Origin of the sequence: Microbacterium algeriense (assembly GCF_008868005.1) — a bacterium.
Taxonomy (GTDB): domain Bacteria; phylum Actinomycetota; class Actinomycetes; order Actinomycetales; family Microbacteriaceae; genus Microbacterium; species Microbacterium algeriense.
On the sequence record NZ_WAAO01000002.1, the window covers coordinates 619176 to 730168 of the forward strand.

115 protein-coding genes and 3 tRNA genes (3 of these 118 running past the window's edge) are annotated in these 110993 nt (G+C 68.4%); 75 read left to right on the top strand and 43 right to left on the bottom strand.

The window, feature by feature from the left end:
• Positions 1–494: the 3' portion of a trimeric intracellular cation channel family protein gene (locus tag F6A08_RS10560; RefSeq protein WP_017204492.1), read on the top strand. It extends 130 nt beyond the left edge of the window; 494 of the gene's 624 nt are visible here — the last part of the coding sequence; the start codon falls outside the window, past its left edge; the stop codon is at positions 492–494.
• Positions 495–553: 59 nt separating this feature from the next.
• Here F6A08_RS10560 and bsh read toward each other — a convergent pair whose 3' ends face one another.
• Positions 554–1528: a choloylglycine hydrolase gene (bsh, locus tag F6A08_RS10565; RefSeq protein ID WP_151459417.1), complete on the bottom strand. Its 975-nt coding sequence runs from the start codon at positions 1526–1528 to the stop codon at positions 554–556.
• 187 nt (positions 1529–1715) lie between these two features.
• On the opposite strand from bsh, the gene F6A08_RS10570 reads away from it, so the two are divergent.
• Together F6A08_RS10570 and F6A08_RS10575 are read left to right on the top strand one after the other, a co-directional pair.
• The gene (locus F6A08_RS10570) at positions 1716–2702 is read left to right on the top strand and encodes an aldo/keto reductase (RefSeq protein WP_151459418.1); all 987 of its coding nucleotides are present in this window, start codon (positions 1716–1718) and stop codon (positions 2700–2702) included.
• Positions 2703–2731: 29 nt separating this feature from the next.
• Positions 2732–3463, top strand: coding sequence for an SDR family NAD(P)-dependent oxidoreductase (locus F6A08_RS10575; protein ID WP_151459419.1), 732 nt, complete (start codon positions 2732–2734; stop codon positions 3461–3463).
• Between the two features lie 34 nt (positions 3464–3497).
• On the opposite strand, the gene F6A08_RS10580 is transcribed toward F6A08_RS10575, so the two are convergent.
• The 4 genes from F6A08_RS10580 to F6A08_RS10595 all read right to left on the bottom strand — a co-directional run bounded on the left by F6A08_RS10580 (position 3498) and on the right by F6A08_RS10595 (position 7086).
• A complete protein-coding gene (locus F6A08_RS10580) occupies positions 3498–4820 on the bottom strand; it encodes an FtsX-like permease family protein (RefSeq protein WP_151459420.1) in 1323 nt (440 codons plus the stop codon).
• The gene (locus tag F6A08_RS10585; RefSeq protein ID WP_017204497.1) at positions 4817–5512 is read right to left on the bottom strand and encodes an ABC transporter ATP-binding protein; all 696 of its coding nucleotides are present in this window, start codon (positions 5510–5512) and stop codon (positions 4817–4819) included. The genes F6A08_RS10580 and F6A08_RS10585 overlap by 4 nt, the downstream gene beginning before the upstream one ends.
• Before the next feature lie 101 nt (positions 5513–5613).
• The gene (locus F6A08_RS10590) at positions 5614–6693 is read right to left on the bottom strand and encodes a GNAT family N-acetyltransferase (RefSeq protein WP_124895454.1); all 1080 of its coding nucleotides are present in this window, start codon (positions 6691–6693) and stop codon (positions 5614–5616) included.
• A 108-nt stretch (positions 6694–6801) separates the two neighbouring features.
• Positions 6802–7086, bottom strand: coding sequence for a hypothetical protein (locus F6A08_RS10595; protein WP_124895455.1), 285 nt, complete (start codon positions 7084–7086; stop codon positions 6802–6804).
• Positions 7087–7609: 523 nt separating this feature from the next.
• Between F6A08_RS10595 and smc the strand changes: the two genes are divergently transcribed.
• From smc to F6A08_RS10610, 3 genes are all read left to right on the top strand, one after another.
• On the top strand, positions 7610–11155 hold the full coding sequence (gene smc, locus F6A08_RS10600) for a chromosome segregation protein SMC (protein WP_151459421.1): 3546 nt from the start codon (positions 7610–7612) through the stop codon (positions 11153–11155).
• A 214-nt stretch (positions 11156–11369) separates the two neighbouring features.
• Positions 11370–12242, top strand: coding sequence for a signal recognition particle-docking protein FtsY (ftsY, locus tag F6A08_RS10605; RefSeq protein ID WP_017204504.1), 873 nt, complete (start codon positions 11370–11372; stop codon positions 12240–12242).
• 43 nt (positions 12243–12285) lie between these two features.
• Positions 12286–12786: a DUF2004 domain-containing protein gene (locus F6A08_RS10610; protein WP_124895457.1), complete on the top strand. Its 501-nt coding sequence runs from the start codon at positions 12286–12288 to the stop codon at positions 12784–12786.
• A 34-nt stretch (positions 12787–12820) separates the two neighbouring features.
• On the opposite strand, the gene lipA is transcribed toward F6A08_RS10610, so the two are convergent.
• Both lipA and lipB read right to left on the bottom strand, forming a co-directional pair.
• The gene (gene lipA / locus F6A08_RS10615) at positions 12821–13810 is read right to left on the bottom strand and encodes a lipoyl synthase (RefSeq protein WP_017204506.1); all 990 of its coding nucleotides are present in this window, start codon (positions 13808–13810) and stop codon (positions 12821–12823) included.
• On the bottom strand, positions 13807–14460 hold the full coding sequence (gene lipB, locus F6A08_RS10620; protein WP_026049999.1) for a lipoyl(octanoyl) transferase LipB: 654 nt from the start codon (positions 14458–14460) through the stop codon (positions 13807–13809). The genes lipA and lipB overlap by 4 nt, the downstream gene beginning before the upstream one ends.
• Positions 14461–14553: 93 nt before the next feature.
• Between lipB and F6A08_RS10625 the strand changes: the two genes are divergently transcribed.
• Together F6A08_RS10625 and ffh are read left to right on the top strand one after the other, a co-directional pair.
• A complete protein-coding gene (locus tag F6A08_RS10625; RefSeq protein ID WP_151459422.1) occupies positions 14554–15141 on the top strand; it encodes a TetR/AcrR family transcriptional regulator in 588 nt (195 codons plus the stop codon).
• Positions 15142–15194: 53 nt separating this feature from the next.
• Positions 15195–16754 (top strand): signal recognition particle protein, encoded by a 1560-nt coding sequence (gene ffh, locus F6A08_RS10630; RefSeq protein ID WP_017204509.1) that lies wholly within the window; start codon positions 15195–15197, stop codon positions 16752–16754.
• Positions 16755–16771: 17 nt separating this feature from the next.
• On the opposite strand, the gene F6A08_RS10635 is transcribed toward ffh, so the two are convergent.
• Positions 16772–17683, bottom strand: coding sequence for an EamA family transporter (locus F6A08_RS10635; RefSeq protein ID WP_151459423.1), 912 nt, complete (start codon positions 17681–17683; stop codon positions 16772–16774).
• 78 nt (positions 17684–17761) lie between these two features.
• On the opposite strand from F6A08_RS10635, the gene F6A08_RS10640 reads away from it, so the two are divergent.
• Positions 17762–18703 (top strand): LysR family transcriptional regulator, encoded by a 942-nt coding sequence (locus F6A08_RS10640; protein ID WP_124895462.1) that lies wholly within the window; start codon positions 17762–17764, stop codon positions 18701–18703.
• A gap of 10 nt (positions 18704–18713) precedes the next feature.
• Here the strand turns inward: F6A08_RS10640 and glpK are convergent, their stop codons facing one another.
• The 3 genes from glpK to F6A08_RS10655 all read right to left on the bottom strand — a co-directional run bounded on the left by glpK (position 18714) and on the right by F6A08_RS10655 (position 22824).
• Entirely contained in the window at positions 18714–20228 is a 1515-nt protein-coding gene (gene glpK, locus F6A08_RS10645; RefSeq protein WP_017204512.1) for a glycerol kinase GlpK, read from the bottom strand.
• 39 nt (positions 20229–20267) lie between these two features.
• Positions 20268–21023, bottom strand: coding sequence for an MIP/aquaporin family protein (locus F6A08_RS10650; protein ID WP_017204513.1), 756 nt, complete (start codon positions 21021–21023; stop codon positions 20268–20270).
• A gap of 91 nt (positions 21024–21114) precedes the next feature.
• Positions 21115–22824, bottom strand: a complete 1710-nt coding sequence (locus F6A08_RS10655; RefSeq protein WP_151459424.1) for a glycerol-3-phosphate dehydrogenase/oxidase — start codon at positions 22822–22824, stop codon at positions 21115–21117.
• A 102-nt stretch (positions 22825–22926) separates the two neighbouring features.
• Here F6A08_RS10655 and F6A08_RS10660 point away from each other — a divergent pair, with 102 nt between their 5' ends.
• On the top strand, positions 22927–23898 hold the full coding sequence (locus tag F6A08_RS10660; protein WP_017204515.1) for a sugar-binding transcriptional regulator: 972 nt from the start codon (positions 22927–22929) through the stop codon (positions 23896–23898).
• 18 nt (positions 23899–23916) lie between these two features.
• On the opposite strand, the gene F6A08_RS10665 is transcribed toward F6A08_RS10660, so the two are convergent.
• Positions 23917–25068 (bottom strand): glutamate--cysteine ligase, encoded by a 1152-nt coding sequence (locus tag F6A08_RS10665; protein ID WP_017204516.1) that lies wholly within the window; start codon positions 25066–25068, stop codon positions 23917–23919.
• 209 nt (positions 25069–25277) lie between these two features.
• On the opposite strand from F6A08_RS10665, the gene rpsP reads away from it, so the two are divergent.
• Genes rpsP through trmD form a run of 4 tightly spaced genes read left to right on the top strand, consistent with a single transcriptional unit; the run spans position 25278 to position 27295 of the window.
• A complete protein-coding gene (gene rpsP, locus F6A08_RS10670) occupies positions 25278–25712 on the top strand; it encodes a 30S ribosomal protein S16 (protein WP_124895465.1) in 435 nt (144 codons plus the stop codon).
• A gap of 6 nt (positions 25713–25718) precedes the next feature.
• Positions 25719–25949, top strand: coding sequence for an RNA-binding protein (locus tag F6A08_RS10675; protein ID WP_017830729.1), 231 nt, complete (start codon positions 25719–25721; stop codon positions 25947–25949).
• Position 25950: 1 nt separating this feature from the next.
• The gene (rimM, locus tag F6A08_RS10680; protein ID WP_151459425.1) at positions 25951–26556 is read left to right on the top strand and encodes a ribosome maturation factor RimM; all 606 of its coding nucleotides are present in this window, start codon (positions 25951–25953) and stop codon (positions 26554–26556) included.
• Between the two features lie 19 nt (positions 26557–26575).
• Positions 26576–27295, top strand: a complete 720-nt coding sequence (gene trmD / locus F6A08_RS10685) for a tRNA (guanosine(37)-N1)-methyltransferase TrmD (RefSeq protein ID WP_124895467.1) — start codon at positions 26576–26578, stop codon at positions 27293–27295.
• Between the two features lie 26 nt (positions 27296–27321).
• Here trmD and F6A08_RS10690 read toward each other — a convergent pair whose 3' ends face one another.
• Both F6A08_RS10690 and map read right to left on the bottom strand, forming a co-directional pair.
• Positions 27322–27915 (bottom strand): histidine phosphatase family protein, encoded by a 594-nt coding sequence (locus F6A08_RS10690; protein ID WP_225855809.1) that lies wholly within the window; start codon positions 27913–27915, stop codon positions 27322–27324.
• Between the two features lie 66 nt (positions 27916–27981).
• Complete coding sequence (gene map, locus F6A08_RS10695; protein ID WP_124895468.1) at positions 27982–28764, bottom strand: type I methionyl aminopeptidase; 783 nt, start codon at positions 28762–28764, stop codon at positions 27982–27984.
• A gap of 109 nt (positions 28765–28873) precedes the next feature.
• Between map and F6A08_RS10700 the strand changes: the two genes are divergently transcribed.
• The 15 genes from F6A08_RS10700 to F6A08_RS10760 all read left to right on the top strand — a co-directional run bounded on the left by F6A08_RS10700 (position 28874) and on the right by F6A08_RS10760 (position 39810).
• Positions 28874–29362: a hypothetical protein gene (locus tag F6A08_RS10700; protein ID WP_026050000.1), complete on the top strand. Its 489-nt coding sequence runs from the start codon at positions 28874–28876 to the stop codon at positions 29360–29362.
• 170 nt (positions 29363–29532) lie between these two features.
• Positions 29533–29880 carry a 50S ribosomal protein L19 gene (rplS, locus tag F6A08_RS10705; protein ID WP_026050001.1) on the top strand — a complete coding sequence of 116 codons (348 nt, stop codon included), beginning with the start codon at positions 29533–29535 and terminating at the stop codon, positions 29878–29880.
• Between the two features lie 117 nt (positions 29881–29997).
• Positions 29998–30723: a signal peptidase I gene (lepB, locus tag F6A08_RS10710; RefSeq protein WP_124895470.1), complete on the top strand. Its 726-nt coding sequence runs from the start codon at positions 29998–30000 to the stop codon at positions 30721–30723.
• Positions 30720–31379: a ribonuclease HII gene (locus F6A08_RS10715; protein WP_124895471.1), complete on the top strand. Its 660-nt coding sequence runs from the start codon at positions 30720–30722 to the stop codon at positions 31377–31379. Before lepB ends, F6A08_RS10715 begins: the two co-directional genes overlap by 4 nt.
• Before the next feature lie 73 nt (positions 31380–31452).
• The gene (locus F6A08_RS10720; RefSeq protein ID WP_017204525.1) at positions 31453–31779 is read left to right on the top strand and encodes a DUF2469 family protein; all 327 of its coding nucleotides are present in this window, start codon (positions 31453–31455) and stop codon (positions 31777–31779) included.
• Positions 31780–31905: 126 nt separating this feature from the next.
• The gene (locus F6A08_RS10725) at positions 31906–32268 is read left to right on the top strand and encodes a YraN family protein (RefSeq protein ID WP_151459426.1); all 363 of its coding nucleotides are present in this window, start codon (positions 31906–31908) and stop codon (positions 32266–32268) included.
• A complete protein-coding gene (locus F6A08_RS10730; RefSeq protein WP_420846037.1) occupies positions 32265–33200 on the top strand; it encodes an ATP-binding protein in 936 nt (311 codons plus the stop codon). The genes F6A08_RS10725 and F6A08_RS10730 overlap by 4 nt, the downstream gene beginning before the upstream one ends.
• A 180-nt stretch (positions 33201–33380) precedes the next feature.
• On the top strand, positions 33381–34526 hold the full coding sequence (locus tag F6A08_RS10735) for a hypothetical protein (RefSeq protein ID WP_151459427.1): 1146 nt from the start codon (positions 33381–33383) through the stop codon (positions 34524–34526).
• 126 nt (positions 34527–34652) lie between these two features.
• Positions 34653–34925, top strand: a complete 273-nt coding sequence (locus F6A08_RS10740) for a hypothetical protein (protein WP_151459428.1) — start codon at positions 34653–34655, stop codon at positions 34923–34925.
• 118 nt (positions 34926–35043) lie between these two features.
• Positions 35044–35565 carry a hypothetical protein gene (locus tag F6A08_RS10745; RefSeq protein ID WP_151459429.1) on the top strand — a complete coding sequence of 174 codons (522 nt, stop codon included), beginning with the start codon at positions 35044–35046 and terminating at the stop codon, positions 35563–35565.
• A gap of 533 nt (positions 35566–36098) precedes the next feature.
• Positions 36099–36377 (top strand): helix-turn-helix domain-containing protein, encoded by a 279-nt coding sequence (locus tag F6A08_RS10750; RefSeq protein ID WP_151459430.1) that lies wholly within the window; start codon positions 36099–36101, stop codon positions 36375–36377.
• A gap of 307 nt (positions 36378–36684) precedes the next feature.
• On the top strand, positions 36685–38472 hold the full coding sequence (locus F6A08_RS10755; protein ID WP_151459431.1) for a bifunctional DNA primase/polymerase: 1788 nt from the start codon (positions 36685–36687) through the stop codon (positions 38470–38472).
• A gap of 686 nt (positions 38473–39158) precedes the next feature.
• Entirely contained in the window at positions 39159–39290 is a 132-nt protein-coding gene (locus F6A08_RS17855) for a hypothetical protein (protein ID WP_263971439.1), read from the top strand.
• Positions 39291–39334: 44 nt separating this feature from the next.
• Positions 39335–39505 (top strand): hypothetical protein, encoded by a 171-nt coding sequence (locus F6A08_RS17675; protein ID WP_192576750.1) that lies wholly within the window; start codon positions 39335–39337, stop codon positions 39503–39505.
• Positions 39505–39810, top strand: a complete 306-nt coding sequence (locus F6A08_RS10760; protein WP_151459432.1) for a hypothetical protein — start codon at positions 39505–39507, stop codon at positions 39808–39810. Before F6A08_RS17675 ends, F6A08_RS10760 begins: the two co-directional genes overlap by 1 nt.
• Positions 39811–39814: 4 nt before the next feature.
• Here F6A08_RS10760 and F6A08_RS10765 read toward each other — a convergent pair whose 3' ends face one another.
• Positions 39815–40012: a hypothetical protein gene (locus F6A08_RS10765; RefSeq protein WP_151459433.1), complete on the bottom strand. Its 198-nt coding sequence runs from the start codon at positions 40010–40012 to the stop codon at positions 39815–39817.
• An 18-nt stretch (positions 40013–40030) separates the two neighbouring features.
• On the opposite strand from F6A08_RS10765, the gene F6A08_RS10770 reads away from it, so the two are divergent.
• The gene (locus tag F6A08_RS10770) at positions 40031–40639 is read left to right on the top strand and encodes a recombinase family protein (protein WP_151459434.1); all 609 of its coding nucleotides are present in this window, start codon (positions 40031–40033) and stop codon (positions 40637–40639) included.
• Here the strand turns inward: F6A08_RS10770 and F6A08_RS10775 are convergent.
• Positions 40636–41592, bottom strand: a complete 957-nt coding sequence (locus F6A08_RS10775; RefSeq protein ID WP_151459435.1) for a hypothetical protein — start codon at positions 41590–41592, stop codon at positions 40636–40638. The genes F6A08_RS10770 and F6A08_RS10775 overlap by 4 nt on opposite strands.
• A 101-nt stretch (positions 41593–41693) precedes the next feature.
• On the opposite strand from F6A08_RS10775, the gene F6A08_RS10780 reads away from it, so the two are divergent.
• Together F6A08_RS10780 and F6A08_RS10785 are read left to right on the top strand one after the other, a co-directional pair.
• Positions 41694–42338 carry a DUF4145 domain-containing protein gene (locus F6A08_RS10780; RefSeq protein ID WP_151459436.1) on the top strand — a complete coding sequence of 215 codons (645 nt, stop codon included), beginning with the start codon at positions 41694–41696 and terminating at the stop codon, positions 42336–42338.
• Positions 42339–42368: 30 nt separating this feature from the next.
• Positions 42369–43253 carry a hypothetical protein gene (locus tag F6A08_RS10785; protein WP_151459437.1) on the top strand — a complete coding sequence of 295 codons (885 nt, stop codon included), beginning with the start codon at positions 42369–42371 and terminating at the stop codon, positions 43251–43253.
• Positions 43254–43347: 94 nt separating this feature from the next.
• Here F6A08_RS10785 and F6A08_RS10790 read toward each other — a convergent pair whose 3' ends face one another.
• Positions 43348–44892: a recombinase family protein gene (locus F6A08_RS10790; protein WP_151459438.1), complete on the bottom strand. Its 1545-nt coding sequence runs from the start codon at positions 44890–44892 to the stop codon at positions 43348–43350.
• A gap of 43 nt (positions 44893–44935) precedes the next feature.
• On the opposite strand from F6A08_RS10790, the gene F6A08_RS10795 reads away from it, so the two are divergent.
• The 3 genes from F6A08_RS10795 (at position 44936) to F6A08_RS10805 (ending at position 47712) form a co-directional block, all read left to right on the top strand.
• A complete protein-coding gene (locus tag F6A08_RS10795; protein WP_225855810.1) occupies positions 44936–45556 on the top strand; it encodes an ATP-binding protein in 621 nt (206 codons plus the stop codon).
• Positions 45553–46746, top strand: coding sequence for a DNA-processing protein DprA (gene dprA / locus F6A08_RS10800; protein ID WP_151459439.1), 1194 nt, complete (start codon positions 45553–45555; stop codon positions 46744–46746). The genes F6A08_RS10795 and dprA overlap by 4 nt, the downstream gene beginning before the upstream one ends.
• Positions 46747–46809: 63 nt before the next feature.
• Entirely contained in the window at positions 46810–47712 is a 903-nt protein-coding gene (locus tag F6A08_RS10805) for a tyrosine recombinase XerC (protein WP_151459440.1), read from the top strand.
• 18 nt (positions 47713–47730) lie between these two features.
• On the opposite strand, the gene F6A08_RS10810 is transcribed toward F6A08_RS10805, so the two are convergent.
• Positions 47731–48282: a peptidoglycan DD-metalloendopeptidase family protein gene (locus F6A08_RS10810; RefSeq protein ID WP_151459441.1), complete on the bottom strand. Its 552-nt coding sequence runs from the start codon at positions 48280–48282 to the stop codon at positions 47731–47733.
• A 304-nt stretch (positions 48283–48586) separates the two neighbouring features.
• On the opposite strand from F6A08_RS10810, the gene rpsB reads away from it, so the two are divergent.
• The 9 genes from rpsB (at position 48587) to F6A08_RS10855 (ending at position 55322) form a co-directional block, all read left to right on the top strand.
• The gene (gene rpsB, locus F6A08_RS10815; protein ID WP_151459442.1) at positions 48587–49528 is read left to right on the top strand and encodes a 30S ribosomal protein S2; all 942 of its coding nucleotides are present in this window, start codon (positions 48587–48589) and stop codon (positions 49526–49528) included.
• Between the two features lie 41 nt (positions 49529–49569).
• On the top strand, positions 49570–50397 hold the full coding sequence (tsf, locus tag F6A08_RS10820; protein WP_017202016.1) for a translation elongation factor Ts: 828 nt from the start codon (positions 49570–49572) through the stop codon (positions 50395–50397).
• 94 nt (positions 50398–50491) lie between these two features.
• A complete protein-coding gene (pyrH, locus tag F6A08_RS10825) occupies positions 50492–51208 on the top strand; it encodes a UMP kinase (RefSeq protein ID WP_017202017.1) in 717 nt (238 codons plus the stop codon).
• Between the two features lie 68 nt (positions 51209–51276).
• Positions 51277–51831 (top strand): ribosome recycling factor, encoded by a 555-nt coding sequence (gene frr, locus F6A08_RS10830; protein ID WP_017202018.1) that lies wholly within the window; start codon positions 51277–51279, stop codon positions 51829–51831.
• A 5-nt stretch (positions 51832–51836) separates the two neighbouring features.
• Complete coding sequence (locus F6A08_RS10835) at positions 51837–52988, top strand: phosphatidate cytidylyltransferase (RefSeq protein WP_026049700.1); 1152 nt, start codon at positions 51837–51839, stop codon at positions 52986–52988.
• A complete protein-coding gene (locus F6A08_RS10840; protein ID WP_017202020.1) occupies positions 52988–53566 on the top strand; it encodes a DivIVA domain-containing protein in 579 nt (192 codons plus the stop codon). Before F6A08_RS10835 ends, F6A08_RS10840 begins: the two co-directional genes overlap by 1 nt.
• A 170-nt stretch (positions 53567–53736) precedes the next feature.
• Positions 53737–54309: an aggregation-promoting factor C-terminal-like domain-containing protein gene (locus F6A08_RS10845; protein ID WP_151459443.1), complete on the top strand. Its 573-nt coding sequence runs from the start codon at positions 53737–53739 to the stop codon at positions 54307–54309.
• Between the two features lie 9 nt (positions 54310–54318).
• Positions 54319–54606 (top strand): hypothetical protein, encoded by a 288-nt coding sequence (locus tag F6A08_RS10850; RefSeq protein ID WP_017202022.1) that lies wholly within the window; start codon positions 54319–54321, stop codon positions 54604–54606.
• Positions 54603–55322: an alpha/beta hydrolase gene (locus F6A08_RS10855; protein ID WP_017202023.1), complete on the top strand. Its 720-nt coding sequence runs from the start codon at positions 54603–54605 to the stop codon at positions 55320–55322. The genes F6A08_RS10850 and F6A08_RS10855 overlap by 4 nt, the downstream gene beginning before the upstream one ends.
• Before the next feature lie 15 nt (positions 55323–55337).
• On the opposite strand, the gene F6A08_RS10860 is transcribed toward F6A08_RS10855, so the two are convergent.
• Entirely contained in the window at positions 55338–56399 is a 1062-nt protein-coding gene (locus F6A08_RS10860; protein ID WP_017202024.1) for an AI-2E family transporter, read from the bottom strand.
• 180 nt (positions 56400–56579) lie between these two features.
• Between F6A08_RS10860 and F6A08_RS10865 the strand changes: the two genes are divergently transcribed.
• Both F6A08_RS10865 and F6A08_RS10870 read left to right on the top strand, forming a co-directional pair.
• Positions 56580–58538, top strand: coding sequence for a DUF8094 domain-containing protein (locus tag F6A08_RS10865; protein WP_151459444.1), 1959 nt, complete (start codon positions 56580–56582; stop codon positions 58536–58538).
• Positions 58535–59458, top strand: coding sequence for a tetratricopeptide repeat protein (locus F6A08_RS10870; RefSeq protein ID WP_026049701.1), 924 nt, complete (start codon positions 58535–58537; stop codon positions 59456–59458). Before F6A08_RS10865 ends, F6A08_RS10870 begins: the two co-directional genes overlap by 4 nt.
• 48 nt (positions 59459–59506) lie before the next feature.
• Here F6A08_RS10870 and glgB read toward each other — a convergent pair whose 3' ends face one another.
• The 3 genes from glgB to glgX form a co-directional block, all read right to left on the bottom strand.
• Positions 59507–61711, bottom strand: a complete 2205-nt coding sequence (gene glgB / locus F6A08_RS10875) for a 1,4-alpha-glucan branching protein GlgB (RefSeq protein WP_151459445.1) — start codon at positions 61709–61711, stop codon at positions 59507–59509.
• Complete coding sequence (locus F6A08_RS10880) at positions 61708–63723, bottom strand: alpha-1,4-glucan--maltose-1-phosphate maltosyltransferase (protein ID WP_192576751.1); 2016 nt, start codon at positions 63721–63723, stop codon at positions 61708–61710. The genes glgB and F6A08_RS10880 overlap by 4 nt, the downstream gene beginning before the upstream one ends.
• A 122-nt stretch (positions 63724–63845) precedes the next feature.
• The gene (gene glgX, locus F6A08_RS10885) at positions 63846–65918 is read right to left on the bottom strand and encodes a glycogen debranching protein GlgX (RefSeq protein ID WP_151459446.1); all 2073 of its coding nucleotides are present in this window, start codon (positions 65916–65918) and stop codon (positions 63846–63848) included.
• 100 nt (positions 65919–66018) lie between these two features.
• On the opposite strand from glgX, the gene F6A08_RS10890 reads away from it, so the two are divergent.
• Genes F6A08_RS10890 through ligA form a run of 3 tightly spaced genes read left to right on the top strand, consistent with a single transcriptional unit; the run spans position 66019 to position 70674 of the window.
• Positions 66019–67194, top strand: coding sequence for a cysteine desulfurase family protein (locus F6A08_RS10890; protein ID WP_151459447.1), 1176 nt, complete (start codon positions 66019–66021; stop codon positions 67192–67194).
• Positions 67195–67203: 9 nt separating this feature from the next.
• A complete protein-coding gene (gene mnmA / locus F6A08_RS10895) occupies positions 67204–68301 on the top strand; it encodes a tRNA 2-thiouridine(34) synthase MnmA (RefSeq protein WP_151459448.1) in 1098 nt (365 codons plus the stop codon).
• 39 nt (positions 68302–68340) lie between these two features.
• Positions 68341–70674, top strand: a complete 2334-nt coding sequence (gene ligA, locus F6A08_RS10900) for an NAD-dependent DNA ligase LigA (protein WP_151459449.1) — start codon at positions 68341–68343, stop codon at positions 70672–70674.
• Between the two features lie 76 nt (positions 70675–70750).
• On the opposite strand, the gene F6A08_RS10905 is transcribed toward ligA, so the two are convergent.
• Complete coding sequence (locus F6A08_RS10905; protein WP_420846038.1) at positions 70751–72595, bottom strand: DEAD/DEAH box helicase; 1845 nt, start codon at positions 72593–72595, stop codon at positions 70751–70753.
• A 47-nt stretch (positions 72596–72642) separates the two neighbouring features.
• Entirely contained in the window at positions 72643–74343 is a 1701-nt protein-coding gene (locus F6A08_RS10910; RefSeq protein WP_151459450.1) for a long-chain-fatty-acid--CoA ligase, read from the bottom strand.
• Between the two features lie 57 nt (positions 74344–74400).
• Between F6A08_RS10910 and gatC the strand changes: the two genes are divergently transcribed.
• From gatC to F6A08_RS10940, 6 genes are read left to right on the top strand one after another with little or no spacing between them, the layout of a single operon-like run.
• Positions 74401–74700, top strand: a complete 300-nt coding sequence (gene gatC / locus F6A08_RS10915) for an Asp-tRNA(Asn)/Glu-tRNA(Gln) amidotransferase subunit GatC (protein WP_026049703.1) — start codon at positions 74401–74403, stop codon at positions 74698–74700.
• A complete protein-coding gene (gene gatA, locus F6A08_RS10920; protein ID WP_151459451.1) occupies positions 74697–76214 on the top strand; it encodes an Asp-tRNA(Asn)/Glu-tRNA(Gln) amidotransferase subunit GatA in 1518 nt (505 codons plus the stop codon). The genes gatC and gatA overlap by 4 nt, the downstream gene beginning before the upstream one ends.
• Positions 76214–77728 carry an Asp-tRNA(Asn)/Glu-tRNA(Gln) amidotransferase subunit GatB gene (gene gatB / locus F6A08_RS10925; RefSeq protein WP_017202037.1) on the top strand — a complete coding sequence of 505 codons (1515 nt, stop codon included), beginning with the start codon at positions 76214–76216 and terminating at the stop codon, positions 77726–77728. The genes gatA and gatB overlap by 1 nt, the downstream gene beginning before the upstream one ends.
• 47 nt (positions 77729–77775) lie before the next feature.
• The gene (dinB, locus tag F6A08_RS10930) at positions 77776–79032 is read left to right on the top strand and encodes a DNA polymerase IV (protein ID WP_151459452.1); all 1257 of its coding nucleotides are present in this window, start codon (positions 77776–77778) and stop codon (positions 79030–79032) included.
• A 37-nt stretch (positions 79033–79069) separates the two neighbouring features.
• A complete protein-coding gene (locus F6A08_RS10935; protein ID WP_017202039.1) occupies positions 79070–79387 on the top strand; it encodes a hypothetical protein in 318 nt (105 codons plus the stop codon).
• Positions 79371–79952 (top strand): nucleoside/nucleotide kinase family protein, encoded by a 582-nt coding sequence (locus F6A08_RS10940; RefSeq protein WP_124895487.1) that lies wholly within the window; start codon positions 79371–79373, stop codon positions 79950–79952. Before F6A08_RS10935 ends, F6A08_RS10940 begins: the two co-directional genes overlap by 17 nt.
• A gap of 4 nt (positions 79953–79956) precedes the next feature.
• On the opposite strand, the gene F6A08_RS10945 is transcribed toward F6A08_RS10940, so the two are convergent.
• From F6A08_RS10945 to orn, 6 genes are all read right to left on the bottom strand, one after another.
• A complete protein-coding gene (locus F6A08_RS10945; RefSeq protein WP_151459453.1) occupies positions 79957–80457 on the bottom strand; it encodes a DUF2017 family protein in 501 nt (166 codons plus the stop codon).
• Positions 80454–80750: an ATP-dependent Clp protease adapter ClpS gene (gene clpS, locus F6A08_RS10950; protein ID WP_192576752.1), complete on the bottom strand. Its 297-nt coding sequence runs from the start codon at positions 80748–80750 to the stop codon at positions 80454–80456. Before clpS ends, F6A08_RS10945 begins: the two co-directional genes overlap by 4 nt.
• Positions 80747–81094 (bottom strand): metallopeptidase family protein, encoded by a 348-nt coding sequence (locus F6A08_RS10955; RefSeq protein WP_017202043.1) that lies wholly within the window; start codon positions 81092–81094, stop codon positions 80747–80749. Before F6A08_RS10955 ends, clpS begins: the two co-directional genes overlap by 4 nt.
• 27 nt (positions 81095–81121) lie before the next feature.
• Positions 81122–81751, bottom strand: a complete 630-nt coding sequence (locus F6A08_RS10960; RefSeq protein ID WP_151459455.1) for a LysE family translocator — start codon at positions 81749–81751, stop codon at positions 81122–81124.
• Positions 81752–81842: 91 nt separating this feature from the next.
• Positions 81843–81915: transfer RNA gene (locus tag F6A08_RS10965), tRNA-His, on the bottom strand.
• 36 nt (positions 81916–81951) lie between these two features.
• Complete coding sequence (orn, locus tag F6A08_RS10970; protein ID WP_124895491.1) at positions 81952–82578, bottom strand: oligoribonuclease; 627 nt, start codon at positions 82576–82578, stop codon at positions 81952–81954.
• 87 nt (positions 82579–82665) lie between these two features.
• Here orn and F6A08_RS10975 point away from each other — a divergent pair.
• Positions 82666–82738, top strand: a tRNA-Arg gene (locus F6A08_RS10975).
• 2 nt (positions 82739–82740) lie between these two features.
• On the opposite strand, the gene F6A08_RS10980 is transcribed toward F6A08_RS10975, so the two are convergent.
• Positions 82741–83010: a hypothetical protein gene (locus F6A08_RS10980; RefSeq protein ID WP_151459456.1), complete on the bottom strand. Its 270-nt coding sequence runs from the start codon at positions 83008–83010 to the stop codon at positions 82741–82743.
• A 205-nt stretch (positions 83011–83215) separates the two neighbouring features.
• Between F6A08_RS10980 and F6A08_RS10985 the strand changes: the two genes are divergently transcribed.
• Positions 83216–83713: a single-stranded DNA-binding protein gene (locus F6A08_RS10985; RefSeq protein ID WP_017202047.1), complete on the top strand. Its 498-nt coding sequence runs from the start codon at positions 83216–83218 to the stop codon at positions 83711–83713.
• Between the two features lie 76 nt (positions 83714–83789).
• Complete coding sequence (locus F6A08_RS10990; RefSeq protein WP_017202048.1) at positions 83790–84287, top strand: DUF6993 domain-containing protein; 498 nt, start codon at positions 83790–83792, stop codon at positions 84285–84287.
• Positions 84288–84336: 49 nt separating this feature from the next.
• Here F6A08_RS10990 and F6A08_RS10995 read toward each other — a convergent pair whose 3' ends face one another.
• Positions 84337–84786, bottom strand: a complete 450-nt coding sequence (locus F6A08_RS10995; protein ID WP_151459457.1) for a hypothetical protein — start codon at positions 84784–84786, stop codon at positions 84337–84339.
• Positions 84787–84936: 150 nt separating this feature from the next.
• Here F6A08_RS10995 and ettA point away from each other — a divergent pair, with 150 nt between their 5' ends.
• Both ettA and F6A08_RS11005 read left to right on the top strand, forming a co-directional pair.
• Positions 84937–86616, top strand: a complete 1680-nt coding sequence (gene ettA, locus F6A08_RS11000) for an energy-dependent translational throttle protein EttA (protein ID WP_017202050.1) — start codon at positions 84937–84939, stop codon at positions 86614–86616.
• Between the two features lie 7 nt (positions 86617–86623).
• Positions 86624–87109, top strand: coding sequence for an acyl-CoA thioesterase (locus F6A08_RS11005; protein WP_124895497.1), 486 nt, complete (start codon positions 86624–86626; stop codon positions 87107–87109).
• Between the two features lie 30 nt (positions 87110–87139).
• On the opposite strand, the gene F6A08_RS11010 is transcribed toward F6A08_RS11005, so the two are convergent.
• A complete protein-coding gene (locus tag F6A08_RS11010; protein ID WP_124895498.1) occupies positions 87140–88036 on the bottom strand; it encodes an acyl-CoA thioesterase in 897 nt (298 codons plus the stop codon).
• 49 nt (positions 88037–88085) lie between these two features.
• Between F6A08_RS11010 and F6A08_RS11015 the strand changes: the two genes are divergently transcribed.
• A complete protein-coding gene (locus tag F6A08_RS11015; protein ID WP_017202052.1) occupies positions 88086–88751 on the top strand; it encodes a DUF8185 domain-containing protein in 666 nt (221 codons plus the stop codon).
• A gap of 9 nt (positions 88752–88760) precedes the next feature.
• Here the strand turns inward: F6A08_RS11015 and F6A08_RS11020 are convergent, their stop codons facing one another.
• From F6A08_RS11020 to pepN, 4 genes are all read right to left on the bottom strand, one after another.
• The gene (locus F6A08_RS11020) at positions 88761–90419 is read right to left on the bottom strand and encodes an FAD-binding dehydrogenase (protein WP_151459458.1); all 1659 of its coding nucleotides are present in this window, start codon (positions 90417–90419) and stop codon (positions 88761–88763) included.
• The gene (locus tag F6A08_RS11025) at positions 90416–90865 is read right to left on the bottom strand and encodes a globin (RefSeq protein WP_017202054.1); all 450 of its coding nucleotides are present in this window, start codon (positions 90863–90865) and stop codon (positions 90416–90418) included. The genes F6A08_RS11020 and F6A08_RS11025 overlap by 4 nt, the downstream gene beginning before the upstream one ends.
• The gene (locus F6A08_RS11030; RefSeq protein ID WP_017202055.1) at positions 90862–91935 is read right to left on the bottom strand and encodes a mechanosensitive ion channel family protein; all 1074 of its coding nucleotides are present in this window, start codon (positions 91933–91935) and stop codon (positions 90862–90864) included. Before F6A08_RS11030 ends, F6A08_RS11025 begins: the two co-directional genes overlap by 4 nt.
• A 142-nt stretch (positions 91936–92077) precedes the next feature.
• Positions 92078–94630 carry an aminopeptidase N gene (gene pepN / locus F6A08_RS11035; RefSeq protein WP_151459459.1) on the bottom strand — a complete coding sequence of 851 codons (2553 nt, stop codon included), beginning with the start codon at positions 94628–94630 and terminating at the stop codon, positions 92078–92080.
• 170 nt (positions 94631–94800) lie between these two features.
• Between pepN and F6A08_RS11040 the strand changes: the two genes are divergently transcribed.
• The 6 genes from F6A08_RS11040 (at position 94801) to F6A08_RS11065 (ending at position 101269) form a co-directional block, all read left to right on the top strand.
• On the top strand, positions 94801–95988 hold the full coding sequence (locus tag F6A08_RS11040) for a ferrochelatase (protein WP_017202057.1): 1188 nt from the start codon (positions 94801–94803) through the stop codon (positions 95986–95988).
• A gap of 38 nt (positions 95989–96026) precedes the next feature.
• Positions 96027–96512, top strand: a complete 486-nt coding sequence (locus tag F6A08_RS11045) for a ribose-5-phosphate isomerase (protein ID WP_124895501.1) — start codon at positions 96027–96029, stop codon at positions 96510–96512.
• Position 96513: 1 nt separating this feature from the next.
• Positions 96514–97512 (top strand): Fpg/Nei family DNA glycosylase, encoded by a 999-nt coding sequence (locus tag F6A08_RS11050; RefSeq protein ID WP_124895502.1) that lies wholly within the window; start codon positions 96514–96516, stop codon positions 97510–97512.
• A gap of 99 nt (positions 97513–97611) precedes the next feature.
• Entirely contained in the window at positions 97612–99096 is a 1485-nt protein-coding gene (locus F6A08_RS11055) for an alanine/glycine:cation symporter family protein (RefSeq protein ID WP_017202060.1), read from the top strand.
• 38 nt (positions 99097–99134) lie between these two features.
• Entirely contained in the window at positions 99135–99776 is a 642-nt protein-coding gene (locus tag F6A08_RS11060; RefSeq protein ID WP_151459460.1) for an FMN-binding negative transcriptional regulator, read from the top strand.
• Positions 99773–101269, top strand: coding sequence for an amidohydrolase (locus F6A08_RS11065; RefSeq protein WP_192576753.1), 1497 nt, complete (start codon positions 99773–99775; stop codon positions 101267–101269). The genes F6A08_RS11060 and F6A08_RS11065 overlap by 4 nt, the downstream gene beginning before the upstream one ends.
• 80 nt (positions 101270–101349) lie before the next feature.
• On the opposite strand, the gene F6A08_RS11070 is transcribed toward F6A08_RS11065, so the two are convergent.
• Complete coding sequence (locus F6A08_RS11070) at positions 101350–101835, bottom strand: Dps family protein (RefSeq protein WP_017202063.1); 486 nt, start codon at positions 101833–101835, stop codon at positions 101350–101352.
• A 130-nt stretch (positions 101836–101965) separates the two neighbouring features.
• Between F6A08_RS11070 and F6A08_RS11075 the strand changes: the two genes are divergently transcribed.
• Both F6A08_RS11075 and F6A08_RS11080 read left to right on the top strand, forming a co-directional pair.
• Entirely contained in the window at positions 101966–102502 is a 537-nt protein-coding gene (locus F6A08_RS11075; RefSeq protein WP_124895505.1) for a gamma carbonic anhydrase family protein, read from the top strand.
• 29 nt (positions 102503–102531) lie between these two features.
• A tRNA-Ile gene (locus tag F6A08_RS11080) sits at positions 102532–102605 on the top strand.
• 7 nt (positions 102606–102612) lie between these two features.
• Here the strand turns inward: F6A08_RS11080 and F6A08_RS11085 are convergent.
• Positions 102613–103173 (bottom strand): hypothetical protein, encoded by a 561-nt coding sequence (locus F6A08_RS11085; protein WP_124895506.1) that lies wholly within the window; start codon positions 103171–103173, stop codon positions 102613–102615.
• A 355-nt stretch (positions 103174–103528) separates the two neighbouring features.
• Here F6A08_RS11085 and F6A08_RS11090 point away from each other — a divergent pair, with 355 nt between their 5' ends.
• Complete coding sequence (locus tag F6A08_RS11090; protein ID WP_151459461.1) at positions 103529–104047, top strand: DUF7927 domain-containing protein; 519 nt, start codon at positions 103529–103531, stop codon at positions 104045–104047.
• 122 nt (positions 104048–104169) lie between these two features.
• Positions 104170–104430 (top strand): DUF6458 family protein, encoded by a 261-nt coding sequence (locus F6A08_RS11095; protein ID WP_017202067.1) that lies wholly within the window; start codon positions 104170–104172, stop codon positions 104428–104430.
• Positions 104431–104480: 50 nt separating this feature from the next.
• On the opposite strand, the gene F6A08_RS11100 is transcribed toward F6A08_RS11095, so the two are convergent.
• Together F6A08_RS11100 and F6A08_RS11105 are read right to left on the bottom strand one after the other, a co-directional pair.
• Positions 104481–104795, bottom strand: a complete 315-nt coding sequence (locus tag F6A08_RS11100; protein WP_017202068.1) for a DUF7882 family protein — start codon at positions 104793–104795, stop codon at positions 104481–104483.
• 172 nt (positions 104796–104967) lie between these two features.
• Positions 104968–105882 (bottom strand): helix-turn-helix transcriptional regulator, encoded by a 915-nt coding sequence (locus F6A08_RS11105; RefSeq protein WP_151459462.1) that lies wholly within the window; start codon positions 105880–105882, stop codon positions 104968–104970.
• A 124-nt stretch (positions 105883–106006) separates the two neighbouring features.
• On the opposite strand from F6A08_RS11105, the gene F6A08_RS11110 reads away from it, so the two are divergent.
• Positions 106007–106906 carry an alpha/beta fold hydrolase gene (locus F6A08_RS11110; RefSeq protein ID WP_151459463.1) on the top strand — a complete coding sequence of 300 codons (900 nt, stop codon included), beginning with the start codon at positions 106007–106009 and terminating at the stop codon, positions 106904–106906.
• On the opposite strand, the gene F6A08_RS11115 is transcribed toward F6A08_RS11110, so the two are convergent.
• Entirely contained in the window at positions 106878–107351 is a 474-nt protein-coding gene (locus F6A08_RS11115) for an Lrp/AsnC family transcriptional regulator (RefSeq protein ID WP_017202071.1), read from the bottom strand. The genes F6A08_RS11110 and F6A08_RS11115 overlap by 29 nt on opposite strands.
• Before the next feature lie 172 nt (positions 107352–107523).
• Between F6A08_RS11115 and pdhA the strand changes: the two genes are divergently transcribed.
• The 3 genes in view from pdhA to F6A08_RS11130 are tightly spaced (at most 2 nt apart) and all read left to right on the top strand, a layout consistent with a single transcriptional unit that may run on beyond the window.
• Complete coding sequence (pdhA, locus tag F6A08_RS11120) at positions 107524–108639, top strand: pyruvate dehydrogenase (acetyl-transferring) E1 component subunit alpha (protein WP_164479626.1); 1116 nt, start codon at positions 107524–107526, stop codon at positions 108637–108639.
• Positions 108640–108641: 2 nt separating this feature from the next.
• Positions 108642–109652: an alpha-ketoacid dehydrogenase subunit beta gene (locus F6A08_RS11125; RefSeq protein WP_026049705.1), complete on the top strand. Its 1011-nt coding sequence runs from the start codon at positions 108642–108644 to the stop codon at positions 109650–109652.
• Positions 109649–110993 carry the 5' portion of a dihydrolipoamide acetyltransferase family protein gene (locus F6A08_RS11130; RefSeq protein ID WP_151459464.1) on the top strand. 14 nt of this gene lie beyond the right edge of the window, so 1345 of the gene's 1359 nt are visible here — the first part of the coding sequence; it begins with the start codon at positions 109649–109651; the stop codon falls past the right edge of the window. Before F6A08_RS11125 ends, F6A08_RS11130 begins: the two co-directional genes overlap by 4 nt.
• Positions 110952–110993, bottom strand: the 3' portion of a protein-coding gene (locus F6A08_RS11135) for a TetR/AcrR family transcriptional regulator (protein ID WP_017202075.1). 609 nt of this gene lie beyond the right edge of the window; 42 of the gene's 651 nt are visible here — the last part of the coding sequence; its start codon lies beyond the right edge, outside the window; its stop codon occupies positions 110952–110954. The genes F6A08_RS11130 and F6A08_RS11135 overlap by 56 nt on opposite strands.

Genomic DNA, 110993 nt, shown 5'->3' on the forward strand with positions numbered 1-110993 from the left:
TCGTCCGTGACCTGATCCTGGGCGTCACGCCGACCGCGTTCTCGCAGCCGATCCACCTGGCGGCTCCCGTCGCCGCGGCGGCGCTCGTCTTCTTCCTCGACCCGGCCGTCGAACGGATGCCCCACACCCTGCTCGTCTTCGATGCCGCAGGTCTTGGTCTGTTCTGCACGACGGGGGCGGTGAAGGCGCTCCAGCTGGGCATGAATCCGGTCGCTGCGGCTCTGCTCGGGGTCGCGACCGGCGTCGGAGGCGGCCTGCTCCGCGATGTCGTCGCGAACAGGGATCCGCAGCTGTTCGATCCGGACGACATCTACGCCGTTCCGGCCATGCTCGGCGCGGCGTCGATCACCGTCGCCTGGCTGACGGGCTGGTACAGCCCCGCGGTCGTGGTAGCCGTCGGTACGCTCGTTTTCACCCTACGACTCGTGTCGCTCCGGTTCGGATGGCGGGTTCCACGGGCGGTCGCCCGGCGGCGTGACGACCGGAGGGCGTAGTCCTTCGCGAGATGGTGACGCCGGCACTCCGGCATCGCCGGGGAGCTGCCCTGGCCCGGTCAGTTCTGCCAGTGGATCTGCTGCCCCTTGATGAGGGGGTAGTCGGCCAGCACGCTCCCGTCGAGGTCCTCCTTGTGCATGTCCACGGCCGTCACCTGGCTGTTCTCGTAGGTGGTGTAGTAGTAGATCCCCTTGTCGGTGTTGCAGCACGAGGAGTAGATGGTGATCTCGAACTTGCCGGGGGGGACTTCCACACATCCGCGCTGCTGCGCGACGGAACCGAGGATCTGGAAGAACTGGCTGATGGATTCCGATTCGGAGTCCCCGGAGACGGAGTTCATCTTCGTGAAGGCCGCTTTCACGAACCGCGACGCCGACGACAGGTCGCCCGGCAGGCCGATGGCGCCCATGCCGCGGCTGTACACGTCGAACTCGAGGGCGTCGGAGAAGTTGTTCTGCGGTGGGTTCGTCGACAGGTGCATGAAGTTGTTGAGGGTGAACGCCTGGATGTCGAAGGTGGGGTTGTTGGTGAGGACCCCGATCGGGTTGTCGTACACCTTCAGACCCTCCGCCACGCTCTCCACGGTGATCGACGTCGTCCGATCGGAGATGATCCAGTGCAGCGGCGACAGCGGGAAGGCGTCGCTGAAGGAGATGTCGACGAGGTTGATCCGCTCCAGCTCGGCCTTGACCTCGTCCACGGTCTCGAACTGTCCGAGGATCCAGGGGATGAACTCGAACGGCGTGATGTTGGTCTTGTCCGACGCTTCCGGTTTGTAATCGGCGTTCCCGGGGAAGTTGAGACCGGCCATGCTGAGGCCCTTCTCGTTCGTCGCGTCGTAGTACAGGGGATAGCCGTCCGAGATCGTCGCCATCCCGATGATGGCGTGGTGCGTGGGCAGGGGTTCCGCCCGCCGGAACCGGAAGGGGAAGTTCCTCGGCGTCACCGTCACCGCCTCGTTGTACGAGAACTCCAGGTCCAGATTGCGCCCGAAGTAGTGGTCCGAAGTCGTGTAGTTCGCCCCTGTGCACATGTCGTCACCCTCCGATGTGAGCTGATCCGTCTCGTGTGGGGCCCACGATACGTGCGAGTCCGTCGCTTGACCATGGCCGAAAGGCCCACACGCCTCCGCGCGTGCGTGGCGACGGCTTGCACCGGCTGGCGAAGGGTGTACCCGCAGAGCCTCCCTCCGAGACGCCCCCCGTCGTAGCGTGGGGGACATGCACACCAGAACACTCGGACAGGGACTCGAGGTCTCGGCGGTCGGCCTCGGCGCCATGGGCATGTCGCAGAGCTACGGGCCGAACCCCGGCGACCGCGACGCGATGATCGCGGTCCTCCGCGCGGCGGCCGACCACGGCGTGAACTTCTTCGACACCGCGGAGGTCTACGGTCCCTACGTCAACGAGGAGCTCGTCGGCGAAGCGCTCGAGCCGCTCCGTGACGAGGTCGTCATCGCGACGAAGTTCGGGTGGGACATCCGCGACGGGCAGATGGTCGGCGTCGACAGCCGCCCCGAGCAGATCCGTCGCGTCGCCGACGCCTCGCTCAGGCGGCTGCGGACCGATGTGATCGATCTCTTCTACCAGCACCGTGTCGACCCCCGGGTGCCGATCGAGGACGTGGCGGGCACGGTCGGCGAGCTCATCGCGGAGGGAAAGGTGCGCCACTTCGGGTTGTCGGAGGCGTCGGCGGCGACGATCAGGGCCGCACACGCCGTTCAGCCCGTCACGGCGCTCCAGAGCGAGTATTCGCTCTGGACGCGCGATCCCGAGGCGGAGGTGCTGCCGACGCTCGCCGACCTCGGGATCGGGTTCGTCCCCTTCAGCCCGCTCGGGAAGGGGTTCCTGACGGGCACCGTCGACACCTCGACGACCTTCGCGGAGGGCGACATCCGCACCCGCGTGCCGCGGTTCGAAGCGGGAAACCTCGACGCGAACCAGGCACTCGTCGCTCAGGTGAAGACGCTCGCCGCGGCCAAGGGCGCGGCTCCGGGACAGATCGCTCTGGCCTGGCTGCTGGCTCAGCGACCGTGGATCGTGCCCATCCCCGGAACACGGCGCACCGAGCGGATCCGCGAGAACGCGGCATCCACGGCGGTCGCCCTCTCCGCGGACGAGAAAGCCGATCTCGACGCTCTGGTCGAGCGCATCGGCGTGCGCGGCGACCGGTACAACCCGGAGCACATGTCGTACGTGAACCGCTGATCGCCGGCGGACCGAGGAGAGGAGAGACCGTGGCACGCGTATTCGTCACCGGTTCCACACAGGGGATCGGTCGTGCGACTGCCGCGGCCCTTCTCGACGACGACCATGACGTCGTGGTCCACGCCCGCACGGACCACCGCCTCGCCGACCTCGATGATCTGCTCGCCCGCGGGGCGCGGAGCGTCGTCGGAGATCTCGCGCTGCCGGATCAGGTGCGCAGCCTCGCGGAGCACGCGGGGGACCTCGGACCGTTCGATGCGGTCATCCACAATGCGGGGGTGCTGGACGGCCCGGCGCTGCTGCCCGTCAATGTCGTGGCACCGTACGTCCTCACCGCGCTGGTCCCTGCTGCGCGGTCGATCTACCTCTCCAGCGGCATGCATCGCGGCGGTTCGGCCGAGCTCTCGCGTCTCGACTGGACCGGGAACCGTCGGACCGCCTCGTACTCGGACAGCAAGCTGCTCCTGACCGTGTTGATGGCAGCGGTCGCCCGACGGTGGCCCGATGTGCTCTCCAACGCCGTGGACCCCGGTTGGGTGCCCACGCGGATGGGTGGCCCGTCGGCGAGGGACGACCTGGAACTCGGGCACGTCACGCAGTCGTGGCTGGCGACCTCGGAAGACCCGGCGGCGCTGGTCTCCGGAGCCTATTGGTTCCACCAGCGCATCCGGGATCCGCACCCTGCCGTGCACGACGAGGCCACACAGGACGCCCTGATCGCTGCGCTGGCGAAGCACACCGGAGTTCCCCTCCGCGAGTGATCGGCGGGGCCTCGGCGGCCCCGCCGCCTCTGATTCACGCGGTCCGGAACGCCCCCTGCAGCAGAGGACGCGTCGCCCAGGTGCTGGCCCACACGACACCGATGCCGACGGCCACGACGAGCGCGATCGTGAACACGGACACCGGGGCCGTGATCAGGGCGAGCCCGACCAAGGGGAACACGAGAACGGCCGCGACGAGAGCCGATCCGATCGCCGTGACCAGCAGCGGAGACATGATCGCGCGTCGACGCGCGCGGTCCACCGTCTCGAGCGGGACTCCGAGGTGATGCAGGCTCCGGTGGAGCTCCCGCTGGTCGAGGACATCGGACGCCTGGTTCACGCCGACGGATGCCGCCACCATCAGGAAGGATCCGATCAGGGTGATGATCAGGCCTGTCCGGATGTCGTCGGCGAGGGCGAGGTCCGCAGCCGACAGGTCAGCCCCGCTGAGAGTGTCCAGCAGAGCGACGCCGGTGCCGGCGAAGACGGCCATGAAGCTCGCCATCGCGATGCCGCCCACCTGACGCCACGCGGCCTTCGGCGAGTCCAGCACGATCCGGGAGGCGAGAAGACGCTCGGGAGTCTCGGCGCGCTTCAGCTGGCGCGATGCGCTGACCTTCAGCACCCACGGACCCATGAGGTTGAGGACCGCGAGACACGCGGCGAACAGCAGCGCGACGACGATGATGGTGACGAACAGCTCGGCCACAGCCGGGAAGACCTTGATCAGGGCGAAGGACACGGCGATGGCCCCCACCGCGATGACGGCTCGGATCCAGTGCACCTTCGATGGCTCGGTACGCGTGCGGACGCCGAGGGGCGAGATCACCACGCGGCGGAGCCCGATGACCGCGCTGGCTGCGGCCAGCACGAGCACCCCGCCGACCACGGCGAGCATTCCCCAGGGCGGCAGCAGCACCGCGCCGACCCCGAGTGCCTCGCCCCGGAACGGGATGAGGCCGATGAGCGGGCTGAGTGCGATGTGCCCGAGCACACCGGCGATCGCCCCGGCGCCGGCGACGAGGACGGACTCGGCGACCGTCGCGAAGGTCACACCGGCGGGGGAGACGCCCAGCAGACGCAGCGTGGACAGTCGCTCGTCTCGGCGTCGGGCCGACAGGCGCGCCGCGGCGCCGCCCAATGACATCAACGGGACGACGAGCAGCACGAGCGCGATGGCCGCCAGCGCCTGGTAGAGCGCGGCTTCCGGATCCGTCCACCGCCAGAACGCCTGGGCGCCGCCCACGACGGTGAGGACGAGCGTCGTCACGATCCCGAAGGCGACCACCGGGAGCACGAGAACGCTGTTCTGCCCCGGTGCGGGACGCAGCAGCAACGCGAGAACCGTGCGGTTCATGCGTTCACCGCCGATCCGAGGATGCGGCCGTCGCGCACGGCGATCGTGCGGGTGCAGCGGGCGGCGACGTCGGCGTCGTGCGTCACGACGACGAGCGTGCGGCCCTGACCCGTGGTGGACCACAGCAGGGCGTCCATCACCTCGGCGGATGTGCGGGAGTCGAGCGCTCCCGTCGGTTCGTCGGCGAACACCACCTCCGCGCCGGTCGCCTGCGCCCTGGCGATCGCCACGCGCTGCGCCTGGCCTCCGGAGAGCTCGCCGATCCGCCGGTCCTCCATCCCGGAGAGTCCGAGCGCGGCCAGCCAGGAGGCCGCGTGCTGCACCGCGTCCTGCCGCCGGACTCCGTTGATCATCGACGCCAGAGCGACGTTCTCGACGGCCGTCAGCTCCGGGATCAGCAGTCCCTGCTGGAAGACGAAACCGAAGCGCTCCCGTCGCAGCCGTGATCGGGCGGACTCGCCGAGCGCGGTGACCTCGATCGCGGCCCCCTCAGCGGGACGGAAGACGGCGCTGCCCGCATCCGGCGCGGTGATCCCCGCCAGCACGTGCAGGAGTGTCGTCTTGCCGGAGCCCGACGCACCCATGATCGCGACGGACTCGCCGCGGTGGATGGCGAGGTCGACGCCGGCGAGCGCGCGCGTCGTGCCGAAGTTCTTGATGAGGGCGTGTGCTTCGATCACGGGAATGTTCATGATTCCAGCCTGGTCACCCGGCCTGCGCGCGTCGTCGCTCCGCCGGATGACCATGCGGACCCGACGTCATCCGGGAGGATGAGATCGGGTCCGCGCCGCGATCAGAGCTTCTTCTGCCAGGCGCCGGCGTACGACACCGGCACGAACCCGACCGCCTCGTTGATGTCGAGCATCGGTCGATTCTCCTCCGCGTTGAACGTCGAGACCACGGTCGCATCGGGCATCAGCTCGCGCCACCGGAGGAGGTTCGCGCACTTGACGATCATCCCCAGGCGGTGTCCGCGGTGCTCCTTCGAGACCAGGGTGCCGAACTGATGCGTGACCCCTCTCCGCTCGGCGCCGATCAGCAACTCGTTGTACGCCACGAGGTCACCGGTCGGCACATGCTGGACGGCGACGACGGACACGGTCTGGCCCGCCCCGGTCAGCCTCGCCTCGCGCCGGACGACGCGGTCCTCGTCCCACACCTCGGCCACGAAGTCCATGTCACCGCTGGGCGCATCGGTCGACAGCTTCGCGAGGACGGCGGCGAAGCCTGCCCGCAGCTCGGGCGGCGTCGGCATCGTCCATTCGAGCACCCGGTAGTCGGGTCCGGCGACGGCGAGCGCGTCGGTCAGCGCCGTGCGCAACGGGGCGGGATCGGAGCGGAGGTCGGCTTCGCTGTTGCGCTCCACCTGCTCGAGGGTGAAACCGCGGCTCTCGATCAGGTCGCTCAACCGAGTGGCGGGGACCCGGCCCCAGCCCGTCTTCGGCACGAGCATCCGCTCCGCCTCCTCCGGACGGTGCAGCGACCAGATCTGCAGCACGCTGCGCCCGCGGTCGCGCGCCTCGGTCTCGGCGCGCGAGAGCAGCGCGTCCTCGATGCCGTGGCCCCAGCGGTCCTCGGGGACGAGAAGGTCGATCTCGGCGGCATGCGCTTCCTCCTCCTGCGCGAAGGAGATCGTCACCATTCCGGCGATCTCTCCGTCGACGCGGGCGATGAAGCCGAGATCCAGCGAGTCGGCGTCGTCCTGCCAGTTCGGCAGGAGCTGCGCGGCGTCGGGGGCCAGGTCGGGGAGTCCCACCTGCTCGTCGCAGATCCGGCGGTTGAGTTCGCCGTAGGCGCGGAAGTCCGCCGCGGTGTCGTCGTCGAGCGTGGCCGGAACGATCAGCGGGGTGATGGTCAGGTCGGCGATGGTCATGTCAGGTCCTTCGGGGTTCTACGGGGAGCGGTTCCGTCCCGGCATCCGTCCACGGGTGTGCGGACGGATGCCGGGGCGGGGTGCGCGTCGAGGTCGGCATGCGCTCGGTCAGCGCATGCCGCGCTGCATGTCGAACGTCATCAGTGCGTACGACTCGGCGGCGGAGCGGTGACGCTGCTCGCCGAGCAGGAAGGCGTCTCCCGGATCGGTGAGGATCCGACGGCGCTCGCGGCGCGGACGCTGGGTCCGCTGGAGCAGCCAGATGCCGATCCGGAGAGAGAGGCGATCCGCCATCCCCAGCCGGAGCAGTTCCTCGTCGCGGGGGATGTGGAGGACCTCGCGGTCCTCGATATCGGGCGGGTGGGCGGTGTTGCGGTGCAACGTGGAGTTCACGATGGTTCCTTCGAGATGGGTGCGATGAGTGGATGCGGAAGCACCCCGCCGCGACGCCTCGGCGGACGGCGATGGTGCGGACGGAGGCGACGCCGGGGCCGCAGAAGAGCGGGTGCCGAGCGAGGCGGGAGATCCGTGATCTGAGGACAGATCAGAGGGTGGGGCGCGGACGCGCCGACCGGAGAGGGCCCACTACGGGCCGGAGAATCGGTGCGCTGCTACGAGAGCGAGCCGAAGCGGTCGCCGGCGGTTACCGAGAACGCGTGGCGCGGCGCAGAGTGCGCGGGCGCGGCGAGGCCAGTGGCCTGGGCGTTGAGCTGAGTGATCATCATCGGTAACCTCCTTTCGTGTGGCGATCCGGAGGCAACCGTAGCGAAACTCGCAGCGAATCGTCAAGAACTTCGTGCTAAGCACGGCGTGTCGCCCCGATGCGGCTTTCGTCTCCGACCGCGCGGGATGACGGCCGAAGCCCGGGATTCCGGTAGCGTAGCCGCGTGATTCTCCCCGGACGAGTGGTGCCCGCATGCATCTGAAGAGCCTGACGCTCAAGGGGTTCAAATCGTTCGCGCAGCCGACGAGCTTCGTGTTCGAGCCCGGCGTGACCTGCATCGTCGGCCCGAACGGCTCCGGCAAGTCCAACGTCGTGGACGCGCTCGCCTGGGTGATGGGGGAGCAGGGTGCCAAGACCCTTCGCGGCGGCAAGATGGAGGACGTCATCTTCGCGGGCACGTCGACGCGCGGCCCCCTCGGCCGCGCCGAGGTGCAGCTCACGATCGACAACGCCGACGGCGCTCTGCCGATCGAGTACGCCGAGGTCACGATCAGCCGGACACTGTTCCGCAACGGTTCCAGCGAGTACGCGATCAACGGCGAAGGATGCCGGCTCCTCGACGTGCAGGAGCTCCTGAGCGACTCGGGCCTCGGCCGCGAGATGCACGTGATCGTGGGGCAAGGGCGTCTGGACACCGTGCTGCAGGCGTCGCCGGAGGACCGCCGCGGATTCATCGAGGAAGCGGCCGGAATCCTGAAGCACCGTCGCCGCAAGGAGAAGACCCTCCGCAAGCTCGACGCCATGGAGGCGAACCTCACGCGCCTCAGCGACCTGGCCGGTGAGATCCGTCGCCAGCTCAAGCCTCTGGGCCGCCAGGCGGAGATCGCCCGCGAGGCGCAGACCATCGCCGCGGTCGTCCGCGACGCCAAAGCCCGTCTCTTCGCCGATGACGTCGTCGCTCTGCGCGCGGCGCTGGCCGACCATACGCGCACCGAGCATGAGCGTCACACCGAGCGTCTCGTGCTGTCGGATCAGGCCGAGACCGTGCGTGCCGGAATCGCCCGCCTCGAGCAGGATCAGAACTCCGTCGCGGTGGACCAGGCGCGCAGCGTGGCGTTCGGGCTCGAGCAGGTCCAGGAGCGCATGCGCGGTCTGTACACCCTGGCCAATCAGCGCCTGGCACTCCTCGGCACGGAGGACGACGACGCGGCAGTGTCCGCCGTCACCGTGACCCAGGGCATGATCAACGAGGCCAAGGAGGAGATCGACACGATCTCAGCGGGACTCGGCGACGCTCAGGACGCCGCCGCGGCAGCGAGCCGTGAGGTCGTGCACGCGCGAGCGGAGCTCGACACGCTCGACGTGGACATCGCCGAGCAGAGCGCACTGGTGTCGGAGTACGACATGCGGCTGTCGACCCTGCGCGGGACGGCGGACGCCGCCGCTTCCGCCCTCGCCGCCGTGCGGGGAGCCGTGCTCCGCCAGGAGAACGCCCTCGAGGCCGCGAACGTGCGTCGGCGTGAGGCGGCGGAAGCGCTCGAGGCCATCGACGACGCGGAGGCGCCGGAAGGCACCGCCGCGGAGCACGCTGCCGCGTACGAGAGCGCGCAGCGGGCGGCGACCGCGGCCGAGGCGGAGCGCGAGACGCTGCGCGAACGGCTGCACGCCGCGGAGCGCGAGGTCGACTCCCTCACGGCCAAGGCTGCCGCGCTGAGCAGTGCGCTGTCGCTCTCCGGCGGGGCTGCCGAGATCGTCCAGGCCGGGGGTCAGGGAGTTCGGGGCCTCGTCGGCGACGCCGTCCAGGTCCGTGCGGGCTACGAGGCGGCGATCGCCGCGGTGCTCGGTCCGCTCGCCGAGGGTGTCCTCGTCGATACCGCCGAGGACGCTTTCGCCCTGGCAGCCGAGTCCACCGACCTGCGCAGGGGAGTCGTCGACTTCGTCGTCGCGGAAGCGAAGCGCACCCACCCCGACCTGCCCGCCGTCGACCGGGTCACGCCCGCGGTGGAGACCGTGACAGCTCCGGATGGAATCCTGGGCGTGCTGTCGCATGTGCTGATCGCCGAGGATTGGGACGCCGCCAGGGCTGCCAGGACCGCGCTCGATGTCGCCGGTGACACGGCGACGACGATCGTCACCCTGGGCGGTGACGTGATCACCGCGCAGACGCTCCGCACGGGCTCCGGCGGTGAGCGCTCGCGTCTGGAGCTCGCGGCAGAGCGTGATGCGGCGGCCGAACGGCTCGCCGAGATCCAGGTCGTCGTCGATTCTCTCCGCCTCGCTCGTGAGGAGGCGAACGAGACCGTCGAGACCACCCGACGTCAAGCCAAGGATGCGCTCCGTGCGCTGCGCGAACACGACGCTGCCCTCGCCACGCACGCCGAGCAGGTGAACCGCGTCACCGTTCGCCACGAGTCCGCCGTCGCCGAGTGCGAGCGGTTGGAGGCCGGGCTTGCGCAGGCTCAGGCCGCTGTCGCCGATGCCGAGTCCAAAGCGCAGAATGCGAAGGCGGCCCTCGACGAGGCGATCGCCGCACCGCGGCCGGTCCTCGACGCCTCTGCCCGCGATGGTCTGCTGGAGGCGCTCGAACTCGCCCGTGAGGGGGAGGTTCGCGCCCGACTGGAGATCGAGACGCTGCGCGAACGTGTGCGAGCGGCGCAGGCGCGGGTCACGGGTCTGGAGCGGCAGCGGGAGCAGGAGCGCGACGCCGCTGCCGAGGCTGCCCGTCGTGCCGTGATCCGCCGCGCGCAGCGGGAGGCGGCTTCCGGGGTGGCAGCCGAGCTTCCGCGCATCCTCGACTCGCTCGACAGGTCCGTGACCGAGGCGAGGCTCGCCCTCGCGGAAGCGGAGGCGGCGCGCTCGGCGCAGAACGAGGAGCTCGTCGCCCTGCGCGCACAGGAGACCTCGCTCCGCGAGCGCCTCGCGGGGCTGACCGAGAGCGTGCACGGGCTCGAGCTTCAGATCCACGAGAAGAAGCTGCACTTGAACAGCCTTCTCGAGCGCGTGTCCTCTGAGCTCGCCCTGGACGAAGATATTCTCATTGCGGAATATGGACCCGACCAGCTCGTTCCTCGGGATCCGGGTGCGGAGCCCGCGCCCGACGAACTCCTCGACGACACGGCGATCCCCTTCGACCGCCGTATCCAGCAGCGCCGTCTGGCCGACGCCGAGCGCAAGCTCTCCCAGCTCGGGCGCGTGAACCCGCTGGCACTGGAGGAGTTCGCGGCGCTCGAGCAGAGACATGCCTTCCTCACGGAGCAGCTCGCCGATCTGACGCAGACCCGCCAGGACCTCCTCACGATCATCACGGACCTCGACGAGCGGATGCAGACCATCTTCGCGAGCGCGTTCGAGGACACGAAGGAGGCGTTCGGTCAGGTCTTCCCCCTGCTCTTCCCCGGTGGGACCGGGAGCATCTCGCTCACGGATCCGGACAACATGCTGACGACGGGCATCGAGGTGTCGGTCCGTCCGGTCGGCAAGAAGATCGAGCGGCTCTCCCTGCTGTCCGGCGGAGAGCGTTCGCTCGCGGCGGTCGCGCTGCTGGTGGCGATCTTCAAGGCTCGGCCGAGCCCGTTCTACATCCTCGACGAGGTGGAGGCGGCGCTCGACGACGCGAACCTGGGACGTCTGCTCACGGTGTTCGAGCAGCTCAGGGAGAGCTCGCAGCTGCTCATCATCACGCACCAGAAGCGCACGATGGAGATCGCCGATGCCCTGTACGGCGTCTCGATGCGCCAGGACGGTGTCTCGGCCGTCGTCGGCCAGCGCGTCGGCGACCGCGCCGCCGCCGTCGTCTGACCCGTCCCGCCCCATCCGCCTCTCCCGTCCCCGCGTCTGCTCCGCCGTTCGACTGAGCACAACTTCGGAGTTCGGGAGGCGCTTGCGGCGTGTCGACCTGTGATGCGCGGCGTGTCGAGCAGGATCTCCGAAGCTGTGCAGAGGAGAGTCGCGCGGCGACGGGGGTGGGGAGTGTTCGGCGGCCATCCTGCAGCGCTACCCGTAGGCTGGGGGGATGGCGGAGAAGTCCTGGTCCCTCGGTCGCGCACTGCGCGGCATGTTCGTCAAGCCCACGATCGACGAGACGACGTGGGAAGACCTGGAGACCGCCCTGCTCACGGCCGACTTCGGGCCCGACATCAGCGAGCGCATCGTGGACGAGCTCCGTGCGAAGGTCGACCGGTACCGCACGACCGACCCGAAGGACCTCCAGCGCATGCTGCGGGAGACCCTCGAGGAGCACTTCGCCAAGTTCGACACGACGCTGAAGCTCACCGAGCGTCCGGCGGTCGTGCTCGTGGTCGGCGTCAACGGCGTCGGGAAGACGACGACGATCGGGAAGTTCACGAAGTTCCTCCGCGGCTATCAGCGCAGCGTGGTCGTCGGAGCAGCCGACACCTTCCGTGCCGCAGCAGTCGATCAGCTCGCCACCTGGGCGCAGCGCGGGGGAGCGGCGATCGTGCGCCCGCAGCAGGAGGGGCAGGACCCCGCCTCCGTCGCCTTCCAGACCGTCGAGTACGCCAAGCGCGAGGGCATCGAGATCGCGATCATCGACACCGCGGGACGCCTGCACACCAAGGGCGGCCTGATGGATGAGCTCTCGAAGGTCCGGCGCGTCATCGAGAAGCAGGCGCCGATCAGCGAGGTGCTGCTGGTCCTCGACGCCACGACGGGGCAGAACGGGGTGATGCAGGCGGAGGCCTTCCTGGAGCACGCGGGCGTCACCGGGCTCGTCCTGACCAAGCTCGACGGCTCGGCCAAGGCGGGCTTCGTGCTGGCCGTCCAGGAACGGACGGGGATCCCCGTGAAGCTGCTCGGTCGGGGTGAGGGGATCGATGACCTGACCGGTTTCACCCCCCACGTGTTCGTCCAGTCGTTGGTCGGCTGAGACGGGACTACCGCCGTGAGCACGAGGCTGGTTTCATAGCGTTATGGCGATCGAACACGACTACTTCGGACTCCTGTCTTCGGGGCCCGACGGCTCGATCTTCTGGTCGGAGACGGTGGAGCTCGGAGACCAGAACGTGACGGTCGACCTCACCGCGCCCGACCAGGACGATGTGTCGGTGGACGCGCTCGACATCGCCGCCTCCCTCATCTCCGGGCTCGAGAGCGTCGACGCGACCGCGCGCCGCGGCATGCTCGCCGAGGTCGACGACCGCACCAGCGAAGTGACCGAGTACATCCTGCAGCAGCAGGAGATCTACGGCGACGATCTGCCGGACGTGCTGGTCGACGTCTCCGGCGATGCCGCGGTCGACATCATCCGGTCGCTGCGCCTCATGAGCATGACGATCCTCGCCGACGAGCACGGCGGCTCGGAGCCGTTCGCGGTGCTCGAGTACGCGCTCGACGACAGCTCGACGGACGACGTCCTGCTCGTCAACCTCGGCTCCGACGGCAGCGTGCAGTCCGTCATGAGCGCCGACTGACCGGCCGCCCCCGTCGGAACAGGGGCGGCAGGCCTCAGACGGCCTGCGCGAACCCGAGGTCCGCGCTGTCGGCGATGTGCGCCAGGTGCGCGGGGATCTCGCGGCCCTTGGACGCCATGGACTGCGCCCAGAGCCGACCCGCGCGGTACGAGGAGCGGACCAGCGGACCGGCGAGGACCCCGAGGAAGCCGATGCGCTCGGCCTCCTCCTTGAACTCGACGAACTCGGCGGGCTTCACCCAGCGCGAGACCGGATGATGCCGCGGCGTCGGCCGCAGGTACTGCGTGATGGTGATGATGTCGCACCCGGCGTCGTGGAGGTCCTGCAGCGCCTGGACGACCTCCTCCGGCTCCTCGCCCATCCCCAGGATGAGGTTCGACTTGGTGATGAGTCCGGCGTCGCGCGCCTGCGTCAGCACGTTCAGGGAGCGCTCGTAGCGGAAGGCAGGGCGGATGCGCTTGAAGATGCGCGGCACGGTCTCGACGTTGTGCGCGAACACCTCGGGGCGGGCGTCGAAGATCTGCCCCAGGAAGGCCGGATCGGCGTTGTGCTCGTTCGCGAGCAGCTCCACCCCGGTGTTCGGGTTGAGCTCGTGGATCTTCCGCACCGTCTCCGCGTTGAGCCAGGCTCCGGTGTCGGGGAGGTCGTCACGGGCGACGCTCGTCACGGTCGCGTAGCGCAGGTTCATGCGCAGGACGCTCTCGGCGACGCGGCGCGGCTCGTCGGTGTCGTAGTCGGCCGGCTTGCCCGTGTCGATCTGGCAGAAGTCGCACCGCCGCGTGCACTGCGAGCCGCCGATGAGGAAGGTCGCCTCTCGGTCCTCCCAGCATTCGTAGATGTTGGGGCAGCCGGCTTCCTGGCACACCGTGTGCAGGTCCTCGCTCTTGACGAGCGAATGCAGCGCCGTGTACTCCGGTCCCATCTTCGCCTTCGTCTTGATCCACTCCGGCTTGCGCTCGATGGGCGTCTCGGCGTTGCGGATCTCCAGGCGGAGCAGCTTGCGGCCCTCGGGTGCGGCGGTCATGCGGGAACTCCTGCGGTCTCTGCGGTGGCGTATTCGGTGAGGAAGGCGGTTCGCACCGCATCGACGATGTCGAGCGGCGTCGTGCTGATCCCGCTGACCTCGCTCACGGTCGTGACCCCGGCGTCCGTGATCCCGCAGGGGATGATGCCCCGGAACCCGGCGAGCGAGTTGTCGCAGTTGATCGCGAAACCGTGCATCGTCACCCCCTGTTGGACGCGCACGCCGATCGCGGCGACCTTGTCCTCGGAGAGCGGTCTACGCACCCAGACCCCGCTTCGACCCTCCACCTGATAGCCGTCCACGCCGAACGGGCGGAGCACGTCGATGAGGATCCGCTCCATCCGGCGCACGTGGGCGACCACGTCGATGGGCTCGTGCAGCCGCACGATGGGGTATCCGACGAGCTGTCCCGGCCCGTGCCAGGTGATCTTGCCTCCTCGGTCCACATCGATGACGGGGGTGCCGTCGCGAGGGCGCTCGTGCGGCTCGGTCCGTTTGCCGGCGGTGTAGACCGCTTCGTGCTCGAGCAGGATGAGCGTGTCGGGACGTGTGCCGGCGACGACGTCGGCGTGGACGCGTCGCTGGAGCTCCCACCCTTCGATGTAGGGGACGGCGTCGGCGGCGAATCCGGGAGTGAGGATGTCCATCATGTCCAGTCGGGGTCGGTGGTAGTTGGATCGCGTCTAACAATACGCCTTCGCAGAGCGGGGTGCGCCGACGCGCCGGACCGGTACCGTGGGGGGATGACCTCGACCGGCCGAGCAGGACGCCCCAGGGCCTCCTCCCGCGAGACGCTCGCCGAAGCAGCGTGCGAGCTCTTCCTCGAGCGCGGCTACGATGCGACGTCCGTCGCCGACATCACCCAGCGCGCCGGCGTGAGCAGATCGAGCTTCTTCAACTACTTCGCGTCCAAGAGCGATGTGCTCTGGTCGGGAGTGGACGAGCGGATCGAGGACGCGGTCCGCTCGCTCACCACGTTGGGCAGAGGGGCGTCGGGGGAGCAGGTGCGCGGCATCCTGCTCGGCATCGTGCGCGATTTCGCGCCGGATCCTCTCGCCCTGGCTCTGCGCAACGCCGCGGTGATGCGGCTGCAGGACGAACTGGTGCGCGACACGGGACTGCGGCTCGCGCGACTCGCGGCTGCCGTGGCGGAGGCCGCACGTCTGTCCGGTATCGACGTGCTCCGAGCCGACGTCCTCGGCGCGGCGTTCGCTGCGGCCGTGCTGTCGTCGCTGCGGGTCTGGGCGGAGCAGGGCGCAGGGCGCGGGACGCCAGAGGCGGTGCTTCAGGAGGCGTTGTCCTCGATCCACGAACTGCCCTGGACGCGATGAGCTCCGCACCGGGCTGAGCATGGAGGCTCCGCTCGCGTAGAATCGACAGCACCATGGCTACCTTTGGCACGCTCTCCGATCGGCTCACCGAGACCTTCCGCAACCTTCGCACGAAGGGAAAGCTCACCGCGGCCGACGTCGACGGCACCGTGCGCGAGATCCGACGCGCGCTGCTCGACGCCGACGTCGCCCTCGTCGTCGTGAAGGAGTTCACGGCGAAGGTGCGCGAGCGGGCGCTCGGGGACGAGGTGAACAAGGCCCTCAACCCGGCCCAGCAGGTCGTCCAGATCGTCAACGAGGAGCTCGTGCAGATCCTCGGCGGGGAGCAGCGCCGCCTGCAGTTCGCCAAGACCGCGCCGACCGTGATCATGCTGGCCGGCCTGCAGGGCTCGGGGAAGACGACCTTCGCGGGCAAGCTCGCGAAGCAGCTCGAGGGCGAGGGGCACACGCCCCTGCTCGTCGCCGCCGACCTCCAGCGTCCGAACGCCGTCAACCAGCTGCAGGTCGTCGCCGAGCAGGCGGGCGCCTCGGTGTACGCCCCCGAACCGGGCAACGGCGTCGGCGACCCGGTCAAGGTCTCCCGCGACGGCGTCGAGTACGCGCGCCGCCAGCAGCACGACGTCGTCATCATCGACACCGCCGGCCGCCTCGGCGTCGACGCCGAGCTGATGAAGCAGGCCGCAGACATCCGCAAGGCGGTCGACCCCGACGAAGTGCTGTTCGTCATCGACGCGATGATCGGACAGGACGCCGTGAACACGGCGAAGGCGTTCCAGGAGGGCGTCGACTTCACCGGAGTCGTGCTCTCCAAGCTCGACGGAGACGCCCGTGGTGGTGCGGCGCTGTCCGTGGCATCCGTGACCGGTCGCCCGATCATCTTCGCCTCGACGGGCGAGCGCCTCGAGGACCTCGAGCCGTTCCACCCCGACCGCATGGCGAGCCGCATCCTCGACCTCGGTGACATCCTGACCCTCATCGAGCAGGCCCAGCAGGCCTTCGATGAGGAAGAGGCGATGAAGGTCGCGGAGAAGCTCGCGAACGAGGCCTTCACCCTCGAGGACTTCCTCGAGCAGCTTCAGCAGATGAAGAAGATGGGCTCGATGAAGAAGATGCTGGGGATGCTCCCCGGCATGGGGCAGATGAAGCAGCAGCTCGAGGACTTCGACGAGCGCGAGATCGACCGCACCGAGGCCATCATCCGCTCGATGACCCCGGGCGAGCGCCGGAACCCGAAGGTTCTCAACGGCTCGCGCCGACTGCGCATCGCGCGCGGTTCCGGCATGACCGTCACCGATGTGAATCAGCTCGTGCAGCGGTTCGAGCAGGCGGCGAAGATGATGAAGACCGTCGCTCGCGGCGGGACGCCGAACATCCCGGGAATGGGACCCGTTCCGGGGATGGGACGCCCCGGTGCCTCGTCGAAGCGCGGCAAGAAGGGCAAGTCCTCCGGTCGTTCGCGTTCCGGGAACCCGGCCAAGCGCGCGGCCGAGAACGCCGGCATCGCGGCGTCCACCACGCCGACGGGGTCCGGTTTCGGGCTCGGCGGCGGCGCTGCGCAGCCCCCGAGCGAGGCGGACCTCGCCGAGATCCAGAAGCTCTTCGGCAAGAGCTGACCCGCTCGCGCCGGCGATCAGCGGGCGGGCACCGGAGCCGCCGACGGCTCGATCAGGGCGGCGGCTGAGTTCCGGCGCGGCCACGAGGCGAGCTGACCGCCGAGGAGCGCGACCAGGGTGAGGGCGATGCCCGCCGCCTGGAGGGCGGAGAAGCGCTCTCCGGCGACGAGCACCCCGAGCACCGTGGCGACGACGGGGGAGAGCAGCGCCAGCAGCCCGGGGGCGACCACCGGCAGCCGCTGGATCCCGCGGAACCAGAGCGTGTAGGCGACGAGGCCACCGGCGGTCGCGAGCCAGAGGTAGCCGAGGGCGGCCTCCGCGTCGATGACGGGCGGAAGCCCTTCCACGGCGAGAGTGAGCGGGAGCAGGAGCAGACCGCCTGCGCTGAGCTGCCATCCCGCGTAGGCCACGGGCCCGACGCCCGCCGGCCGCCCCCAGCGCTTGGTGAGGATCATGCCGATGCCGGTGGCGGTGACTCCACCGAGCGCAGCCAGCACGCCCCAGAGGTCGAGCGCGGCCGCGGGTCCGAGCACGACGAGAGCGACGCCGCCGGCGCCGACGACTGCGGCCGCGGCGGTGAGCGGGCGGATGCGCTCACCCAGCACCAGGGCACCGAGGACGAGCACGATGAGCGGCTGCGCTCCGGCGACCGCGGCGGCGACGCCACCGGGGAGACGCTCGGCGGCGAGGAACAGCAGCGGGAAGAACGCGCCGATGTTCAGGCCGCCGAGGACGAACGCTTTGGCCCACCAGGATCCGTGCGGCAGCCGCCGTGCGAAGAGGAGCGCGAGGAGCCCCGCCGGAAGGGACCGGAGCAGGCCTGCGAGCAGCGGGTGCCCGGCCGGAAGCAGCTCGCTCGTCACGAGGTAGGTCGTGCCCCACGCCATCGGGGCGAGCGCGGTGGTCAGGGTCAGGCCGATGCGGTTCATGCTCCCAGCGTGCGCTTCGGTTGCACATGAGTCCAACGCATGGTTGTCACGACATCGATGACGAGCAATCATAGCTACATGGATCTGCAGCAGCTCCGGTACGTGGTCGCGGTCGCCGACGCCGCCTCCTTCACGCGCGGCGCCGCTCGCTGCCATGTCACGCAGTCTGCGCTCAGTCATCGGGTCGGAGCCCTCGAACGGGAGCTCGGCGTACGGCTCTTCGCCCGCACGAGCCGCAGCGTCCGGCTGACCGAGGCCGGGGAAGCCTTCCTCCGGTCGGCGCGTGTGGCCGTGCGAGCGGCGGATCAGGCGCGCGAGGATGCCGCCGCCGCGGGTGGCGAGGTCGTGGGCACGCTGCGGCTGGGAGTCATCCCCACCGTCACGGTGCTCGACGTGCCGCGTCTGCTGCTGTCGTATCGGGCAGCGCATCCCGAGGCGAGGGTGGAGTTGCGCGAGGGCAACAGCGATGCGCTCGTGACAGCGGTCCGAGACGGTGACCTCGATGTGGCGCTGCTCGGACTCAGGGACGGGCTGGTGCCCCAGGGAGTCGCCTCGCGCCCGCTGAGCCGCGAGCGGCTGGTCGCCGTGCTGCCACCCGATCATGCGCTCGCCGGCACTCCCACCGTGGTTGTGCACGACCTCGCGGACGCCGTCTTCGCCGACTTCCCCGCAGGGACGTCCGGGCGTGCACAGAGCGATGCCGCTTTCGCTGCGGCGGGGGTGAGCCGTGACGTGGCCTTCGAGTCCGACACCGCGGCGGGGCTGCTCGGCTTGGTCGCCGCGGGGCTCGCCGTCACGCTCCTCGCGCCCGGTGTGGTCAGCGCCGCAGGACACGCCGTCGCCACCGCGGAGGTGCGTGACGGTCCCGTGCGCGTGGAGCACGTGGCCTGGGACGCTGTGGCACCCCGCAGCGCGGCGCGGGCATTCCTCCGGATCGTGGCGGCGGCCCGGCCCCGTCAGACCGCATCCGACGGTGGACGAGAGACGGGCCCGGGGGAGTTCCCCGAGCCCGTCTCGTGACCGCGTCAAATCACTTCACGTCGTCGTCGACCCAGTCCATCGACTTCGTGACGGCCTTGCGCCACAGCCGCAGCTGGCGGTCGCGCTCGGCGTCGTCCATGGACGGCTCCCAGCGCTTGTCCTCCTGCCAGTTCGCGGACAGGTCGTCGAGCCCGTTCCAGAACCCGACCGCGAGGCCTGCCGCATATGCCGCGCCGAGAGCGGTGGTCTCCGCGACGACCGGCCGCACGACCGGGACGCCGAGCACATCCGCCTGGAACTGCATCAGCGCGTCGTTGGCCACCATTCCGCCGTCGACCTTGAGCTCCGTGAGGTCCACACCCGCATCGGCGTTGACCGCATCCAGCACGTCGCGGGTCTGGAAGGCCACGGCTTCCAAGGCGGCGCGCGCGATGTGGTTCTTGTTCGCGTAGCGGGTGAGGCCGACGATCGCGCCGCGGGCGTCCGAACGCCAGTACGGCGCGAAGAGGCCGGAGAACGCCGGGACGATGTACACGCCGCCGTTGTCCTCGACCTGCTCTGCCAGCTTCTCGACCTCGGGTGCCGAGGAGATGATGCCGAGCTGATCGCGAAGCCACTGGATCAGCGATCCGGTGACGGCGATCGATCCCTCCAGCGCGTAGTGGGTCGGCTGGTCGCCCAGCTTGTATCCGACGGTCGTCAGCAGCCCGTTCTTCGAGTGGACGACCTCTTCGCCCGTGTTGAAGATGAGGAAGCAGCCGGTGCCGTAGGTGTTCTTGCTCTCGCCCTTCTGGAAGGCGGCCTGACCGAACGTCGCGGCCTGCTGGTCGCCGAGGATGCCGGCGATCGGGGTCTCGCGCAGCAGCGAAGAGCTCTCGGCCGTGCCGTACACCTCGGAGGAGGAGCGGATCTCCGGCATCATCGAGCGCGGCACACCGAACGCCTCGAGGATGTCGTCGCGCCACTCGAGCGTCTCGAGGTCCATGAACATCGTGCGCGAGGCGTTGGTCACGTCGGTGACGTGCACACCGCCGTCGACGCCGCCGGTGAGGTTCCACAGGACCCAGCTGTCGGTCGTGCCGAAGATGAGATCCCCGGCCTCGGCCTTCTCGCGGGCTCCGTCGACGTTCTCCAGGATCCAGGCGATCTTGGTGCCGGAGAAGTAGGTCGCCAGGGGAAGTCCGACGATGGGCTTGAACCGCTCCACGCCGCCGTCCGCTGCCAGACGATCGACGATCGCCTGCGTGCGCGTGTCCTGCCACACGATGGCGTTGTAGACCGGCTTGCCGGTCTTCCTGTCCCAGACGACGGCGGTCTCGCGCTGGTTCGTGATCCCGACGGCGGCGATGTCGTGCCGGGTGAGGTCGGCGCGTCCGAGGGCGAGGCCGATGACCTCCTGGACGTTGCGCCAGATCTCGGCCGCGTCGTGCTCCACCCAGCCGGCCTTGGGAAGGATCTGCTCGTGCTCCTTCTGTCCGGTCGCGACGATGCTGCCCTTCTTGTCGAAGATGATCGCGCGGCTCGACGTCGTTCCCTGGTCGATCGCGATGATGTAGTCAGCCACTTGTGCTCTCCTTTGAATTCAGTGCGGGTGGGTCGCGCGTCAGCCGGCGAGGCCGAGGAGCGCGGGTGCGGCGAGGGCGGCGATCACACCACCGATGAGCGGTCCGACGACCGGGACCCACGAGTACGACCAGTCGCTGGCGCCCTTGCCCTTGATGGGCAGGATGGCGTGCGCGATACGCGGACCGAGGTCACGGGCCGGGTTGATGGCGTAGCCGGTCGGGCCACCGAGCGAGGCGCCGATGGCGACGACGAGCAGGGCGACGGGAAGCGCCGTGAGCGGGCCGAGGCCTCCGGGGACGCCGACCTCGATGTCGCCGTAGTCGGCGAACGCGAAGATGACGAACACGAGCACGAAGGTGCCGATGATCTCGGTGACGAGGTTCCACCCGTAGGAGCGGATGGCGGGACCGGTCGAGAAGACGCCGAGCTTGTTGGCGGCCTCCGGCTCCTCATCGAAGTGCTGCTTGTACGCGAGCCACACCACGATCGCACCGAGGATCGCGCCGACGAGCTCTGCGGCCGTCGCGGTGAGGAACATCGCGAAGCTGATCTTGCCGGCGACGAGGAGGCCGATGCCGACGGCGGGGTTCAGGATCGCGCCCGAGTACGCCGAGACGAGCACACCGGCGAAGACCGCGAGGCCCCATCCCCAGTTGACCATCAGGAAGCCGCCGCCGAAGCCCTTGTTCTTCGCCAGGGCGACGTTCGCGACGACACCGCATCCGAGCAGCACCAGCATCGCTGTGCCGACGAGCTCGGAGAGGAAGTAAAGACCGAGATTGACGTCAGTCATGTCTTCATTGACCTTTCTTGTGTGTCAGGGCCCCTCTGCCCTGACACGTTCTGGGAGATACGCCGCGAGGAGGGCGGCGGTCGGAGGTCCGTCAGCCGCGGGCGCGGGACGGGATGTGGAGTCCGTGTCTTTCGTTCAGCAGCAGGCGGGTCTGCTCCAGCTCGGCGTCGTGACGAGCGCTGTCCCACCCGAGGAGCGGCGCGAGCGCGTCGGCGATCTCGTCGAGCACCTCTGCGTTCGCTCCGCCCGTGAACGCGATGCTCGTGCGGCGGAGGATGACGTCCTCCAGGCGCGCCACGAGCTCGTTGTGCACCATCCACTCGAGCTCTCGCGTCGAGAGGTCTCCACCGGCCAGGGGCGCGTCGTCACCCTGCTCGACGTACTCCCAGACCTGAGCGGCCCGTGTGCCGTAGCGCGTCAGAAGCTGGTCGGCACGCGCGCCAGCCCCGGGAAGGTTCTCCTGGATCCAGATGCGCTTCGCCTTCTCGGTGCGAGGGAAGTCGCGACCGCCGCCGATAGCGCGACCCGCCGTCGACACGGTCCGCGTCCGGTCGATCAGCCCGAGGACCACGTCGGAGAGGGAGGCGCCGAGCGCCCGGAACGTCGTCCACTTGCCGCCGACGAGGCTGACGAGGGGAACAGCACCCTCGCGGTCGACCTCGATCCGGTAGTCGCGGGAGACGAACCCGGGAGCGGTGTCCTCGTGCCGGGGGAGAGGGCGGATCCCGGAGAAGTTGTAGACGATCTGCTCACGCGAGACGGGGATCGTGGGGAACACGTGGTGGATCAGATCGAAGAAGTAGTCGATCTCCTCCTCCGTGCACACCGGGACCTCGCGAGGATCGGCGTCGATGTCGGTGGTGCCGACCAGGACGCGACCCTTGAGCGGGTAGATGAGCACGATGCGTCCGTCGGAGTGCTCGAAGAAGATCTCGCGGCCACGGGTGGCCTCCAGCAGCTCCGGGTGGTCGAGGACGATGTGGGATCCCTTGGTGCCTCCCATGAAGCGGCTGTCGAGGCCGAGCTCCTCGTTGGTGAGATCGGTCCACGGGCCGGAGGAGTTCACGATCACGTCGGCCGCCACCGCGAACTCCGTGCCGCTCTCGCGGTCGCGCAGCAGCACCTTGTCGCCGTCGCGGCCGATCGCCTCGACGTAGTTCAGGGCGACGGCGCCCGGGTGCGCGGAACGACCGTCCTGGAGCACGTCGAGGGCCAGGCGCTCGGGGTCGTGCATCGAGGCGTCGTAGTACGTCGCGGTGTACTTGATCTTCGGGTCGAGGGAGGGCAGCTCGGCGAGCGACTTCTTGCGCCCGAGGAAGCGGTGCCGAGGGACCGTGCCGCCGTCGCGGGAGAAGGTGTCGTAGATCGTGAGGCCGACCTTGATGAGGAACGCTCCGCGCTCCTGCGGCTTGCCGCTCTTGTGCGTCAGGAACCGCAGCGGAGCGGAGAGGATGCCGGAGAAGGTCGAGTAGATCGGGATCGTCGTCTGCAGCGGCTTGACGTAGTGCGGAGCGATCTTGAGCAGGCCGTTGCGCTCCTCGACGGACTCGCGCACGAGGCGGAACTCGCCGTTCTCGAGGTAGCGGATCCCGCCGTGGATCATGTGGCTCGACGCTGCGGATGCGCCGGATGCGAAGTCGCCCCGTTCGACGAGGAGCACATCCACACCCTGCAGTGCCAGGTCGCGGAACGTCGAGATGCCGTTGATCCCGCCGCCGATGACGAGGACGCTCGTGCGTCCGGATTCGCGGGCAGCGCGAACGTCCGCGCGCTCCGCGGACGAGTGTGTCGAATCGATCATCGTCGATCCTCTCTTCCTTGCTTGCACCCAGCATCGACCTCCGCGGGAGCCGCGCGCAAGCCCACTGCACATATGTGCAAGGATCGTGGATGAGGAGGACTCATGGTCGGTGGCGGCGCGCAATCACGCGACAGCAAGCTGGTCGCGGCGCTCACCGCCGCGCAGCTCTACTACATGCAGGACAAGACGATGGAGGTCATCGCGCAGGAGCTCGGCACGTCCCGGTCCTCGGTCTCCCGTCTGCTGAGCTTCGCCCGGGAGAGCGGACTCGTCGACATCCGGATCAACTCGCCGCTCGAGCGCCTGGGGATGCTCGAGCAGCAGATCAGGGATCGGCACCGGGTGGCCGCGCACGTGGTGCCGATGCCGGAGATCCTCAGCGAGGTGGAGCGGCTCGAGCGCGTGGCCCTCACCGCCGGGCGGCTGCTGTCGCAGTTCGTCGACTCGAACATGATCATCGGCGTGGCGTGGGGATCCACGATCAGCGCCGTGAGCCGCGGGCTGACCCAGAAGGAGACGCACAACACGACGTTCGTGCAGCTCAACGGCGCCGGCAACACGCAGACCACCGGCGTGGAGTACTCCAGCGACATCCTCCAGCGGTTCGGGAGCGCGTTCGGCGCGCAGGTGCAGCAGTTCCCCGTCCCCGCCTTCTTCGACGACCCGGCGACGCGTGAGGCGATGTGGCGGGAGCGGAGCACGCGGCGTGTGCTCGACCTGCAGGCCAAGATGGACGTCGCCGTGTTCAGCCTGGGCTCGCCCGCCGCCGAGGTGCCCAGCCGGGTCTACGTCGGCGGGTACCTCGGCCGCGACGACTACCGAAGTCTCCGCGAGGATCACGCGATCGGGGACGTCGCGACCGTCTTCTTCCGTGCGGACGGCTCATGGCGCGACATCCGCGTGAACGCCAGGGCGACGGGGCCCGGCCTCGATCGGCTGCGCCGCGTGCCGCGACGCGTGTGCGTCGTCTCTGGGGTTCCGAAGCTGGCGAGCCTGCGCGCGGCTCTGGCAGCCGGCCTCATCACCGATGTCGTCCTGGACGAGGGACTCGGGCGGCGCCTCGTCGAGGACTGAGCCCTCCTCGGTCGGCGGTCAGGGCTCTTCGGTCGAAGACTCCGGGCCCGTGCGGAACTCGCGGATGAGGTGGTGCACGACCGGCACCAGGTTGCCGTCGGATGCGTCCGCGACCGCCAGCTGCCGGGCGTAGCTCGCGCCGCCGTCCAGGATCGTGCCGATGCCGCCGAACTCCCGTCCGCAACCCAGCTCGACGGCCACCGGAGCCAGCTTCTCGAGCGTCTCGGTGAGGTGCTCGCGCACCGGGCGCTGCGTGCCGTCCCGGTCGACGATCACACGAGCGCCGAGTCCGTAACGCGCGGCCCGCCACTTGTTCTCGCGGTGGAACCAGGCGGGCAGCGTCGGCAGCGTGCGTCCTTCGTCGAGCTCGCGGGAGAAATGCTCGACGAGCACCTGCACCAGCGCGGCGACGGACGCGAGCTCCGGCAGGGTGGACAATCCGTCGCAGGCCCTGACCTCGATGGTGCCCCACCGCGGTGCGGGCCGGATGTCCCAGCGGACCTCGGTCGCGTCGGCCATCACGCCGGTGCGCACCATGTCGTCGAGGTAGGCCTCGTACTCGGACCAGTCCTGCAGCGGCCAGGGGAGACCGGCGGTCGGCAGCTGCTGGAAGACGAGCGCACGGTTCGAGGCGTACCCGGTGCGCTCGCCCGCCCAGAACGGACTGGATGCGGAGAGCGCCTGGAGGTGCGGCAGGAACGCCGAGAGCGCGTTGATGAGGGGAAACACCTTGCGCTGGTCCTCGACGCCGATGTGCACGTGGATGCCCCAGATCATCATGTTGCGCCCCCACCACTGGGTGCGCTCGATCAGGGTGTGGTAGCGCGACTTGTCCGTCACGTCCTGGTCGTACCACTGGGCGAACGGGTGGCTGCCGGCGGAGAGCAGCTCGATCCCGGCCGGATCCGTCGCCTCGCGGACCGCGGTGATGGCGTTCGCGATGTCGTCGACGGCGTGGGCGACCGAATCGCCGATCCCGCTCGTGACCTCGATCGTGTTCGTCAGCAGCTCGCCGGTGACCGTGTGGCGTTCGTCGGCGCTCTGCTCCTCGAGGGCGGACAGCAGTTCGGGGGCGCGCCCGACGAGGTCACCGCTCACGGGATCCGCGAGCATGATCTCCCATTCGAGGCCGACGGTGGACCGCGCCGATGAGGCGAACTCGAGCTTCACCCGCACAGTCTGGCATGCGCGGGGCGCGACACGGCAACCGCGGTTTCGCCGCGTTTCGCGCCTGGCGCGCGCATCTGGCAGAATAGAGGGTCGGACGACGTGCTCGACCCTCTATCCAGCACCAGTCCTCCTTTTGAGCTTCCGCCGGGTGTGCACCCCACTCCCCAGGCGACCGGTTCGTTTTCCCTTCCACACAATTCAGGAGAATCGTGGCTGTCAAGATTCGTCTCAAGCGCCTGGGCAAGATCCGCGCACCGTACTACCGCATCGTCGTCGCCGACTCCAAGACCAAGCGCGACGGTCGCGTGATCGAGGAGATCGGCAAGTACCACCCCACCGAGGAGCCCTCGTTCATCGAGGTCGACTCCGAGCGGGCGCAGTACTGGCTGTCCGTCGGCGCGCAGCCGACCGAGCAGGTCGCTGCCATCCTCAAGATCACGGGTGACTGGGGCAAGTTCAAGGGCGACAAGGACGCGAAGTCGACCCTCAAGGTCGCCGAGCCGAAGGCCCCCTTCGAGATCGACGCCTCCAAGAAGTCCGTCGTCAAGCCCAAGGCCGAGAAGGCCGAGCCGGCCGCAGCGCCGGCCGAGGCACCCGCCGCCGACGCGGAGCCCGCCGAGGCTCCCGCCGCCGACGCAGAGTAATCCGCTGTGCTCGCCGCCGCGCTCGAACACATCGTCAAGGGGATCGTCGATCACCCGGAGGATGTTCGCATCAACGAGTCGACATCGCCGCGAGGCGACCTCCTCGAGGTGCGTGTGCACCCCGACGACCGTGGACGCGTGATCGGGCGCGGCGGCCGCACCGCCAAGGCACTTCGCACCCTCGTCAGCGCTCTCGCTGACGGGCGTCGTGTGCGCGTCGACGTCGCGGACGACTGACGTGGTGCCGAAGGACCGCAACCAGGGCAAGAACCAGCTGCGCGTCGGGCGCCTCGTGAAGGCGCACGGACTCAAGGGCGGGCTGAAGCTCGAGCTGTACACCGACAATCCGGAGGGGCGCTTCGTCCCCGGAGCCGTCTTCACGTTGCAGGTGCCGGAGGCATCTCCGTGGCACGGCAAGGATCTGACCGTTCGCGAGTACCGCGTGATGAACGGCAATCCCGTCGTCTTCTTCCAGGACGTCGATGATCGTGATGCGGCGGAGAGCCTGGTCAGAGCGATCCTCTGGATCGACCAGGACGTCGACGAGGTCGAAGAGGACGCGTGGTTCGACCACCAGCTCGTGGGCCTCGACGTGGTCCGCGAGGACGAGGTCATCGGCCGCGTCGTGCGGGTGGAGCACTTCCCCGCGCAGGACCTCCTCATCGTCAAGGCCGGAGACCGCGAGGTCATGGTGCCGTTCGTCGCCGCCATCGTGCCGACCGTCGACGTGGCGGCAGGTCGCGTCATCGTGACACCGCCGCGCGGACTCTTCGAGGAGCTGCCGGAGTCCGCGGACACGGACGCGGATCCGGAGCCCGACGCGGGCCCCGCTGCGGCCGAGTGACCGCTGATACGGTTCCCCCGTGCGCATCGACGTCGTCTCCATCTTCCCGTCCTACTTCGACGGTCTGACCCTCTCGCTGCTCGGGAAGGCGCGCGAGTCGGGCCTTCTCGACCTCCGCGTGCGCGACCTCAGGGACTGGACCTCCGATCGCCATCGCACGGTCGACGACACGCCGTACGGCGGCGGTGCCGGCATGGTCATGAAGCCCGAACCGTGGGCGCTCGCGCTCGATGAGCTCGCCGGTCGCCCCGACTCCACAGACGCAGCACGGCCGACGATCATCTTCCCTTCTCCGGCCGGAGAGGTCTTCACGCAGAAGACCGCTCGCGATCTCGCGACCCGTGAGCACCTCGTCTTCGGGTGCGGACGATACGAGGGGATCGACGAGCGCGTCTTCGAGTACGCCGCCACCCTCGGCGAGGTGCGCCTGATCAGTCTCGGCGACTATGTCCTCAACGGGGGAGAGGTCGCCACCATGGCGATGATCGAGGCCATCGGCCGCCTGATCCCGGGTGTCGTCGGCAACCCGGAGAGCCTCGTCGAGGAGTCGCACGAGGACGGCCTGCTCGAGTACCCCTCGTACACGAAGCCGTCGTCGTGGCGGGAGCGCCCGGTGCCGGACGTGCTCCTCAGCGGCAATCACGCGGCGATCGCGGCCTGGCGTCGCGAGCAGCAGCTCGAACGCACGCGGGCGCGTCGCCCCGACCTGCTCCCCGACGAAGAGGCCTCGGCGGACTGATCCGCGCGGAGGAGCGATCCATCGGCTCAGAGCATTCGCTCCGATCGGCGATCGATCTCGAAGACCACGCCGTGCGGGTGCCGCAGGGCCAGCGCAGCCGGGGCATCCAGGCCCCGCAGCTCCGCGCGGAGCATGCGGCCGATCATCTCGTGCGTGACGAGCAGCGGCGTACCCGTGGCGGCCCAACCGCAGCTGCTGAGGGCCTTCCGGGCGCGCGCCCTGGCCTGTGCGTAGCTCTCGCCGCCCGGGAACGCCCAGCCGTAGCGGTTGGCGGCGCGCTCCGCCCGGGCGGTCGGGTGGACCTCGTCGATCTCATCCCAGGTCATCCCCGCCAGCTCGCCGTGATCCAGCTCCGCGAGCTCGGGGACCTCGACGACCTGGGCGCCGAGTCGTTCCGCGACGACCTGAGCGGTCCGGAGCGCACGACCGAGCGGGCTGGAGCACACGGTGACGATGCCGATTCCGGAGAGCCGTTCGGCGATCGCACGGGACTGGGCGAGCCCTTCGTCCGTGAGCGGGGAGTCGAGCCGCCCCTGCAGGCGATGTTCGAGATTCCAGACCGTCTGACCGTGCCGAGCGAGGAACAGCCGCTCCGGCACGTGACGATCCTGCGGAATCATGGACTCAGGATGGCACAGCCCCTCCGGTCTGTCTGCTCCTCTTCGCCCGAGGGGTGATGCCGCCGCTCAGTCGACGCCGAGGAACGAACGATCGGTCAGAATGATCGGGCCGTCCTCGGTGATCGCGATCGTGTGCTCGGAATGCGCGCCCCGCGAGCCGTCCGCGCTGCGCAGGGTCCAGCCGTCGGGGTCCGTGACGAGCTCGTCGGTCGTGGCGAGGAACCACGGCTCCAGGGCGAGCACGAGTCCCGCGCGCAGCGGGAAGCCGCGGCCGGCGCGCCCGTCGTTCGCGACGTGGGGGTCGCCGTGCATCGTGCGGCCGACGCCGTGGCCACCGAAGTCGGTGTTGATCGAGTAGCCCTCGCCGTGGGCGACCGCGGCGATCGCGGCGGAGATGTCGCCGATCCGGTTGCCGACGGTCGACGTCTGGATCGCCGCCGTCAGGGCCCGCTCGGTCGTGTCGATCAAGCGGAGGTCCTCGTCCCGCGGCGTGCCGACGACGAAGGAGACGGCGGAGTCAGCGACCCAGCCGTCGACCGAAACGGCGAAGTCCAGCGTGACCAGGTCGCCGTCGCGGAGGGCGTAGTCGTGGGGCAGCCCGTGCAGCACGGCGTCGTTCACCGACGTGCAGATCACCTTGCCGAACGGGCTGGCGCCGAAGGACGGGTGGTAGTCGATGTAGCAGGACTCCGCCCCTGCCTTGCGGATCATGTCGTGTGCGCGGCGATCGATCGAGAGGAGGTTCGTCCCGACCTTCGTCTCGTCGCGCAGCGTCGCCAGGGTCTCCGCGACGAACCGTCCGGCGGCGCGCATCTCTTCGATCTCGGCGGGGGTGCGCAGTTCGATCATCGGGTGTCCTCTCGTCCCTTCCATTCTCCCTGATCACCGGGCCCCGGTACGCCGCGCGCTCTCAGCGAACACCGTGTCGGTCGCGGCGCAGGCGTCGTACGATCGGAGCATGTGGTTGCGACAGGCGTTCTTCCGCTGGCTTCTCCCGGCGGCGTTCCTCCTGCCGCTGTGGCTCCTGATCGGGTGGGGCGTCTTCCAGGGCGGCTGGTCGATCCTGTGGGTGCTTCTCATCGCGATGCCCTCGGTCTTCCTCGGGCAGCTCCTGCTCACGGTCCTCACCCGTTCCCGCCCGTCTGTGCGCATCGAGCGCGCCGTGTCGTGGTGGGACGTGGGCGGCTTCACGCTCTGGCACGGTCTCACCATCGCGGTCGGCTTCTTCATCGACGGGGCGTTCCCCTGGCTGCTGACCGGGGCGATCGTCGTCGGCATCGGCCTGATCTGGCTGCAGCTCTGGCAGCTGTGGAACGAGGCGCGGGGGAGCGGGACCCGACTCCGTGAGACCATCACCTGGTCGACCATCCGCACCTCCGACGACCCGGTGCCGCCGACGCGCGCGCGGGAGGTCATCGTGGTCAGGGAGTCCGACGCCCGCGACTGACGTCACGGTTTTGGCGGGTCGCCGCTTCCATGGCAGAATGGTTCCTTGTGCCGTGACCGGCTCTGCCTCAGGGGAGCCCGCGGACGCATCAGCGCCGTACGGCACACCCCCTTTCTTGTTCCTTCCGAAATCATGCATCCGACCTGAGGCGAGTGCAGAGAGAGACGATCATGCAGATCCTCGATGCCGTCGACGCGGCTTCCCTCCGTTCCGACATCCCCGACTTCGGTCCCGGCGACACCGTCAAGGTGCACGTCAACATCACCGAGGGCAGCCGCTCTCGTATCCAGGTCTTCCAGGGCGTCGTCATCGGCCGTCAGGGCGACAGCGTCCGCGAGACCTTCACGGTCCGCAAGATCAGCTTCCAGGTGGGCGTCGAGCGCACCTTCCCGGTGCACTCCCCGGTGATCGACCACATCGAGGTCGTCACCCGCGGTGACGTGCGTCGCGCGAAGCTCTACTACCTCCGCCAGCTCCGTGGCAAGAAGGCGAAGATCAAGGAGAAGCGCGACCGCTGAGTCGCAGCTTCTCCACAGCACCCCGGGACACGATGTCCCGGGGTGCTGTGTTCTCTCCCCGGTGTGCGAACCTTGATACCGTCGCCCCAAGGCGATGCACGATCGTGAAGGAACCTGATGACCGACTCTCCGTCCGCGACCACCTCCAAGCGTCGTCGCGGGTTCCTGATCTTCCTCCGCGACGTCCTGGTGATCGTCGTGATCGCGGCGCTCGTGTCGTTCGTCGTCAAGAGCTTCGTGGTCCGGTCGTTCTACATCCCCTCGGCCTCCATGGAGCGCACGCTGCTCGTCAACGACCGCATCCTGGTCGATGAGCTCACTCCGCGGTGGACGCCGTACGAGCGCGGCGACGTCGTGGTGTTCAAGGACCCGGGCGGATGGCTGGACGGCCAGCCGCAGACGCCGGCTCAGCCGCCGCTGGTCGAGGCGGTGGACTGGGTGCTCAACTTCGTCGGCATCTCCGCGACGGACTCGCAGGACCACCTCGTCAAGCGGGTCATCGGTCTTCCCGGCGATCATGTCGTGTGCTGCAACGCGCTGGGACAGATCACCATCAACGGTGCGCCGATCGATGAACTCAGCTACCTCAACCTCCCGGAGGGCGATACGGCGGCCTCGAACGAGCCCTTCGATGTCGTCGTGCCCGAGGACTCGGTGTGGCTCCTTGGCGACAACCGCGACCGCTCGCGGGACTCCCGCGCGCACCAGGACCTGCCGAGCGGAGGCTTCGTCCCGATCGGCAACATCGTCGGCAAGGCGTTCCTCACCACCTGGCCGCTCGATCGCATGGGCCCGATCGACGGCCACCACCAGATCTTCAACGGCGTACCGGCGGCGGAATGACCGTGATCGCGCCGAAGCTGACTCTGGAGCGGCGGCTCCTGGGGGAGTGCGAGCTGATCGTCTCGCTCGACGAGGTGGGTCGTGGAGCACTCGCCGGTCCGGTCGCCGTCGGCGCTGCGGCCATGGACGCGTCGGGTGCTCGACGTCGTGTGCCCGAGGGCCTGCGCGACTCGAAGCTCGTGACCGAGCGCAGACGGCCGGAGGTGGCCGCCCGCGCCGCCGCGTGGGTGCAGGCGTCGGCGGTGGGCTGGGCGAGTGCCGAGGAGATCGACGAGGTCGGGATCATGCGCGCACTCGGCCTGGCGGCTTCTCGTGCCGTACAGGCCATCGCCGATCAGGGCGTCGCCCTCGACCAGGCGCTGGTCCTGCTGGACGGCAACCACGACTACGTGTCGAAGGTGCACCCCGCGCCGCTGCGGGTGCGCCCCGTCATCAAGGCCGACCGGGACTGCGCTTCGGTCTCAGCCGCGTCGGTGATAGCGAAGGTGGCGCGGGACGGCTACATGGCGCAGCTGCACGAGGAGCATCCCGTGTACCAGTGGAACCGCAACAAGGGCTACGCCAGTCCGGAGCACCGAGACGCGATCCGCAGCACGGGGCTCTCCCCGTTCCATCGCTCCTCCTGGGCGATCGCGGACGTCCCGACGCTGTTCTGAGCGCACCGGCCGGACCGACCGGTCGGCCGGCGATGCCGCTGCCGGCCGCACACGACTCTAGGATGGACACATCATGGATGAGGAAGCCTTCGACGACTACGACCGCGAGCTCGAGCTGGCCCTGTTCCGGGAGTACCGAGACGTGGTGTCGCAGTTCCAGTACGTCGTGGAGACCGAGCGCCGCTTCTACCTGGCGAACGAGGTCAACGTCGTGCGCCGGGACACCGAGCACGACTTCTATTTCGAGATCTCGATGAGCGACGTGTGGGTGTGGGACATCTACCGCGCCGACCGTTTCGTGAAGGCGGTCCGCGTGCTGACGTTCAAGGACGTCAACGTCGAGGAGCTGCAGCGCCGCGAGTTCGAACTGCCGCAGGAGCTCTCGCTCGACGGCGAGTGACGCCGGGTCGCGGATGAGCCCGCGCATCTGCTCCACACGCTCGTGAGATCGTGACTTCTCCCCAGCTTCCGTGTGCCTCCACGGTGAGAGCGCCCGGCGACGGGGGGAGCTCGCGATGCTGAGCACATGGCAGCGAAGGATGAGCTCGGCAGAGCAGGGGAAGAGCGCGCGACACAGCACCTGATGCGCAGCGGCTACACGGTGATCGCTCGCAATTGGAGGTGCGCGCAGGGCGAGATCGACATCGTCGCCGTCTGCGGTGACCGCCTGGCGGTGATCGAGGTGAAGACCCGTCGGTCCGCCGCGTACGGTCACCCGTTCGAAGCGGTCGATCACCGCAAGAGGCGACGTCTCTGGCGACTCGCCCACGCCTGGGTGCACGCGCACCCGGATCAAGCGCGGGGACGCGCGGTGCGCCTCGAGGCCATCGGCATCATCGGCGACGACCCCTTCACCGGAGTTCTCGAGCATCTGGTGGACCTCGCATGACGACCGCGCGGACCTGGGCCGTCGCGCTCACCGGTGTGGACGGGCATCTCGTCGAAGTGGAGGCGGACCTGTCGAACCAGACGCCGGAGTTCCGGATCATCGGCCTCCCCGACAAGTCGTTGGCGGAGGCGGTGCAAAGGGTGCACAACGCCTGCAAGAACGCGGGGCTGGAACTGCCGCGGCGGCGCCTCACCGTCAATCTGTCTCCCGCCAGCCTTCCCAAGCACGGGGCCGGCTTCGACCTCGGGGTCGCCATGGCCTCCCTCGCAGCCGGCGGCGCCGTCGATGCGCGATCGATCTCGTCCGTCGTCCACGTCGGCGAGCTCGGGCTCGACGGGCGCATCCGTCCGGTCCCCGGGGTGCTGCCGGCCGTGTTCGCCGCGTCACGGGCGGGATTCGACACCGTGATCGTGCCACGGGGGAACGAGGCCGAAGCGAAGCTGGTGCCCGGTATCGAGGTCAGAGCCGCCGCCTCCCTCGCCGAGGTGGCCGTGTGGCACGGCGCCGACGTCGAGGTGACAGAGGTGGTCCCCGCCGCGTCGGCCCCGTCGCCTCGGCGGGAGCGTCCGACGGACGACCTCGTGGATGTGGTCGGACAGGAGGAGGTCGTCGAAGCTCTGGTCGTCGCGGCTGCCGGCGGTCATCACATGCTGTTGAGCGGACCTCCGGGTGCGGGGAAGACGATGCTGGCCCGCCGGCTTCCGGGGATCATGCCTCCGCTCACCGAGGAAGAGGCGCTCGAAGTCGCGTCCGTGCGGTCCCTCAGCGGCGAGCAGGTCTCCGCACTCGATCCGGTGCCTCCGTTGGAGGCGCCGCATCACAGCACTTCGGTCGCGGCACTCGTCGGGGGAGGGTCCCGCGTGGCACGACCGGGAGCGATCGCGCGGGCACACCGCGGCGTCCTCTTCCTCGACGAGTCAAAAAATCAGTAATACAACTATGTAGGCCTGACAGCCCAATCCATGTCCTAGTACAATTGAATCAACGGAACACCGGTGGTCGACCGCACATCTGCTGAGCAGAGAGGTTCGAGCTTCTAGCTCCCTCTCGCAAGTCAGAGCCATCCAGCTCGACCCGTGGTCGCGCAACCCATCTCAACGATAGGAGTTGCCATGGACGTTCCGATCCGTGACATCTACGGAGCCGACCGAGGCTTCAACGTTGCGGCGGACATCGTTACGCAGACGGCTGACGGTGTTCCCCTCAACGACATCTACAACGAGTTCATCGACGCTCTCAACGAGTGGAACCTCGGGCGCTCGGCGCTGTCGGCCATGTTCACGTCGAACACGATCGATTCGTTCGCGCAGCTTCCGAAGGAGCCCGGCAAGGGCGAGGACTTCGAACCGCAGAGCGAGTTCGGCGTACCGCGTTCGAGCCGCCGCGACGTCGACTACTTCCGAATGGGTCTCCCGCTCGAGTGGTTCGATGCTGCATCGCGCTTCACTGCGGCGTTCCTGCGCGACGCTTCTCGCGAGCAGGTCGACCTCCAGTTCCAGGACAAGCTGGAGATGGACAATCGGCTGGTCTTTCGTAAGACCATGAGCGCGCTTACCGACAAGCGCGTCGCCGGTTCCCGCGACGTCAACGAGAACGGTGTGGACATCTTCGACCTGTGGGACGGGTCGACGGGCGAGGTTCCTCCGTCGTACGACGGCAAGACGTTCACCGACACCCATTCGCACTACCTTGTGTCAGGTGCTGCGACCGTCGACGGTGGGGACATCAAGGCGCTGACCGACACGATCCAGGAGCACGGCTACGGTCGTCGCGAGTCCGGCGAACAGGTCGTGATCTTCGCTCACCCCACAGAAGCTGACGCAATCGCGACCTTCCGGCGCGACCCAGCGAACCTGGCGGCCAACCCGTACGACTTCATCCCGTCCGTGAGTGCTCCGGCGTACCTCACCGATCTGACGATCGTTGGCGACAAGCCTCCGGCACAGTTCAACGGTCTGCCAATCGAGGGTTCCTACGGCGACGCCTGGATCAGCAAGAACTACCGCGTGCCGCAGGGCTACGTCATCGCTCTTGCGACTTCGGGTCCGAACTCGTCTCGTAACCCGCTCCTGTTCCGCGAGCACATCAGCGCGCAGCACCGCGGCCTTCGCCTCGTGAACCCGAACGACGGTTCGCGGTACCCCCTCGTGAACTCGTACTTCACGCGCGGATTCGGTGTCGGTGTCCGACACCGTGGCGCTGCTGCAGTGATGCAGATCAAGGCGTCGGGTTCCTACCAGAACCCGATCTGGCCGTAACGGGGCCACCGTCCTGCCGGGGCTTCTCTTCCTTCACCCGGCAGAACAAGACCAGGGCGCCGTGTCGCGTGGCTCCGGCACGGCGCCCTGTCACTCTCCGAGCCACCCTCATGAAAGGCCACGCTCATGACATTCCTCGAACCGATGCTTTCCGGTCGCGACATCGCGACTGCGCGCGCCGTCCTCGACTTCAAGAACACGACGCCGATGGGCGCTGGGTTTGATCCCGAACTCCGGAGGGACTTCGAGAGCGCGCTGCACAACGAGGTGGAGCCAATCTCTCAGCGCCTCCACGCGGCCGTCGGCGCCCATGTGAGCGCCGATCCTGGCGTCCGCGCCCTCTCGGAGCAGTTCGAAGCTGAACTCGTCTCTACGCCGCGCAGAGGGCGTCGGGGCTGACATGTCCAGAGTTCACTGCAACGCAACCACCCGAGCCGGTGCCCCATGTCGTCGCTGGGCAGTTCACGGCTCGAAGGTCTGCCAGGCGCACGGCGGGGGCAAGCACAAGCCGAACGACGTGATCGCGAAAGCGCTCGACGGCATCGACGCACCGCGATGCAGGTACACGAAGCGCAATGGCGAACAGTGCAAGAACGCACCGATCAAGGGCGGCACTGTCTGCAAGAAGCACGGGGGCGCTGCGGCTCACATTCAGCGCAAGGCACAGGAGCGACTACAGGCGATGGTCATGCCCGCCCTCGTTGAGCTCAACAAGATCCTCGAAGCTCCGAGCACGTCTGACGGCGACAAACTCCGCGCTGTCTCGATGGTTCTCGACCGAACCGGGTTCGGCAAGGGCGTAACCATCGAGCACAAGCAGGACAAGCCATGGGAGGTCACCATGCAGGCGATCATCATGCCCATGGCAGAGGAATACACGACCGGCACCGAAGACGTTGAGGACGCGGAAGTGGTCGAGGAATCCCTACCGCCAGTCCGCGACATGTCGAAGCTCGAACGCTTCGACGGCCCGCGAATCGTGCCCGATTCAGCGACTGGTCGCGGTCGCGTCCGTGGTTCTGCGAATCCGCTTCGATGATCACGCCTGTAGGGGAGCGTGGCTGGCGCTTACGGTCGGTGGGAGAAGGCCAGGCTTGGGGAACGTACAGGCAGATCGTGTTCGCGGTCGCGCCCGAGTGTACCGGGTCGCCACATGGCATGCGAGATTGCCGATGCCGGGCATTCAAGCGTCGAGCGCAGGCCGTCGCATACATCAGGCAACACGACGACAGCGTTTCCTAGAATCGCCGTCGATCGATTCGACCAGGTAGACGAGAAAGTCGCTCAGATTGACGCTCAGCAACGCTCAGCCAGTGATCCACTGCTCCGGGTCAGAGTTGATCGACGGCTAGGTCTGGTGTAACAAAACGGTTCGATAACGGGCTGATCAGACATCAAAATCTGTATCGATCCGTATTACAATTGTTGTATCGCACCAATCGCGAATGCGCCGATCTGATCTCTGCTTCCAAGCCTGTGAAGCAACTCAGCTAGTCGGGCGAGGCTCGGACCTCCGGTTAGTAGACACGGACAGAACCTCTGGTCGATCACACCGTTAGGTGGTGATCCCAGATGGGTCTCCCTTTCCGTCGTCAGCCACTTGGCAACCACATCGGCGCTCGTGAATTCACCCACAAGCAGGTTGCTCGCGCACTCGGCTGCTCCGTCCCGCGAGTCAACGTGCTCATCAGTGGTCGGAGCTATCCGACTGCGCATGAGATCGACGCTCTCGAAGGTCTCATTGGGCTGCCTGTTCAGACCATGTTCGAGCCCGCGTTGCTGAAGTATTTCAACGTCAACGGCAGCCGGTTCTCGCGCTCTGGTCGCGACGCGCGAACGGTCGAACAGTGAGTTCCCCGGCTGAGCAGGCAACTCCTGCTCCGATCCCGGACGAATACGTTGACTGGTTCGTCGCGTTCCTTCGTGGGGGTGAGTCCGATGCCACTCACGCATGAGAAAAGGGCCGCCCCGACCAAGGCGACCCTTCTCCCCACCGCAGCTAGAAAGAACCGATTGAAGAACACGATTCCAGTCAACAGTGATATTACCAGGAAGCGCAGGTCAGAGCGATTTTCTGTCACGCTCAATGGGTGGTCTCTGTTCTCACTGGTGGCCGCAAACGTTGCTGTCGTTCTTTCGGCACTCTCGGTGATCGTGGGTGGCCAAGGTGGCTAGGACATTGGACGAACTGAGGCAGTTCACGGATCGCGGCTGGAAGATCTTTCCCGTCGTGCCGAACGCGAAGAACCCGTGGACATCCAACGGGTACAAGGCGGGGACGACCGACCAATCGACGATCAAGCGTTGGCTGGAAGAGAAGCCCGACGCCAATTGGGGTGTCGCAACAGGGGAGACCTCCGACCTGCTCGTGGTTGACCTCGATACGAACGGCAACGGAGAACAGACCTTGCGCGAGTGGTTCGCGCAGCGCTCTATGCCGTGGCCGAACACCTACACCGTGCGAACTCCGAGCGGTGGGATGCATCTGTACTTCCATCATGTCGACGGGTTGCGGAGCGCTGCGAAGCTCATGCCCGGCGTCGACGTGAGAACGACTGGCGGGCTTGTTGTTCTCCCTGGTTCGATAATCGACGGGCGAACTTACGTCGCTCTGAGCGACGCTGAGCGACTCGCCCATGTGCCTGCCCTTCTTGCAGACGCACTCAGATCACGCGCCCAGAGCGACTCAATCTGGGAGACACCCTCGGATTGGACTGCGGGTGTCTCTGATGGCCGGCGCGACGACTACCTGTTCCGACTCGCGTGTGATCTGCGGCGACGACTCAAGGACGATAGGGCGTTGGTGACTCAGATCGTTCTGCAGGCCGCGGCTAACTGCGATCCGCCATTCCCAGAGCCGGACGCGCTGAGGAAGGTTCAGTCGGCTTTCGAGCAAGACCACTCGGACGGGTTCGAGCTGTCTCGCGCGCCATTCCAGGCAGAACAGGAAGGAGAGGTGCCGCGCTTGAATCTGCGGAGTGCTGGTGAAGTTCGTACGGTCGAACCACCGGCGTACATGATCGACGGCGTGCTGCCGGTAGGCGCGTTGTTCCAGGTCTTCGGCCAGACGGGTTCCTACAAGTCGTTCGTGATGCTGGACATGCTCGGCTGCGTTGCAAACGACATCCCGTGGATGGGTCACCGGATCAACGAGCCAGGGCCAGTCGCGTTCATTCTGGGAGAAGGTGGATACGACGCTGGGGTGCGCCTCGATGCCTGGCTCAAGGCGCACCCTGGCGCATCCGACGAGCACATGGTCTACAGCATCGAGGAACAGCTAGACCTAATGCGGGGGAGCGTCGTAGACGCGATCATCGAAGACCTCGAGGCGTATCGGGCTGACCGGTTCCCCGGCAAAGGCTGGCGACTCATCGTGTTCGATACGCAGGCCGACCACATGCCCTCAGGCGACGAAGATCGTTCGAAGGACTTCACCGTGCTGAAGCGTGCTATCCAGCGCATCGCGCACGAGACCGGGGCAGCGGTTGGTCTCGTCCACCACACCGGATGGGACGACTCCCGCGAGCGTGGTTCGTCGCGCCAGCGCCAGGCGCTCGATGTCGTCATGCAGGTGAAGAGCCAGCGCATCACCAACGTCAAGCAAAAGGGCGCCGCGCTCTTCGATCCCATCGACTTCGCGACGGAGGGATTTGGAGACTCGATTGTCGTTCAGCGCGTTAGTCCCATCGTTGCGGCGTCGGACACTCTCGATGCGGATATCGAGCAGGGCAGGAGGGTGCTTACGTACCTCCACGACCACCCCGGAGCATCGCAGAACGCCGTGCAGAGCGACCTCAAACTCGGCCGCACCGGAACGTGGCCAAGGTTGCGCGACCTCCTCGACAAGCTCGGCTACCTCGATGTCACGAAGACCGGCGACGGAAGAGTGCGGGAGGTTCGACCCTCAGTCCGTGGGCTCGCGTTCTACGGAATCGGCGACGTCTGATGCCAGCACTCGCGCTGGTATAGGTACGGAGCTACTGGTACCGGCTGGTACCGAGAACTGACGAAAACGGGCGATATTCACGTGTTTTGGGCCCGATCGGTACCGAGAACGCCGATATTCCCAGTACCAGCAGTACTCGATCAGTACTCAGCCGGTACTGCGCTGGTACTCAGTAGTACTCGCGGTACCGGCTGCTGGTACTAGCCCCTATCTATATAGGGGCTAGTACATGCCAGCCGTTCTGATACCGCAACGGAAGGCTCTGAAGCGTACGAATAGGACAGCTAAGAGCGGTAAAGGCCTAGAGCGTCATTCTCAGGGACCGAATTGGGATCATCGGGAAAGGTTTGACTGAATGATCCATCCCTAGAGCAAGTCCCAAACCTCTACCTACCGCGACTCTGGAGCACCCATCGGCAGCGAATCCACCTGCCGGGAACGCCAGTAACCCGCCGTCAGCGTTGCTGAGCGTCAATCTAACGGGATTACTTCAAGGGTTGGTATTGATCGACCTTGGAGCAACTGTGGGCGACGCTGTTGATGCTCTACGTCGATGTCATAAGGCGCTATCGGGAGGGCATTTATCGAGATCGCTCGAACCTGACATGGGCACTGCTTCCTGGTTGAATTGTTGTAACAGGAATTGCATTTCGCAATTCCTGTACGACGTTAACGAAGGAATGAACATGTACAACCAGAACCCTGAGTTCACTGCCCTGCTCAAGCAAATGTCGGAACTCATCTACGTGCCACTCGATGCGCGTGAGCAGTTCGACGCCATGCTCCGCGAGAACTTCACTGGGCAGGTGAACGACTGATGCCACACGAGACTCGCGAGTCTGCTCGACAGCTCATCAAGTCCTTGAAGAAGTACCAGCTCAACGAGTTGGCGATTCTCCTTGCCGCGATCCACGAAGAAGACTCAGGGCAGGGAGCCGGTCAGATCGTTTACGAAGAGCTACGCGCTGCCGGTCGCACTGCCGAGGCTGAGGGCTTCATGGTCGTCCACATGAACATGATCGAGATCCACTGATGTCGCTCGGCCTGTACTGGACGCGCTACGACCAGACCCTTGCCCGTATCCGTGCCGAGCGACCGACAACCTTTGCCGGGGTCAAGCTCGTACTCGATACCTTCGAGCAGAAGAGTAGCGGAGACGCCTTCTTCCCTGGCGGCGCTGACGACACGCTTGCCGACGCGATCATGGACGCGGGTTGGAGCGTTGACTTCGAAGAGGGGGACTACCTCTGGACGGGCGTGCACCCGACCAGCGGAGCGGTCATCCACTACGTCGAGGGCGACCTCTACTGCCTGATGGAAGGCAGGGTCGCACCGTGAGCGATCAGACTTCTTCGACCACAGCGAAGACGCGAATCCCTGGAATCAACTTGCCAGCGAAATTGACGGTGGCTTCCTTGATGTCCATGGTTACGATACGAACCGGTGGCAGGGCGTTCATCTGTTCCTCAAGGGCTTCCAACGCCTTCTCGACGTTGCCGCGGTCGACGTGGAGGATGTGCTGTTTCGCGATCAGAGGCATAGCTGAAGGTATCGCGCGATGAACGTGATCGGCTATCTCCGAGTCTCGACGGATCGGCAGGACTACGGCGTTGACGCCCAACGAGAGGTGATCGAGCGCGAGGCCGAGCGTCGCGGCTGGACGGTGCACTACATCGTTGACCACGGCAAGAGTGCTCGCTCGCTCCGACGCGACGGCGTTCAACAGGCTCTAAGCCTCCTTGCCTCGGGGGAGTACGACACTCTCGTGATCGCGAAGCTCGATCGGCTGTCTCGCTCGGTCGTGGACTTCGGCAACATTCTGCGGACGGCGACGAAGCAGGGCTGGAGTCTGATCGCCCTCGACCTTGGCATCGATATGACCACGGCGACCGGTCAACTCGTCGCCGGGATTCTCATGCAGGTAGCCGAGTGGGAGGCGAAGATCATCGGTGAACGCACCAAGGCCGCTCTTGCCGTCGCTAAGAAGGAGCGCGGCATCGTTCCCGGTCCAGCCTCCGCGGTCCCTGCCGAGGTCGCGAACCAGATCGTTGCCATGCGCGCCGAAGGGCTGACCCTCCAAGCGATCGCGGACGACCTCAATTCGGCCGGCATCGCGTCGCCCAGGGGAGGGCGGTGGTATCCGACGACCGTGAGACGTGCGGCCTAGGGCTGGACCTCATCTTCCGGGTCTTCCTCGACTTCGTATTCCTTCCAGAACTGTTCGGCGAAACCAATACCGGTCAGAGGCGCGTCGGATATCAGGGCGTCCGGGTCGTTCAGAAGAAGGTCTTGATCGGGGTCGAGGTAGTCCGTGTCGTGCGCCATGCCATGACCGACGCCCCAGAGAAAGAACTGGACACCGAATGAGGAGAAGTCGATTCGGAGCACATCATCGTAGGGTGTCTCCAGAACGCTCTTCTTCTGCGGCATCCCTCGCAGCCTAGGAAACGAGAATTCCTTCGCGCGCTGTTCGGTGAAGAATTCTCGATCTCCATAGGCGTAATCCTTGATGAGGTCTTCCTGTGCCAACCCCTGCATCGCGTCAGCGAAACGCTGGAAGTCGGTGCCGTCCGCGTCGAGGCCTATCGCGGGTAGAAACTCCCTCATAGGCAACAACACCTCCCTCGACTCGAAGTGAAACAACCGCTGACGCTCCTCAGTCGCCTTGACAATCTGACGCAGATTTGCGTAGAAGACGTAGTGGATCCGGAGTTGGAGAGCCGAGAGCCGAGAGACAAGGCTTGACCAGGGGAGCGCGTCGTCCGTTCCACCATCAGGCTCACGAGAGCTCGCGAGAACTCCACTCAAGTAGTCCGTCACTATCTCGTCGTTCGCATACTGTGCAGCCTCAAAAACAGCGTTCGCCACTCGGGGTTGGGCCCAGCCCGGGTCTGCCTTGCCTTCGGCGTGTTTCTCAGTCTTGCTCAGCAGACGGGCCATGTTCTTTTGACGGAGCCGCTCAGCCCAGTCTTGGCCTAGCACGTCGGCGGATGGCCCGAGGAGGCGTGAGAGTAATCCTCCAGTCTCCTTAGCGACGGAGTCCGCAGCCTTCACGCCCACTTCGCCAGCTTTCGCAACCGCCCCCAGGATGATCGGATCCATATCCCCTCCGTCGCTCATGATGGGATCATAGCGATCGCGATCCCCAGGCGTCGCCCGCGGATGTCACGCCCCTCGCGGAGCGAAGAGACGGTGTCGGACACTACCGGCATAATCAGATCATGGCCTCCACAACCTGTCCGTTCTGCAAGCGTTACTCGCACATGACTGTCAAGTGGGCAGAGCTGAAGGATCACGGACCAACCTCGATCGGCGTCCACTTCTACACCGCTCAGGGCATCGCGAAGTGCGATCACTGCGGTCGAGCCAGCGCTGGCTTCACGACAAAGCCGAATCAGAACGCGCAGCATGCCGTTGACTACCTGAGCCATGCCCCAGACGACTCGATCACCTGGTACCCCTCCGTGGGGCACGCTCCCGAGTTTCCAGATGTTCCTGAGCACATTGCGCGTGCAGCTCAGGAGGCGCATTCGAGCCGGAGCATCAATGCTCTTATGGCGGCGATCCTGATGGCTCGCACTGTCGTTGAGGCGACTGCGAAGGAGAAGAGCATCACAACGGGCAACTTGCTCTCGAAGATCGACGAGCTCGCGAGTCAGAACATCATCAGGAACGACACGAAGGAAGCCGCCCACGAGATACGGCACCTGGGCAACGATATGGCCCACGGCGACATCTCGGACCTGCCGGACGCCGACGACGTTGCAGACGTGCTGGCACTTATGGACGAAGTACTGAACGAGGTGTTTCAGGGCCCGGCGAAGACTGCACGGCTGCGCGCTCGGCGTTCCAATCCCAGTGCGTGACCGTAAGCGATTCACAACCGAAAGAGATACATGCCGAAACCTCTGCCCGAGCATGAAGAGAGACGCATCCGGCAATACGTCGAAGGCCAGAGTCGAAACCGCGAGGATCCCGATGACCCAGAGACCAAGGTGACGCTAGTCCAAAAGGTCGCGAGTTACCGCCTCCTCGGCACGGACTACGACGTCTACGACGTCCACATGCCTAGTGAGCGCTGGTGGGTGATCACTGAGCCGACCAACCTCTACGATCAGTCGGCGTTCCCAGAGTACGACACCGCCTTTTCCTTCCATGTCGGACTCATGATGCGTCTGTGGGAGCGAGAGAGCGAAGAAATCGAGGAAGAGAAGGCGGAACAGATAGGTGCTGCCTGGCGGCGTGTCCAGGCGGCACGCGAAGCGCTGGATTCTGCGCGCGAGGCCGAGGACTACCAGGGCATCGGAATCAAATGTCGCGAGGCGCTAATCGCGTTTGCTCGCGAACACAGCGAAGCTGAGTGGCTCGCCCTGCCAGAGACACCGCCAAAGGCAGCGGACTTCAAGGGATGGGCGTCGCTCCACGCTCAAGCTCTCGCGACTGGGCGGATGCGACGGTACTTGAGCGAGATAGCCGACAAGACTTGGGACGTTGCCGTGAGTCTCCAACACGACGCAAACGCAACGGTCTGGGATGCTGAAATGCTGATCGCGGCCACCGCCCACCTTCTTGACGTGTTCTCGACGGCGATGGTCAAGATCAAGCGTAAGCCTCCGAGGCGGTGCCCGAAGTGTGGTTCTTACAAGCTTGGCTCAGACGGGGATATCGCGGAGGTAGATGGTTTCCTGGGATGGCAGGAGCGCGACGCCTGCGGCGCATGCAACTATCGCGGCGAATACACCTTCAAGGCGTGGGAACCCGACCCAGAGTTGGAGTCCTAGGCTCTCAGCGTCGAGGAGACAACGACTTAGCTTTCTGTCGACAATCAACATGTCGCAAACCCCGGGCCGGAGTGAGACTAAGGCGGCGTAGGCTCTAATCCTCTTCCCACCGCCAGACGATCCGGATTCGCTCGGCCGTCGCCGTCTTGACGATCTCGTGCTTAGCATCGAGGTACTGCTGTTCTGTCTCGTTCTTGAGGCGTCGGCGCGTTCGGCGCATGCCTTCTGGGTAGGGGCCAACTTCGATGCGTTTAATGAAGCCCTTGAGCGCGGCGCGACGGCGACCGGGAGTCCATGACCGCCAGTCGATTCCCTTCTCAGGGTCGAAGTCTGCGAGCGAGATAGGCAGTCGGAGCAGTGAGTCGTACTCCTTCCCGAGTGCATCGAGCAGACCGTCAATGCGTTGAACCTCTGCGACGGAGTCGCGCGCACCCATGATTCCGAGCACGTATGCCTTCTGTGCGCGCTCCTTCTGCGCTCGAAGGTCTCTGCGCTCCTGCTCAAGGGCGTCAAGTCGATCATCGGTCTCGGGGTCTTGCTCGGACATGCGCTGGATGAACCGGGGCGTTGCCTTCAGCTTCTCCGTCAGCTTTTCCCAGACGACCTCTTCCAGAACGTCATGAACGACAGACACGCGCCCGGTGTCCTCCAAGCGTTCGATGCCGCCGCGGGTTCGTGGGACGCGAGGGTGCTTGTCCGACGGCCCGTGGACTCTCGCCAGGCAGGCAATGGTGGGGGTCTTCGCGCCGTTCTCAATCCGTACGTGCGTGATGAGCGGTTTGAGGCACGCGCCGCAGACCGTCAGACCTCCACCCATGGCGTACTTCCCGCCCTTGACGCCGGGAGAGTGGACTACCTTGCGGGTGGGGTCCGCGAGAAGCGCATGCATCCGGTCGAATGTGCGTTGGTCGATAATCGGATTCCACCCGACAACACCCGGCATCGTTTCTCCGAGCATCGAGCGATTGAGCATGATCGATCTGAGGTTGGCCTGTCGCCAGTGGTTGCCTTTCCGGGTCCGGAAGCCCTGGTTATTCCAGTCCGTCACGATGCTATGCATGGACTCGCGGTCGTCCAGCATGCGACGGGCTACCTCGTGGATGCGAGCGACTTCGGCAGGGTCGGGGACGAGTCTCCCTGCCTCGGCCTGGTAGCCGTACGGCGGCGTACCGCCGTGCCACTGGCCGTTCTCGCGACGGCTCTGCTTGTTGCGCTTCTGGCGGGCGCTCGCGCGCTCGGTTTCACCTTTCGCGACGGCGGCCTTGATGCGGGCGTACATGCGCCCTCCATCGGTGCCGAGGTCGGCTTCTCCGTTTGCCGTGACGATCCGTAGTCCGCGATCCTCGGCGGCATCGATCCAGTCTTCGAGCTGGCGCGGCTGGCGAGTGAGACGGTCGAGGTCCCAGCACACGAGCGAGTCGAATCGACCCATCTGAAAGTCGGCAACGAGCCGGTCGTACTCCGGGCGCTTGACGAGCTTGTCAGCCGCGGTGAGGTTGCGATCCACGTACTCGGCAACGATCGTCCAGCCGCGTTCGTGAGCGAGCTTGCGCGAATCTTCGAGTTGCGTATCGATACCAACCTTCGTGCCGTCGCGGTCAACGGACAAGCGCGCGTAGATTGCGACTGAGGTTCCCATGCTCGTTCCTTCTGTGTTGTCTCCTATTCAATTGTATTTCTGATTGATCGACGAAGCGGCCGAGTTCTCCCGGGTCGCCCTGGATGCACTCCGACAGCCGTTGGAGTCCGGGGCGATCGAGGTCCACCGGGCGGGGTTCACCGCACGGTTCCCCGCCCGGTTCCAGCTGCTCCTCGCGATGAACCCGTGTCCGTGCGGAAACTACGGGGTGCGCGGCGCCGAGTGCATCTGCCCGCCCATGGCCATCCGGCGCTACGCCACCCGCCTCTCCGGCCCCCTCCGTGACCGCATCGACATCGATCTGCAGGTGACCAGAGTGGCGGCTTCGCGAGCGACGGGCCGTTCCGCGGGGGTCACGACGACGGCCGCGGCCAGGGCGCGCGTCGCGGCGGCCAGGAAGAGGGCGGCCGCGCGCTGGCAGAGCACGCCGTGGCGACGAAATGCGGATGTGCCCGGCACCTGGCTGCGACAGGGGGCGCTCCGCCTTCCCGCCGGCGCCAGAGCTCCGCTGGATCGGGCGCTCGAGCGCGGGGCGCTCACGCTGCGGGGTTACGACCGTGTGCTCCGGGTGGCGTGGACCATGGCCGATCTGGCCGACCGGGAGCAGCCGGGCGTGGATGAGATCGGGCGGGCACTGCACCTGCGCAGCGGGGTGCCGCGATGATGGACCGCCTTGTCGCTGACCGCGACACCCTCGTCGCTGTCCGCGGCGTCCGCCCGGGTGGTGATGACGCGGCGGAGAGCATCGCGCGCGCCGCGTGGTCGGTGCTCGCCGAACCGGGGGATACGGTGGCCGGAGCGCTGATCGAAGCTCTCGGGGCCGTCGAGGCCCTGACTCTGGCTCTCGGGACGTCAGTCCCTCGGACCGGTGCGGCGGTCGGGAGCGAGCTCGCGGCGCGTGCGCTCTCCGAGGCCCGTGCTCGGTGGCGTCCTCGTGCGAGGCCGGGTGACGTGCGCGACGCGCTCTGCCGTGCGCGCGACGCCGATGCTCGTCTGATCCTCCCCGGAGACGAGTGCTGGCCGACTGCCGTCGACGATCTCGGCCCAGGACGCCCGAGTGCGCTCTGGGTGCGGGGCGACCCGGAGCTGCTGGTCCGCACGCCGCGCGTCGCGATCGTCGGCGCTCGGGCGGCGACCGGATACGGCGAGCATGTCGCAGCGGAGCTCGCGGGCGATCTGGCGGCCACGGGTGCCGTCATCGTCTCCGGCGGCGCCTATGGGATCGACGGGGCCGCCCACCGAGCCGCCCTCGGCGTCGAGGGGGCGACGGTCGCCTTCCTGGCCGGCGGGGTCGACCGGGCGTACCCGGCCGGGCATCAGCGGCTCCTGCAGCGGATCGCGGACGAGGGTGCCCTGGTGAGCGAGCCGCCGTGCGGGACGGCTCCCACGAAGTGGCGTTTCCTCGCCCGGAACCGGCTCATCGCGGCGCTCGGGCATGCCACCGTCGTGGTCGAGGCAGGCTGGCGCAGCGGCTCGCTCAACACGGCGGGACATGCGGCGACGCTCGGGCGCCCGCTGGGCGCGGTTCCGGGACCGGTGACCTCGGCGACCTCGGCGGGGTGCCATCGCCTGTTGCGCGAGTACGACGCGCAGTGCGTCACCTCCTCGGCCGAGGTCAGAGAGCTCTGGGGGCAGAGCGTCGCGGCACCGGAGGACGGCGCGCACGATCCGGATCGCGTGCGTCTGCTCGACGCGCTGAGCACGAGGTCCCGGCGGACGGTGGACGACCTCGCGCGCAGGTCGGGGTTGGCGACGGACCGGGTCCTGTCCCTGCTCGGGCTGCTCGGTCTCGAGCAAGTCGTCGACGTCGACGAGGCGGGGTGGCGTCGTGTCCCGACGCCTGCTCCGCGCTGAGATCCTCGCATCCCGACGGCGAGGCGACGGCGGACCAACGGAGGTGGCGGGCAAGCTGGACGCATGGATCTCTCGGCAGCGATCGAGGCGTTCACCGATCACCTCGAACGCGTGCGTCGGCTGTCGCCGGCGACCGTGAAGGCGTACCGCTCGGACCTGCGCGACCTCGCCTCCTCGAGCGGCGCGGCTTCTCTCGAGGCCGTGGACCTGGACGCACTCCGGGACTGGCTGTGGCAGGCCACGCAGCGAGGGGATGCGCGCTCCACCCTGGCGAGACGCTCCGCGGCGGCACGGTCCTTCTTCCGCTGGGCACAGGAGCAGGGGTTCATCGCCCACGACCCGAGTCTGCGGCTCATCGCCCCCAAGAAGGGACGCCCGCTGCCCACCGTCGCATCACGCGACGCGATGTCCGGCCTGCTCGACGCGCACAGGGCAGCAGCGGAAGCGGGGGATCCGCTGGCGCTCCGCGACCACGCGATCCTCGAGCTGCTCTACGGCTCCGGCATCCGGGTGTCCGAACTCTGCGGGCTGGACGTCGACGATCTGGATCTCGACCGCGGCACGGCGCGCGCGCTCGGCAAAGGGTCGAAGGAGCGCGTCGTGCCGTACGGCACGCCGGCTCGGGACGCGCTCGACGCCTACCTCCGCCGGGGTCGCCCTGCCCTCGTGGCGCGGGCGCGGACGTTCACTCCGGCGGTGATCCTCGGCAGCCGCGGCGGCCGGATCGGGCCGCGCACGGTCTACGACCTGGTCGCACGGGTACTCGCGCCGATCGTCGGCGCCGAGACCATCGGCCCGCACGCGCTGCGCCATACCGCGGCGACGCACCTCCTCGACGGGGGTGCGGACCTCCGCGCCGTGCAGGAGATCCTGGGCCACGCCAGTCTCGGCACCACCCAGATCTACACCCATGTCTCGACCGAGCGGCTGACAGCCACCTATCGGCTGGCCCACCCCCGCGCGTGAGCCCGTCGGGGGTGGGACTCAGAAGGACTCGCAGCAGGGGAGCAGAACGGCGCGGGGAACGTCGTCGAAGAGCAGCATCGGGTTGATGTACGCCCCGTCCCTGCGCACGCCGACGTGGAGCGCGCCCGGGGACGTATGCCCGCCGACGTCGACGCGGCCGATCTCCTGACCGGCCGCCACCGACTGCCCGGGCTGCAGCGTCGAGCTCAGCGGCTCGAAGGTCGACACCAATCCGTCGTCGTGAGCGATGGTCAGCAGCGCTCGGTCGACGACCGTTCCCCGGAAGGCCACCACCCCCGGCGCCGGCGCGACGACCACGGCGCCGATCGCGGCCCCGAGATCGACGCCACGGTGGCCGGCGCCGTAGCGATGCGCCGGTGCCCGATAGGGGTTCACGACCGTGTGGACGCCCGCCACAGGCCAGCGCCAGCGCGGCCACCGGTCCTCCGGGACACTCGCGGTCACCGCGGGGGCACCCGCGGTCGCCGGGGGGATGGTGGGGCCGCTCGACACGGTCAGGAGGATCAACGCCGACGCGGCACCGGAGATCGAACGGAGAAGCCTGCGCATCCTCGGAGTCTCGCGCGCCCGCCCGGCGCCGAGACGCCGAGCCGGGTAGCCTCGCGACCGTTCGGGACAACACGTCGTCACCGATCGCGGTGCAGGGTGAGTGCGGACGCACATCCTGTATGCTTGGGGAGCACCTCGAACTCGGGGTGACTACGCGTGCCCACAGCGATTCATCTCGCGGCATCCACACCCACAGGTCCCTCTCGCACGAGGGCGGGTGTGCGCCGGGCACCAGGGAGTCCGATCATCCGATCGGCTTGACAACCTCAACGGCGCAGAATCGCGCCAGAACCAGGAGACGACCATGGCTGTGGTCACCATCCGCCAGCTGCTCGACAGCGGCGTGCACTTCGGACACCAGACCCGTCGGTGGAACCCGAAGGTCAAGCGCTTCATCCTCACCGAGCGCAGCGGCATCCACATCATCGACCTGCAGCAGTCGCTGGGCTACATCGACAAGGCCTACGACTTCGTCAAGGAGACCGTCGCCCACGGCGGCACGATCCTCTTCGTCGGCACGAAGAAGCAGGCTCAGGAGATCCTCGCCGAGCAGGCGACCCGCGTGGGTCAGCCGTTCGTCAACCAGCGCTGGCTCGGTGGACTCCTCACCAACTTCTCCACGATCTCCAAGCGTCTCGCACGCATGAAGGAGCTCGAGGAGCTCGACTACGAGACCCCGGCCAACAGCGGCTTCACGAAGAAGGAGCTCCTGCTCAAGAAGCGCGAGCTCGACAAGCTGCACAAGTCGCTCGGTGGTATCCGCAACCTCACGAAGACGCCGTCCGCCCTCTGGGTCGTCGACGCCAAGCGCGAGCACCTCGCGATCGACGAGGCCAAGAAGCTCGGCATCCCGGTCATCGGCATCCTCGACACGAACGCCGACCCGGACGACTTCCAGTACCCGATCCCCGGCAACGACGACGCGATCCGCTCCGTCTCGCTGCTGACCCGCATCATCGCGGACGCCGCCGCCGAGGGCCTGCAGCAGAAGCACAACCCCGAGTCGGGCGACGCAGAGCCGCTGGCCGAGTGGGAGAAGGAGCTTCTCGAGACCCCCGTCCAGGAGTCCGCTGACGCTGCCGAGGTCGTGACCGCCGACGACGAGGCCGCTGTCGTCGAGACGCCCGCCGCCGACGCCGCCGCTGCCGACGAGGCCGGTGCTGAGGCACACGACGAGGCGATCGCCGCCGCTTCCGGTGAGGAGACCGCAGAGGTCGCCGCCGCCGAGGCAGCAGACGCCAAGTAATCCCTCGTACACACACCTAACGAAGCAAGGAGCCACCACACATGGCCAACTTCACCATCGCCGACCTCAAGGCGCTGCGTGAGCAGCTCGGCACGGGAATGGTCGACACCAAGAAGGCGCTCGAGGAGGCTGACGGCGACGTCCAGAAGGCCACCGAGATCCTGCGCCTGAAGGGTGCCAAGGGCAACGCGAAGCGCGCCGACCGTTCCACCAGCGAGGGACTGATCGTCGCTCGCGAGCAGGACGGCGCCGTGACGCTCATCGAGCTCGCCTGCGAGACCGACTTCGTCGCGAAGAACGAGCGCTTCATCGCGCTGGCCGACAAGGTCGCGGACGCTGCGGCGGCCGTCAAGGCCGATTCGGTCGAGGCTGCCCTCGCCGCCTCCGCCGGCGACAAGAGCGTCGAGCAGGTCATCTCGGAAGAGGCCGCGATCATCGGCGAGAAGGTCGAGCTGCGCCGCGTGCGCACGATCACCGGCGACAAGGTCGAGGTCTACCTGCACCGCACCAGCAAGGACCTGCCGCCGCAGATCGGCGTCGTCGTCGCCTACTCGGGTGACGACGCGGAGACCGCGCGCAGCATCGCCCAGCACATCTCGTTCGCGAACCCGTCGTACCTGTCCCGCGAGGACGTTCCGACGGACGCCGTCGAGAAGGAGCGCGAGATCGTCACCGAGATCTCCCGCAACGAGGGCAAGCCGGAGGCGGCTCTGCCCAAGATCGTCGAGGGTCGCGTGTCCGCGTTCATCAAGCAGGTCGCCCTGCTCGAGCAGGACTACGCGAAGGACAACAAGCTCTCTGTCGCCCAGGTGGCGAAGGACGCCGGTATCACCGTGACGGACTTCGCGCGCTTCAAGGTCGGCGCGTAGCAACGTCGAAGGGGTTCGGATCGCCACGATCCGAACCCCTTCTTCATGCCCACGAGGCATTATCTTGAATCGGGACGAGAGGACACACCCACCCATGACTGAACGAACCGGACGCCGTCGCGTCCTTCTCAAGCTCTCCGGCGAGGCCTTCGGAGCCGGGCAGCTGGGTGTCAGCCCCGATGTGGTCTCCCAGATCGCGCGCGACATCGCCGCGGCCGTCGACCGGGTCGAGGTCGCGATCGTGGTCGGCGGTGGCAACTTCTTCCGCGGAGCCGAGCTCAGCCAGCGCGGGATGGACCGGGGACGCGCAGACTACATGGGCATGCTCGGCACGGTCATGAACGCGCTCGCGCTGCAGGACTTCCTGGAGCAGGCGGGAGCGGCGACCCGCGTGCAGTCCGCCATCTCGATGACCCAGGTCGCAGAGCCGTACATCCCGCGCCGGGCGGAGCGTCACCTCGAGAAGGGGCGCGTGGTCATCTTCGGCGCTGGAGCCGGCCTGCCCTACTTCTCCACGGACACCGTCGCGGCGCAGCGTGCGCTCGAGATCGGCGCGCAGGAGGTCCTGGTCGCGAAGAACGGCGTCGATGCGATCTACACGGCCGACCCGAACAAGCACGCGGACGCAGAGCGCATCGAGCGCGTCACCTACCGCGATGCGCTGCAGCGCGGACTGAAGGTCGTCGACTCGACCGCGTTCAGTCTCTGCATGGACAACAGCATGGACATGCGCGTCTTCGGCATGGAGCCCGCGGGCAACGTGACGCGTGCATTGCTCGGCGAACCGATCGGCACCCTCGTCACCGCCTGAGCGTCCGACTCGGCGGAGACGCCTCCGCCCGATAGAATTTGCAGAACACCCCGACGATAGGAGTCACCGTGATCGCGGACGTCCTCGCTGAAACCACCACTCGCATGAACCGGGCGGTCGAAGCTGCCAAGGAGGACTTCTCCACGGTGCGCACCGGTCGCGCGAACCCCCAGATGTTCCAGAAGGTGCTCGTCGACTACTACGGCACCCCCACCCCGATCGCCCAGCTCGCCTCCCTGGCGAACCAGGAGGCGCGGACGCTCATCATCACGCCGTACGACAAGTCGGCGCTGAAGGCGATCGAGCAGGCCATCCGCGACATGCCCAACCTCGGGGCGAACCCCACGAACGACGGCAACCTCGTGCGCGTCACGATGCCGGAGCTGACGGCCGAGCGCCGCAAGGAGTACGTCAAGCTCGTCAAGTCCAAGGGCGAGGACGCGAAGGTCCACGTCCGTGGAATCCGTCGCAAGGCGAAGGACGACCTCGACGCTCTCAAGAGCGAGGTCGGCGAGGATGAGATCGCGCGCGGGGAGAAGGAGCTCGACGCTCTCACCCGCCAGCACGTCGACCTCATCGACGACGCGCTGAAGCGCAAAGAGGCCGAACTCCTCGAGGTGTAGTCGGGATGTCTGACGAATCGCGAGACGCTGATGAGGGAACGCCGTTGACGCGTCGCGACGCGCGAGACGGCGTGCCCTCCGACGGCGTCCCGCTCGCGGACACGGCGTTCCCGACCTTCGACACCGACGCGATCCCGCCCCGTCCTCCGCTTCCGACGCCTGTCGTCGCGGCAGGGACCGCGGCCTCCGGATCGGATCCGCTCGACACGGCGGATCACAATGCGATCCGGGAGCAGTGGCGAGCCGCGCGCGACGAGTTCGGCACCCACGTCTCCCACGCCCGAGATCAGCTCGATCAGGCGAACGAGCGGATCAAGCAGCGGACGGGTCGCGATCTGATCCTCGCGACCTTGATCGGCCTCGCCTTCGGTGCGGCCCTGCTGGGTTCGCTGCTGTTCGTGAAGGCCCTGTTCGTCCCGTTCGCGCTGGCGGCGGCGCTGCTGGGCGTGTATGAGCTGTCCCGTGCGCTGCGCGCGTCCGGCCGACGGGTGGACGTGGTGCCGCAGCTCATCGCGGCCGCGTTCCTGGTCCTCTCCGCGTACTTCGCCGAGCCGTGGCTGAGCTGGGTGATGCTCTTCGTCGCCGTCGCGTTCGTGATCGTGTGGCGCCTGATGGCGCAGATGGTCGCGAAGGACGGCCGCACGTACGGAGACGTCCTCGCGGACGCCGTGATCAGCGGATTCGTGCAGATCTACGTCCCGTTCCTGGCCGGCGTGGCCCTCATCCTGCTGGAACAGGAGGGCGGTCAGTGGTGGGTGCTCAGCTTCATCGCCATCGCCGTCGCCGCGGACACCGGAGCCTATGCCGCAGGGCTGGCTTTCGGCCGTCACCCGATGGCTCCCAAGATCTCTCCGAAGAAGACCTGGGAGGGCTTCGGCGGGGCCGTTCTCGCGTCGCTCGCGGCCGGCGTGCTGCTGGCGATCTTCCTCCTCGACCTGCCGTGGTGGGCCGGGGTCATCTTCGGCGCCTCGATCCTGCTCTCCGCCACGCTCGGCGATCTCGGCGAGTCCATGCTCAAGCGTGACCTCGGCATCAAGGACATGAGCTCGTGGCTGCCCGGTCACGGAGGCCTGCTCGACCGGCTGGACAGCATCCTCCCGTCCACGGTGCCCGCTCTCTGCCTTTACTTCCTCCTCTCTCCCTGGGTGGTGCTGTGATGAATGACGACCAGCTCGTTGACCGGCCGACGTCGTCGCCACCGGCGTTCGCGGTGACCTCCGGTCGTGAGCGCGGCTACCACCGTGCCGCGGTCGACACCTTCCTCGCCTCGGCGAGGAAGGCCTTCGAGACCGGCAGCGACGATCTCGGCGCGGACGACGTGCGGATCGCATCCTTCCCCCTCGTCAAGAACGGCTACGTCGTCGCCGACGTCGATGCCGCGCTGGGACGGGTGGAGGACGCGTTCGCCGCGCGTGAGCGCGAGCGCGCGGTGCGCTCGGAGGGCGCGGGAGCCTGGGTCGAGCGCGCCCGATCGGATGCGCAGGTGATCCTCGATCACCTCGCCCGTCCGCGGCGTCGGCGTTTCGCGCGGACCGGCATCCTCACCTTCGGGTACCGCATCGACGAGGTCGATCACGTCTCCTCCCGCATCGTCCGCTATCTCCGGGACGGTGATCCACTGACGGCGGAGCAGCTGCGCTCTGCGGCTTTCCGGATGCAGCGCGGCGGGTATCGCGAGGAGCAGGTCGATGCCCTCCTCGACGCCACGATCGATGTGATTCTCGCCGTCCGCTAAGTTCCTGATGGTCGATCCAGGCACTGTTGCGTAGACTGTCCCTCATCGTGAACTCCCGAAACGACATGAATCCCGAACGAAGCGACCTCTCGCCGGTGCCCGCGGCAAGGAGATCTTCGGCGCGCCAGGCCACACGTCGACAGTCCCGCCGCCGCACTGTGGCGAGCGTCGTGAGCGCCCTGGCCGTCGTCGGATTCGCCGGCGCCCTCATGGCCCCGACCGGTGTGGCTCTCGCACAGCCGGCGCCGGAGGAGTCCCCGGATTCCGCGTACTCTCTGGCCCTCGCCGACATGCAGGACATCACGGTCACCGTCAGCGGCGCCGCGATCACCCCGGTCGAGCGCGGCACTTTCGAGGTCTACGTCAAGCCGAAGCCGAAGCCGAAGCCCGCCCCGGTCGCGGTGAGTCCCTCGACAGGCACCGGTGGATCCTCCGGGGGATCGTCCCTGCCTCCCTACGCGGGGGGCGGCGCGCCCGCGGAATGGATGGCCGCCGCAGGGATCGCCCAGAGCGACTGGCAGTACGTCGACTACGTCGTGTCACGCGAGAGCGGCTGGAACCCGAACGCCACGAACTCGTCCTCCGGCGCGTGCGGCCTCGTCCAGGCGCTGCCCTGCAGCAAGGTGCCGGGCAACGGATACAACCCGGTCGACAACCTGCGATGGGCGACGGGATACGCCACCGGTCGCTACGGCAGCTGGGCCGGCGCGTACAACTTCTGGGTCAACAACCACTGGTGGTGAGCAGGCACGATGCCCCGCTCGCGCAGACGCCCTCCGGCGCGCCCTGAGGGCGACGACTCGTTCGATCGCCTGCTCGCCGGCTGGAAGCGCTCGGAGTCCCGCCGCGGAGCCGAATGGACCGTGCAGCCGGTCTCGGCGGTACAGGCGCAGAAGGAGTACCTCTGCCCGGGCTGCGGCCGCGGAATCGAGACCGGGACGGCGCACGTCGTCGCCTGGCGCGCGGACGGGGTTCTCGGCGACGCGGCGGATCTCGCGGCTCGTCGTCACTGGCACACACACTGTTGGAGGATGTCGTGAGCACCGAGATCAGAGGTCCGGTGGAGCTGCCGGCCCGCCGCGAGGACATCGAGCTGCGGACAGCGGACGGGCTGACCCTCGTCGGCGAGCTGGCCGTGCCGTCGGAGACTCCGCCGGTCGCGACGCTGGTGACGCTGCATCCGCTGCCCACGGCAGGCGGATTCATGGACTCCCACATCATCCGGAAGGCGGCGGCTCGGCTGCCGGCTCTCGCTGACCTGGCGGTCCTCCGATTCAACACGCGTGGGACCACGTCGCCGCGGGGGACCAGCGACGGAGCCTTCGACGGCGGCGAGGCCGAGCGCCAGGATGTCGCGGCAGCGATGGCGTTCGTCCGCGAGCGTGGGCTGCCGCGCCCGTGGCTGCTGGGGTGGTCGTTCGGCACCGAACTGGCCTTGAAGTACGGCAGGCAGCACGACATCGAGGGCGTCATCCTGCTCTCGCCGCCGCTGCACCGCGCCTCCGCGGAAGAGGTCGCTGCGTGGGCCGGGACGGACGTGCCCGTCGTCGTGCTCGTCCCCGAGTTCGATGACTATCTGCGTCCCCCGGAGGCGCGTGAGCGCTTCGCCTCGATCCCGCACGCCCGGCTGATCGCCGTGGAGGGCGGCAAGCACCTGTGGGTGGGGGAGACCCAGACGCGCCGCGTGCTGACCGAGATCGTCGGCGCGGTGAACCCGTCGGCGCTTCCTCTCGCCACCGAGTGGCCGATCGACTGAGCGCGTCGCGGCGGCTCAGAGCTCGTTCATCCGCGGGATGAGCACCTGGCGGTACAGGATCAGGATGCTGGCCGCCACCGGGATCGCGATGAGCGCGCCCAGCAGGCCGAGCAGGCTGCCGCCCGCGAGTGCCGCGACGACGACCACGGCGCCGGGCACGGACACCGCGCGACTCATGATGCGCGGCGAGATGATGTACGCCTCGATCTGCATGTAGATCAGGTAGTAGATCGCCGCAGCGATCGCCGTCCCGGGGGAGCCGAGGCCGGGGAGCAGACACACGAGGACGATGATCGTCGACCCCGTGAGGGTTCCGACGAGCGGGATCAGCGAGAAGAAGAAGGCCACGACGGCCAGCACCGCGGGGAACGGGGCCTGGATGATCGACAGGTAGATGGCGCTGAGCACGCCGTTGATGACACCCTGCGAGACCTGCCCCATGACGTAGTAGCCGACCGAGTCGGTGATCTGCTCCGCGAGATCGATGAAGCGGTCGCGCTTGGACGCCGGCGCGAGCTGGTACACCGCGCGCTTGAGCGACGGGGTGGAGGCGGTGAGGTAGATCGTCAGGATGAGGACGATGAAGGCGCCGAAGAGGCCGCTGAGGACGGCGCCACTGGCGACCAGCACTCCCTGTCCGATCGACCCGCCGATCTCGGTGAGATTGGTCGTCAGCCAATCCGTGACGTAGGTGAAGACGTCGTCGACCAGCAGGTTCGGGAAGGTGGCCTGCATCCACTCCTTGAGGTCGGGGATGAGGTTTCCCCGCTGCACGATCGCCGAGATCTGCGCGATGAGCTGCGAGATCTGGTCCACCAGGACGGGGAGGATGATCAGCACGATCCCCACGAACACCCCCAGGACGGCGAGGATCGTCACGACCACCGCGAGCCATCGGGGGAGGCGGCGGCGTTCGAGGAACGAGACAAGGGGATCCAGGCCGAGGCTCAGGAAGAGCGCCGTCCCGAGGTAGAGCAGCACCGTCGACAGCGTCTGGACGCTGCTGATCAGGAGGATGCCCAGTCCCACGCCGAGCGTCGCCACCAGCGCGGTGCGAAAGGGGTTGTGGATCTTCATGCAGCGACTCCTCGAGACCGGTGGAGCAAGGCTATCGAGGCGCAACGTCGCAGAGCCTGCGACGTGCCGGTCCAGGGTGCACTGCATGTGCTCGTGGGCAACACACAGGTGATTTCGCTAGTCTGAAATGTCGAGTGTTGCGTCGCGGGTGGATGCCTGCGATGCGTGAGGAGACTATTCGTGCGTTTCGTATGGGCCGTGGTGGCCTTCGTGCTGGCCGCGGCGCTGATCGGCGCGGGGATCGCCCAGCGCACCATCTTCGTGGGCCCCGACTCTCAGAAGACCGAGGTCGCGATCGATGAGCCGGCGCCGTTCGTGCTTCTCGACGGCGATGTGCTGCGGATCAATCCGGGGGCGCAGACGCTGATCGTCCGGGGCGACGGGGAGATCTTCGGCAGCTACGGCCGGACCGCCGACATGGAGGCCTGGCTCGCCGACTCCGACTACAACCACGTCACGGTCGACGACGACGGGGATCTGAACGTCGAGCACGTCACCGCGCCGACAGGCGAGGACGAGGCCCAGGGCGGCGACGATCCCACGACGGAAGGCACCGAGGGCGACGCCGCCGAAGAGGAGCCGACCGGGCGCGATCCGCGCGGTTCCGACCTGTGGCTCGACTCCTTCGGCGAGGAGAACCTCCTCACGGCCGACAACATGCAGCTCCCGGAGGGCACCAGCCTCCTCATCGCCTACGACGGCACGAAGGACGCTCCGGACGACATCGTCGTCTCCTGGCCGCTGGACAACTCCACGCCCTGGGCCGGCCCGCTCATGGTCGCCGGTGGTGTGGTCCTCCTGATCGGCCTCATCCTCTACGTGCTCGCCATCCGCCACCAGCGCCGCGGCCGTGGCCCGCGCCGCAAGGGCCCCGGCCCGCTGCCGGCGACCGAGCCGATCGACGTCGCGGTGCTCCCGCCGGCGGAACGCGCGGCCATCGAACAGCCGGAGACCGACGGCGCGGAGCCGCGCGGCGCGCAGAACGGCGATGGCGGGGAGATCGAAGAGGCGGAGATCGTGGACGAAGACAAGGGCACCGAGGGAAAGCGCTCCCTGCAGGCGTCCCCAGTGGGTCGGCGGCGGCGCATGCTCGCCCTCCCCGTCCTCGGACTGACCGCGATCCTCGCTGCGGGCTGCTCGGCCGATTCCTGGCCGCAGCTCGGTGACGCCTCGCCCTCGCCGTCGCCCAGCCCCACCGTGATCGCGCCGGAGAACCAGAAGCCGCCGGCCGTCACCGAGGCGCAGGCGAAGCGCATCCTCCGGACGATCTCCGACACGGTCGCTGAGGCCGACGCGGCGCTCGATCTCGACCTCGCGGCGACTCGTCTGGACGGACCGGCGCTGACGGCGCGGACGACCGAGTACGCCCTGCGGACCGCGCTCCCCGACACGCCCGTGCCCTCCGCCATCCCGACCGATGACTTCGAGGTCGTGCTTCCGGAGGCGACCGACGTCTGGCCCCGTACGGTCCTCGCGCTCACCAAGAGCAACGGCGACGACACCGTACCGCCGGTGCTGCTGACGATGACGCAGGCGGACCCCTGGTCCGACTACAAGGTGACCAACATGGCGGAGATGTCGGCCGATGCCGAGTTCCCCGCAGTGGCGGCCTCCTGGCTCGGGACCTCCATGGTGCCGGCTGACTCGGCCTTCCTCGCCCTCCCTCCCGCCGAGCTGGCAGCGGCTTTCGCCGACGTCGTCGACACGGGGGAGAAGAGCGCGTCATACGGCCTGTTCGACGATCTGTCGCTCACCTTCGCCAAGTCGATCAACGACAGCCGGCAGGCAGTGGTCCAGGCGCTGGCGGACAAGGGCGCGTCCGAGACCTCGGCGGCCGCGTTCGACATGGCTCCCACGGACGCGTCGCCCATCTCGATGACCACGCTCGACAGCGGTGCGATCGTCGCCGTGACCCTCACCGATGTCGAGTCCGTGACCCCGACCGGTTCGGACGTGGTCATCCGCTTCGGCGACAACGCCCAGGCGAAGGCGCTCACGGGAGCGACCGAATCGGCCAAGGGCATCGAGACGACGTACGAGTTCCAGCTGTTCTTCGCCGTCCCCGCACAGGGTTCGACGGAGCAGATCCGTCTCCTGGCCGCGCGCCAGGACATCGTTTCCGCGAAGGTGATCAAGTGAGCGAAATCTCTCCGGCCGCACTGCGCGGCGCTGTGGACCTGTCGAGCCTCCGCAACCGGCCGGCGCCGCAAGCCGGGGGAGCGCCCGATCCGGGCGTCGTCGACGTCGTGGTGGACGCCACCGACGAGACGTTCGGTCAGATCCTGGAGCTCTCCCGCACGGTGCCCGTGGTCGTCGACCTCTGGGCCGAGTGGTGCGGGCCGTGCAAGCAGCTCAGCCCCATCCTCGAGCAGGTCACGCGCGAGCTCGGCGGCCGGGTCCTCCTGGCCAAGGTCGACGTGGACGCGAACCCGCAGCTCGCGCAGAGCTTCCGCGCGCAGTCCATCCCGATGGTGGTGGCCCTGATCGCCGGACAGCCCGTCCCGATGTTCACGGGTGCCGTGCCCGAGCAGCAGGTGCGCGAGGTGTTCGCTCAGCTGCTGCAGGTCGCAGCGCAGAACGGCGTGACCGGGACTCTCTCCGTGGGCGAGGCGGCCGACGCGCCGAGTGCGCCGGCCGAGCCGGAGCTTCCGCCGCTGCACGCCGAGGCGTTCGCGGCCATCGAGACCGGTGACTACGCGGCGGCCATCCGTGCGTACGAGAAGGCCCTCGCCGAGAACCCCCGCGATGAGGACGCACGCGCCGGGCTGGGACAGGTCCGTCTTCTGGATCGCGTGCAGGGGCTCGATCTGCAGGAGGCTCGCGCCGCTGCAGCCGCCGATCCGCTCGACGTCCAGGCGCAGTTCGCGGTGGCCGACCTCGATCTGTCGGGCGGTCACGTGGAGGACGCGTTCGGCCGGCTGCTCGACCTGTTCGCTCAGCTGCCGTCCGACCAGCGCACGCCCGTGCGGGAGCGTCTGGTCGAGTTGTTCGGACTCATCGGCGCCGCGGACCCTCGCGTCATCGCGGCGCGCAACCGCCTCTCGTCGCTGCTGTTCTAGCAGCGCGGGTGTCTCGGTCCCGGCGCATGCCGCCGGGACCGATTCCGTTCAGCCGTGGTTGACCGTGGGCACGTGCGGCTCGGGCTGGTGACGCAGCCACAGCGTCGAGAGCGCGGGCAGCGTCACCGTCGCGATCGGGTCGCCGTTCTCCCTGCCGCGAGCGACCACCATGCCGAGGTTGCCGGCACCGCGTCCACCGTGATCTGCGGCGTCGGTGTTGAGCACCTCCTGCCACACGCCCTCGCGGGGGAGCGCCAGCTGGTGCCCCGTCTTCTCGACGCCGGCGAAGTTGCTGACCACGACGAGTCGCCCTCCGTGCGCGTCGCGCCGCTCGAAGGCGATCACGGACGGGTCCCACGCGGGTGCGCCCAGCCGATCGAAGGAGGAGCCGTCGTTGTCGCGCTCCCACAGCGGCGCCTGCGCGCGGTAGGTGCGGTTCAGTGCGCCGACGAAGTCCTGCAACTGGGCGTGTGAGGGCTGGTCCAGCAGCCACCAGTCCAGCTCGCGCCCTTCCGACCACTCCGCGAGCTGGCCGAACTCCTGGCCCATGAACAGCAGCTTCTTGCCGGGGTGGCCCCACATGTACGCGAGGTAGGCGCGGACGTTGGCCAGCTTGTGCCAGTGATCGCCCGGCATCTTGGCGAGCAGGCTGCCCTTGCCGTGGACGACCTCGTCATGGCTGATGGGCAGCAGGTAGTTCTCGCCGAACGCGTAGACGAACGAGAAGGTCATCTCGCCCTCGTGGTGCGCGCGATACAGGGGGTCGCGGACGATGTACTGAAGCGAGTCGTTCATCCAGCCCATGTTCCACTTGAACCCGAAGCCGAGGCCGGCGTGGTCGGTCGGCGCCGTCACCCCCGGGAAGCTGGTGGACTCCTCGGCGATCATCATGATCCCCGGGTGGAGACGGTAAGTGGTCGCGTTGACCTCCTGCAGGAAGCGGATCGCCTCGAGATTCTCGCGGCCGCCGTGGATGTTGGGCTCCCACTCGCCGTCCTTGCGCGAGTAGTCGAGGTACAGCATCGAGGCGACGGCGTCGACGCGGAGACCGTCGACGTGGAACTCCTGCATCCAGTACAGGGCGTTCGCCACGAGGAAGCCGCGGACCTCCGACCGTCCGTAGTCGAAGATCAGCGTGCCCCAGTCCTGATGCTCGCCGCGGCGGGGATCCGGATGCTCGTAGAGCGGCTGTCCGTCGAATCTCGCCAGCGCGAAGGCGTCCTTCGGGAAGTGGCCGGGCACCCAGTCCATGATCACGCCGATCCCGGCCTGGTGCAGTCGATCGATCAGGTACCGCAGGTCGTCCGGGCTCCCGAATCGACTGGTGGGGGCGTAGTAGCCGCTCACCTGGTATCCCCAGGAACCGCCGAACGGATGCTCGGCGAGGGGCATGAACTCGACGTGCGTGAAACCGGTGGCGGTGACGTGCTCGATGAGCGGATCCGCCAGATCGCGATACCCCAGTCCGCCTCGCCACGAGCCCACGTGCACCTCGTACACCGACAGGGGCTGGGCGACGGCGTGGGTCGCCGCTCGGCGGGTCATCCACGCGCCGTCCGACCATTCGTAGGACGAGGAGGTCACGACCGAAGCCGTGTCCGGCGGCACCTCGGCGGCGAGCGCCATCGGGTCGGCCTTCAGGATCCAGTCGCCGTTGCGCGTGCGGATCTGGTACTTGTAGCGGGTTCCGATCGGCAGGTCGGGGATGAACAGCTCCCACACGCCGCTCCCGCCGAGCGAGCGCATCGCGTGCGTCTCCCCGTTCCATCCGTTGTGATCGCCGACGACCCGCACCGCTGTCGCGTTCGGGGCCCAGACGGCGAACGAGACGCCGCGTTCCCCCTCGGATGTGTGCGGATGGGCGCCCAGGGCCTCCCAGAGACGCTCGTGCCGTCCTTCCGCGATCAGGTGCAGGTCGAGCTCCCCGAGCGTCGGAGCGTGGCGGTAGGGGTCTCCGGCGACCGTCTCGTCCTGATCGGCGTAGCGGGTGGCGATGCGGTAGGGGAGCGGCGGGCCGGCGTGCTGCGCCTCCCAGATCCCGTGGGCCACGTGGGCGAGCTCGACCCTGCTCCCGTCGCCGAAGACCGCGGCGACCTCGGCGGCGAGGGGACGGCGGGCCCTGATCAGCGTCACCGTGCGGTCAGCGGCGTCCTTGTGCGGATGCGGACCGAGCACGGAGTGCGGATCGTGATGCGTGGCCGACGCGATCGCCTCCCACGCGGTGGATGCGGCGAGTTCTTCCGTGTGGCTCATGATCGCTCCCTCACCTTCAGGATGTGCACCGGCTCGGCGAAGGCGTCGAGCCGCACGTAGTTGTGGTCGCGCCACGTCCAGACCTCGCCCGTGAGGAGGTCTTCGACCTCGAAGGCGTCCCCGAGGGGAACGCCCCAGACGGTGGTGTCGAGGTGCACCGTCGTCTCGCGGACCGAGTGCGGGTCGACGTTCGCGACGACGATGATGGTGTCCGCCCTCCCCGTGCCGGTGAAGGCCGCGTCGAGGTGCTTGCTGTACACGAGGATGGCGTCGTCGTCGCTCCAGTGCGAGCGGAAGTTGCGCAGCTGCCCCAGCGCCGGGTGTGCGCCCCGGATCTCGTTGAGCCTGCGCAGGAGCGGCGCCAGGGACTCGCCGCGCTCCTCGGCGCCCTTCCAATCGCGGAACTTGTACTCGTACTTCTCGTTGTCGATGTTCTCCTCGGAACCGGGCCGCGCCACGTTCTCGAAGAGCTCGTACCCGGCATAGACCCCGTAGACGGGACCGGCGGTGGCGGCGATACAGGCGCGGATGCGGTACGCGGCCCTGCCGCCGAACTGCAGGTACTCGGTGAGGATGTCGTGCGTGTTGACGAACAGATTCGGTCGCATGTAGTCGGCGGTCTCGTGCGACACCGACGTCAGGAACTCCTCCAGCTCGGCCTTGCTGTTGCGCCACGTGAAGTAGCTGTAGCTCTGCTGGAATCCGACGGCGGCGAGCGCACGCATCACGGCCGGACGGGTGAACGCCTCGGCGAGGAAGATCACGTCCGGATCGACGGCGCCGACCTCGCGGATGAGCCATTCCCAGAACTGCAGCGGTTTGGTGTGCGGGTTGTCGACGCGGAAGATCTTGACGCCCTGCGCGACCCAGTGCTGCACGATGCGCAGCATCTCCTCCGCGATCCCTTCCGGGTCGTTGTCGAAGTTGAGCGGGTAGATGTCCTGGTACTTCTTCGGTGGGTTCTCGGCGTAGGCGATCGAGCCGTCGGGGAGGGTCGTGAACCATTCCGGATGCTCGGCCACCCACGGGTGATCCGGCGAGGCCTGCAGGGCGAGGTCCAGGGCGACCTCGAGCCCTTCCTTCCTGGCTGCGCGCACGAAGAAGCGGAAATCCTGCTCCGTGCCGAGATCGGGGTGGATCGCGTCGTGCCCGCCCTCGGCCGCGCCGATCGCGTACGGCGAGCCCGGGTCTCCGGCCTCGGCGACGAGCGTGTTGTTGCGGCCCTTCCGATTGGTCGTGCCGATCGGGTGGACGGGGACGAGATAGATCACGTCGAAGCCCATCGCCGCGACCTCGGGCAGACGTCGCGCGGCGGTCCGGAAGGTCCCGCTCCTGACGCTGCCGTCCTTGAGGCGGCGCGCCCCCTCGGAGCGGGGGAAGAACTCGTACCATGCCCCGACTCCGGCGGCGCGGCGGTCGACGTGCAGGGAGTGCTCGACCGACGCGGAACGGAGCGTGGTCACCGGCCGGTCACGGAAGAGCCGGGCGAGCTCGGCATCCGTCGACATCGCGAGAGTCATGGTCCCGTCGTCGGTGCGCAACTGCGCCGAGATCGCGAGAAGCCGCTTCCGCTCCGCCGCGGGACGGTCCTTCTCCGCGGCGGCGCGTGCGAGCAGATCCGCGCCGAGCGCGGCCATCACCGGCACGTCGACGCCCGCCGCGACCTTCAGCTCCGCGGCGTGCGCCCAGGTCGCGAAGTCGTCGGAGAACGCTTCGAAGCGGAATCCCCAGGTTCCCTGCTCGTCGAGGGCGATGGCGGCCGCCCACGTGTCGGTCCCGTCGGCTCGCGGCGTCAGCCTGTGCAGGCTGCTCTCGCCCGACGGAGACGTCAGACGCAGGTGCACGCCGATCGCATCGTGTCCTTCGCGGAACGAGACGACACGGAACGGCACGACCTCGCCGACGAAGGCCTTCGGCACGAACCCGCCGGGAACGGAGGGCGACGGGTCGAGCAGCGGGAGCCGCGTCGTGCGCAGATCTCCCGGCAGGTCGGCTTCGCCGAGCGCGCGCATCGGGATCTGAGCGGGGCTCCGAAGAGCCGGGGACCGGGTACCAGCACGTGCAGACACATCCCGAATGTACCGCGCGGACCCGGTGGCGGGTAGCGCGCCGCGTGGTGCGTCGGCGGCGCGCGTCATTCGACGCGGAACAGCCTCATCGAGGTCCCAGAGACCGGGAGCACGTCTCCCGGCGCGAAGACCTCCTGCTCCTCGGAGGGACGCTCCTGAGCGCTCGACCACAGTGACACGAAGCGCGTCGCCCCCTCGATCTCCTCGGGCAGGCGGACGTCGATGGGCGACTCCGTCCCGTGCACGATGAGCAGGATCCGGTTGTACGCCTCGGTCTCGGGCGTGGACGCCGCGACGTACTGGAGCGTGCGGTTGCCGGGGTCGGTCCACTGGTGTGCTTCCATCGTCTCGCCGTTCTGGTCGTACCAGTCCATGACGGAGGCGCCGGGGATGTGCTCGCCCAGCCGGGCGTAGCGGGTCGGCCGCAGTGCCGGGTTCTCCTCGCGGAGGCGGATCAGGCGGGCGACGTGCGCACGCAGGTCCTCCTGCCACGGTTCGAAGTCCCAGGCGAGCCAGGTGAGCGCCGAGTCCTGCGCGTAGGCGTTGTTGTTCCCCTTCTGGGTCCGCCCGACCTCATCGCCCGCGGTGAGCATGGGGATCCCGGCGGAGAGCAGCAAGGTGCCGAGGAGGTTGCGCATCGCCTTGCGCCGGGCAGCGAGGATCGCGGGATCGTCGGTCGGCCCCTCGATGCCGTGGTTGAACGCGCGGTTCGTGTCCGCACCGTCGCGGTTGTGCTCGCCGTTGGCCTCGTTGTGCTTGACGTCGTACGACACGAGGTCGTGGAGAGTGAAGCCGTCATGGGCCGTGACGAAGTTGACGCTCGCCAGCGGCCCCCTGTCCTCGCTGAACGTGTTCGAGGAGCCGGCGAGACGCGTCGCGAATCCGCCGATGCCGACCGGGGCGGACGCTCGCCGCGCGTAGTCGATGTCGCTCAGCCAGAAGTTGCGCACGCGGTCGCGGTAGCGGTCGTTCCACTCGTGCCAGCCCGCAGGGAAGTTCCCGGTCTGCCAGCCGCCGAGGCCGACGTCCCACGGCTCGGCGATGAGCTTCGTGTCAGCGAGGGCCGGGTCGCTCGCGATGGCCGTGAGCAGCGGATGCTCCGGCGTGTAGGTGTGCGACTCGTCCCTGGCGATCGCTGTGGCGAGGTCGAAGCGGAAGCCGTCGATCTGCATCTCCTGCGCCCAGTATCGGAGGGAGTCGAGCACGAGACGAGCGCCGGCGGCCGTGGCCGTGTTCAGCGTGTTCCCGCATCCGGTCGTGTCGATGTACACGCCGGACGCGTCCTGACGGTAGTACTTCGCGTTGTCGATACCGCGCAGACTCGAGCGCGGTCCGCCGATGCCCTCTTCCGATGTGTGGTTGTAGACCACGTCGAGGATCACCTCGAGACCGGCCTCGTGCAGCAGCCGGACCATGCCCTTGAACTCGGACAGCACCGCCTCCGGCCCCTCCTTCCGGGCGTCCTCCGTCGCGTAGGCCGTGTGCGGTGTGAAGAAGTTGAGGGTGTTGTACCCCCAGTAGTTGGTGAGTCCGCGTTCGAGCAGACGGGGCTCCGGCACGAACGCCTGGATGGGGAGCAGCTCGATGGAGGTGACGCCCAGCGAGTGGAAGTGCTCGATCATCGCGGGGTGGGCGAGGCCCGCGTACGTGCCGTGCAGCGCAGGCGGCACATCGGGGTGCCGCTTCGTGAGCCCCTTGAGGTGCCCCTCGTAGATGACCGTCCTGTCCAGCGGGACGCGGGGCTTGCGCGAGTCGCCCCAGTCGAACCCGTCGACGATGACGACCGAGCGCCATTCCTCGTATCCGTCGCCCTGGGCGAGGCCCCGCGCGTACGGGTCGAGCAGCAGCGTCTCCGGGTTGAAGGTGTTTCCCGGCCCGTGCGGACCGCCGACCCGGATGGCGTAGCGCACACCGGGCTGGAGCAGCGGCGTCGTGACCTCCCAGATGCCCCCGGGCCGGCGCTCGAGGGGCAGCTCGTCGGTCGCCCAGTCGAGGTCCGTGGTGTCGAAGACGACCAGCTCGACGGAGGCCGCGTTCTGGGACCAGACGCGCAGGGTGCCGACTCCGTCGTGCAGGCGGACGCCGAGGTTGTCGAGGTCGGAGCCGCCGGGGACGATGAGGTCTCGGGACGCAGGCATGAATACACCCTAGGCGTGATGTGTTGCCGTCTCATGACAGGTCGGACCCGGTTCCACCCCGGCGCCCCCGGCGGGGTCCTTTTCGCGAGAGAATCGAGGGATGCGGCACTACCTCGACCATGCGGCGACCGCGCCGCTGCGCCCGGAGGCGCGGGACGCGTGGCTGCGCGCGACCGAGACGGTCGGCAACGCCTCGTCCACGCACGGTGCAGGCCAGGACGCGCGGCGACTGCTGGAGGAGTCGCGCGAGCGTGCCGCGGCCGTCCTGGGCGCCGACCCGATCGAGATCGTCTTCACCTCCGGCGGCACGGAGTCGATCAACCTCGCGCTGCAGGGGATGTGGCACGCCCGCGCCGAAGGCACGACGGACATCGTGCTGCCGGACGGCGAGCACCACGCCACGATGGACACCGTCGCCGCCCTGGCCGAGGAGGGAGCCGGTGTCCGCAGGGTCACGCTGTCGCCGCTCGCGCGCATCGACCCCCGGGCGTTCGGCGAGCAGCTTCCCGGCGCGGCGCTGGCGACCGCGCTCGTCGCGAACAATGAGGCCGGCACCGTCAACGATGCCGCCGGGATGGCGGAAGAGGCCGCCGCGGCAGGAGTCCCCCTGCACCTGGATGCCGTGGCCGCCCTCGGGCATGTGCCGGTGTCGTTCCGGGGATGGCGTGCCGACGCCGCTCCCGGCACGGGACTCGTCGCGCTGAGCGTCGCTGGCCACAAGATCGGAGCGCCCGTCGGAGTCGGCGCGCTGGTCGCAGCGCGGACGGCGCGGTTGACGGCGCTGCTGCGCGGAGGCGCGCAGCAGCGCGGACTCCGCGCCGGCACGCAGGACGTGGCCGGGGCCGCCGCGTTCGCAACGGCTCTGGAGCTCGCCGAAGCGGAACGGGAGGAGGAGGCGCGTCGCCTCCGCCTGCTCCGCGACCGTCTCGTCGCCGGTGTCCGATCCGCCGTCCCCGCCGCCGAACTCCTGGGGGATCCGCACGACCGTCTTCCCGGGAACGCGCACCTGCTCTTCCCCGGGGCGGTGGGCGAGAGCCTCCTGTTCCTCCTGGACGTCGCCGGCGTCTCCGCATCGACGGGGTCGGCCTGTCAGGCGGGTGTGGCCGAGCCCTCGCACGTGGTCATGGCGATGGGGCGCGACGAGCAGGACGCCAGGAGCGTGCTGCGGTTCTCCCTCGGCCGCACGTCGACGGACGACGATGTGGACGCCGTGCTCGCCGTCATCGCCGACGCCTACGCGCGGGCATCCGGCGCCGGCACAGCTGCACGCTCGTAGACTGGTGCCATGCGGATCCTTGCGGCCATGAGCGGTGGCGTCGACTCGGCCGTCGCAGCCGCCAGGGCTGTCGAGGCCGGACACGACGTCGTCGGCGTGCACCTCGCGCTCTCCCGCGCCGGGGGGACGCTGCGCACCGGGAGCCGCGGGTGCTGCACCATCGAGGATGCGCTCGACGCCAGACGCGCCGCCGACGTGCTCGGCATCCCGTTCTACGTCTGGGACTTCTCGGAGCGGTTCCGCGACGACGTGATCGACGATTTCATCGCGGAGTACCAGGCGGGGCGCACCCCGAACCCGTGCATGCGCTGCAACGAGAAGATCAAGTTCGCCGCTCTGCTGGAGCGTGCCGTCGAGCTCGGCTTCGACGCCGTGTGCACAGGTCACTACGCGACCCTGGTCGACGGTGCCGACGGGCTCGAGCTGCATCGCGCATCCGACAACGCCAAGGACCAGTCCTACGTGCTCGGCGTCCTCACCGCGGAGCAGCTCGCCCACACGTACTTCCCGCTCGGCACCACGCCGTCGAAGGCGCTCGTGCGCGCCGAAGCCGAGGCGCGGGGCCTCAGCGTCGCTCAGAAGCCCGACAGCCACGACATCTGCTTCATCCCGGACGGCGACACCCGCGGCTGGCTCGCCGAGAAGGTCGGCACCGCCACGGGCGACATCGTGGACCGCTCGGGCGAGGTCGTCGGCTCGCACGAGGGCGCGCACGCCTTCACCGTCGGGCAGCGCCGCGGCCTCAAGCTCGGCGTCCCCGCCGCGGACGGCAAGCCGCGCTTCGTTCTCGAGGTGCGTCCCGTCTCGAACACCGTCGTGGTCGGCCCGAAGGAGGCGCTGGCGATCGCCGAGATCGCGGGGGAGCGCTTCAGCTGGGCGGGTGCGGCGCCCGTCGACTCGTCCTTCGACTGCCACGTGCAGATCCGCGCCCATGCCGAACCCGTCGCGGCGACGGCCGAGCTCACGGACCGGGGCGTCCGCGTGACGCCAGAGGTGCCGCTCGACGGCGTCGCGCCGGGACAGACCGCTGTCCTGTACATCGGCACGCGCGTCCTCGGACAGTTCACGATCGACACCACGGTGTCGGCCGTCCCCGTCGGCGCGTAGATCCCGCGCGGTGTCGGTGCCCGCTCGTAGACTGACGGGGTGCCGGAGAACATCTCGCTGGAAGACGCCCGAACCGAAGCCGAGGAGCTGACCACTCGCATCCTCGAGGCCAAGGAGGCCTACTACGGCCGCGACACCTCAGTGGTCGACGACTTCACCTACGACGGATGGATGCACCGGCTCGAAGAGCTCGAACGCCTGCACCCCGAGCTGCAGGGCCAGGACTCTCCGACGCAGATGGTGGGCGCCGCCGAGGCGACCGGGCTCGCGACGATCGAGCACGCCGAGCGCATGCTCAGCCTCGACAACGTGTTCTCCGTCGACGAGCTCCGAGAGTGGGCCGCGAAGACCAGAGCCGCCTCCGGCCGCGAGGTCGCCTGGCTGACCGAGCTGAAGATCGACGGACTCGCGATCAACCTGCGGTACGAGAACGGCGTGCTGACCTCGGCGGCCACCCGCGGCGACGGCCGCGTCGGCGAGATCGTGACCGAGAACGCCCTGCGGCTGCCGGAGATCCCCGCTCGACTGGTCGGCGAAGGGCACCCGCCCATCGTCGAGGTCCGCGGTGAGGTGTTCATCCCGGTGGCCGCGTTCGAGCGTCTCAATGCGGCGCAGGCTGATTTCCGTGAGCGCGCCTATGCGGATGCGCTGGCGAGGTGGGAAGCGCGCGGTGGGGTGAAAAAGCCCTTCGATGAGGAGAAGGCGCGGACGGCGGCCGCGCGCCGCTTCCCGGCCTTCGCGAATCCGCGCAACGCGGCCAGTGGCGGCCTGCGGCAGCAGATCGACAAGAAGAACGGGCTGGAGCTGGAGGCGGGGCTGCTGCGGATCGAGTCGCTCGCGCTCTACGTGCACGGCATCGGGGCCTGGCCGAACCCGCCGGTCGCGGCGCAGAGCGAGGTCTACGAGCTGCTGGCCGAATGGGGCCTGCCCACGAGTCCGCACACCAGGGTGTGCCGCACGATCGACGAGGTGGTCGACTTCGTGGAGTACTTCGGCGAACACCGCCACGACATCGAGCACGAGCTCGACGGCATCGTCGTCAAGGTCGACGAGCTCGAGCTGCACGACGAGCTCGGGGCCACGAGCCGGGCTCCGCGCTGGGCGATCGCCTACAAGTACCCGCCAGAGGAGGTGCAGACGAAGCTCCTCGACATCGTCGTCTCCGTGGGGCGGACGGGCAGAGCCACTCCGTTCGCGGTCATGGCACCCGCACACGTCGCCGGGAGCGTCGTCCGGCAGGCGACGCTGCACAACAAGGACGTCGTGAAGGCGAAGGGCGTGCTCATCGGCGACACCGTCGTGCTGCGCAAGGCGGGCGACGTCATCCCCGAGGTTCTCGGCCCGGTCGTCGAGAAGCGCGACGGCACCGAGCGCGAGTTCGTGATGCCGGCGGACTGCCCGGAGTGCGGCACCCCGTTGCGCGCGATGAAGGAGGGCGACATCGATCTGCGCTGTCCGAACGCCCGCTCCTGCCCTGCGCAGGTCCGCGGACGGGTGGAGCACATCGGTTCGCGCGGCGCGCTCGACGTGGAGGCGCTGGGCGAGGTCACCGCAGCGGCGCTGACGCAGCCGACGTCTCCCGCGGTTCCTCCGCTGGAGACGGAGGCCGGGCTCTTCGCCCTCACGGTGGACGAGCTGGTGCCGATCGAGGTCGTCGTCCGCGATGCCGAGACCGGGCTGCCGAAGGAGGATGACGACGGCCTCGTGAAGACCCGTGCGCCCTTCCGACGCAACCCCACCGCCGCCGAGAAGAAGTCGGGGCTGGAGGGGCCGCAGCCCTCATCGCAGGCACTCACGCTGATCGCGGAGCTCGAGAAGGCGAAGACGAAGGACCTGTGGCGACTGCTCGTGTCGCTGAACATCCGGCATGTCGGCCCCGTCGCCGCGCGAGCGCTGGCGCAGTGGTTCGGTTCGCTCGACGCGATCCGCGCCGCCTCACGGGAGGAGCTCGCCGCGGTCGAGGGAGTCGGCGGCATCATCGCCGACTCGCTGCTGGCCTGGTTCGAGGTCGACTGGCATCAGGAGATCGTGCAGCGCTGGACCGACGCGGGCGTGCAGTGGGCGACGCCCGGTCACCCGGGCCCGGGCGCGGCGGTCCCCGCGGGCGGCGTGCTCGAGGGGCTGACGGTCGTCGCGACCGGCTCTCTGGACGGCTACACCCGCGACGGCGCACAGGAGGCGATCATCCAGGCCGGAGGGAAGGCGGCGTCGAGCGTGTCGAAGAAGACCGACTTCGTGGCCGCCGGCCCCGGCGCGGGGTCCAAGCTCGCGAAAGCCGAGGAACTCGGGATCCGGATCCTCGACGCCGCACAGTTCCACATCCTCGTCACGGAGGGACCGGAGGCTCTGGCCCCTGTGGGCGAGAGCTCCTGACGCGGGCGGCCACCGCCCACTTCGACGACCGAGCCGCGCGGCGGACGATGGGGCGTCCTTCCGCGCGGCTCCGCGATCAGTTCTTGTGCCGGGGCTTCCGGAACGGCTTCTCGTCCCGGTCTCCGCGGGCGTACCGGTCGTCATCGTTCCGGCGTGCGGGTCGCTCGTAGCGGTCGCCGCGACCGCCGTCGCGAGGTCCGCCGGTGCGACGGGCGCCGCTGGGGCCGCGATCGGGCTTGATCTCGATGAGGCGACCGGAGATCCGGGTGTCCCGCAGCTTCTCGAGCACGGCGGGGTCGAGGTTCGCGGGGAGCTCGACGATCGAGAAGTCGGGGCGGATGTTGATGGCGCCGAAGTCGTCGCGGCCGAGGCCGCCTTCATTGGCGAGAGCGCCGACGATCTGACGAGGTTCGACCCGATGCCGGCGGCCGACCTCGATGCGGTATGCGGCGTAGTCGCCGCGCCCCCGACGCTCGGTGCGGGGTTCCCGCGGCTCCCGTGTCGCGCGCTCGCGCGGCGGACGGTTGTCGGCCTCCACGGCCTTGGAGAGCGGATCGTTCGCCGGGTCGAGCAGCAGGGGAGTGTCGCCCTGCGCCACCACGGCGAGCGCCGCCGCCACATCCGCCTCGGGGACGTCGTGATGACGCACATAGTGCGCGACGATGTCACGGAACGCCTCGATGCGGGTCGTCTCGGACAGCGCCGTCGTGATGGCGTCGTCGAAGCGGTTCAGACGCGTGGTGTTGACGTCTTCCGTGCTCGGCAGCTGCATCTGCGTGGGCTGCTGACGCGTCGCCTTCTCGATGTGCTTGAGGAGGTAGCGCTCGCGCGGCGTGATGAAGCTGATCGCGTCTCCGGAGCGCCCTGCGCGGCCGGTGCGGCCGATGCGGTGCACGTACGACTCGGTGTCGGTGGGGATGTCGAAGTTCACGACGTGGCTGATGCGCTCCACGTCCAGCCCGCGGGCCGCGACGTCGGTCGCGACGAGGATGTCGAGCTTTCCGTCCTTGAGCTGGTTGACGCTGCGCTCCCGCTGCACCTGAGGGACGTCGCCGTTGATCGCGGCTGCGGAGTATCCGCGGGCGCGCAGCTTCTCGGCCAGCGTCTCGGTCTCGTTCTTCGTGCGGACGAAGACGATCATCCCGTCGAAGTTCTCCACCTCGAGGATGCGGGTGAGCGCATCGACCTTCTGCGCGTACGAGACCACGAGGTACCGCTGGGTGATGTTCGTGCCCGTCGCGGTCTTCGACTTGATGCTGATCTCCTCCGGCTCGCGCAGGTACTTCTGCGCGAGGCGGCGGATCTGCGGCGGCATCGTCGCCGAGAACAGCGCGACCTGCTTCTCCTCGGGCGTCTGGGCGAGGATCTGCTCCACATCTTCCGCGAAGCCCATCTTCAGCATCTCGTCGGCCTCGTCGAGGACGAGGTACTGCAGCTGCGAGAGGTCCAGGGTGCCCTTGGCGAGGTGGTCCATGATCCGGCCCGGGGTGCCGACGATGACGTGGACCCCGCGACGCAGAGCAGACAGCTGCACGCCGTAGCCCTGGCCGCCGTAGACGGGGAGGACGTGGACGCCCTTCATCTTCGAGGCGTACGACTCGAACGCCTCGCACACCTGCAGCGCGAGTTCGCGGGTCGGGGCGAGCACGAGTGCCTGCGGGGTCTTCTGCGACACGTCGAGGCGCTCGAGCACGGGCAGGGCGAACGCGGCGGTCTTGCCGGTTCCGGTCTGGGCCATGCCGACGACGTCGCGGCCGGAGAGCAGCGTCGGGATGGTCGCCGCCTGGATGGGGGACGGGGTCTCGTAGCCGAGGTCCTTGATGGCTTTGAGGACGGGCCCGGTGATGCCGAGCTCCTCGAATCCGGGGGTTGCGGGGGATTCCTCGGGGGCGTCGGTCAGCACTGCATCTTCAGGGGTCACTTCCCAAGGGTAGCGCGCGGCGGCACCCGCTGTCTGTGAGGGGAGGCTCAGGCGCCGGTCGTCAGAGCGGTCAGCCGCTCCTTGACCTGACGGCGGAGCACCTTCCCGATCAGCGAGGTGGGCAGCTCGTCGACCACGAAGACGCGACGCGGCACCTTGTACGGCGTGAGGATGCTGCGAGCGAACTCGCGGATCGCCTCGACATCGATCTCGGTGCCCGGTTCGACCACGATCGCCGCGACGACCTCTTCGCCGGAGTGCTCGCTCGGCAGGCCCACCACGGCCGCGTCCACGACCTGCGGGTGCTGTCGGAGCGCGTTCTCGACCTCGGTGGGGGCGACGTTGAAGCCGCCGGTGATGATGAGCTCCTTGATGCGATCGACGATGCGGACGAAGCCGGCGTCGTCGATCGTCACGATGTCCCCGGTGCGATACCAGCCGTCCGCGAACACCGACTCGGTCTCCTCCGGCTTGCCGTAGTAGCCGGAGAACACCTGCGGGCCGCGGACGACGAGCTCGCCGGCCGATCCCGCCGGGACGTCCTGTGTGGGGTTGTCCGGATCGACGACTCGGCATTCGGTGCCGGGCAGCGGCAGTCCCACGGTGCCGGGCACCCGGTTGTCGGCGACCGGGTTGGCCATGAGCACCGGTGAGCATTCGCTCAATCCGTAGCCTTCGACGAGGAAGCCGTTCGTCGCCTTCTCGAAGGGCACGACCAGCTCGTGAGGCAGCGCCATGGCGCCGGAGATCGCGACCTCGATGCCGTCGAGGGAGACGCCCTTCGCGTCGGCCGCGGTCAGCAGGCGGTCGGCGATCGGCGGAACGAGAGGAAGGAAGGTCGCCGGGTGCTTCTTCACGACGTCGAGGACCAGGTCGGGGTCGAACTTCGGGAACAGGACCAGCCGCGCGCCCATCGACATGGCGAAGGTGAGGCAGAGCGTGAGCCCGTAGGCGTGGAACATCGGCAGCACCGCGTACACCACGCAGCCCTTGCCGCGCTGGATCGAGGGGACCCACGCCTGTGCCTGCGCCGCGTTCGCGAGCAGGTTCCGGTGCGTCAGGGCAGCACCCTTCGGCGTGCCCGTCGTCCCGGAGGTGTACTGGATGATCGCGAGGTCATCGGTGGCGGGCTTCGGGTGCGTCGAGGGCAGCGGTGCGGTCCCGAGCAGGGAGTCCCACACCACGGTGCCGCGGACCTTCTCCGTCAGAGCCGCGCGCGACTCCCGCGCCTTCGCCACCGGGAGCCGGAGTGCGAACCGGGTGAGCGCCGGCATGGCACGGGTGACATCGACCGACACGAGATTCGTCACGGTGAGGTCGGCGGGGAAGTCCTGCACGGTGGAGACGACCTTGTTCCAGACGATCGCGTGCTTCGCTCCGTGATCCTCGAACTGCTTGCGGAGCTCCCGAGGGGTGTAGAGCGGGTTGTGCTCGACGACGACGGCGCCGAGACGGAGCACGGCGTAGAACGCGACGATGTGCTGCGGGCAGTTGGGCAGCACGATCGCGACCGGATCGCCCGCGCGGACGCCGAGGTCGCGCAGCCCGGCGGCGGCGCGATCGATGGCCGCCTGCAGCTGTGCGTAGGTCGTCTCCCTGCCGAAGAACTGCAGGGCGGGAGCATCGGGATAGTCCCGTGCGGATGCGGCGACGATGTCGACCAGCGACCCCTCGACAGGGGGAAGGTCTTCCGGAACTCCGGCGGCATAGCTGGCGATCCACGGGCGAGGGGGCTGGAACGTGCTCACCCGCCCAGCATAGGCCGGGCGCGGAAGAGGCCGGGGCACTCCAACTAGACTGGACGGGTGTCTGAAATCACCCCTGAACTCGTGCGCCATCTCGGTGTGCTCGCACGCATCCAGCTGAACGACGACGAGGTGTCGCGGCTCACGGGCCAGCTCGACGCGATCGTCGACAACATCGCCAAGGTCTCGGAGGTCGCGACGGCCGATGTCGCTGCGACCAGCCACCCGATCCCGTTGAGCAATGTCTTCCGCCCGGACGTCGTCGGCCAGACGCTGACGCACGAGCAGGTGCTGCAGAACGCTCCGGATGCCGCAGACGGCCGCTTCCGGGTCACCGCGATCCTGGGGGAGGAGCAGTGAGCGACATCATCCGCCTCGACGCCGCTGCTCTGGCCGCGAAGCTCGCCTCCCGCGAGGTCTCGAGCGTCGAGGCCACGCAGGCGCACCTGGACCGCATCGCCGCCGTCGACGGCGACGTGCACGCCTTCCTCCATGTGAACGAGGGGGCGCTCGACGCGGCCGCCGCGATCGATGCGCGCCGCGCGGCGGGCGAGGAGCTCGGTCCTCTCGCCGGGGTGCCGCTCGCGATCAAGGATGTGCTGGTCACGACCGACCAGCCCACCACGAGCGGGTCCCGCATCCTCGAGGGCTACCGGTCGCCGTACGACGCGACGGTCGTGGCGCGGTCTCGGGCTGCCGGCATGATTCCGCTGGGCAAGACCAACATGGACGAGTTCGCGATGGGATCCTCCACGGAGCACTCCGCCTACGGTCCGACCCGCAACCCGTGGGACCTCGACCGCATTCCCGGCGGATCCGGCGGAGGCTCGGCTGCGGCCGTCGCCGCTTTCGAGGCGCCGCTCGCGCTCGGCTCCGACACCGGCGGCTCGATCCGTCAGCCGGCGCACGTCACGGGTACCGTCGGCGTGAAGCCGACCTACGGCGGGGTGAGCCGCTACGGCGCGATCGCTCTCGCGTCGAGCCTCGACCAGGTCGGTCCGGTGTCCAGGACGGTGCTCGATTCCGGCCTGCTGCACGATGCGATCGCCGGGCACGACCCGAAGGACTCCACCTCCCTCACCGACGCCTGGCCGTCGTTCGCAGAAGCTGCTCGTGAGGGAGCGCGCGGGGACGTGCTCAAGGGGCTCAAGGTCGGCGTGATCCGCGAGCTGCCCGACAGCGGCTTCCAGCCCGGTGTCGCATCCTCCTTCCGCAGCGCGCTCGCGCTCATGGAGGCGCAGGGTGCCGAGATCGTCGAGATCGGTGCGCCGCACTTCGAGTACGGCGTCGCCGCCTACTACCTGATCCTCCCAGCGGAGGCATCGAGCAACCTCGCCAAGTTCGACTCCGTGCGCTTCGGTCTGCGGGTGACCCCCGACGGCAATCCGACGGTCGAGGACGTCATGTCCGCCACGCGCGACGCCGGTTTCGGCGACGAGGTGAAGCGCCGCATCATCCTCGGCACCTATGCCCTGTCGGCCGGATACTACGACGCGTACTACGGCAGCGCGCAGAAGGTCCGCACGCTGATCCAGCAGGACTTCGCGAACGCCTTCGCCGAGGTCGACGTCATCGCGACGCCGTCGGCACCCACGACGGCGTTCAAGCTCGGCGAGCAGGTCGACGACCCGCTGCAGATGTACCTGAACGACATCACCACGATTCCGGTGAACCTCGCCGGCGTTCCCGGTATCTCGATCCCGAGCGGTCTGGCGGACGAAGACGGGCTCCCCATCGGCATCCAGTTCATCGCTCCGGCCCGCGAGGACGCTCGTCTGTACAAGGTCGGTGCGGCGCTCGAGACGCTCCTCGTCGACGCGTGGGGCGCACCACTGCTCACTCGCGCACCGCAGCTCGCAGGAGGGAACCGCTGATGGCCGCCGCCAAGCTCATGGACTTCGACAAGGCGCTCGAGCTGTTCGAGCCCGTCCTCGGGTTCGAGGTGCACGTCGAGCTCAACACGAACACGAAGATGTTCTCCGACGCGCCGAACCCCGCGAACGAGGCGTACCACGCCGCCGAGCCGAACACGCTGATCGCTCCGGTCGACCTGGGACTCCCCGGAGCCCTGCCCGTCGTGAACGAGACGGCCATCCGATCGTCGATCAGCCTGGGCCTCGCGCTCGGCTGCTCGATCGCCTCGTCGAGCCGGTTCGCGCGCAAGAACTACTTCTACCCGGACCTGGGCAAGAACTACCAGATCTCGCAGTACGACGAGCCGATCGCCTATGAGGGATCCGTGGAAGTCGAGCTCGAGGACGGCACGCTCATCACGATCCCGATCGAGCGCGCCCACATGGAGGAGGACGCCGGCAAGCTCACGCACATGGGAGGCTCGACGGGCCGGATCCAGGGCGCCGAGTACTCGCTGGTCGACTACAACCGGGCGGGTGTGCCGCTGGTCGAGATCGTCACCAAGGTGATCACGGGCACGGAGCACCGGGCTCCCGAGGTGGCGAAGGCCTACGTGCAGGCGATCCGGGACATCGTCCGCGGACTGGGGATCTCCGAAGCCCGCCTGGAGCGCGGCAACCTGCGCTGCGACGCGAACGTCTCGCTGCGCCGGCGCGGCGAGGAGAAGCTCGGCACCCGCACCGAGACGAAGAACGTCAACTCCATGCGCTCCGTCGAGCGGGCCGTCCGGTACGAGATCCAGCGTCAGGCGCAGATCCTCGCCGACGGCGGGTCGATCACGCAGGAGACCAGGCACTGGCACGAGGACACCGGCACGACGTCGCCTGGTCGCCCGAAGTCGGACGCCGACGACTACCGGTACTTCCCTGAGCCGGATCTGCTGCCCGTGGAGCCGGCAGCCGAGCTGATCGAGGAGCTCCGAGCCGCGCTTCCGGAGCAGCCCGTCGCCCGTCGTCGCCGTCTGATGACGGAGTGGGGATTCACGGACCTCGAGTTCCAGGACGTGCGCAACGGCGGCATCCTCGACCAGGTCGAGGCCACGATCGCCGCCGGTGCCGCTCCGGCCGCCGCCCGGAAGTGGTGGACGGGAGAGATCGCCCGCCTGGCGAACGCGCAGGAGAAGGATGCTGCCGACCTGATCTCGGCGGAGAACGTCGCGGCTCTGCAGAAGCTCGTCGACGCGGGAACCCTCACCGACAAGCTCGCCCGCCAGGTGCTGGAGGGCGTGATCGCGGGGGAGGGCACTCCGCAGGAGGTCGTCGACGCCCGGGGGCTCGCCGTCGTCTCCGACGATGGTGCGCTCATCGCCGCGATCGACGACGCCTTCGCCGCGCAGCCCGATGTGCTCGCGAAGATCAAGGACGGCAAGGTCCAGGCGGCTGGAGCGGTCATCGGCGCCGTCATGAAGGCGATGAAGGGGCAGGCAGACGCCGCTCGGGTCCGTGAGCTCATCCTCGAGCGCGCGGCGCAGTGACCTGATCTCCCGGGCCTCGTGTCCGAGGCCCGGGGGAGAATGGCGTCATGGGACACGGTGACGGCAGGGGACGCGTGGTCTCGCGTCCGGATGCCGACGACACCGGAACGCGCATCCTGCATGTCGACATGGATGCGTTCTACGCGGCTGTCGAGGTGCTCGATGACCCCACGCTCCGGGGACTGCCGCTCATCATCGGGGCTCCCGATGGCCGCTCGGTCGTCTCGAGCGCATCGTACGAAGCGCGACGCTACGGCGTGCGCGCCGCCATGCCCGTGTCCCAGGCGCTCCGGCTCTGCCCCACGGCGCGCATCGTCCCCCCGCACTTCCATCGGTACCAGGAGGTCTCGCGCCAGGTGATGGCGATCTTCGAGTCGTTCACGCCGCTCGTGGAGCCGCTGTCGGTCGACGAGGCGTTCCTCGACGTGCAGGGTGTCCGACGGCTGTGGGGGAGTCCGGCCCGCATCGCGGACCTGATCCGCACGCGTGTCCTCGACGAGGTCGGCATCACCTGCAGCGTGGGTGTCGCAGCGACGAAGCACGTCGCGAAGATGGCCTCGACGGTCGCCAAACCCGACGGGATGCTCGTGGTGCCCGCCCCCGCCACTCTCGACTTCCTCGCCCCTCGTCCGGTGCGGGCGATGTGGGGTGTGGGGCCGAAGGCCGCGGAGGCGCTGGAGGCTCGGGGGATCCGCACGATCCGGGATGTGCGCGAGTCGTCACGGGAGATGCTCGATCGCGCCGTGGGGCCGGCGCTGAGCGCGCGATTGACCCAGCTCGCGCTCGGCGAGGACCCCCGCGCGGTCGACACCGAGCGGGTGGAGAAGAGCATCGGCCACGAGGAGACGTTCGATCAGGACATCCTCGACCGGACGTTCCTCCGCGCCGAGCTGCTCCGGCTCGCGGACCGCGTCGCCGCGCGGCTGCGTCGAGCGGACTGGGAGACCGCGACGGTGTCTATCAAGATCCGCTTCGACGACTTCCGTACGGTGAACCGCTCGCAGACGCTGAGCGAGCCCACAGCCGTCGGCCAGCGCATCGGCGAGGCCGCCCAGGGCCTGTTCGAGCAGATCGACCGGCGCGACCCGGTGCGTCTGGTCGGTGTGCGCGCCGAGAACCTGCGTCCAGCGGGCGGGGCGGGCCTCGGACTCTGGGATGACGATGAGGACTGGCGCAAGGTCGAGGGCGCGGTCGACGAGGCCGTCGCGAGGTTCGGCTCCGCGACGATCAGTCGCGCCAGGCACATCGGCCGCGGCGACGGACGCGGCGCCGCACAGCACCCGAAGGCGCACGGCGTGAATTGACCGCGCGTGTCGTGCCGCCGTCGGCTAGCGTGGGACCATGCCGAACATTGCACTGGAACTCGGAAAGCAGGCCGCGAATCTCGGCGTCAAGAGCGCCTATGGAGAGCCGCAGGACGTCGACGGGGTGAGCATCACTCCGGTCGCGTTCACGTACTCCGGATTCGGAGGCGGCAGCGGTGATGGCGCTGAGGGCGGCGGCGGAGGAGGCGTGTCGGTGCCGGTCGGCGTGTACGTCCGCCGTGAGGAGGGACTGCGCTTCGAGCCGAACATCGTCACGCTGCTCGTCGTGGCCGTGCCGTTCGTGTGGGTCGCCGGACGCGCGATCACCCGCATCATCCGTGCCCTCAAGAAGTGACGACCCTGTCGCGGCAGCTCTCGAGCAGGCCGCGACACTGATCGCGCACGACGTCCGCGCGCTGGCGGCCGCGAACCCGGTCGTGCTCATCGACGGCGGCAGCGGGGCGGGCAAGTCGTCCCTCGCGGCGCGCCTGGTGCGCCGGTGGCCGGTCAGCGGACACGTGCAGCTCATCGCGCTCGACTCGATCTACCCGGGCTGGGACGGCCTGGATGAGGGAGCGGAGCGCGCCCTGGAATGGATTCTGCGCCCGCACGGACGCGGGTACCTCGGCACCTGGCGGCGCTGGGACTGGGAGGCGCAGGCCGAGGCGGAGAGTCATGCCGTGGACCCGGCGCTGGGTGTGATCATCGAGGGGAGCGGCATTCTCCGACCCGCGACGGCGCGGTTGGCGGATGTGCGCGTGTGGGTGGAATCGGCGGAACCCGTGCGCAAGGCCCGCGCTCTGGCCCGCGACGGTGACACGTACCGCCCGCACTGGGATCGCTGGGCCGCCCAGGAGCGCCGGCACATCGAGAGGGACGATCCCCGGGCGCTGGCGACCCGGATCGTCCCGGTGCCGTGAGGTCTCAGGAGCCCAAGCCGGCGCCCGCGTCATCGGCGGCCTGGATCAGGAGTTCGAGTCGATACCCGACCCAGTCGTACACCTGGTGACGCCCGTCCTCACCGGAATCGTCGTCCGCGGTGATCCCGAGCCTGGTCGCGATCACGAGCCGAATCGCCGTGAGCGTTCGCAGCCAGGGATCGAGCTCGTCCAGCGAGATCGCCAGATCCCGGGACTCCAGCGCGGCGTCGCCGAGCGCGGTCGGATCCTCGTCGAAGTCGCCGAGGGACGCCCGCATCCGCCGTGCGTCGGCGGCACGACGATCGAGCAGATCGTTGCGGGTCGCTTCTGCGAAGGCGGCGGTCGATCCCTGGTCACCGGGATACGGGCTGGGGGTCAGGCGCTCGACAGCGGGATCGCCGACGTCACGAGACGTATCGATCAGTTCCAGGAAGTCATCGACGAGTCGGGCCAGGTGCAGTTCCTCGACGGCCGTGATCGGCGTGGATATGGTGATCGCGGTCATAGCGGAGCCTTCCTGACGGTCGCCCACAGGCCGAAGTCGTGCATGGCCTGAGCGTGCACCTCCATCGTCTCGCGCGGGCCGGCGGCGACGACGGCGTGTCCCTCGTGGTGCACGGCGAGCATCAGGGCGGTCGCGCGGTCGAGGGAGTAGCCGAAGTAGGTGCGGAACACCCGCACGACGTAGCTCATGAGGTTCACGGGGTCGTTCCACACCACGACCTGCCACGGCTCCAGGGGCGCGGCCTGAAGATCGGTGGCCTCATCGAGCGAGGGGACGGCAGCGGGGACAGTCATGCCCAGCCCATCTCGTGCAGTTGCCGATCGTCGAGCCCGTAGAAGTGCGCGATCTCGTGCACGAGGGTCGTGTGGATCTCGTCCCGGAGGTCCGCCTCATCCTCGCACTGGGCGAGATGCGGCTCCCGGTAGACGACGATCCGATCGGGCAGTTCGCCCATGCCGTACTGGGTGCGCTCGGTGAGCGCCAGGCCGTCGTACAGGCCCAGCAGATCGAGGGTGCCGTCCTCGGGGCGATCCTCGACGACGAACACGACGTTGTCCAAGCCCTCGACCATCTCGTCGGGCAGCTGGTCGAGCTCGTCGATCACGAGCTCTTCGAAGGCGGCGGCGTTCATCTCCATCCTCTCCAGCCTACGGGCGTGCGCGGGTCAGTGCAGGAGCACGAGGATCGCTGCGACCACGATGAAGAGAATGCCGAAGATCGTGTTGAGGAGACGCTGTCCGCGCACGGTGCGGGTGAGGCGACGGAACGGGCGGGCCACCGCGGCGAAGAACCCCCACATCACGATCACATCCACGATGATCACGGTCACGATGAGTGTGACGTACTGCGGGACCGGCGGTTGATCCAGACGGATGAACTGGGGGATGAACGCGAGGAAGAAGACGATGGCCTTGGGGTTGAGGAGGTTGACCCAGAACCCGCGGCGGATCATCGACCAGCGGCCCTCACGCGTGTCGACCGGCGACGGCGCGTCCTCGACGGAGGTAGTCGGCTTGGTGAGGATGAGTCTGATGCCGAGGTAGACGAGGTAAGCGGCGCCGGCGTAGCGGATGGCGTTGAACAGGAGCGGTGACTGGGCGACCAGGAGTCCCACACCCGCGGCGACGATCGCGACATGGACGACCAGGGCGATCTGCTGGCCGATGATGCCCCAGATCGAGCGGCGCCATCCCTGGTTCATGGCGTTCGACATCGTGTTGATCGCGCCGGCCCCGGGGGTGAAGCTGATCACGACGGATGCGGTGAACAACGAGAACCAGACCGCGAATGTCACCTCGTCAGTCTAGGGCGCGCGGATCGCCCGATCTCGCGCGCCCCGGACGCGAAGAAGGCCCGAACCGTGCGGTTCGGGCCTTCTTCAGGAGGGTGAGTAACGGGACTCGAACCCGCGACATCCGGCACCACAAGCCAGCGCTCTACCAGCTGAGCTATACCCACCATGTGCCCACCGGAGCGGGCAACCATACGAGTCTATTACATGTTCGGGGTGAACTCTGACACCGTACGGGTCGCGATGTCGCGCGCCTCATCGCTGGAGGGCCCTGGTTCGTCGACGAAGACGGCCTCCCGGTAGTACCGGAGCTCGCGGATCGACTCCAGGATGTCGGCGAGTGCGCGGTGCCCGCCGTCCTTGACCGGGGCCTGGAAGAACACGCGCGGGTACCACCGCCGGGAAAGCTCCTTGATGCTCGAGACATCGACGTTGCGGTAGTGCAGCCACTGATCCACCTGCGGCATGTACTTGGCGAGGAACATCCGGTCGGTGCCGATCGTGTTCCCGGCGAGCGGGGCCTTCCGCTCCAGCGGGACGAATCGCTTGATATACGCGAGCGTCTGAGCCTCCGCTTCTTCGAGCGAGACGCCGTGGGGGATCTCCTCGATCAGCCCTGAGGTCTCGTGCATCTTCGTGACGAAGTCGTTCATGTGCGCGAGCGCCGCTTCGCCGGGTCGGATCACCACCTGGAAGCCCGCATCGAGCGGACGCAGTTCGAAGTCGGTGATGACGACGGCGATCTCGACGAGCTCATCGACCGCGAGATCGAGGCCCGTCATCTCGCAATCGATCCATACGAGACGATCGTTCTCGGACGCAGATACCATTCGGCCATCCTATCGACGGCTCCGACATCGCCCGGCGTGAGCGGTTCTGCAAGCGACGGGGAGACCGCGGTACGGTAGAGATATCCCGCCTCCGTAGCTCAGGGGATAGAGCAGGAGCCTTCTAATCTCTTGGTCGCAGGTTCGAATCCTGCCGGGGGCGCTTCACGAGTGGCGCAGCGCGGCGACGGCGTCGTCGGCACGCCAGAACTCGCCGACGATGCGGAAGACGCCCGTCGCCAGGTGCAGCCGTTCGGCGCGGTAGCGCAGCCCGAGGGGATCGGCGACGATGCGGAGGTGCCCCAGCACGTGCTCGCGCTGGTCTTGGACGCGCCACAGGTGATCGGCGGCGCGGACGAGGTGTTCCCGCGCCGAGGCGAGACGCGGCGTGGCGAACGGGACCTCGGGCAGGGACGTGATCTGGCTGTCTGACATGGGAACTCCTTTCCTGATTCGAAGATATGACCGACCACCGACATTCCGACCACGGTCTCGCGCCGGAGCCTCCTGCACTTCTCCTGCACGGAACGTCGGGTATCGGCACATCTCCACGGCGGTCGTGTTCGGGAGCTGTGTGCGGCCGTGCCCGCGGTCACGCTGGTCTCACCCGGGCAGGATCCGGAAGACGAAAGGACGCAGCATGATCGACACCCTGACCATCGTCGGAAGAGTCGCGACCGACCCGGTTCTGAGTCAGACCACGGGAGGGGTCCCGGTGACGAACTTCCGGCTCGCGAGCACCCAGCGGCGTTTCGACGCCGCCACGCAGTCCTGGGTCGACAACGGGACGAACTGGTTCTCGGTAGCGGCGTTCCGACAGCTCGGCGAGCACGCGAAAGCCTCGCTGCGCACGGGCGACAGCGTGATCGTCACGGGGCGGCTCAAGATCCGCAACTGGGAGCACAACGGCAAGCACGGCACGAGCGTCGACATCGATGCGGAGGCGATCGGCCACGACCTCCGGTGGGGGACGACGGCTTATCGGCCGCAGTCTCGTCCGTCGGCAGCCGGCTCCGGACCGGCAGATGCGCCCGGGGACGACGGCGAAGCGGCCGCGCCGGAGCGATCCTCTGCGGTCGATGCCTCGTGGTCGACGACATCGGGAACGGGAGAGGACGCGGTGGCGAGACCCTTCTGACCGGCTGGACCCGCAGGTCGTACGAGCCCGCACGTCCCATCACGGGGCGCGAGTGCAAGGCACGTAGACTCGGCTCGTGCTTCGTCGATCGGTCCTCTCACCGACGCGTGCGGGCAGCGTCCTCGCGGCCACCGCCACCGTCGTTCTGCTCCTGTCCGCGTGCGCACCGGAGCCCGGTCCCTCCGCCTCTGCCACACCGGCGGGATCACCGAGTCCTGATGCCACGGAGTCCGCCGCTCCCGCGCTCGTGCCGGAGGGCACCGCCGAGGAGAACCTCCCGGTCTTCGCCGCGGTCGCCGAACGTGTCTGGGCGACCGATCAGCGCGGGTCGGGTCGGGCGTACGTCGACGGCCTGATCACGGCCGGCTTCGACCGCGCGGACATGCAGGTCACCCAGGACCAGACGACCGTCGGCAACCCGGCGGAGAGCCTGCAGTTCTCGGTGCGGTGGGGCGAGCAGGACTGCCTCGTCGGTCAGGTCGGCCCATCGACGGGTGGCGTCGTCACCGCCGTGATGCCGCAGCTGGCCGACGGGCGGTGCCTGATCGGCGCCACACGCCCGATCGACTGGTGACACCAGAACCCGTCATCACGGATCCGTCCGCGGAGGGACGCAGGACGGGTCAATCGCGTCGGGGGCGGGAACGCCCGATCCAGCTGGCGAGACGGCGGGCGGGAAGAGGGAGCGTCGTGCACGTCGCCGAGGTGTGTTCGACTCCGCGGTCGTCGATCAAGGTGACACGGCACATCACGCGCAGGTTCCGTGGGACGCTCGGAGATGGTGTGGCCTCGACCTCCAGGACGGCGTCCGTGACCCACTCGGGCGGCAGACGACGCAGATGGAGATGTCGACGCAGGTCCATCCTGAGTTGGTCGGCTATCGACAGCAGTTCGATCGTCGTAGGCGCCACCGAGCCGACCACCATGTCGAACGAATACCGGCCACCGACTCCCTGTCGGTATGCCCTCCCGATGCTGCCGAGCGGCCACCACTCCGGATCCCAGGGAGTGTCACGCACGAAATGTCCCAGGATGCCGTACGCAACGTCGCGGAACTGGCGGCGGTTGGGCATGGTGCCATTATGCGACCGGTAGGCTAGAGAACCCAGTCGGCGAGAAGACACAGCAGCCTCGCCCCGGCTGATCACTTCACATCCACCATGAGAAGCGGCCTCGCCCGGACCGGGCGTTGAGTCAGGCCTCAAGAGGAGCGTTTAAACGGTATGGCTGAGTACATCTACTCGATGGTGCGTGCGCGCAAGGCTGTGGGCGAGAAGCTCATCCTCGACGACGTCACGATGGCGTTCCTCCCCGGCGCCAAGATCGGCATGGTCGGCCCGAACGGCGCCGGAAAGTCGACGATCCTCAAGATCATGGCCGGGCTCGACACGCCCTCCAACGGCGAGGCCAAGCTCGCGCCGGGCTACTCGGTCGGCATCCTGATGCAGGAGCCGGAACTCGACGAGTCCAAGACAGTGCTGGAGAACATCCAGGACGGCATCGCGATCAAGGCGAAGGTCGACCGCTTCAACGAGATCTCCGCTCTGATGGCCGACCCCGACGCGGACTTCGATGCGCTGCTCGCCGAGATGGGCACGCTGCAGGAGGAGATCGACGCGGCGGACGGCTGGGACCTCGACTCGCAGCTGGAGCAGGCGATGGACGCCCTGCGCACGCCTCCGGGGGATGCCGCGATCGCTCCGCTCTCCGGTGGTGAGAAGCGTCGTGTCGCGCTGGCCAAGCTCCTGCTTCAGAAGCCGGACCTGCTCCTCCTCGACGAGCCCACCAACCACCTCGACGCCGAGAGCGTGCTCTGGCTCGAGCAGCACCTGCAGTCGTACAAGGGCGCGGTCATCGCGATCACTCACGACCGGTACTTCCTCGACCACGTCGCCGAGTGGATCGCCGAGGTCGACCGCGGTCGTCTGATCGGCTACGAGGGCAACTACTCGACCTACCTGGAGAAGAAGGCCGAGCGCCTCGACATCCAGGGCAAGAAGGACGCGAAGCTCGCGAAGCGTCTCAAGGACGAGCTGGAGTGGGTCCGTTCCAGTGCGAAGGGACGCCAGACGAAGTCGAAGGCGCGTCTCGCGCGGTACGAGGAGATGGCTGCGGAGGCGGAGCGCACCAGGAAGCTGGACTTCGAGGAGATCCAGATCCCGGCGGGTCCGCGTCTGGGCAGCATCGTGATCGACGCCAAGAACCTGAAGAAGGGCTTCGACGGCCGCTCGCTGATCGACGGGCTGAGCTTCAGCCTTCCGCCGAACGGCATCGTCGGCGTGATCGGACCGAACGGCGTCGGAAAGACGACGCTGTTCAAGACGATCGTCGGCCTCGAGCCGCTCGACGGCGGGACGCTGAAGATCGGCGAGACCGTGAAGATCAGCTACGTCGACCAGTCGCGCTCGAACATCGACCCGAACAAGACGCTGTGGGAGGTCGTGTCCGACGGGCTCGACTTCATCACAGTCGGCAAGACCGAGATCCCGTCCCGCGCCTACGTGTCGAAGTTCGGCTTCAAGGGGCCGGACCAGCAGAAGAAGGCGGGCGTGCTGTCCGGTGGTGAGCGCAACCGCCTCAACCTCGCGCTGACGCTCAAGGAGGGCGGCAATCTGCTGCTGCTCGACGAGCCCACCAACGACCTGGACGTCGAGACGCTGAGCTCCCTCGAGAACGCACTGCTCGAGTTCCCCGGCTGCGCCGTGGTCATCACGCACGACCGGTGGTTCCTCGACCGCATCGCGACGCACATCCTCGCCTACGAGGGCACCGACGAGAAGCCCGACCAGTGGTACTGGTTCGAGGGCAACTTCGAGGCGTACGAGGAGAACAAGATCGAGCGTCTCGGACCGGATGCCGCCAAGCCGCACCGTTCGACGCACCGCAAGCTGACGCGCGACTGAGGCCGCGATGACCGCCGAGCCCGGGCCCCGTCTGCACATCCCGATCCACCTCCGCTGGGGCGATCTGGACGCGTTCAACCACGTCAACAACACCTCGATGCTCAAACTGCTCGAGGAGGCGCGGGTCCGCGCGTTCTGGCGAGCCGGCCCCGGCGAGGAAGCTCCGTCGACCGCGGTGCTCGACTCGGGCATCGACGAGGGGATCCTGACGCTCATCGCGCGGCAGGAGATCGAGTACCTCGCGCCGGTCCCGTATCAGCGGCGTCCGCTCGAGGTGCAGATGTGGTTCGGCAAGCTCGGCGGCTCCAGCGTCGAGGTGTGCTACGAGGTGCACAACGACCCGGCCGCCGAGCCGCGGCAGATCTACGCACGCTCCACGGCGATCATCGTGCTCGTCGACGCGAGCACGGGGCGTCCGACCAGGCTCACCGCGGAGATGCGCGAAGCCTGGGAGCCTTACGTCGGTCCGTCGATCGAGTACGCGCACCGCTGATCCGCAGCGCGCGAGGCGCATCCGCGCGCGTCAGGATCGGGGCTGCTCCTCGGGCACCCGGATCATGATCTCCTGCGCCACGCTGGCGACCAGGTCGCCGTCACGCGTATAGATGCGCCCTGTGGCGAGGCCTCGCCCGCCCCGCGCGTTCGGCGACTCCTGGAGGTATAGGAGCCACTCGTCCACGCGTGCAGGGCGGTGCCACCACATCGCGTGATCGAGGCTCGCCACCTTGAGCCCGGGAAGCGACCAGAAGACGCCGTGGGCCCGCAGGATGGACTCCTGGATGGTCATGTCGCTCAGATAGGCCAGCGCGGCGCGGTGCAGCCGCTGGTCGTCCGGAAGCGGGGCGCGGAGCCTCATCCACACGGCCTGCCGGGCGACGCGCTCGTCGTCGCTGGGCAGGTACAGCGGAGAATCGACGTGCCGGATGTCCGCGGCGCGGTCGCTCAGCATGCGCGCCGTCCCGGCGGGCAGACCCTGGACGCGATCCTCGTCGGGGACGAGGTCCTCCGGGGCGGGGATCCCCGGCGGCATCGGCTCGGCATGCTCGACACCCGGATCGGCATCCTGGAACGAGGCGATCATGGAGAAGATCGGCACACCGTTCTGATAGGCCTGCGTGCGGCGGGTGGAGAACGAGCGTCCGTCGTGGATCCGGTCCACCGCGATCGTGATGCCCTGATCGGCGTCGCCGGGGCGCAGGAAGTAGCCGTGCATGGAGTGCACGGCGCGATCCTCGGGAAGAGTGCGCTCCGCGGCCAGGAGCGCCTGGGCGAGGACCTGGCCGCCGTAGATGCGGCCGCTCGGCATCGGGTGCGAGGAACCGGTGAAGATGTCTTCCGTGGTCCTCGCCTGTGTCGCATCGAGATCGAGGACCTCGAGCAGTCGCTCGACGGTCTGGATGGCGTGGTTCTCCGCGCTCATGGGTTCCTCTCCGCGACCGCAGTGCCGCTCCGTTGGTAGTTTAGAACCCGTGGCCCATCAACTCGTCCTCGCCGATCCGGACACCGCGAAGGACGTCCTGACGTTCGTCGGGAGGGCGAAGAGGATCACGGCCGAGGGTGTCCGACTGCAGGCGGCGGACGGCGTCCTCGCCCTATCGACGGCCGTGCTCGCCCCCGTGACGCTGTTCGACCAGACGCCCACGATCCTCGCGATGCGCATCGTGTCGGCAGACCCCGAGCTCCAGTGCGACATCGTCGTGGACGAGCTGGCCGCGACCGACGACGACCTGCGCCTCACGCTTCCGGAACTCGGACTCTCACCGTCCTGGGTCGGGGTCGCTCCGCCGCGGGGGCAGTGGGCGCCGGTGGGCGCACTGCCGGCCTCGAAGATCGCTCAGCGGGCGCAGTGGGGGATCTCCGCCGTCGCCCGAGGTGCCGTCGACGGGGCAGGGGAGGAGGCGGTGCGCGCACTGCGTGCCGCGATCTGGGGCGAGCCGGACGAAGACCTTGACGGCCTGCCGCGTGGCGCCGCCTTCGCCGCCGATGCGATGGGCTTCATCTCCGGGGAGGAGGAGGTCCGCGTGATGAGGTCCGGCCGCTGGACGAGGCTCGCGTTCCGCCGTGGCCACGTCCTCGTCCGCGGTCCCGTGGCCTCCGGCCTCACGAGCGTGCGGGAGACCGGTTCGTCCGTCTGAGAGCCGCCGTCAGCGAGCAGCCGCGCGCCCTGCCTGGCGTCCCGAGAACAGACAGCCGCCGAGGAAGGTGCCCTCCAGCGCGCGGTAGCCGTGCACGCCGCCCCCGCCGAAGCCGCTCGCTTCGCCCGCGGCATACAGCCCGGGGATCGCGGAGCCGTCGGAGCGGAGAGCGCGTCCGTCGAGGTCGGTGTTGATGCCGCCCAGCGACTTCCGCGTGAGGACGTGCAGCTTGACGGCGATGAGCGGGCCCGCCGCGGGGTCCTGCAGCCGATGCGGCGCCGCGGTGCGGATGAGCTTGTCGCCGCGGTAGTTGCGCATGGAACGCAGCATCCCGATCTGGGCGTCCTTGGTGAACTCGTTCTCGATCTCGCGGTCCCTGGCGATGACTTCCCTCCGTACGTTGTCGATGTCGAGGGCGGAGCCGCCGGGATGACTCTGCATGCGCTCCAGCAGCGACTCCAGATCGTTCTCGACGAGGAAGTCCGCACCCTCGTCGAGGAAGGACTGCACCGGGCCGGTCGGTCCCTTGGCGAGACGCGATCGGAGCAGCAGGGCCACGTCCTTGCCCGTCAGATCGGGATTCTGTTCGCTGCCCGAGAGCGCGAACTCCTTCTCGACGATCTGACGTGACGTGACGAACCAGGAGTGATCATGCCCTGTCGTGCGCAGGTGCGCGAGTGTGCCGAGGGTGTCGAATCCGGGGAACAGCGGAACCGGAAGACGCTTGCCCGTGGCGTCGAGCCAGAGGGAGGACGGCCCGGGCAGGATGCGGATGCCGTGTGAGGGCCACACGGGATCCCAGTTCGTGATGCCTTCGACGTAGTGCCACATCCGGTCGCCGTTGATCAGACGCGCCCCCGCAGCCTCGCTGACGGCCTGCATCGAGCCGTCGACGTAGGCGGGCACCCCCGTGAGCATGTGCTCGGGCGGTGTGCCGAGGCGCGATGGCCAGGCGGCGCGGACGAGGTCGTGGTTGCCGCCGATGCCGCCGGAGGCGACGACGGTCGCCGCGGCGATGATCTCGAACTCACCGATGCTCTGCCGTGTGGTCGCCTCTCCGCGCCGGGCGCCGGTGGAGGCGAGGATGCTGCCGCGCGCGCCGGTGACCGATCCGTCGGTGACGGTGAGCTCCGACACCCGGTGCCGCGGAAGGATCGTGAGTCGTCCCTCCCGTTCCCCCTGCTCGACGGCAGCGGCGAAGGGCGCCACGATCCCGGGACCGGTTCCCCAGGTGATGTGGAACCGCGGCACCGAGTTGCCCGGGCCGATGGCCCCGTATCCGCCGCGTTCCGCCCACCCGACGACGGGGAAGAAGCCGACTCCGCGATCGCGGAGCCAGGAGCGCTTCTCGCCGGCGGCGAACTGCAGGTATGCCTCCGCCCAGCGCCGTGGCCACTCGTCCTCAGCGCGGTCGAAACCGGCGTTGCCGAACCAGTCCTGTGTGGCGAGCTCGAGCGAGTCCTTGATGCCGAAGCGTCGCTGCTCCGGCGAGTCGATGAAGAACAGGCCGCCGAAGGACCACCAGGCCTGGCCGCCGAGGTTCGTCCGCGGTTCCTGGTCGAGCAGGATGACACGGCGCCCGGCGTCGAGCGCCTCGGCGGCCGCCACCAGGCCGGCGAGCCCCCATCCGATCACCAGGACATCTGCGGACAGGGGCTTCGTCGTCATGAGTTCTCCGTTGATTCCTGACGTGATCGGGTCTCGAGCGTGGGGCGACCGCCGGGGGCGGCACCGATCCCGGACGGCTCGAATGTGTTCACCATGGCATATGCCGCGCGCTCCAGGTAGTCCCACAGCGTCGATTCGTGCAGGGGGGACAACTGCGCCTCGTCGACGGCGGTGCGCATGTGACGAAGCCAACGATCCCGGGCATCGGCGTCGATGTGGAACGGCATGTGCCGCATGCGCAGCCGCGGGTGTCCGCGCGTGTCCCCGTAGGTCGTCGGCCCTCCCCAGTACTGCTCGAGGAACATGCGGAGACGATCCTCTGCGGGGCCGAGATCCTCTTCCGGGTACATCGGCTTCATCACGGGGTCGAGGGCCACCTCGCGGTAGAACACCGACACGATTCTCCGGAAGGTCTCGTGTCCGCCGATCTCGTCGTAGAACGTCACTTCTGGGTGCTCCCGTCGTCGGTCTGCTTCTTGCGCCGCCAGATGCCGCGGTCGGGGATGACCGGCACACCTGTGACGGCGTTCGGCCGGGTCTTGGGCGGGTTCGCGCCGCGCACCCGTCGCGCGCCGTCGAGTCCGGTCGGAACGACGTCGGTCATGCGCGGGACGCCGATCTCCTTCTCGAGGAGGGCGGCACGGAGACGTCGCCGAAGCTCCTGGGCCACGTCGTCCTTGGCGTTCGCGCGGGCTTTGATCACGATCCGGACGACGAGGGCGTCTCCGTCGATCGACTCCAGACCCCACAGCTCCGGCTTCTCGATGATGCGGGTACGCCATTTCGGGTCCTTCGCGAGTCCCTGGGCGGTCTCGAGCATGATGTGCTCGACCTGCTCGAGATCCGAGTCGGCCGGCACCCCGAGGTCGATGATCGCACGCGCCCACCCCTGCGACATGTTGCCGATGCGGGTCACCTCGCCGTTGCGCACGTACCAGAGCGTGCCGTTGACGTCGCGGACCTGGGTGATGCGGACGCTGACGTACTCGACGACACCGCTCGCGAGCCCGAGATCGACGACGTCGCCGATGCCGATCTGGTCCTCGGCGACGAGGAACATGCCGTTGAGCACGTCCTTGACGATGTTCTGGGCGCCGAAACCCAGTCCGGCGCCGACGGCTGCCGTCAGCAGGGTCAGCGAGCCGAGGAGGCTCTGATCGAGGGCGTTGACGATCAGCACGATCGCGATCACCACGAGCATCACGTTCACGATGTTCTGCAGGATCGTCCCGAGCGTCCGGGTGCGCTGCACCAGCCGCATATCCGCGAGCGGCGACCGTTCGAGCGCCTGTGTGTCGTCGACCGACGCCTTGTTCTTCGCGCTGTCGACGATGCGGTGCACGACGCGGCGGATGACCAGGCGCAGGATGAGTCCGATCACCACGCAGCTCACGATGATGAGCGCGACGGCGAGAGCTTTCATCCCGACCTTGCCGAGCACATCGAGCAGACCGACCAGCCAGTCGGGGAGCGGCGTGGGTTCGGGTGCGGGGGTGGTCTGGAAGGGGAGCATCATCACTTCCAGATCCTAGCGATCGGGCCTCTGCGCGGGCTGGACGAGCGTGCAACGGCAAGACGGAGACCGCCCCTCGCGCGCCGGCGCGTCACGGTGGACGCGGTCCGTGCGAGGGGACGATCTCCGTCTCGGAAGGGAGGGATCAGTCCTCGGCGTCGCGGGCCTGTGCGGCCAGCGCACGCTCGACGTCCGCGAGGTTCTCCAGCACCAGGCGGCGCAGGGCGGGTGGGGCGTCCTGGTGGGCGGAGAGCCAGGCGCGGGTGGCGTCGCGGAGGGCGACATCGGCCAGCGCGGTCGGGAACAGTCCGACGATGAGGTACTGGGCGATCTGGTAAGTGCGCGACTCCCACACCGGGAGCAGCATGTCGAAGTACTTCGGCACGAACTCGCCGAGCATCGACGCCCCTGCGGGGTGGACGAACCCGAGCGCCGCCGAACGCACGATCGTGTTCGGAGCATCGTCCCGCACGATCAACGCGTCCCACGCGGCGTTCTTGGATGCCGAGTCGGGGAGCGAGGCACGCGCCTGCGCGGCGAACTCGGCGCCCTTGGCGGTGTTGTCCGCGGCGAGGGCGGAGTCGATCGTCGCCGCATCCGTCGCGCCGATCGTGGCGAGGCCGACCAGCAGCTGCCAGTTCAGGTCGGCGTCGATCTCGAGTCCGGGGAGCGTCTCCTCGCCGGAGCGCAGACGCCCCACGATGCCGGCGTGCTCGGGCGTGACGAGCGCGTTGGCGAACGCCGTGACGAACTGCAGCTGGCTGTCGCTGCCAGGCTCGGCCGCCTCGGCCAGGGCCCACAGTCCGTCGGCCACCTTGAGACGGGCTGCTTCGCGCTGTGCGGGTGCGACGTACAGGGTCGCCGCGGTGCGCAGCTGCGCGAGCGTGGTGCGCACCGTGGTCGACTCGGTCTCGCGGCCGATGTTGCCGAGCACGAGGTCGATGTAGGCGGACGCATCCGTCTCGGCGTCGCGGGTCTGATCCCACGCGGCGCCCCACACCAGGGAGCGGGCGAGCGGGTCGTGGATGTCGGCCAGGTGCGCGATCGCCGTGGCCAGGGACTTCTCGTCGAGACGGATCTTCGTGTACGCGAGGTCGTCGTCGTTGAGGAGCACGAGGTCGGGCCGCGCGATGCCCTGCAGCTCCGGGATCTCGGTGCGGTCGCCGTCTACGTCGACCTCGAGATAGTGCGAGCGCGTGAGGGAGCCGTCGGTCAGGGTGTAGAAGCCGATGCCGAGGCGGTGGGGGCGGATCGTCGGGTAGTCGGCCGGTGCGGTCTGTGTGATGGCGAAACGCGAGATCGTGCCGTCATGGCCCTCGGCGATGACCGGCTCCAGCGTGTTCACGCCGGCGGTCTCGAGCCACTTCTTCGACCAGGTGCTCAGGTCGCGGCCGCTGGTGGCCTCGAGCTCCGAGAGCAGGTCGCTGAGCTCGGTGTTGCCCCAGGAGTGCTTCTGGAAGTACTGCGAGACGCCGGCGAAGAACGCTTCGATCCCGACCCACGCGGCGAGCTGCTTCAGGACGGAGCCGCCCTTGGCGTAGGTGATGCCGTCGAAGTTGACCTGCACGTCTTCGAGGTCGTTGATCTCGGCGACGATCGGGTGGGTCGAGGGGAGCTGGTCCTGACGGTAGGCCCAGGTCTTCTCCATGGCGTTGAACGTGGTCCAGGCCTCTGTCCACTCGGTCGCCTCGGCGGTCGCGATGGTCGAGGCCCACTCGGCGAACGACTCGTTCAGCCAGAGGTCGTTCCACCACTTCATGGTGACGAGGTCGCCGAACCACATGTGCGCGAGCTCGTGCAGGATCGTGACGACGCGACGTTCCTTGACGGCGTCTGTCACCTTGCTGCGGAAGACGTACGTCTCGGTGAACGTCACGGCGCCCGCGTTCTCCATGGCGCCGGCGTTGAACTCCGGCACGAAGAGCTGGTCGTACTTGGCGAACGGGTACGGCACGCCGAACTTTGACTCGAAGTAGGCGAAGCCTTCGCGGGTCTTGTCGAAGATGTAGTCGGCGTCGAGGTGCTGCCACAGGCTCTTGCGGCCGTACACGCCGAGCGGGATGACGCGGCCCGAGGCGCTCGTCAGCTCCGAGAAGGTCGACTCGTAGGGACCGGCCACGAGCGCGGTGATGTACGAGGAGATGCGCGGCGTCGGCTCGAAGCCCCACGTCGCGGTCACGTCGTCGTCGTGCACGATCGGCTCGGGCGTGGGGGAGTTGGAGACCACCTTCCACGCGGCAGGCGCGGTGACGGTGAACTGGAACGTCGCCTTCAGGTCGGGCTGCTCGAAGACCGCGAACACGCGGCGCGAGTCCGGCACCTCGAACTGGGAGTAGAGATAGACCTCGCCGTCGACCGGGTCGACGAAGCGATGAAGGCCCTCGCCCGTGTTGGTGTAGAGGCAGTCGGCGTCGACGACCAGCACGTTCTCGGCCTGCAGGCCGGTGAGCGCGATGCGCGAGTCGGCGAAGACCTCGTTCGGGTCGAGCTGCTCGCCGTTGAGCGAGATCTCCCGGACATCGCGGGCGATGAGGTCGATGAAGGTGAAGCTCTCCGGCGTCGCGGTGAAGCGCACGACGCTGCGGGAGCCGAAGACCTCGGCGCCCTTGGTCAGGTCCAGGGCGACTTCGTAGGACTGCGTATCGATGACGCTGCGGCGCTCCTGCGCTTCGATACGGGTGAGGTTCTCTCCAGGCACAGCTGTACTCCCAGGGGTGAGGGGATGTCACCGGGGCTGGGCGCAGTTGGCGCCGACGGCAACCATGACAGCCTACGCCAGAGCGGTCGGTGCGCTCACGTTCGCTGATCGGATGCACGGAAACGGCAGACGCGGACGCAGGCCCTCTGCAGAGGTGAAAGGATGGGAGGGTGACTGCGATCGAGCCGAATGTCGTTCCCTTTGCTTCGCCTGCTGCCGCCGACGGCGCGCCCTTCGTGACCACTCCGGTCGCCTATGACGCCATCCTGCTGGCGAGCTTCGGCGGCCCGGAAGGCCAGGAGGATGTGATCCCCTTCCTGCGCAACGTCACGCGGGGGCGCGGCATCCCCGATGAGCGGCTCGAGGAGGTGGCGCATCACTACCGTCACTTCGGCGGCGTGAGCCCGATCAACGGGCAGAACCGTGTGCTCAAGGAGGCGCTCGAGAACGCTCTCGCAGAGCGCGGTATCGACCTCCCCGTCTACTGGGGCAACCGCAACTGGGGCCCGTACCTGGAAGACGTCATCCCCGAGGCCGCTGCCAACGGGCACACGACGCTGCTCGCTTTCGCCACGAGCGCGTACAGCTCGTTCTCCAGCTGCCGCCAGTACCGCGAAGACTTCGCACGGGTGCTGACCGAGACGGGCCTGGGGGAGAGCGTGACGATCGACAAGATCCGTCCCTTCTACGACCACCCGGGCTTCGTCGAGGCCTTCGAGGCAGGCGTGCGCGAATCCGTGCAGGGCTATCTCGACCAGGGCATCGCACCCGGAGACATCCAGGTGCTGTTCTCCACGCACAGCATCCCCACCGCCGACGCGGAGCGCTCCGGCGCCAGGGACATCGACTGGGGCGCTGAGGGCGGCGCCTACGCCGCCCAGCACCTCGCGGTCGCCGCGTGGACCATGGACCAGGTTCGCGCGGCACTTCCCGGTGCCGCCGATGTGCCGTGGGAGCTGGTGTACCAGTCGCGATCCGGCCCCGCGTCGCAGCCGTGGCTGGAGCCGGATGTGTGCGATGTCATCGGCGAGCTGCCTGCGCGGGGCCGCAAGGCTGTCATCGTGGTTCCCGTCGGCTTCATGAGCGACCACATGGAGGTGCTGTGGGATCTCGACACCGAAGCCGCGGAAGCCGCGGAGGAGGCCGGGCTGGCCTTCACCCGCACGCCGACGCCGGGTGTCCGCCCTGCCTTCGTCGACGGGATCGTCGACCTGATCGAGGAGCGACTCCAGGGGCGTCCGAACGAGGAGCGTGCGCACGTGACCACGCTCCCTGGAGGCTTCGACGTGTGCCGCCCCGGATGCTGCGAGAACGTCCGCGCGGGCTTCAAGCCCGCGGCGGCCGGCGTCGCCCCGTGACACGCCGCTGAGCACCCGCGACTTCTAGGATGGAAGCCATGCGCATCCACATCGCCACCGATCACGCCGGTCTCGACTTCTCCACGCAGCTGCAGGAGCACCTCCGCTCCGCTGGCCACGACGTCGTCGACCACGGGCCGGTGGAGTACGACGCGCTCGACGACTACCCGGCATTCTGCATCCGCGCGGCCCAGGCGGTCGTCGCCGACCAGGCTGCCGGTGTCGAGGCGCTCGGTGTCGTGTTCGGCGGCTCGGGCAACGGCGAGCAGATCGCCGCGAACAAGGTCGAGGGCGTCCGCGCCGCGCTGGTCTGGAATCTGTCGACGGCGGAGCTCGCGCGCGAGCACAACGACGCGAACGTGATCTCGATCGGCGCACGTCAGCACACCTTCGACGAGGTCACCGCATTCATCGACCGCTTCCTGCAGACGCCGTTCTCCGGCGAGGAGCGGCATGTGCGACGCATCCGACAGATCGCGGACTTCGAGCGCGACGGCTCGCTGCTCCCGGACCCCCGGGGCTGACATGCCCGAAGGCCATTCCGTCCACCGGATCGCTCGACAGTTCGATCGGAACTTCGTCGGCAAGGTGCTCAGCGCGTCGAGCCCGCAGGGTCGGTTCGCGGAGGGCGCGGCCGTCCTCGACGGACGCGAGGCGGTGAGCGTGCAGGCGGTCGGGAAGCAGATGTTCTTCGAGACCGAGGGCGACGTGTGGCTCCGCGTGCATCTCGGGCTGTACGGGGCCTGGGACTTCGCGGGCGAGATCCTGGTGGACCCCACGATCGCCTCGTCCAACGGGCGCATGGGGCAGACGAATCAGCGCGGGACTGTCCTCGATGAGCCGATCCTCGACGATGCCGGCGAGAATTCCCTGGCCTCGATCGGGGCGCCGCGGCGCACGCGAGTGCACGTGCGCATGTCGGAGCAGACCAAGGGTCTCGCCGACGAGGGCGCGGAGTGGCCGCCGCCCGTCGTCGGACAGGTCCGCCTCCGCCTGATGACCGACATCACGGCTGCCGATCTCCGCGGCCCGACCGCGTGCGTGCTGCAGACGCCGGAGGAGATGCTGGCCACGATCGCGAAGCTCGGGCCGGATCCGCTCGTGGGCGACCCGGTCGAGAACGAGGAGCGTTTCGTCCGCGCGGTCACGAAGAAGTCGACCCCGATCGCGCTCCTGCTGATGGACCAGAGCGTCGTGAGCGGGATCGGGAACGTTTACCGCGCCGAGATGCTCTTCCGCCAGCGTCTGAACCCGCACACTCCGGGCCGGGACGTGCCGGAGGATGTCGCCCGCGCCCTCTGGCACGACTGGGTGCGCCTGCTCGCTGTCGGGGTGGAGACCGGGCAGATGATGACCATGGACGGGCTCACCGGCGACGACTACCGTGCGGCCATGGCCAACCGCGACGACCGGCACTGGGTGTACCACCGGGCCGGCCTGCCGTGTCGCGTCTGCGGGACCGAGATCGCCCTCGAGGAGATCGGCGCCCGCAAGCTCTACTGGTGCCCGCGCTGCCAGGCCTGAGTGCGCGTCTCCCCGACACGCCCGTCGACGCGCGCCGCGAGCCGCGGTTCCTGTGAATATGGTGACAGCGTTTCCGCGCCGTCACCGACAGGAGCCGATATGGATCTCACCGCCCTCCAGTCCGTCCTCGAGAGCATCAGCGGGTTCATCTGGGGCCCGTTCTTCTTGATACCGCTGCTCCTCGGGACAGGGCTGTACCTGACGATCCGCCTGGGCGGTCTGCAGTTCGTGCGCCTCGGGTCCGCACTGCGGCTCGGGCTGCTCACGCGCAAGGACCCCGGGGCTGACGGGGACATCTCCCAGTTCCAGGCGCTGACGACAGCGCTGGCGGCGACTGTGGGAACCGGCAACATCGTCGGCGTCGCCACCGCGATCGGCATCGGTGGTCCTGGAGCGCTCTTCTGGATGTGGGTCACCGGGCTGCTCGGCATGGCGTCCAAGTACTCCGAAGCCTTCCTCGGAGTGCGCTTCCGCAAGACCGACGACGCGGGAGAGAAGTCCGGCGGCCCCCAGTACTACCTCGAACGGGGCATCCGCGGCCCGTTCGGCAAGGTGCTGGCGCTCTCCTTCGCCGTGTTCGCCGTGATCGCCTGCTTCGGCATCGGCAACATGACACAGGGCAACTCGATCGCCCAGAACCTCGAAGCGAGCTTCGACGTGCCGACCTGGGTCACGGGCATCGTCCTCACCGCGTTCGCGATGATCGTCCTGGTCGGCGGCATCAAGTCGATCGGTCGTGTCACGGCCGGTCTCGTGCCGATCATGATCATCTTCTACGTCCTCGGCGCGCTGTACATCCTCATCGCGAACGTCGGCGCGCTGCCCGCCGCTTTCGCGCAGATCTTCTCCGAGGCGTTCACGGGAACGAGCGCGGTCGGAGGGTTCGCCGGCTCCGCCATCATCGTCGCCGTGCAGTTCGGCGTCGCCCGCGGCATCTTCTCCAACGAGTCCGGCATGGGTTCCGCGGCGATCGCGGCCGCGGCGGCGAAGACCAGCCACCCCGTGCGCCAGGGGCTCGTATCGATGACCCAGACGTTCATCGACACGATCATCGTCGTCAGCTGCACCGGCCTGGTCATCATCTCCACCGGCACCTGGAAGGAGATCGATCCGGAGACGGGTGAGCAGCTGAGTCCGGCTCTGATGACGGGGGCGGCGTTCTCTCACGGGCTGCCGGGCGACTGGGGCCACATCATCGTGACCCTGGGACTGGTGATGTTCGCGGGCTCCACGATCCTGGGATGGTCGTACTACGGGGAACGGAACATCGAGCGTCTCATCGGCCGACGCGCCGTGATGCCGTTCCGGATCATCTTCTCGCTCGTGGTCTTCATCGGCTGCACCGTGCAGCTGGGCGTCGTCTGGGCGTTCTCGGACGCCATGAACGGCCTGATGGCGCTCCCGAACCTGATCGGGCTTCTGATCCTGTCCGGGCTCGTGGCGAGAGAGACGAAGAAGTATCTGGACAACGATCCGAAGCTCCGTGCCGACCGCGACCAGATCGAGTCGTTCATGGCCGGCACCCCCGGGTGGGAGGAATGGAAGACGCAGGCCGTCCCTGTGGTCGGGCGTCGCGGCGACTGACGCGAGATGAGCGTCGTACGCGGCCCTAGGCTGGTCATATGCGACAGAATCCCAGCTTCACGCTGGCGGATGTGACCGAGATGCGCCGCGTGATCGACGCGAATCCCTGGGCGACGATCATGAGCGCGGGCGACGACGGACTCGTCGCCTCGCACTACGCGGTGCTGCTCGACGCGGCGAGAGACGACCTCACGATCGTCGGACACGTGGGGCGACCGGACGACCTCATCCACGGCATGGCGGAGCGCGAGATGCTGGTCGTGTTCCAGGGGCCGCACGGGTACGTCTCGCCGGGCTGGTACGGCCACGCGGCGGCCGTGCCGACCTGGAACTACACCGCCGTCCACCTCTCCGGCGTGCCGGAGATCCTGTCCACCGAGGAGAATCTCGCCGTGCTGGACCGCCTCGTCGAGCGGTTCGAATCCCGGTTGCCCGACCCTCGCCTGATGTGGGAGCGGCCGAATGACGAGGCCTTCGTCCGTCGGCTCGAAGCCGGCACGGTCGGCTTCCGGCTGACGCCCACGCGCGTGGTGGGCAAGCGGAAGCTCAGTCAGAACAAGCCGGCGGAGACGATCGAGACGGTGATCGCCGCGCTCGACGCCGAAGGGCCGTACCGCAACCCTGCCCTGGCCGGAGAGATGCGGCGCGCTCAGGAAGCGCGCGGGGGAGTGCGGCAGTGACCGGACGTGGCGACAGCATCGACATGGTGCGGGCGGTGCGGGTGGCTGGGCCCGGGCGCGAATTCCTGCTCGACGACGAGCCGGTCGACCTGTATCTGGCGGAAGGCCGCATCGTCGACATCGCACCGACGGGGGCGCTGCCGGCGCGCGGCCGGGTCCTCGACGGCGACGGCACGTGGGCGGTTCCCGGGCTCTGGGACAACCACGTCCACACCGTGCAATGGGCGCTGGCTGCGGAACGGGAGCCGCTCGGCGCCGTGACGTCGGCGGCGGAGGCGGCGCGCACGATGTCGAGCGCCGGGCTCCTCCCCGACGGACGCCGCGTGGGCAGCGGTTTCCGCGACGCCTTCTGGGGTGATGTGCCGAGCCTGCCCCTGCTGGACGACGCCACCGGTGCCGTGCCCACCTATCTCATCAACGCCGATGTGCACAGCGTCTGGCTGAACTCCGCGGCACTGGCGCGGGAGTGCTTCCGCAGCCCGGACGGCATGCTGCGCGAAGAGGACGCCTTCGAGATCTCTCGCCGCTTGAACGCGGTCGACCCCGAACACGGTGATCGCGCGGTGCGGCGCGCGGGGGAGCAGGCTGCCACACGGGGGATCACCGGTCTCGTCGACTTCGACATGGCTTGGAACGCGGATGCCTGGCCGCGGCGGGTCGCCGATGGATTCGCGGCGCACCGCGTGGAGTTCGCCGTGTATCCGTTCGACCTGGAGCGAGCGATCGCGGCGGGCCTGCGCACCGGACAGGCGCACGATTACACGGATGCGCCGTCGGAGGGCCGCGGACTCGTGCACACGGGATCACTCAAGGTGATCTCCGACGGCTCGCTGGGAACCAGGACGGCGGCCTGCTTCCACGCCTACCCCGGCGATCCGGCCAACTTCGGAGTGCTCACGGTGCCGCCGGAGGAGTTGACGGCGCTGATGACGACGGCGACCGGCGCAGGACTGGCGGTGGCGGTCCACGCGATCGGTGACCGGGCGCTCACTTCCGCGCTCGACGCGTTCACCACGACAGGCGCCGTCGGCTCCATCGAGCATGCCCAGCTCGTGCGGCACGCCGATCTTCCGCGCTTCCGTCGGCTCGGCCTGATCGCGAGCGTGCAGCCCCAGCACGCTCTGGACGATCGGGATCTCGTGGCCCGTCAATGGCCGGCCCAGACCGCCGTCGCCTATCCGCTGGCTTCGCTCCGTGACGCGGGCGCACAGCTCCGCTTCGGCTCCGACGCTCCCGTGGCCGACCTCGACCCGTGGCAGGCCATCTCGGCGGCGGTGACGCGGACGGACGACGCTCGCGAGCCCTGGCACCCGGAGGAGCGGCTCTCGGTGGATGAAGCGATCGAGGCGAGCGTGCGCTCAGCGATCCGGCCGGGAGAACCCGCCGACCTGGTGCTCTGCGGAGCCGACCCGCGCACCGCCGGCGGGTCGGAGCTGCGCTCGATGCCCGTCGTCGCCACACTCCTGGCGGGGCGGATCACCCACCTCTCGTGAGCCCCCTGACCTGCCGGTGAGATGCCGAAGGGGCGGTCCCCGGCGAACCGGGGACCGCCCCTTCGGGCTCGGACGGGATGTCAGGCGGCGATGTGCGAGACCAGGAACCAGCGGTCCTTCTCGAGCCCGCGCTGGATCTCGATCGCGACGTCCTGGCTGGTCAGGTCGACCTCGTCGAGTCCGTCGACGGCAGCCTTCACATCGACGAGGATCGCGTCGATGTCGGAGATCACGGCGCGGATGAGTTCGTCTGACTGCGCGAAGCCGGCTGCCACGGCGGTCGAACCGGCCTTCTCGGCGACGGCGGAGACGCGGGCGTCGATCGGCAGACCCAGCGCGACGATACGCTCAGCCGCGGTGTCGGCGAAGTCGCCGGCGTGCGCGACGATCGTGTCGAGAAGCTCGTGGACGCCGATGAAGTTCGCTCCGCGGACGTGCCAGTGGGCCTGCTTGCCGTTCACGGTCAGAGCCTGGAGGCCGAGCACGACGGGGGAGAGGAACTGGGCCGCGCCTGCGGCGACGGTCGGGTCGATGGCGGTGGTGGAAACGGTCTGTGCCTTGCTCATCTGGTGCTCCTCCGGGTCGGATTCTCATATCTGATGAAGACAACGCTACTCACGCTGAGACATTCCGCAAGCAAGCTGAGGCTCGGCTCACTTCCGCGTGTTTCCGCGGTGATGAGGGTAGTCTCGCCTCATGCGTATCGCCTCCGGGGCCTCCGTCCTCGCTCTGCCCGACCGCGTGCCGACGATCGACGAGGCCGCGTTCATCGCGGACGGAGCACGGATCGTCGGAGACGTCTCGCTCGCTGCGGGATCCAGCGTCTGGTACAACGCAGTGCTCCGCGGGGATTCGGCCTCGATCGTGATCGGCCCCGATTCGAACGTGCAGGACAACGTGTCTCTCCACGTCGACGCGGGCCATCCCGTCGTCGTCGGTGCGAAGGTGTCGATCGGGCACAATGCCGTCGTCCACGGCTGCACAATCGGCGACGGCACACTGGTCGGCATGGGCTCCGTCATCCTCAGCGGTGCCGTCATCGGCTCCGGGTGTCTCATCGCCGGCGGTGCCGTCGTGCTGGGTGGGACCGAGATCCCGCCCGGCTCCCTCGTCGCCGGCGTACCGGCCTCGGTCCGCCGACCGCTCACGGAAGAAGAACGCGCGGGCCTGATCGCGAACGCCGACATCTACCTCGAGCACGTCAGGACGCATGCCGCGACGACTCCCGTCTGAGCCCTCGGCCACTAGGCTGGAGCGCGTACGGGGCGGTGGCCAAGCTGGTTAAGGCAGTGGGCTCATAACCCAACGATCGCGGGTTCAAGTCCCGCCCGCCCTACTGCCTCCTATCGAGCGGCGCCGTAGTACTCGACGGTCGGGTTGGGGAGTCCGTCTCCGGTCCCTCGCCAGATTCCCCAGAATGTGACGGCGACGCTCTCGCCGGCCGCGAGGGGACCGCTCCAGAACAGCTTCTCATCGGACTCACGAACATCGGGACCGGGGTCCGGGTCCTCGCGGATGCCCCAGCGGCCGCTTGTCGATCGGATCGGAAAGGACGTGTAGGCGTCGTCCCGGACGCTGCCCAGCCGGATGACGAACAGGGCGTTCGGCGCGTCGATGCGGCTGTTGTTCGCCAACACCATCCGGAAGAGCGTCCATTGGCCGGGAGAGGGATCGGCGGCCGCCCCGTCCCAGGCTTCGTCGAAAGCGGGACAGCCCGCCGACGCACCCGGCACGCACCCGGATGCCATGTCCCAGGCGTAGTGGAAGGTGGGACACGCCGCAGCTGCGCCCGACACGCATGGGGGAGCCGGCGTCGGGTCGGACGCGGCCGGTGGCTGAGCCGCAAGAACGGGGGTCGCGGCGAGAAGCCCCGCGGCCAGGCTGGTCAGAATCGTCGTGTGCATCGCGTCCCTTTCCTCAGGCGTCCCTGTCCTGTCGAACAGGGAGGAGCGTGACAGCACGCTTGCACGAGCGCGGGAAGCCCAGAAGGACGTCAGCGAGCTTCGTAGCGGGATGCTGGAATGTGATCGCCCACGGAGCGCGCTCGTGCGCTGCGCGTAATCGAAACACCTCCGAGGCGTCACCTCACTGTGAGGGTCATCCTCTCCTCACCCCCGGTGCGCGGCACCGGGCGCCGGGCGGGGTGGCGCCTCACCTCCGGCCACCGTCCCGGCGGACGGGGACCGCTCGTGCTCCTCGGAACGGCACGGTCGGTCCCCGTCGACCGCACGGCGGAGGTGAAGACAGAAGGGCACCACCGTGAACAAGACGACTTCGATCCGCCGACGTGCGCTCAACGGAGGGGTGGCCGCCGCACTCGCCCTGGGCGCTGTCGCAAGCGGGAGCGCGGCCAGCGCGAGCACGGTGACCTCTGGCGATGCGTCGGACACCGTCGTGCGCAGCGGGGGCTCCGCTGCTGTCGTGCAGGCGCTGAATCCGGCATGCCTCTCGTTCCAGTACACCTTCAACTCGCGTCCCACCGATCCGCGTCCTGGCGACGTCGTCACCTACCGGATGGAGTTCGTCAACAACGGCAGCGTCGACTCCACCAAGAGCGAGATCGTGTTCGGCCTCGGCGGGGTGCTCGACGATTCCAGCTGGGACACGGCGAGCCTCGGCGCGACCGTCGGAGGCGCCACGGTGTCCGGGGACACCGTCACCTGGAGGGGACCGCTGGCCTCCGGCGAGAGGGTCGTGATCGCGTTCACCGGGATCTGGCACGGCGACGGCGACGGACTCGCCTTCCCTCGGGTCGAGTCATACGGCTACGCCCGCTGACGCGTCGGCACAGGCGAAGACGCGAGACGAGACCGCGGTCTCGTGTCAAGCCCCTCCCCGTGTCCGTCTGCGCCCGCCATCCTGCGATAGGCGCGGCATTGCGCCGCAGAACAGGAGGCAACATGAGCATCGGCAGCGGAATCGCACTCTTCGTGATCGGAGCGATCCTCGTCTTCGCGGTGAACGTCGATGTGCCGTGGGTGAACCTCGACATGGTCGGCTACATCCTGATGGGCGCAGGCGTGATCATCTTCCTGATCGGCATCGTGCTGCTGGCACGCCGCCGCCGGACGGAGAGCGTCTCCCGGACCTACGTCGACCCGGCGACGGGTGAGCCGACCACGCGCCGCTCGGTCAGCTCCAGCGGTGACGACACGCTGTGACCCACCGCGGATGACGGGGCGGGAGGGCTTCTGCCCTCCCGCCCCGTTCGTCACTCGACAGGTGCCTCGAGATGCTCCTCGACGAGGGTGATGCCCCCGCTCGAGTTCGCGGAGTGGGCGAGTTCCTCGATCCACCGGCGGCTCAGTTCGGGCGTCTCCGGCTCCTGGAAGACGAAACGCAGCGGAATCGACGGGTGCAGCCACAGCGTGGAGCGTCCGGGCGCGTCGCCGTCAGGGTGCCGCCATGACAGCGTGAAGCTCTCGTTCCGACGCAGCTTCGTCGCGATGACGACCTTGAGATGGGCGAGAGCGCGATCCTCGATCTGGATCGGAGTCTGCGCGTCGCCGTAGTACAGACTGCCCATCAGCGGGCCGGTCCTTCGACGATGTGCGGGGCACGGAACATGGAACTCCTCGACGGGGATTCGCCGACCGGTATACGCGGACGGGGTATTTCGAACTCTAGCCAATAAATCGCCCCACGCAGGGCATGCACGGCGACCCGCCGTCGGACGCGAACAGAATCTTCGTTCGCTGTCACACCTCCGCGACCCGCGGTGCGGCGCCGTATGCCTGGCGATACGCCGCGGCGAAGCGCGAGGAGTTGCTGAAACCCCACCGGCGAGCGACCGCGCTGACGGAGGGACCGACGCCTTGGCGGAGTTCCCGGTGTGCGCCGGCGAGGCGGGCTCGGCGCAGCGCCTCGGCAGGGGTGATGTCGAGGGCTCGACGGAAGGCGTACTGGAGACCCCGGGTCGAGATGAACGCAGCCGCTGCGACGTCGTCGATCGTGATGGCCAGGTGGGCGTTCTCATCGATGAAAGCGAGCGCGCGTCGGACCGTCGACGGCGCTGCGCCTCGCTGGACGGGCCGCGTCGATGTCTCGCCGAACGTCGTGGGGAACGCCGAGAGCGTCATCATCAGGGCATGCCGCTCCAACTCGGCGATGAGGAGGGGTTCCGCCTGCGCATCCTCCATGGCGCTCTCGATGTAGGCGAACGCGCGCTCCCAGCTGCGTGCGGCGTCGGCCGAGTGCGGTGAGAGTCCCGTCGTGCGCAGCTCCAGGCGATCGTCGCCGGTCAGCAGCCGGGCGCTCTGCTGCGCCGCACGGCGGTCGAAGACGAAGGCGCGCACGCGGGCGGCGCGATCCCACTTCGCCTCGATCAGGGCGCCATCGGATATCCACGGGCGACCGGCGTCGAGAGACCGGCCGCGCGACCACACGCGCGCGTCAGCGGCATCGACACGGCAGACGAGGATCTGGTCCACCGGTTCCGCCCTCGAATGGACCTGAGCGGCGAGGCGGTAGTTCACGAGCGAACCGCTCACGAGCTCCTCCGAGTGCCAGTCGAATCGGAAGCGATGCGGATCGGCGTCCTGCAGGGAGGAGGACGGCACGAACTGCTGCCAGGTGGCCTCGACCTGTGCCAGATCCGTGGACGTGAACCGCATGCTGCTCCTCGTGACGTCGCTCCCGAGAGCGATTCCGAGTGTAACCACGGCGGCTGGGAACGTCTCCCACGATAGGGCCGACCGCCGACACGCCTGGTGGCCGCGAGGCTCGTAGACTCGGAGCATGACCGTGCCATCTCCCTATGCAGAGCGACTCCGGAGACTGCCGGTCACGCGACACGAGGTCGCCGTGCGAGGGGGCACCACCGCGTACTGGGTCTACGGCCCGGAGGACGCGGAGACGACCGTCATCGCGGTGCACGGTTTCCGCGGGGAGCACCATGGCCTCGAGCCTGTTCTGGCGTTCCTGCCGGAGGTGCGTGTGATCGCCCCCGATCTCCCCGGATTCGGCGAATCCGCCCCGCTGCCGGGGCGCCGTCATGATCTCGACGAGTACGCCGGGTGGCTCAGGGACTTCGCCGCGACCGTGGCGCCGGGAGCCGTCGTGCTCGGTCACTCCTTCGGCTCGATCGTCGCCTCCGCTGCGGTCGCGAAGGGATTGTCGACCCCTCGTCTGATCCTCCTCAACCCGATCGGCGCTCCCGCTCTCGAGGGGCCGAAGGGCGTGATGACCCGTCTGGCCGTGCTGTACTACGCGCTCGGCGCGCGCCTTCCGGAGAAGCTCGGCACCGCATTGCTGCGCAACCGCATCATCGTCCGGGTCATGAGCATCACGATGGCGAAGACGGGGGATCCCGTGCTCCGTCGCTTCATCCACGACCAGCACGACACCTATTTCTCCCGGTTCTCCGATCGAGACGTGCTGAGGGACGCCTTCGTCGCGAGCGTCTCACACGATGTGCGTGAGTTCGCTCCGGCTATCCAGGCGCCCACCCTGCTCGTGGCGGCCGAGCGCGACGACATCACGCCGATCGAGGCCGAGCGTACGCTCGCGACGCTGTTTCCGGACGCGTCCCTGGTGGAGATCGCGCACGTCGGTCACCTGATCCACTACGAGACTCCGGCTGAGGCGGCCGGCGCCATTCGGCGCTTCCTCAGGATTCCCGTCGCGCGAGGCCGATGAGGCCGGCGACCCGGAACGGGATGACCTCGCCCATCGCGAGCGACGTCTCGGTGCGCTCCACGCCTTCGATCGACAGGATGCGCGCGTCGGTGTCGAAGAGGTGCCGTGCGTCACGGCACGCCACCCGCGCGAGCAGATCGATGGATCCGCTCAGGCCGTGCGCCTGGACGACCTCGGGGATCCTCGCGAGCTCGTTGATGATGCGTGGAAGCTCGGTCTGCCGCACACCGATGCTCACGAACGCCTGCAGCGGGAACCCGAGCACCTCCGGCGCGAAGGATCGCTCGTAGGACAGGAAGATCCCGCTCTGCTCCAGACGGGCCATGCGCGCCTGGATCGTGTTCCGTGACAGTCCGAGGCTCTCGGCCAGCGCGACCACGGTGATGCGCGGATCATCGGCGAGAGCGGCGAGAAGCTCGAGATCGGTGCGGTCCAGTCCAGGCATAGTGCCAAACCCTAGCAGGTGGGGTTGCCGCAGAATTGAGCAACATGCTCAGAGGCCATGCAATTGCTTGAGCGAGGTGTTGAGCAGACGTACGCTCAGAGCGTGCCGGTGATGACGCCGGCGTCAAAGAGTGGGCCCTCACGAGGGGCTGCTCGGGACGAGGAGGACGATGATGTCGCCGCAGATCACCCCCATCGCAGACACCGCGCAGGATCTGGAGCTCTCCGAGCGCATCCTGGCTCCGGACGGCAGTCGCGTCCCGAATCCCCGGCTCGACCCGTTCGTCGCCGACGTCGATGACGCCCAGCTGCGCTCGCTGCTCCGCGACATGATCATCCTGCGTCGCATCGACGCCGAGGGCGTCGCTCTCCAGCGGCAGGGGCAGCTCGGGCTGTGGGCGCCGTGCCAGGGGCAGGAGGCCACGCAGATCGGCACGGCACGGGCGCTCTCCCCGCAGGACTTCGTCTTCCCCAGCTACCGGGAGACCGGCGTCATCTACTCCCGCGGCGCGCAGCCCGCCGACTACGTGCGGATGTGGCGCGGCGAGGAGGGCGCCTCCTACGATCCGGCCGTGCTCGGGATGGCACCGCTGCAGATCATCATCGGCGCTCAGACGCTCCACGCCGTGGGGTATGCGCTCGGCATCCAGCATGACGGGACCGACGAGGTCGCCGTCACGTACTTCGGGGACGGCGCGACCAGCCAGGGCGACGTCAACGAGGCCATGATCTTCGCGTCCTCGTACCAGGCGCCCGTCGTGTTCGTCTGCCAGAACAACCACTGGGCGATCTCGGAGCCGGTGACCGTCCAGTCCCAGTACCCGATCGCCGGCCGTGCCCCCGGATTCGGGATCCCGAGCGTCCGCGTCGACGGCAACGACGTGCTCGCCTGCATGGCGGCCATGCGGTGGGCCCTCGACCACGCGCGATCCGGCAAGGGGCCCGCGTACATCGAGGCGGTCACGTACCGGATGGGTCCGCACACGACGGCGGATGACCCGACGCGCTACCGCGACGAGGCCGAGCTCGCGTCCTGGCGTCGCCGCGATCCGATCACCCGGCTGGAGGCGCACCTCCGTGCCGCGGGGGAGCTGAGCGATGACGACGTCGCCGAGACGCAGGCGGCCGCTGATGCGGTCGCGAAGGAGATGCGCGCGGCGTGCCTCGGCATGGTGACCCGCCCCGCACTGGCCGTGTTCGACGGCGTGTATGCGGAGCCGCACGCGGGACTTGACCGTCAGCGCGCCGAGTACGCCGCGTACCTCGCCACGTTCGAGAGCGGGGTGTGAGCATGACCGAGATGACTCTCGGAAAGGCGCTCGGCGCCGGGCTCCGCCGTGCGATGCAGGACGATGACAAGGTGGTCCTGCTGGGGGAGGACATCGGCCGGCTCGGCGGCGTCTTCCGCATCACCGACGGACTCCTCGACGAGTTCGGCGCCGCACGCGTGATCGACACTCCGCTCGCGGAGTCCGGCATCGTGGGCACGGCGGTGGGTCTGGCCTTCCGCGGCTACCGCCCGGTCGTCGAGATCCAGTTCGACGGCTTCGTCTATCCGGCGTTCGACCAGATCGTCGCGCAGGTCGCGAAGCTCCACTACCGCACGCAGGGACGGGTGAAGATGCCCCTCACCATCCGGATCCCGTGGGCGGGTGGGATCGGTGCCGCCGAGCATCACTCGGAATCGCCGGAGGCCTACTTCGTGCACACCGCGGGCCTTCGCGTCGTCGCGGTCTCCAACCCGCAGGACGCGTACCGGAGTCTGCGGCAGGCGATCGCGTCCGACGACCCGGTGATCTTCTTCGAGCCGAAGCGCCTCTACCACCACAAGGGGGAGGTCGAACTGGACGCGCCGCTCGCCGATGCCCCGCCGATGGGACTCGCCCGGGTGGTGCGCGCCGGCACCGACGCGACCCTCATCACATACGGCGCCATGGTGTCGACCGCGCTCCAGGCTGCGGAGGCCGCGGAAGACGAGGGCATCTCGCTCGAGGTGATCGATCTGCGGTCTCTGTCCCCGGTCGACTACGACTCCGTCGCCGCCTCCGTGCGCAAGACGGGGCGTGTGGTCGTCGCCCATGAAGCGTCGAGGGAAGCCGGTGTCGCCGCCGAGGTGATCGCCAGCATCACGGAACGCTGCTTCGAATACCTCGAGTCCGCGCCGCTGCGCGTGACGGGTCACGACGTCCCCTACCCGCCGGCGAAGCTTGAGAAGTATCACCTGCCCGACCTGGATCGACTGCTCGACGCGGTGGACCGGGTGCTGGACCGACCGAACAGCCTGACGGGAGCGGACGCATGATCGCAGAGTTCCGTCTGCCAGACCTGGGAGAGGGCCTCACCGAGGCCGAAGTGGTGCAGTGGCTCGTCGCCCCGGGTGACGCCGTGACCTTGAACCAGACCCTCGCCGAGGTCGAGACCGCCAAGGCGGTGGTGGAGCTGCCATCGCCCTATGCAGGCACCGTCTCGACGCTGCACGCCGACGCGGGAGAGACCGTCGCGGTGGGCGCTCCGCTCATCGCCTTCGACGTGCAGGGCGACGAGGATGCGCCGGACTCCGACGGCGCGGCGGAGAAGACTCAGCCGAACCTCGTCGGCTACGGTGCCGCCCCCGCGACGTCCGGCCGTCCCGCGCGACGAGCTCGTCGTGTCGGCCCCGCGGCGGCACCGGTCGACACCGCCGTGCTCGAAGCGGCTCCGCACGACGCCTCGCCGTCCCCTGCCGTCGAGGCCGTGATCGAGCGGCCCCGATCGACGCCGCCCGTCCGCGCTCACGCCAAGCGCCTGGGTGTCGACCTCGTCCTGGTGGCCGCCGAGGTCGGAGACCGCGTGATCACCCGCGGCGACGTGGATGCGTATGCGGAGCGGGTCGGTGCCGCGACGGCACCGCGGACGGATGTCGGATCGCCACAGGCTCCCGCGGAGCCGGGGACGGCGGCCGGCCTCGACCGGACGGAGCGCGAGACGCGCATCCCGATCCGCGGGGTGCGCAAGCACACGGCGGCGGCGATGGTGCAGAGCGCGTTCACCGCACCGCATGTGACGGTCTTCCACACGGTCGACGTCACCGCGACGATGGAGATGATCGCTCGCTTCCGCGGCGACAAGGCACTCGCGGCACACCGCATCGGACCGCTCGCGGTGGTGGCGAAAGCGGTCTGCCTCGCCCTCGGCCGCGCGCCGGGACTCAACTCCCGATGGGACGAGGCCGCGGGCGAGATCGTGCAGTACCACTTCGTGGACCTCGGGATCGCCGCCGCGACCGATCGGGGGCTGATCGTGCCGATGATCCGGGATGCGGAGCGGATGACGCTGCCGCAGCTGGCCGATGCGATCACCGCGCTCGCGGAGACCGCACGCGCAGGCCGGACCTCGCCTGCGGAGCTGGCCGGAGGGACCTTCTCGATCTCGAACATCGGCGTGTTCGGCGTCGATGCCGGCACCCCCATCCTCCCGCCCGGTCAGTCCGGGATCCTCGCGGTCGGAGCGGTGCGGCGACAGCCGTGGGAGTTCCGGGGCGAGATCGCCCTGCGCGAGATCATGACGCTCAGTCTCTCGTTCGACCACCGGCTGGTCGACGGCGCGGAAGGCGCGGCCTTCCTCACGTCGGTCGCGGGCCTCCTGGAGGATCCGGGTCGGGCGA

What these genes read in the sequence shown, in the direction of transcription:
- bsh (WP_151459417.1), bottom strand. Translation starts at nt 1,528, where the DNA reads ATGTGCACAGGGGCGAACTACACGACTTCGGACCACTACTTCGGGCGC.
- F6A08_RS10570 (WP_151459418.1), top strand. Translation starts at nt 1,716, where the DNA reads ATGCACACCAGAACACTCGGACAGGGACTCGAGGTCTCGGCGGTCGGC.
- F6A08_RS10580 (WP_151459420.1), bottom strand. Translation starts at nt 4,820, where the DNA reads ATGAACCGCACGGTTCTCGCGTTGCTGCTGCGTCCCGCACCGGGGCAG.
- F6A08_RS10585 (WP_017204497.1), bottom strand. Translation starts at nt 5,512, where the DNA reads ATGAACATTCCCGTGATCGAAGCACACGCCCTCATCAAGAACTTCGGC.
- F6A08_RS10590 (WP_124895454.1), bottom strand. Translation starts at nt 6,693, where the DNA reads ATGACCATCGCCGACCTGACCATCACCCCGCTGATCGTTCCGGCCACG.
- smc (WP_151459421.1), top strand. Translation starts at nt 7,610, where the DNA reads ATGCATCTGAAGAGCCTGACGCTCAAGGGGTTCAAATCGTTCGCGCAG.
- ftsY (WP_017204504.1), top strand. Translation starts at nt 11,370, where the DNA reads ATGGCGGAGAAGTCCTGGTCCCTCGGTCGCGCACTGCGCGGCATGTTC.
- F6A08_RS10610 (WP_124895457.1), top strand. Translation starts at nt 12,286, where the DNA reads ATGGCGATCGAACACGACTACTTCGGACTCCTGTCTTCGGGGCCCGAC.
- lipA (WP_017204506.1), bottom strand. Translation starts at nt 13,810, where the DNA reads ATGACCGCCGCACCCGAGGGCCGCAAGCTGCTCCGCCTGGAGATCCGC.
- lipB (WP_026049999.1), bottom strand. Translation starts at nt 14,460, where the DNA reads ATGATGGACATCCTCACTCCCGGATTCGCCGCCGACGCCGTCCCCTAC.
- F6A08_RS10625 (WP_151459422.1), top strand. Translation starts at nt 14,554, where the DNA reads ATGACCTCGACCGGCCGAGCAGGACGCCCCAGGGCCTCCTCCCGCGAG.
- ffh (WP_017204509.1), top strand. Translation starts at nt 15,195, where the DNA reads ATGGCTACCTTTGGCACGCTCTCCGATCGGCTCACCGAGACCTTCCGC.
- F6A08_RS10635 (WP_151459423.1), bottom strand. Translation starts at nt 17,683, where the DNA reads ATGAACCGCATCGGCCTGACCCTGACCACCGCGCTCGCCCCGATGGCG.
- F6A08_RS10640 (WP_124895462.1), top strand. Translation starts at nt 17,762, where the DNA reads ATGGATCTGCAGCAGCTCCGGTACGTGGTCGCGGTCGCCGACGCCGCC.
- F6A08_RS10650 (WP_017204513.1), bottom strand. Translation starts at nt 21,023, where the DNA reads ATGACTGACGTCAATCTCGGTCTTTACTTCCTCTCCGAGCTCGTCGGC.
- F6A08_RS10655 (WP_151459424.1), bottom strand. Translation starts at nt 22,824, where the DNA reads ATGATCGATTCGACACACTCGTCCGCGGAGCGCGCGGACGTTCGCGCT.
- F6A08_RS10660 (WP_017204515.1), top strand. Translation starts at nt 22,927, where the DNA reads ATGGTCGGTGGCGGCGCGCAATCACGCGACAGCAAGCTGGTCGCGGCG.
- F6A08_RS10690 (WP_225855809.1), bottom strand. Translation starts at nt 27,915, where the DNA reads ATGATTCCGCAGGATCGTCACGTGCCGGAGCGGCTGTTCCTCGCTCGG.
- map (WP_124895468.1), bottom strand. Translation starts at nt 28,764, where the DNA reads ATGATCGAACTGCGCACCCCCGCCGAGATCGAAGAGATGCGCGCCGCC.
- F6A08_RS10700 (WP_026050000.1), top strand. Translation starts at nt 28,874, where the DNA reads ATGTGGTTGCGACAGGCGTTCTTCCGCTGGCTTCTCCCGGCGGCGTTC.
- rplS (WP_026050001.1), top strand. Translation starts at nt 29,533, where the DNA reads ATGCAGATCCTCGATGCCGTCGACGCGGCTTCCCTCCGTTCCGACATC.
- lepB (WP_124895470.1), top strand. Translation starts at nt 29,998, where the DNA reads ATGACCGACTCTCCGTCCGCGACCACCTCCAAGCGTCGTCGCGGGTTC.
- F6A08_RS10715 (WP_124895471.1), top strand. Translation starts at nt 30,720, where the DNA reads ATGACCGTGATCGCGCCGAAGCTGACTCTGGAGCGGCGGCTCCTGGGG.
- F6A08_RS10720 (WP_017204525.1), top strand. Translation starts at nt 31,453, where the DNA reads ATGGATGAGGAAGCCTTCGACGACTACGACCGCGAGCTCGAGCTGGCC.
- F6A08_RS10725 (WP_151459426.1), top strand. Translation starts at nt 31,906, where the DNA reads ATGGCAGCGAAGGATGAGCTCGGCAGAGCAGGGGAAGAGCGCGCGACA.
- F6A08_RS10730 (WP_420846037.1), top strand. Translation starts at nt 32,265, where the DNA reads ATGACGACCGCGCGGACCTGGGCCGTCGCGCTCACCGGTGTGGACGGG.
- F6A08_RS10735 (WP_151459427.1), top strand. Translation starts at nt 33,381, where the DNA reads ATGGACGTTCCGATCCGTGACATCTACGGAGCCGACCGAGGCTTCAAC.
- F6A08_RS10740 (WP_151459428.1), top strand. Translation starts at nt 34,653, where the DNA reads ATGACATTCCTCGAACCGATGCTTTCCGGTCGCGACATCGCGACTGCG.
- F6A08_RS10750 (WP_151459430.1), top strand. Translation starts at nt 36,099, where the DNA reads ATGGGTCTCCCTTTCCGTCGTCAGCCACTTGGCAACCACATCGGCGCT.
- F6A08_RS17855 (WP_263971439.1), top strand. Translation starts at nt 39,159, where the DNA reads ATGTACAACCAGAACCCTGAGTTCACTGCCCTGCTCAAGCAAATGTCG.
- F6A08_RS10760 (WP_151459432.1), top strand. Translation starts at nt 39,505, where the DNA reads ATGTCGCTCGGCCTGTACTGGACGCGCTACGACCAGACCCTTGCCCGT.
- F6A08_RS10765 (WP_151459433.1), bottom strand. Translation starts at nt 40,012, where the DNA reads ATGCCTCTGATCGCGAAACAGCACATCCTCCACGTCGACCGCGGCAAC.
- F6A08_RS10770 (WP_151459434.1), top strand. Translation starts at nt 40,031, where the DNA reads ATGAACGTGATCGGCTATCTCCGAGTCTCGACGGATCGGCAGGACTAC.
- F6A08_RS10775 (WP_151459435.1), bottom strand. Translation starts at nt 41,592, where the DNA reads ATGAGCGACGGAGGGGATATGGATCCGATCATCCTGGGGGCGGTTGCG.
- F6A08_RS10780 (WP_151459436.1), top strand. Translation starts at nt 41,694, where the DNA reads ATGGCCTCCACAACCTGTCCGTTCTGCAAGCGTTACTCGCACATGACT.
- F6A08_RS10785 (WP_151459437.1), top strand. Translation starts at nt 42,369, where the DNA reads ATGCCGAAACCTCTGCCCGAGCATGAAGAGAGACGCATCCGGCAATAC.
- F6A08_RS10790 (WP_151459438.1), bottom strand. Translation starts at nt 44,892, where the DNA reads ATGGGAACCTCAGTCGCAATCTACGCGCGCTTGTCCGTTGACCGCGAC.
- dprA (WP_151459439.1), top strand. Translation starts at nt 45,553, where the DNA reads ATGATGGACCGCCTTGTCGCTGACCGCGACACCCTCGTCGCTGTCCGC.
- F6A08_RS10805 (WP_151459440.1), top strand. Translation starts at nt 46,810, where the DNA reads ATGGATCTCTCGGCAGCGATCGAGGCGTTCACCGATCACCTCGAACGC.
- F6A08_RS10810 (WP_151459441.1), bottom strand. Translation starts at nt 48,282, where the DNA reads ATGCGCAGGCTTCTCCGTTCGATCTCCGGTGCCGCGTCGGCGTTGATC.
- rpsB (WP_151459442.1), top strand. Translation starts at nt 48,587, where the DNA reads ATGGCTGTGGTCACCATCCGCCAGCTGCTCGACAGCGGCGTGCACTTC.
- tsf (WP_017202016.1), top strand. Translation starts at nt 49,570, where the DNA reads ATGGCCAACTTCACCATCGCCGACCTCAAGGCGCTGCGTGAGCAGCTC.
- pyrH (WP_017202017.1), top strand. Translation starts at nt 50,492, where the DNA reads ATGACTGAACGAACCGGACGCCGTCGCGTCCTTCTCAAGCTCTCCGGC.
- F6A08_RS10835 (WP_026049700.1), top strand. Translation starts at nt 51,837, where the DNA reads ATGTCTGACGAATCGCGAGACGCTGATGAGGGAACGCCGTTGACGCGT.
- F6A08_RS10840 (WP_017202020.1), top strand. Translation starts at nt 52,988, where the DNA reads ATGAATGACGACCAGCTCGTTGACCGGCCGACGTCGTCGCCACCGGCG.
- F6A08_RS10850 (WP_017202022.1), top strand. Translation starts at nt 54,319, where the DNA reads ATGCCCCGCTCGCGCAGACGCCCTCCGGCGCGCCCTGAGGGCGACGAC.
- F6A08_RS10860 (WP_017202024.1), bottom strand. Translation starts at nt 56,399, where the DNA reads ATGAAGATCCACAACCCCTTTCGCACCGCGCTGGTGGCGACGCTCGGC.
- glgB (WP_151459445.1), bottom strand. Translation starts at nt 61,711, where the DNA reads ATGAGCCACACGGAAGAACTCGCCGCATCCACCGCGTGGGAGGCGATC.
- F6A08_RS10880 (WP_192576751.1), bottom strand. Translation starts at nt 63,723, where the DNA reads ATGCGCGCGCTCGGCGAAGCCGACCTGCCGGGAGATCTGCGCACGACG.
- glgX (WP_151459446.1), bottom strand. Translation starts at nt 65,918, where the DNA reads ATGCCTGCGTCCCGAGACCTCATCGTCCCCGGCGGCTCCGACCTCGAC.
- F6A08_RS10890 (WP_151459447.1), top strand. Translation starts at nt 66,019, where the DNA reads ATGCGGCACTACCTCGACCATGCGGCGACCGCGCCGCTGCGCCCGGAG.
- mnmA (WP_151459448.1), top strand. Translation starts at nt 67,204, where the DNA reads ATGCGGATCCTTGCGGCCATGAGCGGTGGCGTCGACTCGGCCGTCGCA.
- gatB (WP_017202037.1), top strand. Translation starts at nt 76,214, where the DNA reads ATGGCCGCCGCCAAGCTCATGGACTTCGACAAGGCGCTCGAGCTGTTC.
- dinB (WP_151459452.1), top strand. Translation starts at nt 77,776, where the DNA reads ATGGGACACGGTGACGGCAGGGGACGCGTGGTCTCGCGTCCGGATGCC.
- F6A08_RS10935 (WP_017202039.1), top strand. Translation starts at nt 79,070, where the DNA reads ATGCCGAACATTGCACTGGAACTCGGAAAGCAGGCCGCGAATCTCGGC.
- F6A08_RS10945 (WP_151459453.1), bottom strand. Translation starts at nt 80,457, where the DNA reads ATGACCGCGATCACCATATCCACGCCGATCACGGCCGTCGAGGAACTG.
- clpS (WP_192576752.1), bottom strand. Translation starts at nt 80,750, where the DNA reads ATGACTGTCCCCGCTGCCGTCCCCTCGCTCGATGAGGCCACCGATCTT.
- F6A08_RS10955 (WP_017202043.1), bottom strand. Translation starts at nt 81,094, where the DNA reads ATGGAGATGAACGCCGCCGCCTTCGAAGAGCTCGTGATCGACGAGCTC.
- orn (WP_124895491.1), bottom strand. Translation starts at nt 82,578, where the DNA reads ATGGTATCTGCGTCCGAGAACGATCGTCTCGTATGGATCGATTGCGAG.
- F6A08_RS10980 (WP_151459456.1), bottom strand. Translation starts at nt 83,010, where the DNA reads ATGTCAGACAGCCAGATCACGTCCCTGCCCGAGGTCCCGTTCGCCACG.
- F6A08_RS10985 (WP_017202047.1), top strand. Translation starts at nt 83,216, where the DNA reads ATGATCGACACCCTGACCATCGTCGGAAGAGTCGCGACCGACCCGGTT.
- F6A08_RS10995 (WP_151459457.1), bottom strand. Translation starts at nt 84,786, where the DNA reads ATGCCCAACCGCCGCCAGTTCCGCGACGTTGCGTACGGCATCCTGGGA.
- ettA (WP_017202050.1), top strand. Translation starts at nt 84,937, where the DNA reads ATGGCTGAGTACATCTACTCGATGGTGCGTGCGCGCAAGGCTGTGGGC.
- F6A08_RS11005 (WP_124895497.1), top strand. Translation starts at nt 86,624, where the DNA reads ATGACCGCCGAGCCCGGGCCCCGTCTGCACATCCCGATCCACCTCCGC.
- F6A08_RS11010 (WP_124895498.1), bottom strand. Translation starts at nt 88,036, where the DNA reads ATGAGCGCGGAGAACCACGCCATCCAGACCGTCGAGCGACTGCTCGAG.
- F6A08_RS11020 (WP_151459458.1), bottom strand. Translation starts at nt 90,419, where the DNA reads ATGACGACGAAGCCCCTGTCCGCAGATGTCCTGGTGATCGGATGGGGG.
- F6A08_RS11030 (WP_017202055.1), bottom strand. Translation starts at nt 91,935, where the DNA reads ATGATGCTCCCCTTCCAGACCACCCCCGCACCCGAACCCACGCCGCTC.
- F6A08_RS11045 (WP_124895501.1), top strand. Translation starts at nt 96,027, where the DNA reads ATGCGCATCCACATCGCCACCGATCACGCCGGTCTCGACTTCTCCACG.
- F6A08_RS11050 (WP_124895502.1), top strand. Translation starts at nt 96,514, where the DNA reads ATGCCCGAAGGCCATTCCGTCCACCGGATCGCTCGACAGTTCGATCGG.
- F6A08_RS11055 (WP_017202060.1), top strand. Translation starts at nt 97,612, where the DNA reads ATGGATCTCACCGCCCTCCAGTCCGTCCTCGAGAGCATCAGCGGGTTC.
- F6A08_RS11060 (WP_151459460.1), top strand. Translation starts at nt 99,135, where the DNA reads ATGCGACAGAATCCCAGCTTCACGCTGGCGGATGTGACCGAGATGCGC.
- F6A08_RS11070 (WP_017202063.1), bottom strand. Translation starts at nt 101,835, where the DNA reads ATGAGCAAGGCACAGACCGTTTCCACCACCGCCATCGACCCGACCGTC.
- F6A08_RS11075 (WP_124895505.1), top strand. Translation starts at nt 101,966, where the DNA reads ATGCGTATCGCCTCCGGGGCCTCCGTCCTCGCTCTGCCCGACCGCGTG.
- F6A08_RS11085 (WP_124895506.1), bottom strand. Translation starts at nt 103,173, where the DNA reads ATGCACACGACGATTCTGACCAGCCTGGCCGCGGGGCTTCTCGCCGCG.
- F6A08_RS11095 (WP_017202067.1), top strand. Translation starts at nt 104,170, where the DNA reads ATGAGCATCGGCAGCGGAATCGCACTCTTCGTGATCGGAGCGATCCTC.
- F6A08_RS11100 (WP_017202068.1), bottom strand. Translation starts at nt 104,795, where the DNA reads ATGGGCAGTCTGTACTACGGCGACGCGCAGACTCCGATCCAGATCGAG.
- F6A08_RS11105 (WP_151459462.1), bottom strand. Translation starts at nt 105,882, where the DNA reads ATGCGGTTCACGTCCACGGATCTGGCACAGGTCGAGGCCACCTGGCAG.
- F6A08_RS11110 (WP_151459463.1), top strand. Translation starts at nt 106,007, where the DNA reads ATGACCGTGCCATCTCCCTATGCAGAGCGACTCCGGAGACTGCCGGTC.
- F6A08_RS11115 (WP_017202071.1), bottom strand. Translation starts at nt 107,351, where the DNA reads ATGCCTGGACTGGACCGCACCGATCTCGAGCTTCTCGCCGCTCTCGCC.
- pdhA (WP_164479626.1), top strand. Translation starts at nt 107,524, where the DNA reads ATGTCGCCGCAGATCACCCCCATCGCAGACACCGCGCAGGATCTGGAG.
- F6A08_RS11125 (WP_026049705.1), top strand. Translation starts at nt 108,642, where the DNA reads ATGACCGAGATGACTCTCGGAAAGGCGCTCGGCGCCGGGCTCCGCCGT.